This is a genomic window from Sphingobacterium sp. UME9 (assembly GCF_014170215.1).
GTDB lineage: Bacteria > Bacteroidota > Bacteroidia > Sphingobacteriales > Sphingobacteriaceae > Sphingobacterium > Sphingobacterium paramultivorum.
In genome coordinates this window covers 1-115,343 of record NZ_LZZP01000012.1, presented here as the reverse complement: position 1 = coordinate 115,343, position 115,343 = coordinate 1, and the positions used below count along the sequence as shown (strand labels likewise).

Genomic DNA, 115,343 nt, shown 5'->3' with positions numbered 1-115,343 from the left:
TTTATGGTTTTTCCTAAACACTCCTTAAATATACAAAAACGAATCAAATAGAAAATAAATTTCGTTTTTTTTTATCGAAAAAGCTTAAAAAAAACTATTCAACAATCTTAAGTTCGTCAATAATGTTGGTTGCTCCTGCAAATTTATCGATGATAAATAATACATATCGGATATCAACTGAAATTGTACGTTGTAGCTTGTGGTCGAAGATCACATCACCAGCCATAGCTTCAATATTACCATCAAAAGCTAGGCCAATTAATTCACCGTTGCCATTTATTACGGGTGAACCTGAGTTTCCGCCTGTTATGTCGTTGTCACTTAGGAAGTTCACTGGTAGATATCCTTTCTTGTCTGCATAACGACCATAGTCCTTATTATTGTACAGATCCATCAAACGTTGTGGTAAATCAAACTCTTCGTCGCCCTTTTTGTACTTCGCAATAGTACCTTTTAACGTTGTGTAAAAGTTTTTGTCTGCATCGTTACGGGGATCTTGTGGTAGGCCCTTGATCGAACCGTAACTTAAACGTAACGTACTGTTCGCATCTGGATAGAATTTGCCTTTTGGATTCGAAGCCAATACCCCAGCGACATATTTACGATAAGCACCTTCAAATTTGTCATCTTGTGTTTTCCAGCTAGGATCTACTTGACGGTATCTGTTAAGTAAGGCCGAAGAAAGTTTATACAATGGGTCATTGGCTAAAATTTCAGCGTTAGGGGTCTCCAGGTAATTGTTCAAACGTTCAGCAGAAGCGAAGATGCTGTTCTTCACAGATTCTTTGACATAAGCCGTAAAGTCACCGTTATTTTTAGCAGCCAATTCTGCAATATATGGCGCAATATTTCCTGCTTTTTTAGCATAAAGATTCAATTCGTCAATCAATACTTGCTCTTCAAGCGGCATGTACATTTTTTCATAACCTGCATCGATGGCAGATTTTAAACGAGGAAGAATAGCATTTCTTCTTGCTTCATCTCCAGCAGTATATACTTCTAAACCTGATCCAATTGTGTTCGGTAAAGCTGCAATTGCACTAGAACGCAACATACCCATTAAATAGTTGTCATGTCTAGCTTTCTCGTTTGTCGAAGCATAAAATTCGTTGATTGTTTTGATGACATCACCGTATTCTGCTTTGTTTGCAGCTTTATTTGCCCATTTGTCAAATTTAGCTTCGTCTTTTGCTTTAGATTCTGCAGTTTTATGTAATGTCAAAGCATCAATCATTCCTTGACGGTTTTTCCAGTAGTTAGCTACCTGAGAGTATTTTGAAGCGTAGTTCAATTTTACAGCTTGGTCTTGATCCATGAATTTTTTCATGGCATCCATACCTGTTTTAGAAGCTTCTACCCAAGCTGGATAAGCGAATTTAACATTCTGATTGATTCCTCCAGCAGGCATCCAACGATTGGTACGACCTGGATAGCCTAAGATCATCGCGAAATCTCCTTCTTGAACACCTTTTAAGCTGACAGGTAGGAAATGTTTAGGTTTCAAAGGGACATTTTCTTGTGCATACTCTGCTGGATTACCATTTTTATCAGCGTAAACTCGGAAAATTGAGAAATCTCCCGTATGACGTGGCCATTCCCAGTTATCCGTATCACCGCCAAATTTTCCAATGCTATTTGGGGGTGTTCCCACCAAACGGACATCATTGTAATCTTGGTATACAAAATAATAGTACTCATTGCCTTGGTAGAACGATTTTACTTCAACCACATATTTACCATTTTCGCTATTCTCTTTTTGAATTTTGGCAATTTCAGCAGCAATGATTTTTTTTCGTTCATCTTCAGCCATTTTGTTGTTGACCAAACCTAAGATTCGTTTTGAAACATCATCCATGCGCACAAAAAAGCGAACCGACAAAGATTTAGGTTTTAACTCTTCATTTTTGGATTTGGCCCAGAAACCATTTGTTAAATGATCATTTTCTGGTGTAGAAAGTTCAGCAATAGCACCATATCCACAGTGATGGTTGGTGAATACCAAGCCTTGATCAGAAACGATCTCAGCAGTACAGCCACCATTGAATTGTACGATTGCATCTTTTAAGCTAGAGTGGTTAATGCTGTAGATTTCTTCGGCACTTAAGCGAAGCCCTTTTTTCTGCATATCTGACTCATTCAGACGCTTTAGATACATTAAAAACCACATTCCCTCATCGGCAAATGCAGCAAAGCTTGTTGTGATGAACAACAAACACATCCATAATTTTTTCATATCAACCTGATAAAAAGTTTGTTTATACAGTACAAAAATGCTTTAATTCTCTTAAAAACCAAAATATTAGACTTTATAATATGCTTTTTACCAATTTTTATGTCAATTGAAAGTAAATGTGTACCGTATTGGTTGTCAAGGAAAGTCAAATGGACTCTTTTCCTTATCTTTGCAAGATGCAGCAATCATTTGAAAATTTTAAATTCAATAAACAGATCTTAAATGCGATAGCGGAGGCGGGGTATCAACAACCGACAGAGATCCAAGAAAAGGCAATTACTCCAATATTGGCCGGGCAGGATGTGATGGGAATCGCTCAGACGGGAACTGGAAAAACCGCGGCATTCGTGTTGCCCATGTTGATGAAGTTAAAGTATGCTCAGGGAAATGATGCGCGTGCGTTGATTTTGACACCAACGAGAGAATTGGCCATGCAGATCGAAGAAAATATTAAGCTGTTTTCTACTTACCTTGATTTGCGTTCAGTGGTACTTTATGGTGGATTAGGACCAAAAACTCAGATAGAAATACTTGAAAAAGGAGTGGATATTATCGTGGCAACTCCAGGTCGATTTTTAGACTTGTACCTCGAAGGGCACATTGTTGTCAAATCACTCAAATTTTTGGTCTTGGACGAGGCCGATAAGATGATGGATATGGGTTTTATTAGTAAGATCCATCGTGTACTTGAAATCGTACCACGCAAACGTCAGAACTTATTGTTCTCAGCAACAATGAGTGAGCTTGTTCGCAAAATTGCAGGTGATTTCTTAGCATTTCCGACCGTTATTGAGGTGTCGGAACAAGCTACACCAGCAAAAACGGTGAGTCAGGCTTTGTATGTTGTACCCAACCAAAAGACAAAATTGAATTTGCTTCAACATCTCTTGCAAGATGATGAAGCGTTTAGCCGATTGATTGTTTTCTGTAAGACAAAGCAGGTAGCAGACAATGTTTTCCACTTTTTGGAACGTAAATATGGTAAAGATGAGGTTCGTGTTATTCATGCCAACAAGGGGCAGAATACACGTATCAACTCCATCAATGCGTTTAAGGAAGGGAATATTCGTATTTTGGTCGCAACGGATGTGGCGGCGCGAGGACTTGACGTTTCTAATGTAAGCCATGTGATCAACTTTGAAGTACCTATTGTTATAGAAGATTATGTGCATCGTATTGGACGTACCGGGCGAGCTTTCAATGAGGGAGATGCTATCACGTTCTGTAATGATGCCGAGAAATATTATGTTCGCAAAATCGAAAAATTGATCAAGCAAAGTATCCCTGTCTACGCACTACCAGAGGATGTCTTTATAGAGAAAACACCCTATCATGAAAAACAGGATATTGCGCGCGAGATTGATAATCAAAAACGAAAAGATGATCCAGATTTCCAAGGTGCTTTTCACGAGAAAAAGTACGTTATCAAACAGAAAGAAGTGCGGGAGGCACAACGAGCTTCCGGATTTAAACCAAAAGCAAAAAGTAAAAGTAAGTCTGCAGGTGGAAAATCGGGAGGAACAAATCGCAATTTTAAAAAACGTTAATTTATTGTGCGCTTTACACCACTAAATATCGCTAGTGCATGCCTTGTTGCCTGGTTTGTTATAGAAAACCCCAATGATGAAAAGGCTTTATTTACTTGGGGCGCATTTATCCTATTGTTGTTGATATTGACCGTTATTGATATTGTATTTAGGGTCTTTGTAAAGCCAAATAAAAAAATGTGGTTATTACAATTGGCATTTTTGGTAGTCGTTTGTGTCACCAGTTTAATTGTCAAAGTAACCTTTGGGTAAGAGGTAAAATTAAAAATAAAGACGAGTTAGGTTGTGAATCGATGGCAAATATAGTTCCTGTTTCAAAAAACATAGCTCAATATAAATAGCTCAATAATATTAAAATGAAAAAAGCTGAAATAAAATTACAGGTAGAGTTAGATGAAAACAACGTGCCTGAAAATATCATGTGGTCTTCTACAGATGGAAATAATGCGGAGGAATTACCTGCAAAAGCGATGTTTTTAGCCCTATGGGATTCACATTATAAAAATTCAATGCGTATCGACCTTTGGACTAAAGATATGCCCTACGATGAAATGAAACGTTTTTTCTATGAAACGCTGCAAACATTGGGCGACTCTTTTATCCGTTCTTCAGGCGGTGATCCGATGGCGGAAAAAGTTATTGGCGACTTGCGTGATTACTGTGCGCATTTTGCAGATAAAATGGAAGTTTTAATGCCACAACAATAGTTTTTAACGCTTAACAGAAATTTGACCATGCAATACTTCTTAGTAAAATCTGAACCATTTAAATATAGCTGGGAACAATTTAATAAAGATGGCCGTACATTTTGGGATGGCGTTCGTAATTATCAAGCTAGGAATAATATCAAAGCTATGAAAGAAGGAGATCTTGTCCTGTTCTACCATAGCAATGAAGGAAAAGAAGTTGTGGGGGTGGCGAAAGTCGTCAAGGAATTTTATCAAGATCCGACAACAGATGATGAGCGTTGGGTCGTTGTGGATCTGGCACCTGTAGAGACGCTGAAGAAATCCGTTACGTTGGAAACCATTAAGGCTGATGAGCAGTTGCAGGATATCGCTTTGGTCAGACAAGGACGTTTGTCTGTAATGCCTTTGAAGCCAGAAGAATTTGATCGAATTTTAGCGCTTGGTAACGCGTAAGCTACCGCGAATAAATCAACCCAGTATATGGGGATATAACTCAAAAAGGGAAAACGATCGTTTTCCCTTTTTAAGTATTTACACGGTATGTAAGTCATGAACATTAAGCATTAGTTCTTTTGGCTAAAAAGACTGACCAGCGCTTTTAATTTTTTTGCATTTTCAGGCTTTAATTTCCCCGCGAGAATAAGGCGCAGTTCTCTTCGTTGTAATGCATCTTCGTAAGCTTTGTGTTCTATATCTGTTTCCGGAATTAATACAGGCACAGCTTTAGGATTGTTATCCGCATCAACAGCAACAAAGGTGTAATAAGCTTCGTTGGTTTTTACACGGGTGCCTTCCGGTAAATTAGACGCGAAAATTTCCATGCGTACTTCCAAAGAACTATTAAACGCACGCGTTACCTGAGCTTGTATCGTGACGACCTCACCAAGTTTAATGGAGCGCTTAAAAGATACATTGTCGACTGATACTGTTACGACGACATTGCTACAGTGTTTTTGAGCAGCAATAGCTGAACAGATATCCATCCAATACAATAAACGGCCGCCCATCAAATTCCCAAAAGTATTTGTGTCGTTGGGTAATACCAATTCGTTCATCTCAGTGTATGACTCTCGCGCAAATTTCTCTATCATATCATTATTTGTCATTATCGTCCAAACGTTTTGAATTGATTATCTATGATTGCCAAAGAATCCATAAATGACGTCGGCACATAACCCAATTCAGCGTTAGATCTAGTCAGATCAAAGCCTGTCTGCCGTGGCCTGTTCTCCGCCTGTCCAATGCTGGCAGCACTGATCTCCGAAATCAATCCTTTATCTAGTTGCCAGTAGTCTGCAATTTTGTAGACAGCCTCATTGATCGACATTAACTCTGCTCCTGAAATATGAAATATTCCCTGCGCTTTTCGGTCAATAGCGAGTTGGCAAGCATAAGCTAAATCATCTACAAAGGTAGGCATTCTCCATTGGTCATTGACTACTTTTATGGGTTCATTTTGCGACAACTTACTTTTAGCCCATAATACTAGATTCGAACGATTGGGGTCAGCATTGATCCCATAGACTAATATCGTGCGAAGGATAGCATAATTACAGCTGGACTGTACAAGCACTTGTTCGGAAGCATATTTACTCTTCCCATATTCACTTTGTGGATTGGGGAGATCTGTTTCATCATAAGGCGCATTTTTTTTGCCATCAAATACAAAGTCCGTAGATAAGTGGATCAGTTGGGTCTGATGTGCCGTACAATAGGAAGCCAGATAGGCTACGAGATCGACGTTAAGCGATTGACATGCTGCTTGATCTGCTTCACAAGCTTCCACACTTGTCATGGCTGCTGTATGTACAATTGCATCAAAAGTTTGTGCAGATAAAAAATCTGTCAGTTTTTCCCGATCCGATAGGTCTACTTGAAAGAAAGCATAATCCACTTGATTCGGGTTGCGATTTGGACCCTTTGAAATGGCAACAACATCATATTGGTCATTTTTAGCAAGTAAATCAACGACTTTTTGGCCAAGGAATCCATTGGACCCTGTCACTAGAATTTTTTTCATCAACAATAATTAAATGATATCCAAGCACCTGTTTATAAAGACTCGTTTGCAGGGTCTTAAGGGTGCTGTTTAGTTTATTCGTGTATGTCTACAAATTAATTTACTAATCTCTGTTATAGCATTTGAGCATATAAAAAGCTAGATTATCACATTTTGTTAGACACAAATCCGCCTTTTTTGTTTTAGTTGGTCCATATAAAATCCATTTTACTGGATTGTTTCATGATATTTTCAACTACTGTTTTTTCTAGATCTAAAATGGACTTTAAAGCGTTGTAATCAATTTTATCGGCATCATCGGTCGGCATATGATAGTCTGGGTGTCCACCAGTATGGAAAAACAACACCGGTATATTCTTTTTGTAGAATGAAGTTTGGTCAGATCCGCCGTTGCCATCCTTGCTAAGATTAAATTTTATAGGTGCCTGAACATCTTTGAATATAGCTGGCCATTGACTACTTGTTCCGTAGCCGATTACAGCAAGACCGTTGCTGGGATTATAACGGCCGATCATATCCATATTGAGCATGGCTGTGATTTTCTCCAATGGTAGGGTAGGGTGTTCCGTAAAATATTTGGAACCAACTAATCCCAATTCTTCCGCTCCGAAAGCAATAAACAACAAGTTGTAGGGTTCTTTTTCATTGTTGCTGCTAAAGTAACGTGCGAGCTCCAATAAACCAGCAGTACCAGAGGCATTATCGTCGGCTCCATTGTGGATTTTGCCTACTCCTAAGGAATCTTTTGAACTTCCTTGACGACCTGTTCCCAAGTGATCGTAATGTGCACCTATAACAACTGTTAAGTCTGCACCATTGTCAATAAATCCAATGATATTATCTGCATTGCGAATACTGTCTGCAACTTTTACTTTCCAGACTTTGGCTTTGAAGGATTGGCGGTATCCTTTTTCACCTTTAGGCTCAAGTTTGTATTTTTTGAATTCCTTTTCAATATAATCTGCAGCTTTAAATACTTCCTTACTGCCCGTTCCTCGTCCCTGCATTTTGTCGTCGGCGAGGTAATAGATATGTTTCTTTAAGTTAGAAACTTCGATCTGCTGTGCCTGCGCTATTTGGATTCCTAGTAGGCAGCAAAGTGTCAGAAGTAGGCTAATGTTTTTCATGCTAATAGTAGAGTTTAGATAGTTGTATTGGGTTGTATGTACAAAAAATAAAAGCCTTGGGATTAACAAGGCTTTTAGGGATATTTCGTTAATCTTCAACGATTTCACTGTGGATGCTGGATTTCTCTTCTTTTTCTGTTTTGAAATACCGTTTTTGAAATAACAGGATCAAAACCACCCCAACAGAAATTGCCGAGTCGGCAATGTTGAATACAGGTCGGAAGAAGAGGAACTCTTCACCGCCCCAAAAGGGCACCCAAGAAGGGAAGTTGCCTTGAATTAATGGGAAATAAAGCATATCGACTACTTTTCCGTGCAGGAAGGAAGAATAACCACCACCTGCTGGGAATAAACTCGCTTTATCATACCAGGTACTTTCACTAAAGATGACACCGTAAAAAGCAGAATCGATGATATTTCCTAAGGCACCCGCAAGAATTAGGGCAACATTTAAGATGAATCCACGGTTATACTTATTTTTGATCATGTAATGTAGGCCGTATCCAATACCAGCTACGGCTAAAATACGAAATACCGTCAAAAATAATTTTCCATAATCACCGCCAAATTCCATACCATAGGCCATTCCATTGTTTTCAATAAAATGAATCTGGAAAAATTTGCCCAATACATGGTGGCTTTGTCCAATTGTCATTGTGAGCTTAACCCATATTTTTGACAATTGATCTATTAAAAGTATCGCTACGATGAGCGCGATCGGTTTCGTATAACCCTTCATTGTGTTATAAAAATGGTCTTTGCCTAAGCAAAGACCATATATTTAATGCCTAAAATTAATATTGTTTGTTTTTCGCTTCGATGCTCAACGTTGTATGTGGAACAGCTTTCAAACGTTCTTTTTGAATCAGTTTTCCTGTTTCTCTACAGATACCATACGTTTTGTTCTCGATGCGCACCAACGCCGCTTCTAGGTTGTCGATAAATTTCTTTTGACGAGCAGCCAATTGATTTGTTTGCTCTTTTTCTAAAGTAGCTGAACCGTCTTCCAATGTCTTGTACGTTCCAGCAGTATCGTCGGTACCATTAGCATTACTGTTATTAAGCGTTGCGGTCAACGAGGAAAGCTCTTCTTTTGCTATTCTAAGCTTGTCCAAGATAATATCTTTGAATTCTTGTAATTCTGAATCGCTATAGCGTGTTTTCTCGTTGTTGTTTGCCATAATTTAATTTTTTTGGATTAATGCCTTAAGTTCTTTGCCATCGATCTCGATGGTCTCTCCTTCAGTTAGTGAATCTTCAAATACCAATGAATCGGCCAGAATTTCGGTGCAAATATACGATAAATTTTCGTTGGCAGCATTAACCACTTCTGAAGCAGCTGTTAACTTTACGTTAATTCTATCAGTGACTTCTAATCCTTTATCCTTCCTTAGATTTTGTAGGCGGTTGATCAGTTCTCTTGACAAACCTTCTTTTTTCAATTCTTCGGTGATATGTACATCTAATGCTACGGTCAATTTACCTAGATTCGCTACTTGCCATCCTTCAACGTCTTCTGCTATAATTTCTACATCGCTCAGTAAAATCGTATATGGCGTGCCTGCTAGGGCCAATTCGCCTGTTGATTCCAACGTGCTGATTTGATCTATAGTCAACGATTGGATAGACGAAGAAACTAACTTCATATCCTTACCAACTTTCGCGCCAAGAGCTTTGAAATTTGGTTTTATTTTTTTCTTAATAATACCAGTGGTATCTGTAATGAACTCGATATCTTTGATATTGGTCTCAGAAAGTATCAGATCTTTTACTTTCTCTACCTTTTCTTGGAAAGCACTATCCAGTACCGGAACCAAAATTTTATTTAATGGTTGACGTACATTGATGGAAGTTTTCTTCCGTAAAGAAAGTGTCAGCGATGAGATATCCTGCGCTAAAGCCATGCGTTCTTCCAGATCTTTATCGACTAGACTTTCATTATAAACCGGGAAATTCGCCAGGTGAACAGATTCAACTTGTTCCTTGTTCGTGGCTGAATTCAAATCCAGGAATAATCTATCCGAGAAGAAAGGTGATATTGGCGACATCAATTTCGCAATCGTATCAAGACATGTATAAAGTGTTTGATAGGCCGAAATTTTATCTTCTGTATAATCTCCTTTCCAGAAACGACGACGGCAAAGACGGACATACCAGTTGCTGAGATGTTCATCAACAAAGTTTTGAATAGCGCGCGCGGCTTTTGTAGGCTCGTAATCCGCCAAGTATTCGTCTACTTCCTTGGTCAACGAATTTAATAAGGAGATAATCCAACGGTCAATTTCAGGACGTTTTTCCAAAGCAATATCTGGTTCTGAATAGGAGAACTTATCGATATTGGCATACAATGCAAAAAAAGCGTAGGTATTATATAAAGTACCAAAGAATTTACGACGGACTTCATCCAACCCTTCCATATTGAATTTAAGGTTGTCCCATGGTGCGGCATTACTGATCATGTACCAGCGTGTTGCATCGGCACTGTATTGATCGATCGTCGAGAATGGATCAACACCATTGCCTAGGCGTTTGGACATCTTATTTCCATTTTTATCCAATACCAAGCCATTGGAAACCACGTTTTTGAAGGAAACCGATTTGTACATCATTGTAGAAATCGCATGTAAGGTGAAAAACCAACCCCGTGTTTGATCAACCCCTTCAGCGATAAAGTCTGCCGGGTATGCATGATCGAATCCAGCTTTAAAAGGAAACTCTTCGCCTTTGGCTAATTTTTCGTGATCCAATCCCCATTGTGCATAAGGCATTGCGCCCGAATCAAACCAAACATCGATCAGATCAGGTTCGCGGAATAACTTTTGTCCGGCATCAGAAACAAGAACGATATCGTCCACATATGGACGGTGAAGATCCAGTTGCTCGGTGTCGAATTTATCCAAGTAAGCTTTATTCTTCGCTTTTTCATCGTCAGACAAAACGTCTGAGGTCAAAGAAGCTTCCAATAAAGACTTTAATTCAGGTAAGGAGCCGATACAAACTTCTTCATTTTCGTCTTCTGAACGCCAGATAGGAAGTGGAGTTCCCCAGTAACGCGAACGCGAAAGGTTCCAGTCTACCAAGTTTTCTAGCCAGTTTCCAAAGCGGCCGGTACCGGTTGCTTCAGGTTTCCAGTTGATGGTTTTATTTAATGCAACCAAATCTTCCTTCACTGCTGTGGAGCGGATAAACCAGCTATCTAATGGATAGTATAGAACAGGTTTGTCTGTACGCCAACAATGTGGATAGGTATGCTCATATTTTTTGACATCGAAAGCTTTGTTGTCCTCTTTCAGTTTGATAGAGATCAACACGTCTGTAGGTTTGAAGTCTTCTTTTGAACGTTCCTCAGCGCTGTAATATTCCTCTTTGACAAATCTTCCGGCAAAATCTGTGATTTCACTTACAAAACGTCCAGTACGGTCAACAGTAGGTACCTCTTTTCCATTTTCATCTTTCACCAAGATGCCCGGTACACCATGTTCTTTTGCTACACGAAAGTCATCCGCACCATAAGTAGGAGCAGCGTGGACGATACCGGTACCGTCTTCGGTCGTAACAAAGTCGCCTGGAATAACGCGGAAAGCATTTTCTTGTAAGTCCGCGTTGGTGATATAGGGCAACAATTGCTCATAGCGCAAGCCAACAAGTTCTTCGCCTACAAATTCTGCTGCAAGCTCCCAGGGGATTACTTTGTCGCCCAATTTATAGTCTTGGAAGGATGCATTTTCTCCTTCCGCTTTAAAATGTTTGCTGATCAAATCTTTCGCTAACACGACAGATACAGGAGCACCGGTATATTTATTGAAAGTTCGGATCTTAACATAATTTATTTTCTTGCCTACAACCAAGGCTGTGTTGGACGGTAAAGTCCATGGCGTGGTCGTCCAGGCAATGAATGCTACATCCTCCGCATCGTCGTCAACTAATTTTTCTATAGCTGGATGAAGCTGACTTTTGATAAGTCTAAACTCTGCAACGATGGTGGTATCTTTAACATCTTTATAGGTGCCGGGCTGGTTAAGTTCATGCGAACTCAATCCTGTACCTGCTGCCGGAGAGTAAGGTTGTATCGTATAACCCTTGTACAAAAGACCTTTTTTATAAAGTTCTTTCAATAAATACCATAAGGTTTCGATGTATTCATTCTTGTAAGTAATATAAGGATGTTCAAGGTCAACCCAATAGCCCATTTTGGTGGTTAGGTCATTCCATACATCGGTATATTTCATTACCTCCTTGCGACAAGCGTCATTATATTGTTCTACGGTAATCTTTTTGCCGATATCCTCTTTTGTGATTCCAAGAGCTTTTTCGACAGCAAGTTCAATGGGCAGACCATGGGTATCCCAGCCGCCTTTTCGTTTCACTTGGTAACCTTTCAAAGTCTTGTAACGACAGAAAATATCCTTAATAGTACGTGCCATCACGTGGTGAATTCCAGGCATTCCATTTGCAGAAGGCGGACCTTCAAAAAATGTATAGGTCTTGCTTTCAGGACGATTATTGATACTTTTTTCGAATATTTTTTCCTGTTCCCAACGGGTCAAAATCTCTTTACCTATCTCGGGTAAATTTAACTGCTTATATTCTTTGTACATCAGACTGTTGTATGCTTCTTTTCTAAAGGTCGCTAATTTAGTGATTTATGATGGAAAATGAAAGAGGGCTTTGTTGTGCTTATATCATTAAATCGAGGTTGAACTTTTTGAAATCTTCACTCGATCAACTGGCGAAAATGATGGAAGCATCTGCTACGACAAAGGGACCACCTATGGCAGTCCCTTTGTTATTTCATTCGTGCTGAAATTCAGTTATGCTGAAAAACTGCTTCCACATCCACAGGTACTTGTTGCATTGGGATTATTGAATGTGAAGCCCCTTGCATCTAGTCCCGATTTGAAGTCGATTTCCATACCGGCAAGATATAGGCCATGTGCTTTGTTCATAAAGATGCGAATTCCTTGAATTTCGTATTCGTTATCGCCGTCCTTTTTCTGGTCAAAGCCCAAGATATAACTCATACCGGAACAACCGCCGCCTTCAACACCGACACGTAAACCAAAATCATCAGAGATTTCTTGTTGATCCTTTAATTTATTTAGTTCCTTGATTGCCCCTTCTGTTAAAGAAACAGGAGCAACTGCTGTATGTTCTGTACTCATTGTAATAGTGTTTTAGCCAATCCAATACAAAAATACATTTTTTTAATGGCAAATTGCTTGACCGGGATTTTTTGACATTTTCGAAACATTCAATTCTTCGTACGCTTATTCGGTCCGATAGCACCATAAAATGATCTTGACCTAATTAGTTAATTCGCATAAATAAGGCTAATTTTCTAAGAATATTTAATAAAATAGGACTTTTTGTCGATATTCTTTATGGAATATGCTATCTTTGAGGCATTAAAATAAACTACAAAATTTACTTTACAACATTTAAAAACAATGGAAAGAGATCAAGCCATTTTTAATTTAATAGCTGATGAGCTTAAACGCCAAGAAGAAGGTATTGAATTAATTGCTTCAGAAAACTTTGTTTCAAAACAAGTGATGGAAGCTGCTGGTTCAGTGTTGACAAATAAATATGCAGAAGGCCTCCCAGGAAAACGTTACTATGGAGGTTGTGAAGTTGTGGATGAGATTGAAACCATCGCAATTGATCGTGCAAAACAATTATTTGGCGCAGAATGGGTAAATGTTCAGCCTCACTCTGGTGCTCAAGCAAATGCGGCTGTTTTTTTGGCGACAATCAAACCCGGCGACAAAATCTTAGGTCTTGATTTATCTCACGGTGGTCACTTGACACACGGTTCACCAGCGAACTTATCTGGTAAGATCTATCAACCATTATTTTATGGTGTAAAAGAAGATACAGGTCTAATTGACTACGAGCAATTGGAAGAAACAGCGCTTCGTGAAAAACCAAAGATGATCATCTGTGGTGCTTCGGCTTATTCTCGCGATTGGGATTACGCGCGCATTCGTAAAGTTGCAGACGAAATTGGTGCTATCGTAATGGCTGATATTTCTCACCCAGCAGGTTTAATCGCTCGTGGTTTATTGAATGATCCACTTCCACATTGCCATATCGTTACGACAACGACACACAAAACGCTTCGTGGTCCACGTGGTGGTATGATTATGGTCGGTAAAGATTTTGAAAATCCATGGGGTATCAAAACACCTAAAGGTGAAATCCGTACAATCACGCAATTATTGGATTTAGCTGTATTCCCAGGTACACAAGGTGGTCCTTTGGAGCATACAATCGCAGCGAAAGCGATCGCTTACGGTGAGGCTTTATCCGATGAGTATATGGAATATATCGTTCAGGTAAAGAAAAATGCAGCTGCATTGGCACAATTCTTTGTAGAAAGAGATTACAAGATCATCTCTGGTGGTACAGACAATCACTTGATGTTGGTGGATCTTCGCAACAAAGATATTTCTGGTAAAGAAGCTGAAGCTGTATTAGGTAAAGCCGGTATCACAACAAATAAAAATATGGTTCCTTTCGATACACGTTCTCCTTTTGTGACTTCAGGTGTACGTTTTGGTACTGCAGCAATTACAACACGTGGTATTAAAGAGAATGAAATTATACAAATCGGCGAATTGATCGATGAGGCATTGAAAAATGCATCTAACGATGCTCAACTGGATTTGATCCATGGTAAAGTAAGAGCAATGATGGCTGAGTTCCCATTGTATAAATAAGAAATTCCCCTAGGAATAAAAAAAAGCGGAATCACCGATGCGGTGGTTCCGCTTTTTTTATTTTCTTACAGCTATTTTCAGCGTAACATGTATGGTATAAGTCCGTACCAATTTAATTTATCAAAGGAATTATATAATAACCTGAACCGTATTTTATACGGTTCAAATAGGGGCTTATCCGAATGAGGTCCCTATTAGGTCCCTATTAACTCCCTGTAAAGTTCGGATTAAATAATGCCGCATTGGCGTGTTGTCCTTCTCATGTACAACAGCTGGTTCTAGCTTGTTTCGGAGGGATTGAAAGAATTGCCTTAAGAGCTCGGTTTGGAAATGTGAGGCAGATAACTTATTTTTAAATGTTAAAAAACCTTAAAATAAATTGTAATAATTTGATTACTCATTTATTTTGCGGTAATTTGGTTTTAGATTAATTGATTGTTTTACAATAAGAAAGGATAGTTTATACGGCAAACATTTACATTTTAACACAGAACTGATAATTTATTTGCGAACTGCTAAAAAAGTAAGTGACGTATGAGACTTCTAAAAGGTAAAAGCGATCAAGAGTTGATCCAAATGTATGTCGGTGGCCAAGAGTCCGGTCTAGAGGCATTGTTGAATCGATATAAATCGAAAATATATACTTCTATATATATGAAAGTAAAAGATGAATATCTTGCTGAAGATATTTTCCAGGAGACTTTCATTAAAATCATCAACACATTAAAATCCGGTAAATATAATGAAGAGGGTAAATTTTTACCTTGGGCTATTCGTATAGCGCACAATATGATTGTTGACTTCTTTAGAAAAGCAAAACGTGCTCCAAATATTGTGAATGCGGATGGATTTGATATTTTTGAGGTGCTCGAATTTAGTGATGAAAGCGCAGAGTCAAAAATGCTCAAACAGCAGGTTGATGTTGATCTTAAGAAAATGATCCAAAAACTTCCGGACGATCAAAAAGAAGTGCTCATTATGCGACACTTTTGTGATATGAGCTTTAAAGATATTGCGGAAATAACCGAAGTAAGTATCAATACTGCTTTGGGGAGGATGCGCTACGCATTGAGCAATTTACGCAAGATGATTGAAGGTACTGATCTTACCCTACAAATGGGCTATTTATAATAAAGGGGGCATTGCAAAACGCCCCTTCTTATTTACATTCTAATTGGGATCACAGGGAGGTTTCGCTGCTTTTGTATTTTCCCATCCTTTGTTTATAATAAGGCAATGCTACAATCCTTTGCGCATCATGTCTTCAAAGCCATTTCCTTCAATAATCTGCTCCTGATTGAACTTAAAATAACTGCGCGCCTTCAGAAATGACCGATGAGTATACGTATTGAATTCTTGTTAATCAGCGTAAGTGTTTCGCTGCATCGAAGCTGAAAGCGGAGTTATTTGTCCAAATGATGTGGCAATTATGTCATGTGGAGATCAGAAGAATCTGTTCTTTTTGTCAGGTCAAAGACTTTTTTTATCTTAGAAATTTATGCATATACCTTTTTTCAACGATTGGAATAAGGTTTGATAGTCATATTATAACTATAAAACGATTGAATAGCTATGTACTTGATTTTATTTATTGGAATAATGGTGGTAAGCCTAATTGTCCAAACAAGATTCAAAAACAAATTTAAGAAATACTCCGAAATGCCTTTGAGCAACGGGATGTCTGGAGCTGAGATTGCGCAAAAAATGTTAAATGATAACGGTATATATGATGTAAAGGTATTGTCTATCCCAGATCGTTTGGGAGATCACTATAATCCGTCAGATAAAACCGTTAATTTAAGCCCCGAAGTTTACAGTGGTCGCAGTGTTGCAGCTGCAGCGGTAGCGGCGCACGAATGTGGTCATGCTGTGCAGCACGCCAAAGCCTATAAATGGTTAGGATTCCGTTCTGCAATGGTACCGATGGTCAATGCGGCTTCCAAAATGACATCATGGGTATTGATGTTGGGCGTTATGCTGTTTGCTTTTTCTAAAGGTGGTAATCCATGGCTTTTAGCTGTTGGAGTTGGGGCGCTGGCTATTACGACCTTATTTTCTTTTATCACCTTGCCCGTCGAGTTTGATGCGTCGAACCGCGCACTGGAATGGTTAAACCATGCTGGTGTAACCTATAATGGTGAAGAACATGACGGTGCAAAAGATGCTTTGAAATGGGCCGCGATGACGTATGTTGTAGCAGCGTTAAGTGCGTTGGTAACACTTTTATATTATGCATCGATTTTATTCGGTGGCCGTAGAAGTGATTAAATACGGGGATTGTAACTTTATCCTACAAAAATGCGATTATTTTTTATAGTCGCATTTTTTATGGTGTGTTAATGAGGTTACTATAGACAATTTTTTTAACTTTGCTGTTTATATAGAATAAGATTCAGATTTTATGTTTTCAAATCTTCAAGATAAGTTAGATAGGGCCTTTAAAGTATTAAAAGGACAAGGTAGTATTACCGAGATCAACGTTGCAGAAACGATGAAAGAAATTCGCAAAGCGTTGTTGGATGCCGATGTGAATTATAAAACTGCCAAAACTTTTACCGACGATGTTAAACAAAAAGCTTTAGGCGAAAATGTACTGACAAGTATTTCCCCGGGCCAATTGTTGACGAAGATCATGAATGATGAGTTGACAGCTTTGATGGGCGGATCTGTTACAGAGCTTGAGACTGGAAAAAATCCAACAGTCATTTTAATTGCGGGTTTGAATGGTGCTGGTAAAACAACGTTCTCAGGTAAGTTGGCCTTGTACCTTAAAGATAAAAAGAATAAAAAACCATTGTTGGTGGCTGGTGACGTTTACCGTCCTGCAGCGATTGATCAATTGGAAGTACTCGCGGAACAAGTGGGCGTACCAGTGTATGTGAATCGTGAATCTAACGATCCTATTGCAATTGCCAAGGCGGGTGTGGAAGAAGCAAAACGTAATGGAAATAATGTTGTAATCATCGATACAGCTGGTCGATTGGCGATCGATGAGCCTTTAATGGTTGAGATTACTGCAGTTAAAGAAGCGACAAAACCAGACGAAATCCTATTTGTTGTGGATTCAATGACTGGTCAAGATGCTGTGAATACAGCTAAAACGTTCAACGACCGTCTGGACTTTACAGGTGTAGTATTGACTAAGTTGGATGGTGATACACGCGGTGGTGCTGCATTATCGATTAAATCTGTCGTTAATAAACCCATTAAGTTTATTGGTACAGGTGAAAAGATGGATGCATTGGATGTATTCCACCCTGATCGTATGGCATCGCGTATTTTGGGTATGGGTGACGTCGTATCCTTAGTGGAACGTGCGCAGCAACAGTTTGACGAGAAGCAAGCTGCAGAGCTCCAAAAGAAAATCCGTAAGAATAAATTCGATTTCAACGATTTTAAATCCCAGATTCAACAAATCAAGAAAATGGGTAATATGAAAGACCTCATGGGAATGATCCCTGGTGTTGGTAAAGCAATGAAAGATATTGAAGTAGATGACAATGCTTTCAAACCCATTGAAGCGATTATCGATTCCATGACACCTTTTGAACGCGAAAACCCGGATGTCATTGATCAAAAACGTCGTTTACGTATTGCGAAAGGATCAGGTACTGATATTAATGAAGTGAATAAGTTATTGAAACAATTTGGTGATATGCGTAAAGTCATGAAGCAGATGTCTAATCCAGCGATGGCAGCTAAAATGATGCGTAATATGCCCAAAATGCCAGGAAAAATGTAATTTTTAGAGAATAGTTACATCATAAGAAGGGCATCGTTTTATACGATGCCCTATTTTTTTTCTGAAAGTGTCTGATCTTATTGGCCAGAAAGAACCTTCAGTCCGCTTTCATTGCTGTTGGTGTCTGCGAAGTCATGAAGGTTTTGATCATTGTATTGCCTTTTTGATTAATTTTTTCGTTTCTACTATGCGCTGTACAAGATGAATCTAGGTTACTTGCGGACAGGATACTGGTGGTTGATTCCGTAAAATTCGAACTGTTTTTAAAGAAATAATTCGTAATTTCAAGTTCCTCACCCGAGTGAACAAAATATTTGTTAAATTTGTAATTATTATGGATGACCCCGCGCAATTATCGGAATACGGCAAAATCCTTATCATTCTTCTGATAGGGGCGCTGTTAGTCTGTGCGACCATTTTTCTTGCACGTTTAATCTCTCCGAAAAAGAATAATCCCATCAAATCTGGTACCTACGAATGTGGTGAGGATCCCATTGGTTCTTCTTGGGTACAGTTTAATCCACGTTTTTATGTGATCGCCCTCGTATTTTTACTTTTTGATGTGGAGCTTATATTTATTTTTCCATGGGCCACTGTATTTGGACAGTCCGAATATATTGCGGCAGATGGAAGGTGGGGGTGGTTTACCATGATTGAAATGGCTATGTTCATTGGTATTTTAATTCTAGGATTGGTTTTTGTCTGGAAAAAGGGTGATTTGGAATGGGTTAAACCGAATGTGTCCTTACCTAAAGTTCCTGTACCTATTCCGGATAGCGCCTATGCAAGCCTGAATAGCAAGACTTATCAGGTGCGTGATTTTGCACTGGTTGTAGATGAAACTGTCGCGCACAAAACAACGATAGATGAACAGGGGGCGACGCCGAAACCAGCCTTTAAACCTCGATTTAAAAAACCTGAGTAAGCATGAGTTTAGATAGTCAATTGCAGAATAATGGTGTTATTGTTGCCAAATTAGATGATTTGCTGAATTGGGCAAGATTATCTTCAATGTGGCCTATGAGCTTTGGTATTGCTTGCTGTGCCATTGAAATGATGGGGGCAATGGCTTCAACTTACGATTTAGATCGGATGGGCGTATTCCCAAGGCCTTCTCCAAGGCAATCCGACGTGATCATTATTGCTGGAACGGTTACCTTTAAGATGGCCGATCGTATCAAGAAACTATATGAACAGATGCCAGATCCTAAATATGTTATTTCGATGGGCTCTTGCTCCAACTGTGGTGGTCCATATTGGCAGCATGGTTATCATGTGGTCAAGGGGGTAGATCGCGTTATCCCTGTGGATGTTTATGTCCAGGGATGTCCGCCACGTCCCGAGGCACTAATTGGTGCTTTTATCGAGTTGCAAAAAAAGATAGACAAAGAAAGCTTGTTAGGTGAGCAATTGTTCAGCGGAAAAGCTTAAAAGATAAATTTTATAAGATTTTAAATCAATTATGGCAAAAGATTTTTATGGTGAATTGCAATTGGGTATTCTTGGCGGTGGTCAACTGGGAAGAATGCTCATCCAGGAAGCCATTAATTACAATATAAATGTTCATGTATTGGACCCGGATAAGAATGCTCCTTGTCGCAAGTTGTGCAATAAATTTGAATGTGGTTCATTGGGCGATTTTGAAACGGTCTATAATTTCGGTAAGGATTTGGACATGATCACCATCGAGATCGAGAAGGTGAATGTAGATGCTTTGGAGAAACTGGAAGGCGAGGGAGTAATCGTGTACCCACAATCACGTATCATTCGTCTGATTCAAGATAAAGGTCTACAAAAGCAATTTTTTAAACAAAACGATATACCAACTTCGGCGTTTCAATTGATATCCAATAAGGATAATTTAGTAAATGCCTCGTTAAACTTACCGTATATCCAGAAATTGCGTAAGGATGGATATGATGGAAAAGGGGTGAAGAAGATTGTTACCCAACAGGATATACAAGAGGCGTTCGAAGAAGCTAGCTTAATTGAAGAATGGGTAGATTTTGAAAAGGAAATTGCGGTCATTGTTGCCCGGAATGATAAGGGGGAGGTGTCTACATTTCCAATGGTGGAGATGGAATTTAATCCTCAGGCTAACTTGGTGGAATTTTTGATTGCGCCGTCTTTGTATGGTGTAGAGATTCAACAACGCGCAGAGGCGATAGCAAAAAAGATTGCCGATGATTTGCAGGTCGTAGGTATATTGGCTGTAGAGATGTTCCTAACGAAAAATGGTGATATTTTGGTCAACGAATTGGCGCCGCGCCCTCATAATAGTGGTCACCAGACAATAGAAGGTAATTATGTGTCGCAATTTGCGCAGCATTTAAGGGCTATATTCAATCTACCGTTAGGTGATACCAGATGCAGAACGAATGCCGTTATGATTAACCTGTTAGGTGAACCTGGCTATGAAGGATTGGCTAAATATGAGGGAGTAGAAGAGGTGTTGGCAATGGAAGGCGTATATATCCATTTATATGGAAAGAAATATACGAAGCCATTCCGCAAGATGGGCCATGTTTGTATCATCAATGATGATCGGGAGAAAGCGATCTCCAATGCAAGAAAAGTACAAGAAATATTAAAAGTTAAAGCTTAAACAATACTATGTCAGTCAATAATAAGGCCCAGGTAGGCATTATCATGGGAAGCAAATCAGACCTTCCTGTTATGCAGGATGCTATAGATGTGCTCAAAGCCCTTGGGGTGGAATTTGAGGTAACGATCGTCTCAGCACATCGTACACCACAACGTATGTTTGATTACGCGAAAAATGCAGCTTTTCGTGGTTTGAAAGTTATTATTGCTGGAGCGGGTGGTGCGGCGCATTTGCCTGGAATGGTTGCTTCTATTACACATTTACCTGTGATAGGCGTGCCTGTAAAATCATCAAATTCCATTGATGGATGGGATTCGGTACTTTCCATTCTTCAGATGCCCAATGGTATTCCTGTAGCAACTGTCGCTTTAAATGCGGCGAAGAATGCAGGTATATTGGCTGCTCAGATTCTTGGTACACATGATGAAACAATCAGCAAGAATATCATCGAATTTAAAGAAGAGTTGGCGAGAAAAGTAATCGAGACCGCAGTAGAGGTAGAAGATACCGAATTTTAAGCTGACAATCTTACAAAATAAAAAAGGGAGCATTGCTCCCTTTTTTATTTTGTAAGATTTGCCTGTACATAGTCGTAGCTTTTTTTGAGACTTTCCATCTTATTTGGCATATAGATATTGTCTTGCTCAACAAAAGCATATTTAAGTCCGGCTTTATTCCTTTCTTTCACGATTTCAGGGAAGTTGATGCTTCCGGTCCCCACTTCGGTATACTTGATATCATTGAAGATTTGCTCAATCGGCAATTTCCCATCTTTGGGCCATTCAATAGGATTGGATTTTGTTTTATCCATATCCTTGACATGCCAAAGTTTAAAACGATTCGGAAACTTTTCGAAGAGTGCTATCGGATTTTTACCCGCTTTCTCCGCCCAGAAAAGATCTAATTCAAAATCGACCAGGTCGGGCTCAGTAAATGCAAGCATTACCTCTTCTCCAGTTGTATTATTTCCGAGATCCCTGAATTCCCAGAAATGGTTGTGATAAGCAACTTTTAAGCCCAGCTTTTTAGCCTGCTCACCAGCTTTATTTAATTGTTCCGCAGCATAGAGATAATCGTCTTTTTTCAATGCATTCAGATCAAACATCGGTGTTACAGGAGCAATTACATATTCTTGACCAAGCTCTTTTGCTGCATCAAAATAAACTGCAAGGTCTTCTTTGTCGGTGTGGGCTTTACTTAGGTATTTGGACATATCATAATGGCCTGAATGTGTTTTTAGACCGTTATCATCCAATATTTTCTTCAACTCTTTGTAGGGCAATTTCCAGAACTGCTTGGCTGTGGCGTCTATACCATAGAGCTCAACATGTTTATACCCAATTTTGGCAATTTGTTCCAAAGATCCTTTCGGATCTTTATCCATTAAATCGCGGATGGAATAAAGCTGTACGCCTATATTCTGTAATGGATTGTCGCTGATTGCACCGGCTTTATTTTGACAAGATATAAAGTTGGGCACCAGATAAGCTGCCGAAAGACCTATTCCAGCTTGCTTTAAAAATTGACGGCGAGAATTGTTCATCATATAATTGATTACTTGTTAGTGTACAATGTACAATTATTTGTTCAGAAATCAATGGTGCAACAAGGAATATTTTTGAAGAGTATGTTGATTTTATAATTATAAAATCTTCGGAGAGATTAGGTATTGTGGGGCGGTAGGAGTCCGTTTTAGGTGAGAAGTGGGGCGGTCTTCATACCAATAAAAAAGGTCTGAATATTTTTCAGACCTTTTTTCTATTCAAGTAGGAAAACTTAAACAGTCATGATATCTTTTTCTTTCAGTTCAGCTAATTTATCAACTTTTACAATGAATGCATCCGTTAACTTTTGAACCTCACCTTCGGCAGTTTTAATTTCATCTTCTGAAGCACCGTCATTTTTTAATTTTTTGATGGATTCGTTGACATCCTTACGAATATTACGAACACCAATACGGCCTTTTTCAGTTTCCTCTTTTACTTTTTTAACCAGGTCACGTCTTCTTTCTTCTGTCAAAGGAGGAACATTTAGACGAATAACGATACCGTCATTCTGCGGATTGATTCCTAGGTTGGCGTCTGTGATAGATTTTTCAATTGCGTTGATAAGCGATTTTTCCCAAGGCTGAATGACAATAGTCCGTGCATCAGTTGTATTGATGTTGGCCACTTGTGAAAGCGGAGTGGCGCTACCATAATAGTCTACTGAAATTCCATCTAACATAGATGGAGAAGCTTTACCGGCACGAATTTTAGTTAATTCGGATTCGGTGTGAGCAACTGCTTTGGACATCTTGTCTTTACAATCGTCCAATTCAATTGAAATTAGTTCGTTCATATAAGATTACGTTTTTTACAGATTTAAATTATTTAACCACAGTTCCGACATGTTCACCATTGGCAAGTTTTAATAAATTGCCAGGTTTGTTCATATCAAATACAATGATCGGTAATTTGTTTTCTTGACAAAGGGTAAAGGCAGTCATATCCATGACATTTAATCCTTTCTCATAAACCTCTGTGAATGATATTTCTTCAAATTTTGTTGCACTAGGATCTTTTTCAGGATCGGCAGTATAGATACCATCTACACGTGTTCCTTTCAATACAGCATCTGCATTGATTTCGATTGCACGCAAAGATGCAGCAGTATCTGTCGTGAAATATGGGTTTCCAGTACCAGCTCCGAAAATAACAATACGGCCTTTTTCCAAGTGGCGAACGGCTCTTCTACGAATAAATGGTTCGCAGATTTGCTCCATTTTGATCGCAGTAAGCAAACGTGTCTTTTTCCCAACCTTCTCAAGCGCATCTTGAAGAGCCATGCTGTTGATGACTGTGGCAAGCATGCCCATATAGTCTGCTTGAACACGGTCCATGCCTGATTTTTCAGCGCTTAGACCACGGTATATATTACCGCCACCGATAACAATTGCAATTTCTAAACCTTGATCGTGAATTTCTTTGATATCATTAGCGTATTGTGATACACGGTTAATATCGATACCATAGCTTTGGTCACCCATTAAGGATTCACCGCTAAGTTTTAATAAGATACGTTTGTATTTCATAATTGTTTTTTTGGAAATTTTCCAAAGGTCAAAGATAAAATATTTTTTTCATCCCTTAAGCCTTAAAGTGATATTTATTGTGCTTTTATTGTTTGGTTAATGACTTCTTGGTAATACTGCTCATACAAAGGCATAATATTAGACAATTGGAATCTTTTTGCATGATTTAATGCTGCTTCTTTAAATTTCTCTAAGCGTTCCCCATCTTCAAGGATATAAATTGCATTCTTCGCCATATCATCAACATCACCTACAGCACTGAGAAATCCAGTGATACCGTTTTCATTCAGTTCAGGTAAACCACCGGTGTTGGAAGAGATCACCGGAACTTGACAGGCCATGGCTTCTAGGGCCGCTAGACCGAAGCTTTCCGAGCTTGAAGGCATCAGGAAAAGGTCCGATACAGACAATATTTCTTCTACTGCATCCTGTTTCCCCAAGAAACGGACGTCTTTGCATACATCAAGTTCTCTGGATAGTTCCTCTGCATTTCGACGCTCTGGACCATCACCTACCATTAATAATTTGGAAGGGATTACATCATGTACTTTCTTAAAAATACGAATAACATCTTCTGTATTTTTAACTTTCCTAAAATTGGAGGTATGAACCAATATACGTTCATTGCCCGGTGCGATCGCTTTTTTGAAATGTGACCGATCTTTATTGCTGAACCTGTCCAGATCAATAAAGTTTGGAATCACTTTGATGTCTCGGGTAATGTCAAAGTATTGGAGCGTTTGATCTTTCAGATTCTGTGATACCGCAGTTACGCCATCGGATTGATTGATGGAGAATGTAACAACAGGACTAAAACTCTTGTCTTTACCAACCAGTGTAATATCTGTACCATGTAAGGTCGTTACTACAGGAATATTAATGCCATACGTAGTGAGTAAGATCTGTTTTGCCATAAATGCCGCCGATGCATGTGGAATGGCATAGTGGACGTGAATCAAATCCAACTTTTCAAAACGAACAACATCAACCAATTTGCTGGCTAATGCAGATTCATAGGGTAGAAAGTCAAAAAGTGGATACTGCGAAACAGCTACCTCATGGTAGTATAGGTTTTCAGAGAAGAAATCCAGACGTGCGGGTTGTCGGTAGGTGATAAAATGGATCTCATGTCCATTAGCGGCCAAGGCCTTTCCTAGTTCGGTTGCAACAACACCACTTCCACCAAAGGTGGGATAACAAACAATTCCTATTTTCATCTGCGTAATTATGTCTGAGCGTATATTTTTAACGGCATCCCGTTATACGCGCTGTTTAATTTGTGTTTAAAGGCTCCAAGGAACCTAATGTTAGTATTCTGCGTGTTGTCGTCCAAGACATGTGACGTCTATCACATATAAACTATTTTTATTCATGAGGCGCCGACCAAGTTATTTACCTTAACAATTGTCTTTTTAAATTATTTCATGCTAACATGAAAAATTGATAACGCTTATTCATGAATTTTGTGTTGCAAATTTCGACTATTTATGCGTAAAATAACAAAAACCAATTGCCATAGTTTTGTGAATTTTTTGATTGGTTAAAAAGCACTATCTTTAAATAGACATTAAATCGGTATATGGATAACTTTATAAGTGATATTTCAGGACAGCAATTTCCTTCAGAGCAACGTATTTTGGGGGCTTCAATCCGACAACCTATTTTCAAGCTGATAAAAAAGGAATATCCAAGTTTTAGTAAGGACAAGTATATCGCCGCAAGCGAGTTGACACGATTTAAGGAAACTTATATCTCCGAATTTTTGAAGGATGAGTCGGGGCAATTGAGTCAATTGGACCAACAGGTAATCAATAGCTTTAAGGAAAATAAAGTAATCAGCGCAAGTTTAGACGGAGATAATAAGGAGCCAGTCAGCGTAGGAGATCGGGTTGCAGATAAAGTGGCTGAGTTTGGCGGAAGCTGGACCTTTATTATTTCCTTTATCTTATTTTTGATTGTTTGGATTGCAGCCAATTTCTTTTGGTTAAATAATAAAGGCTTTGATCCTTATCCCTTTATTTTACTTAACTTGATTTTGTCCTGTGTAGCGGCCTTGCAAGCTCCAGTTATTATGATGAGTCAAAACAGACAGGAAGATAAGGACCGTGAACGCGCAAGAAATGACTATATGGTCAACTTAAAAGCTGAACTCGAAATCAGGGAATTGCATGAAAAAATAGATCATCTCATTATCCGCAAAGAACAAGAACTTGTCGAAGTACAACGGGATCAAGTGGAAAAATTGAGCTTTCTATTAAAAAAGATGGAAAAAATAGAAGAAGCATTTAAAAATAAATGAATTTAGAAGGAGTAATAGGAGAACTTACGTTTAAGTTTTCCAGGTCGGGTGGAGCAGGTGGACAACATGTAAATAAGGTGTCATCGAAAGTATTGCTGCAATGGGATGTTGCGCTATCGACAGCTGTTTCTGTTGAAGAAAAAGCAGCGGTGTTCACCGCGTTGGCAAATCGTATAAATAAAGAAGGAATACTGCAATTGGAATGCGATATCGATCGGTCGCAGGTCCGCAATAAAGAAATCGCAATCGATCGCTTTAAGCGTATATTGACGGCCGCACTTGTGCCAGCAAAACCTCGTAAGAAAACCAAAACTCCGTATTCGAGTGTTCTTAAAAGGCTGGATCGAAAGAAGCAACAATCTCAATTGAAAGCTTCAAGGAAAAAGAATTTCGATGAATAAATATGACAATATTACGTATTGATAAAAAAATAATAAATTGATTATCAGTTGATTGATTTTTAAACTAATTTATTAGTTGTTAAACTATGTTTTTAGTTATAACTTGTCTATTGATTTATTATTCAGGTATTTATTTTATTCTTGAGGAGTTATGGAGGATTTTAAAGAGTTAACGAAAGCTGAGGAGCAGATTATGCAAGAGCTCTGGGAGATGGGCCGTGGCTTTGTCAAAGAGATTATTGATCGACTTTCGGAACCGAAACCGGCTTACAATACGGTCTCGACCATCGTTCGTATTCTTGAAACGAAGGGCTTTGTAACGCATGAATCCTTTGGTAAAAGTCATCAATATTTACCAAAGATTTCGAAAGAGGAATATAAGAAAGGTATTACAGGTAAGTTATTAACCAATTATTTTGATAATTCGCCCAAAAGTATGCTCTCTTATTTTTTGGAAGAGAACAGGTTGGACATCAAAGAACTTGATGACATCTTGTCCATCATCGAACGTAATAAATAACAACCAATACTCTTTTATAAACTTTTGATTATGATTTACTTATTGATTGTCAATATTTCATTGATTATCAGTTTTGTGCTCTACAAACTGATTTTTAGAAAACTTACTTTTTTTCAATGGAATCGGATCTATCTGATTGGAATGGTTGCATTTTCTTTATTAGCTCCCGTGGGTATTTTTATTGAATTGCCCAAGACAGAGATGATTTCCAATCATATTCCACAGGTCGATTTAGGAACATATATGGATGTCGAAATCGGGAGCCCGATCGAAGAAAAACCTCTTTTTCTATTGGATATTCTTACCAAGATCTATTGGATAGGAGTGGGCGTCGCCTTTTTTTTCCTGGTGGTGCGCATCAGGCAACTTGTTCGGGTATTGCGCTCTTCTCCCGAATACCTGAGTTTTTCTTTTTTTAATAGGATCGTGATTGGAAAATCGATTAAAAACAAGGAGAATATTGCATGGCATGAGCAGGTCCATACTGCGCAGGGGCATTCCTACGATTTGGTGTTGATTGAGCTGCTGAAAATTTTTAATTGGTTCAATCCTGTTGTGTATTTCTTTCAAAAAGAAATCAGGTTTCAACACGAGTATATTGTAGATGAAATTTGCTCGACCGATAAAGTGGCTTATGCAGAAATGCTGGTTGCTCATGCATTACGTACAGATCAATTGGCTTTTTCACATGAGTTTTCCAATCATTCTTTTTTAAAGCAGCGCATCACGATGTTATTTAAAGTTAAATCTGTACAAAGACAACGCTTGTTATATGTGATTGTGTTGCCCATGCTATTGGTGGTAGCGGGGTCTACGTTGATCTTTAATACGAGTAGGGCCAAGGATATGGTAGCGGATGTTGAAGAAAGCGTCAATAGGTTAACTGTGACTGATGAGCAGACATTATCGAACCAACCTGAGGAGTTAAAAAACGAACAGGTAAATGAAGACAGGAAGGTTTACAAAGATCCGGAGGTATTGGCTATTCCAGTTGGAGGAATGAAAAAGTATGTCATGGGATTGGCAAGTAGAATACACGTGAGTGATGAAGCAATCAAGAATAATGTGATCGGGGTAATTGTCATCACAGCCATCGTGGAGAAAAACGGTGAGTTGAGCCATATAAAGGCTAAGAATGATTTGGGCTATGGCTTAGCATCAGCTGTGGAAAATGGTATAAAAGCAAGTGGGAAATGGAAACCTGCAATCGTCAATGGGAAAGTCGTTCGATCGCTGCTTTCGTTACCCGTTACCGTTGGCGGAAAAACAACTTATTATTGGGAGGAAACCGACACATTGGGCAGAAAGGTTCGGATGTCATCTCATTCATTCCCCGGCGCTGAATCTGGTGAAGAGACGGAAAAACAACTCAAGGAAGTAAAATCGATAAGGACAGAAGATGAACGCGACCGCTGGAATCTTTCGTTGGATTTTCAGTCCGATTTAGTAACTTTTGATAAAGTTGAGGTGCAGCCAACACCTATTGGGGGAATGCGATCTTTTATGATCTGGGTAGGCGATAATTTTGTTTTTCCTGAAGCAGCAATTAAACGGGAGGTTAATGGCATTGTTGAAGTGGCTTTTATTGTCGAAAAGGATGGTAGTTTATCCCATGTTGATGTAAAAAAAGATCTTGGTTATGGAACCAAAGAGGCAGCATTGGAGCTCCTAAAAGGTGCGAAAAAATGGAAACCGGGATTAGTTAACGGTAAACCGGTACGCGTGGCTTACACATTGCCGATTCGTTTAAATTTAAAGAAGTAAAGATTAGATCATAAATATGCAGAGCAGATTCATTCAAATTTTCTATTTTATTGTGGTTTTGGCCATGCTTTCTTCCTGTAAGTCCTATAAAGTGGTTCCCAACGGTTTTGCTGTACAAGGAGATGAGTATTTTGTTAATATTAACAAAGAGCTCACCGTATTCCTCGGGGATGATATTATGGAGGATAAAAATTGGCAAGGTAAGACTAATCCGATTAATGCAAAGCAGGTTGACAATCGATTTCGTCGTGTATTACGCCATTTACGCTATTCAGATACCGCGTATCAGGTTTTGTTTTCTGGACATCTGGAAGGAAAATATCAGTATGACATGCTTGCTGTAGTCAACAACTCGCCAAATGTAAAAGGGAAGAAAAATCACCTACTTGATTTAAGTTCTTTTCAACGGGAGCAAAATAAGGAGGGACGATATTTTTATACGACGACAACTTTTAAGGGACAAAAGCTGCTTCATTTTGTAATTCCTTTTAATGGGCGCCTTTGGCAAGAGAAAATGGTTTCACTGATCTTTCTCTTCCCTGAGGATTTTACCGATATCGCGTGGGCGAAGGATGTGGTCATGTCCAATGTTGCTATGTATCGCGACCGTTATAAATTTACCCCGAGCCGCACAGAGATTTTATGCCCCGATGATGGTAGTAGCCGTTCACATTTGGATTATAAAATCCCTGAAGAAAAGGTGAATAAAACAGGCTATATGTTAATGAAAGCTTATGGCGAAGTTGACGGAGAACGAAAGCTGGTTGTTTACCGTGTGATGAAGCCCGGAGATTTTTATGGGTCCTTTGTGACCTGTAAAGGGGATTATGAAATTCTGTATACCACATTGCAAGACAAGATTGTTTGGCAGACTAAGGTGAATACAGAGCGGGATGTGGAATTCTAAAGAATAAATTGAAAGCCTTGGATCAATAATCCAGGGCTTTCAATTTATTCTTTAAATGCAAAATTTCATTTTGGAGCTGCTCAACTTTTTCCAATAGATGGCTAGCAACCTGAATTCCTGCGGGGTTTACTTCAAGGTCATAATAGAGATTTGAAAAACGCTCCAATTTTTGGAGCTCCTCTTCATCAATATATTGTTCTTCTTGTTGAATGACAATATGTATGAGTCCGTATTCCTCCATGCTTTGCAGAAAGGTTGTTTCAACCTTTCTGGACTGGCAGAAGTCAATGACTTTAATGAGTGTCGTTTCCATAAGATTATTGTTTTAAATCCTTCAACTGTTGGAACAATGCCTTTTCTTCGGCAGACAGATTATTGGGCATTTGGATATTCAATGTGACATACAGGTCGCCAAATTCACCTTTCTTGCGGTATAAGGGGAATCCTTTTCCTTTAAGTCGCATTTTTGCGCCATTTTGACTTTCGGCTTTAATCTTCAGTTTAACTTTTCCGCCGAATGTATCTAAGGTCACTTCGCCGCCTAGAATAGCTGTATAAAGGTCTACATCAAGTGTAGTGTATAAGTCATTCCCCTGGCGTTTAAAACGGGCATCTGGTGTGATATTAATTGTGATATAGAGATCTCCCTTTGGCCCCCCGTTGATACCCTCACTGCCATATCCTTTCAGTTTGATTTTTTGACCATCCTCCACTCCAGCATGAATCGTGATGCGGATACTTTTTCCATTGATATTGAAGGTCTGTTGATGTGTGGTGTAAGCTTCTTGTAAGGTTAAGCTGAGTTCAGCATTAAAGTCCTGCCCACGAAATGTACTTTGGCGGCCTCCCCCGCGTCTGCTGCCAAACATCTGTTCGAAGAAATCCGAGAATTGCCCATCATCAAAGTTTCCAGTGTACTCGTGGGAACCGCCGCTACCAAATGGATTTCCCCCAGCTCCGAATGGATTTCCTCCGGTGGATTGGGACTGACGGTATTGTTGCTGCGCTTTTTCATACTCCTCTCCATGTTGCCAATGTTCACCGTATTGGTCATATTTTTTGCGCTTTTCGGGATCGGATAATACTTCATTTGCCTCATTAATCTCCTGAAATCGTTGTTTGGCCTCATTGTCATTGGGGTTGACATCAGGGTGGTATTTACGGGCTAGTTTTCGATATGCTTTTTTGATCTCATCAGCTGAAGCTGTTTTATCAATGCCAAGCACTTTATAGTAATCTACAAAAGCCATAAACTATACTTGTTTTTGTATTAAAGATAACAATAATTGTGAATAAAAGGTTTATGCTAAAGGTCATTTTAATACATAAAAAAAGCAAGTAAACAATCATTTACTTGCTTTTTTATACAGTATAAAGTAATCCTTATTACAGCCGATAATTTGACCTTACTCTTTATTATTGTCAACCACCAGGCGATTTTCCCGATTGGCTATTTGCCATGCGGTGTAAAATGCGAGCTTTTCACGTTTAACCATCAATGGAAAGTCGATCTTGTCATAGGTATCTGCAGGCGTGTGGTAGTCCGGATGCAAGCCCGAAAAGTAAAATACAGATGGTATACCTTTCTTGGCAAAGTTATAATGATCTGAGCGATAGTAGAGGCGCATAGGATCCTTTGGATTGTCATACATATAGTCAATCTCCAGTTTCGTATTTTTTTCATTCTCATTTTTATTGATCTGATATAACTCCGAGCTCAATTTATCTGAACCGATCGCATGGATATAATCGTGATTACCTTTGAGATGTTTGTCGTCAACACGGCCGATCATATCAATATTAATGCAGGCAACGGTGTTTTTCAATGGAAAGATGGGATTTTCTGTATAGAATTTGGAACCTAGTAAACCTTTTTCTTCTGCCGCATAGGTGATGAACAAAATACTGCGCCGTGGGCCATTTCCGGTTGATTTAGCTTTTGAAAAAGCGCGTGCCAACTCAAGGACAGCTGTTGTGCCCGAGGCATTGTCATCGGCGCCAAAGAAGATATTTCCTTTGGAATCCATTCCATCATGGTCGTAGTGTCCTCCAATCACGACGATTTCGTCTTTTTTATCTGTTCCTTCCAGGTAGCCAAGAATATTTGGATCGGCTAAAGGAGCCGCATTGGTGCCAAACTCAGCTTTAAAATTTGTTGAAATAACAAAGGAATTCGATTGTCCCGTACGATTAATCTTTGCAACCACAGTAGCAAGATTGGTTCTCGCTAGGTTTAGAATATAATTTGCTGCATGGTCTGTAATATTGACCACAGGGATCATGGGCGACTTTTCCGGCGCGGGTTGGTCCACGGCCAAATTATAACGGCCCTCAATAGCACGGTCTCCTGCATCCTCCAAAAGTTGAGACAGCTGACTATTGATGGCTAGTACCATTTTGGGACTGTGTTTAAGGATCTCTTTGACTTTTTTATTTCGGGTTGTTGCCCAGTCCGAAGCAGTCTTTTTGCTGGTAATCCATGAATTCCCTTTCTCATCTGTTGGCTCATTTTCATTGATCAACATAACAATCTTATTGTGGAGATCCATGCCTGAGATATCCGAATACTTGGGATCATCTATGCCATAGCCAATAAACACAATTTCATTGCTTTCGAAGAACTTGTTCTCATTGTTGCCAATGACAAAAATGTCCTTACCATGCTGGAATGGTCTATCGTTAATACTAAATTGCTTTACCTTAAAGCTGTTGCGAATTAGCTGCAGGGGTTGGAAATAGGATCCATTGACAGGCGCACTAAGGCCATATTTTTTAAATTCATTGGCAATATATTCTGCTGCCAGGCGCCCCCCTTTTTGGCCGGTCCCTCGGCCTTCAAAATCGACAGAAGCTAATGTGCGCAGATGCTTCTGTGTAGATTCTACTGTGATTTCATCCGCATATTTACTGTTTACGTCCTGTGCTTTTGCACAGCTCATCAGGGAGCATGCGATCCAAAGCAGGTTGTATATTTTTTTCATTGTTTATTTTTTACTAGTGCGACTTTCAACGCTTTATTTTTGTAATTCTAATTAACCGGATTAAGCGAGCATCAGCTGCTTAATTCGTATAACAGGTGTCAGTATCTGCACAATATATAAAAAAAAGCGGATGAAAAGTGTAGTTTACCTTTCATCCGCTTCTTAAAAAATGTTAATTTATTAACAGCTACAAGCTATTTTGTTTACACGGTTAGCGTGACGTCCACCCTCGAATTCCGTGTTCATAAATGTGTTGACGATCTTTTTAGCAAGGTCAAGGTCAATAAAACGTGCAGGTATACATACGACGTTCGCATCATTATGCTGACGGGCTAAGGCCGAAATTTCCTCCAACCAACAGATCGCAGCACGGATATTTTGGTGTTTATTCGCTGTGATAGCAACACCATTTGCACTTCCACAAATTAAGACTCCAGCATCAGCTTCTTTGTTTTCTACCGCTGATGCAACTGGGTGTGCGAAATCTGGATAATCAACTGAATCTGGAGAATTTGTTCCAAAGTCTGTTACTTCATACCCCAGTTCATTTAGAAAACTTACCAAAGCTGTTTTGTACTCAAAACCCGCGTGGTCACTTCCAATCGCAATTTTCTTTACGCTGCTCATTTTTATTGTTATTTTATTTTTCTTGTGCTATTTTTTTTCTTTTGACATCCGCAGAAACCATGATACTGATCTCATATAATAAGAACATTGGTGCTGCAACGGTCAACATGGTGATCACATCTGCAGAAGGTGTAATGATAGCGGCTATCACTAAAATAATTACAGTTGCATAACGACGGCTGGCCCGCATAAATTCAGGGGTCATAATGCCTATTTTCGAGAGGATAAATACCAGTATTGGAAGTAGGAAAACAATCCCACAGCCCAATGTTAACGTTGATATCGTAGAAAGGTAGTTATCAATAGTAATCTGGTTGACGATTTCATCACTTAGGGATACATTTGCTAAAAAGTTGATGGATAAGGGTACAACGATGTAGTATCCGAAGAGTGCACCTAAGATAAACAATAAAGAAGCGTAAAAGACAAAACCACGTGCAGACCGTCTTTCTACATCGGTCAATGCTGGTTTTACAAATAACCAGATTTCAAAAAGAAGGTAAGGGAAGCCCATCATCAAAGCCATCAATAAACAGGAGTTTATCTGAAGCATAAATTGACCTGCTAGTTCGGTATTGATGATATTAAAAGGAATTTTCTTGACACAGAAGTCCGCTAAATTGAAAGCATCTGCGGCTTTACACATCATGCGATAGGTCCAAAAATTTAGATTCTTTGGCCCCATGATGATATCGTTGAATACGAAATCGTAGAATGTAAAGGCAATACCTGCAAAGATACAGATCGCAATTGCTGAACGGACCAAATGCCATCTCAAAACCTCAAGGTGGTCAAAAAAAGACATTTCTGCTTCTATATTCTTCCCTTTATCTTTAATAGCTTGTATTAGATCTTTCGAATTAGGTGTACTCATAAAAATTGTTTGGAAACAAAAATACCATTCTTATTGTAAAGAATGGTATTTTTTATGTATGTAAAGATAATTTTATTTAATCTTCTGCTGGATATTCCGTTAGGTCGAAAGTTTCCATAAACTTTGTTGTGAAATTGCCGGCTCTAAAGTTAGGGTCACGCATCAATCTCAAATGCAAAGGAATGGTTGTTTTGATCCCTTCAATGACGAATTCGCTCAATGCACGCTCCATAGTACAGATGGCCTCTTCACGAGTTTGTGCCACAGTGATCAATTTAGCGATCATTGAGTCATAGTTCGGCGGAATTGAATAACCAGAGTAAACATGTGTATCTACACGTACACCATGTCCACCTGGTGAGTGGAAGTTGGTGATTTTACCTGGTGAAGGACGGAAATTGTTGAAAGGGTCCTCCGCATTGATACGACATTCAATCGCATGCATTCCTGGTTCATAGTTTTTACCAGAGATCGGAATTCCTGCGGCCACTTTTATCTGCTCTTTGATCAAATCAAAGTTGATTACTTCTTCCGTTACAGGGTGTTCGACCTGGATACGGGTATTCATTTCCATGAAATAGAAATTACGGTGTTTGTCAACCAAGAATTCGATTGTACCAGCACCTTCATAGTTTACAGCTTTAGCACCTTTGACTGCAGCTTCACCCATCTCAGCTCTCAACTCAGGAGTCATAAAAGGTGATGGAGATTCTTCGATCAATTTTTGGTGACGACGTTGTATCGAGCAGTCACGTTCAGATAGGTGACATACTGTACCGAACTGATCGCCCACAATTTGGAATTCGATGTGACGCGGTTCTTCTACATATTTTTCAAGGTAGATGCCATCGTTACCGAAAGCAGCAGCAGATTCAACACGCGCAGAATCCCAAGCTGGTTCGAACTCTTCGTCTTTCCAAATGATTCGCATACCACGACCACCACCTCCAGCAGTTGCTTTGATGATGACTGGGTAGCCAATTTCATTCGCTAATGTAATACCTTCTTTTACACCTGAAATCAAACCTTCAGATCCCGGAACTGTAGGAACTCCAGCTTTTTTCATGGTATCCTTAGCACGGGATTTATCACCCATTTTTTCGATCTGTTCTGCAGTAGCACCAATAAATTTGATACCATATTCTGCACAGATTGCTGAAAAGCGTGCGTTTTCCGATAAGAAGCCGTATCCTGGATGAATCGCATCTGCATTTGTCAATTCAGCTGCAGAAATAATATTTGGAATGTTTAAGTAAGAGTCTCTACTCGGTGGAGGACCAATACAAACTGCTTCATCCGCAAATCTTACGTGTAAGCTGTCTCTATCAGCAGTCGAATATACTGCAACACTTTTAATACCCATTTCACGACAGGTACGGATAATGCGCAGGGCAATCTCGCCTCTATTTGCAATTAATATTTTTTTGAACATTGTCTTGAATTATGAAGTTTGCAAAAAATGTAGCCCTTTGGAGGCTACATGTATTCATTTACGTAATTGTAAATTACTTAGGCTCAACTAAGAATAATGGTTGGTCGAACTCAACAGGTTGAGCGTCTTCTACCAAAATCTTAACGATTTTACCTGAAACTTCAGATTCAATTTCGTTGAATAATTTCATTGCTTCAATGATGCATAATACAGAACCGGTATTGATATCATCACCAATATTAGCGAAAGATGGTTTACCAGGTCCAGCCGAACGGTAAAATGTACCGATCATAGGTGATTTGACTGTAATCAAGTTTGCTTCAGCACTTGCAGCAGGTGCTGCAGGGCTAGCTACCGGAGCTGGCGCCGCTGCTTGTGCAACTTGAGGAGCAGCAATTGGAGCAACAGCAGGAACAGTAGCTGTTACGTACGTAGGCTCTTGATTTGTCTTTATTGTAATTTTAAAATCTTGCTCTTCAATTGAGACTTCATTCACACCTGATTTTGAAACGAATTTAATCAAGTCCTGAATTTGTTTGATATCCATACCCATAGTATTCTAGGTTTTGTTTGTTTCTAAAAAATTCTAACTGTCAAAAGTAATAAATTATACCATAAAATGGACAATTAATACGCCCATTTTAAATAGATGGATCCCCAAGTGAAACCACCGCCAAAAGCTGCAAGGATAAGATTATCTCCTTTTTTCAATTGAGATTCCCATTCCCATAGGCATAAAGGAATAGTACCACTGGTGGTATTTCCATATTTTTGAATGTTCACCATCACTTTTTCTTCTGGAAGACCCACACGTTCTGCAGTTGCATCAATAATACGTTTGTTGGCCTGATGAGGTACCAACCAAGCAATATCTTCTGACTTTAAGTTGTTTTTGACCATAACTTCATGAGCTACATCAGCCATATTGGTTACTGCAAATTTAAACACCGTACGACCTTCTTGGTAAGCATAATGTAATCCTGCATCTACAGTTGCATGCGACGCCGGATTTAGTGAACCCCCACCTTTGATATTCAAAAACTGTCCTCCGGAACCATCGGTTTTTAAAATAGCATCTTGTATACCCATTCCTTCTTCATTTGGCTCCAACAATACACAACCACAACCATCACCAAATAGGATACAGGTATTACGGTCCTGATAATTGATTACCGAAGACATTTTATCTGCACCGATAACAAGGACTTTTTTATGTGTACCAGCAGTGATAAATTGTGTTCCTGTATTCAGACCGAACAAGAAACCTGAACAAGCAGCCTGAAGATCAAATCCCCATGCATTTGTAGCTCCGATTTTATCGGCCAGAATATTTGCAGTCGCAGGGAACAGCATATCTGGTGTGCTTGTACAAAAGATAATAAGGTCAATATCTGTAGCAGCTATACCTCTTTTTTTCAATAAACCTTGAACCGCAGGTACAGCAAGATCTGAAGTAGCAAGCCCTTCACCTTTTAAGATGCGACGCTCTTTGATTCCCGTTCTGGAAACAATCCATTCGTCGTTGGTGTCGACCATTGTTTCCAATTCTTTGTTAGTAAGGATATAATCCGGAACGTAACCATTTACAGCCGTGATTGCGGCGTGAATCTTTGACATAAATATTCTAATTGAAAATAGATCTGATGCTGTCAATGAACTTAGACTCGATCATATCTCTTGAAAATAAAACCATATTTTTAATGGCCTCAGGTGTCGAAATACCATGGCCAATAATGACAGGAGCATTAACTCCCAAGATGGGGCTTCCGCCGTACTGCTCGTAGTTGAATCGGTCGAAGAAATCATCTTTAAAACCTTTTTTCAACGTCACTACATAAAATGATTCTGCGAGTTTCAAGACGACGTTGCCTGTAAATCCATCACAGACGTAAACGTCGGCATGGTCACTGAACAGGTCACGGCCTTCTGCATTTCCGATAAAGTTAATCTTGTCGTTGGCTTTAAGTAGGGGGTAGGTAGAGGTTGTTAGGATGTTTCCTTTTTCTTCTTCTTCTCCGATATTCAATAATCCCACTTTAGGGTTGGATACATTAAACACATGTTCGGCAAAGACACTTCCCAAGATTGCAAATTGGTTCAACATCTCTGGTTTACAGTCCGCATTAGCGCCGACGTCCAATAAGATTCCGAAGCCTGATTTTAATTTGGGAACAATGGATGCTATTGCAGGACGTAATACGCCTGGGATAGCTTTAACGCTGAACATTGAGCCCACAAGCATGGCGCCAGTATTACCAGCAGAAGCGAATGAGTCAATTTCTTTGTTTTTTAAATATTCAAATCCCTTCGCAATACTTGAGTTGGGTTTTTGAGTTATTGCTTTGGTTGGATGTTCACCCATTGCAATGACTTCTGGAGCCTCTACATATTCAAAGTCAGATGAATTTCCTCCGGCTTGATTGATTAATTGTTTAGTCTCTTCAGTTTTACCAAAAAGGACTATTTTTTGGTCTCCAGTAAGCTGCTTTTGTGCTTCGATAGCACCTGTTATCGTTGCTTTAGGAGCATAATCTCCTCCTAAAATATCTAAACCAATCTTCATCCGTTATTATTTAGTAAATCAATAATACGCAAAAAACATCCCAAAGTAAAGCAAATTTCTAAAATAGTGCTTGTCTGGGATGTTTTGGTGTTATGAAAGGTTTACCTTAGACAACAGCTGTATTTTCAATGATCAATTTACCGTTGTAGTACAAGTTTCCGTCTACAGTATACGCACGGTGAGGTAAATGAACTGCGCCAGTTTCTTTACATACTGTCAAGCTTGGAGCTTCAGCTTTATAATGTGTTCTTCTTTTGTCTCTTCTTGATTTAGAAGTTTTACGTTTTGGATGTGCCATCTCGTATTTTTGTTTTAGTTATTTTTAATATTTCTCAATGCTTCCCAACGTGGGTCGATAATTTCTTCTTCTTTTTGTTCTTCTGAATCAGGCTCGCTTGTAAATAACGCGAGCATCTCAGGATCACATTGTATGCCTTGTCCCTGCTCTTCACATTTAACGAAATAGGGAACAGCTAAATTAATGTATTCGTATAATAACTCAGCTATATCCAACTCATGGTCGCTTTTGGATAAGATCAACACCTCTTCGGTATTATCTGTCCAATCTTCATCCGTGAATTTGACTAATATTCGTTCTTGAATTGAAATCGGTGACATAAACTCTTTTAAGCAGGTATCACAAGTCAATTGAATTTCGCCTTGGATATCAAAATGCAAAATCAATAGATTTTCTTGTTTTTGCAATTCAACTTCTGCTTTCAGGTTGCCATCTTTTACAATCGAATGTTCGTAGCAGTCAAAGAACTTTTTATTAATGTCAAACTCAAAATTGTGCTTTCCAGCGTTGAGCCCCGAAAAGGGAATTCTGTATTGTTTTAGATGTTTCACAATCTTGCATTTGAGCCTGCAAAGGTATGTATAAAATCATTAGGATAGAAATATTTTTTTAAATATTCCGAAGCAAAGCTTTATATACACCAGTAACAGGGCTTATTCATAATAATTTTTGCCTAACTCTATCTTTTCGCGCCCATGTGCCATACGCCATTTGTTGGTGTCACGTAGCGAATAAGCACAGCCGCAATATTCCTGCATATAGAACTTCTCCTTTTTGGAGACTTCAAGCATACGGGCAGAACCACCTTTCTTGCGCCAGTTGAATGTCCAATACTCCATCCCTTCATGGCGGGAGGCAGCACGTAAACCACAGTCATTGATCTGCTCCATGTTTTTCCAACGGGAGATACCCAGCGAACTTGAAATCACATCAAAGCCATTCGCAGCTGCATACTCAGCCGTTTTTTCAAAACGCATATCAAAACACATGGTGCAGCGAATGCCTCTTTCAGGCTCTTGCTCCATCCCTTTGGCCAAATCAAACCAATGATCAACATCGTAGTCCGCATCAATAAAAGGGATATTATGTTTTTCCGCAAATCGGATGTTCTCGTCTTTGCGTAAATCATATTCTTTGCGGGGATGAATATTGGGATTGTAAAAATAGATTGTAAAATCGATATCCGAAGCAATGAGCGCTTCCATCACTTCTCCTGAACAAGGAGCACAGCAGGAGTGTAAAAGTAATTTTTTGCCCTCTCCCGGTAATGCCAACGTCTCCCTTACAAATTCCTTATTTTCCATAATCTTATGTGCTAACAAAAAACAAGGACAATTTTAATCAAAAAGTAGCGAATTGACAAATATTTCCGTTTTACTTATGCGAGTTTGTCCTTAAAAGAATTATATAAATTCGTTTATATGCTGCATATATTAGTAGATTTGTATGTTTAACGCAATACGCTATTTTTAATAAAAAATATATGAAATTTTCGTTTCAATCCTTTGTTATTCTATTCTTTGCCAGTACACTAGGTTTTACATCATGCAAGAAACTGGACGATGAACCTCAGCGAACAGAGGCTACTTTGATCTCCAGATTGTATGTTTCTTTCTTGGATTACGACCAGAACAATTCTGCGCTTAAAAACATGATGATTATCGATCCGGCTGATACGACCAACTTGGATAATATCTATCAATATCTTTCTCCGGCAAAGGGTGGTGGTCCAATTCTTTTTGATGCTGCTGCCCGGGCTATCTTTCAGGCGAGTGTTACGGCACAGGATACCTTTCTTCAAGTGATTCCATTTGCCAATGAGATCTATGGAATTCCTGGTAATGCAGGTGCTATTGGATACACCGGTTTTACCAATGTAAGGGGGTTGGGCTATTATACTTATGCCCAACAAAATGGTGCTTCTGGATCTGTTACAACACCATTTCTTTTGGCTGTTACAAATCGTGGAGCAGGTAACTCCATGTTATATGCTATAAGTACACCAAGTGGAAAAGTAGGTTCAAAAGGTGGAGCACCGATCATTGACAAACAGATTAACCTTGGGACCATTGTTCCGAGTTCACTGACCTTATTGAACAGCATAACGAGTGATAGTAATGAGAAATTGGTGCTGATTGGTTTTAATAATGAAGGAACAGAAAATAAAAGTGGTTTTGCGGTATATTCACAACTCAAACAAGAACTCATCGACCGTGCTCGCGATACCATTGTAGCTTCCACTAGATTTACGCCAATGATGAAAGTATATATCAATGGTAAAACGGGATTAGGCTCGGTGTCATATGCTCCCAAAAAGAACTTGTTGGCGGTAACTTCTGGTAGTGAAGTACTATTTTTTAAAGATCCAAAAACCTTATTTAGCGGCGCCACGGATAAAACGAACGTGGAGCCGGACTATGTTGTCGGTGGGGCTAATACAGGCTTAGTAAAACCTTGGGGTGTGGCCATTGATGACCGTACAGAACAAGGGAAATTCTTTTATGTTTCTGATCTAACGAATCGTACAATTTCGCGTTTTCCATTAGTTAGCTTAGGCGAAGGCAATGTAAAACCCGATATTGCGGCGAAAACCTATGGCTCCATGACACCTAATTATATCTTTTTAGATGCTCGTGAAGCTAATGTTTTCTAACATGCAGTTTAAGCAAGCAACTGGAAAAGCTCTTTGATTTCTTGTTGCTTGTTTGAACTTTCATGTTCCTCGTAGGCAGACATCAGGTTTCGTAAAGCTCGTTTAATGATTGTCACATTGTCGCAGGGATAGGTAAATTCTCTATCCGGATTGAGGTTCAGTTGCTTCAAAAATGAATTTACATCGCTTTTCTGCATAACCTGCCCACGATTAAAGGCATTGATGTAAAACAGCACATTTTCATTCCCTTCTTCATCCGAATCCATATACGCCAAAACAAAATGCTTTGGTAAATTAATACCGTAGATTGGAATGTCCAATTTTTGCGCAATGATACTATAAATGCAGGATAGGGTTAAGGGATTTCCCTGTTTGGTATCGAGCACTTGACCAATATAGGAATTCTGTGGGTGATGATAATCCTTTGTATTTCCTGCTAAGCCGAAGGAGCCAAAAAGAACATGATTCATCAGGTTCACTTTTTCCAGTGGGCTCATGTCGTAATGCAAACCGCGCCATACCTCAGTTTTGAGATCCTCTATCGCCAAAACAATCTTGTGGTCTTGATAAGAAGGATATTGATAATTATTGAGGATAATTAATCCTTCCAGTAGATTGAATGAGTTACTCAGGTTCCAGATCTGTAACTCGTTTTTGGTCTGATCAAATTGAATTTCATGAATGATATTCTCTAACCGCCCCTGTATTCTGGGATCGAAGCTTGATTCCCAAAATTTTTCCAAATAGGGTACAACCTCAGGACCTTGGCTTTTTAACTGGTGTTCCACTTCCTGAATAATCTGTTGGTCGGTGTCGTCCAACAGGGATATAAGCGATTTCAACTCTCTCTCATTCATCATAACGAAGTTAAAGAATTGATTCGAAATATGAGCTAAAAAAATCCCTACCGTAATTGATGTACTGCGTAGGGATTATCCAGGTTAAATTGGCATACAATTATTTGAGCTGACCATCCAGCATATTGACAACTCTTTTACCGTATTCGGCATTCTTTTCAGAGTGGGTTACTTGTATAATTGTAACACCATCATCGTTGAGCTGTTTGAATAGATCCATGATTTCTTCACCTTGTTTGGAATTTAAGTTACCCGTAGGCTCATCGGCCAGCAATAACTTGGGTGATCCCGCTAATGCACGCGCTATACCTACAATCTGTTGTTGGCCACCGGATAGCTGGGCTGGGAAGAGATCCTTCTTACCAACAATACCAAAGCGATCGAGCATATCGGCAACAATAGCTTTTCTTTCTTTGCTCGAAATGTCCTTATAGATCAAGGGTGTTTCAATATTCTCATATACGGTCAATTCATCCAGGAGATGGTAAGCTTGAAATACATAGCCGATGTGGGATTGGTATAGTTGCGTTCTTTTTTTCGCTTTCATTTCCAATACATTCTCGCCCATAAAGATATATTCACCTTCATCAGGTTCATCGAGCATACCGATAATATTTAATAAAGTCGATTTTCCAGACCCTGAAGGTCCCATGATGGAGATAAAATCACCTTCAGCGATATCGAGACTTACATCTTTAAGGACGAATGAGCGTGTACCACCTACGTTATACCACTTGAATAAATTTTTTAATTGTATCATTTTTTAGTATTGAGATCTTAGATATTCGTATTTATATTTTTACTAGTAACCATATTTATTGTTCGATTGTGGGGTAAGGCCCTCTCTGCTCATATTATCTTTTATTCATCGCGCAGGCTATCTATTGGATTTGTTTTTGCGACTTTGATAGATAGGGAACTGATGGAAACCAATATGAGTATAAATATGCAAAATATTGGGATCAAAAACGACCACCAGGACAGCTGAATGTGATAGGCGAAATTGGAAAGCCACCTATTCATGAGCAGATATGCTATTGGAAGGGCTATGCCGATCCCGATCAGAAAGAGCTTGAAAAATGGTTTGTTCAATTGAATAAAGAGCAATTGTACCGACGCTCCTAGTACTTTACGGATGCTCATTTCCTTTTTTCGTAATGCCGCCTGATATGCTGCCATACTGAACAGCCCTAAGGCCGCGATGATAACAGAAAGGCTGGTGAAACTATTAAAAGCAGTCTGCAATTCTTGCTGTTTTTTGTGCTGTAAAGCATATTGCTCATCCATAAAGGAATAATCAAGGGGCAGATCTTTTGTGGATGGATTTTTCTCCCACTCTGCTTTGACTGTTTGAATTGCCCGATCGACCATTCCTGGTTTTGTTTTGACCATGAGGGTTGTTTGCAAGCGCATGCTTCCGCACTCACTTTTAAATGAATAGATGGTCGGTTGAACTACATTTTCAAAGCCATAAGCTTTACTGTCTTTGATCAGACCGACAATTTCGAAGTTGACATCACAGCCTTTAATTTTAGCCCCCATAGGGTTTTCAAGTCCTAAATTTTTGGCTGCAGATTCGTTGATAATAGCATAGTTGGCCAAGGAATCGCGAAGCAGTTGATCTATTGAAATATGGGTGTTCCCCTGTATGCTGAGGATATTTAACGTCTTGAAGTATTTAGGATCAATGCCGACATGTGCGAATGAAACAGTTTTTTGTGCATAAGAAAAATCCATTTTAGGAGGCTGTTCGCCCTCTCCTGGGATATTTGTTGCCGATGCGGTAGCTGCAATACTCGGGTCATTTTCTAATCGACGTTTTAATTGATTGTAGGTGTCTTTATTGTAATACATACCTACACCTTTGAAATTGACAACTTGTGCAGGCTCAAACCCTTTATCCGCCTGCTGCATATAATTTAGCTGTGCTCTAATGACCAACATGCCCGAGATAAAGAGGATAGCCATACTGATCTGGAAAGTTAGCAAGGCATTTCGGAATGTTCCTTTCTTTAGTATTGAGGATAATCCGCCTTTGAGCAGATTGACGGATTTGAAGCCAGAGAGTACGATCGCTGGGTATATTGCCGATAGAATTGTTGTCAATAGTACGGCAATAGCAAGTTGGGCGATTGTCTCCGAACTCAAAATATACCCCTTAAGATCATCATTGAACCATTTTTGGAGGATATTTCCTGTGAGGGCCAAAGTAACGAAACTTAGGATTGCAGCACTGAAAGTCAGAATAAATACTTCCAGTACCAATTGCCTGACGATAGCCCAACGTGAGCTTCCCAATATTTTTTTTAGGGCAAGCTCTTTAAGTCGTTGATCCGCCTGTGCCATAATCATGTTGGCAAAATTGGCCGAAGCAAGTAAAAGAATCAAGACCGAAAGAATACCAATAATCCACGTAATGATATAAGCCGTGTTATTTCCCGTTTTTGGCCGAAGGTGAAGGTTGGCAAGTGGATCTAGATAGATTTTTCCCTTGGCATAACTGGATGAGCGTATTTTATCTTTTGGTGCAATTTCTTTCTGGTAAAGCGCATTGATGCGATTGGTCAACTTTGTGATATCCGTACCGGGCCGGACCTGAATATAAGTTTGATACAAAAAGGGATTATTATCGGCAAAGAGATCCTGCGGTTCACGGATAAAAAGGAGATCGTAATCAATCATGGACAGACCTTGCTTTTTGATGGTGCCGTAGATTGTTTCCTTCATTCCAATTTGTAGACTTAGAGCTGGAATCGACTGGGGACTGTCAAAATTTAAGTCTTCTTTTTTGAATAGTTGTTCGGCAATATGGCTTTTGACCATGGTCGCATCCTTTTGGTCCTTGTTTTTGTAGAGCGGTCCGGTCGCATTTTCGATTTGAAAGATTCGTGCGGCTGAGGAGTCAATCAGTGCAGCATTTTTAATAAGTACCGTCTTCTCTCCGAAAAGCGGATAACTTCCATAATTGTAAACTATTTTTCTACCTGCATATACAATATCAGGTAAATTCTGTTTTAGCAATGGAGCCAGAGAAGGTGAAGTTTCGTCCGTAAATGCACCTTCTGCTTCAAGGCCAATTTGGTAGATATCCTTAAAATGTGGATTCCATTTATCGTAACTCGTTTCCCGATTGATGTATTGATAGGAAAGGATAAAACCCGTAAAACCCAAGGTCAGACCAACAATATTTAAGAAAGTAAAACCTTTATTTTTTAGGAGTTTACGCCAAGCTAGTTTGAAATCATTTTTTGCCATTTTTTGGAGGATATTATGTTTAAACTAATGCGAACCAATTCACTCAATTAAAATTACAATCCCCTTGCCAGTGTCGTAATAGTTTTATTATAAATCACTTATCGTGTTTTTGTTTTGTTTTTGGATGTTCGATTTCGAACAGTTTACGTCCAGAATCGAACATCCATGCCCCTTGAGCCATTGGTTCATTGCCCACCACGCAACAGGCAAGGCAATTACCAAGGCAACAAACACCAATTTTTAAGATCTCCTGACTTTATTCATCCCTTAAACTATCGACTGGATTGGCACGGACGACTTTCCAGGTTTGATAACTAATGGTTCCAAATGCAACCAGGATTGCACTGAGACCCGCTAGAATAAAGTAGAACCAATTGATTTCTATTCGATAGTTGAAATCTCTCAACCATTGATTCATTGCCCACCACGCAACAGGTGTGGCAATGACCAAGGCTACAAACACCAATTTTATAAAGTCTCCCGAAAGTAGTCGGAGTAATCGGATGGAACTCGCGCCGAGAACCTTGCGGACACCGATTTCCTTGGTTCGTTGCTGGGTCACATAGGTTGCCAGTCCGAAAAGTCCCAGAGCTGCAACAAAGATGGCTACAAAAGCGAAGCAGCTGAAGATATTTTTCGTCCGTTGGACATCTTGATAAAGGGAAGCAAAGCCCTCATCCAAAAAGCTGTAATTGATTTTTTGATCAGGCGCAAATTTATTCCATACCATATTTATGTCATCCAAAGTTTTAGCCATATCGGTTGACTTGGTCTTGATCGAAAGTATGGAAGGACTATTGGCTAAGGTCATACAAACGGGATAGTAGCCCTCATCTTTCATCGATTCAAAGATAAAATCGTCGACGACGCCGATAATGGTCCACGTCATGCCATTAGTAATTTGTGCCCCAATCGGATTTCCCTTGATGGCTAGATCAGCAAGCATTCTTTTGTTAACAATAGCACCAGTACTATCCGAAGCGATATGTGGATCAAAGTTTCGGCCTGCTATAAGTTTTAGTCCAAATGTAGTGAGGTAGCTTTCGTCGATATTCCAGAATTGCCCGCCTTCTCCCAATTCAAGATCTTCTTTTCCTTTGGCCCAAAAAAGATTCCCATTTCTTTTTGCACCATCCAATTGAACCGGTAAGTAGTCGCCGATGGAGACATCACGAACTGTTGGAATGGCTTTCAATTCATTTTTTAATTCTTTTGCCTGAGAGGCAATACCCGTTACACCACGAAGTACAATGACCTGATCTTTATCAAAGCCAATGTCTTTATTAAGCATAAAACTGATTTGCTGATTTGCAATGAGTGCACTGATGATCAGTATAATAGATGTTGCAAACTGGAAAATAACCAGTCCATTACGTAGCAACGAAGATTTAGGATTAGCAACCGATTTACTTTTTAATGCGTTGATAGGTTGAAATCCTGATAAATAGAACGCTGGGTATAAGCCAGCAAGGATACCGATGAACAACATGCTCAAAATCAGCGAAGGAACAAAGTACCACACTGTCCACGGTATAAACAGCGCTTTGTTGGCTAGATTGTTAAATAGCGGTAATAACAGGAAGGCTAATAATAACCCTATAAGGAGTGAAATAAGACTGTAACATATCGCTTCGGTCATAAATTGGATAATCAGTGTCCGTCGATTTGATCCAATGGTTTTTCGAATCCCGATTTCTTTGGCTCGCGTTGCTGCATTCGCCGTTGATAGGTTGATGAAGTTTATACAGGCAATCAATAATATAAAAAATGCAATGCCCGCAAATATCCAGACCATCTTAATGTCGCCTTGATATTGTGTCGCCATTCCATATTCCGAAATATTCTTCGAGTGCAGGTGCATATCAAGCGCGTTTTGAATCAATACGGTTGATTGCATCATTTCGGGTGATATTTTCATTCCATTTTTTTTGTTGAGCAAAATATAATGGTCCTGAATATAGTTTTTTGAAATGCTACGCTGTGCGTTGGCAATATCTGTATTCTCCTTCAGTTTTACATAGGTAATGTAATTTGTCGCGCCCCAATTGTTTTGTTCACCTGGATAAAATGGTTCCCCTGCTAGGGATATAAAATAATCATAACCATAGAGACTGGAATTGTTTGGAACATCATCGATCACAGCCGTTATGTTGTATAAAACATTTTTATTATTGTTCAAATAGATGGTTTGTCCTACGGCATTTCCTTTGAAATATTTCTGAGCCCTACTTTTGGTAATGACTATCGCATTGGGTTTGTCCAGCGCATGTGATAACTGTCCTTGTACGACCGGAAGCGGAAATATTTCCAAAATGGACTGATCAATATAAACAAAACCTTTATCAAGGTAGTTCTCCGCACGGCCATTTACAGTAAACAAATTGCTTCCGGCACCAAATAAGGTATTGGGTAAAATGCGACCGGCTAACTCAACACTTGGGATTTCCTCTTGCAAGGTTTTAGCTGCTGGGGCAGGAAAGGAAAAGGTTTGCCTCACTTTATCTCCATCGGGTGCTGAAACGATAAGACGGAAAACACGGTCCATGTTGGGATACATTTTATCATAACTCGTTTCATGTCGAATGTACAGCATAATAAGAATGCAAATGGCAATGCTAAAAGCGAACCCGCCGATCTTGATGATCGAGTAAAGCTTATTGTTGACCATATTTCGCCAAGCGATCTTTAAATTATTTCCTATCATAATAAAAGTCTTTTACGGTTTTGTATTTATTCATCACGCAGGCTATCCACAGGATTGGCGCGAATGGCTTTCCATGTCTGATAGCTGATTGTGCCTAAAGCAATTAAAATGGCACTCATTCCCGCAAGAATGAAGTATAGCCAATTTATTTCGATTCGATAGTTAAAATCTGTAAGCCATTGGTTCATTGCCCACCAGGCAACTGGTGTGGCAATGACCAAGGCTACAAACACCAGTTTTATAAAATCTCCAGACAATAATCGGAGTAATCTAATCGCATTGGCTCCAAGTACCTTACGTACGCCAATTTCTTTGGTCCGTTGTTGTGTCACATAAGTTGCGAGACCGAAAAGCCCGAGTGCCGCAACAAAAATGGCAACAAGAGCAAAACAAGTGAATATATTCTTGGTCCGTTCCACGTCTTGATAAAGGGCCTCAAAACCTTCGTCCAAAAAGCTGTAGTTAATTTGTTGATTTGGGGCAAATTTGTCCCATACTCCTGTGATATCAGCGAGCGTCTCTTTGAGATGTTGCGGTTTTACCTTAATAGAGAGAAGGGAAGGATTGCCTTGTAATGTCATACAAAGCCCTGCGTACCCCTTATCCTTTAGCGACTCAAAAATAAAATCATCTACTACGCCAATGACCGTCCATGTATTGCCATTGGTGATTTTTGCTCCAATGGGATTCTTTAAGTGAAGTTCGTCGGCCAATTTTTGATTGATAATAGCCGAACTGCTATCGGTGGCTCTGGTAGGATCAAAATTTCGTCCTTTATTTAAATGAAGACCGAATGTGCTCAGGTAATCCTGATCGATTTCCCAAAATTGGCCCTGTGTAGCCATATCAAGATCTTTTCTGCCATCGACCCAGAACGGATTGCCATTTCGTTTGGCACCATCTATGGGGACTGGAAGAAAATCACCCATGGAAACTGAAGCAACATTGGGGAGGCTCTTTAGTTCATTTTTTAAACTTGGAAGCTGTTTCGATAATGTTCCAATGCCGCGAAGCACAACGACTTGTTCCTTGTCAAATCCCAGATCTTTGTCCAATATGTAGTTTATCTGTTTATTGGTCACCAATGCTCCAACGATAAGGATAATTGAGGTTGCGAATTGAAAGACAACCAAACTATTCCTAAACAGCGAAGATTTAGCGCCAATGACATTGTTTTTCAGTGCGGTGATTGGTTTAAATTTGGATAGGTACAGTGCTGGGTAGATTCCGGCAAGACCACCAATCACCAATATGGCCACCAAAAGAGAAGGAAAGAAGTACGCTGCTATCCAAGGAATGGTCAAGGATTTGTTGGCTAGATGGTTGAATACGGGTAGTAGTAACCAGCTTAGAAAGAGCCCAATAATCAGTGACAATACACTATAACAAATTGCTTCAACAAGGAACTGTCCAACAAGCAGCTTCCTGGAGGAGCCAATAGTCTTACGGATACCAATTTCTTTTGCTCTCGTTGCTGCATTTGCTGTCGATAAGTTGATGAAGTTAATACAGGCAATGAACAAAATAAATAAAGCTATTGTTGCGAAGGTCCAAACCATGCGAATATCCCCTCTGTTCAATGTACTAACTTTATCGTCGCTTATATCCGCAGATTTTAAATGCATGTCGAGTGCATTCTGTAAAGTTATTTTTGCCTGCTTGAAAAGCGGATTAAGTTTACGTCCTGATTTTAGATATTCAGGGAGATAATGTATCTCTAAGTAATTCTTTGAAATTTCTTTTTCTGCCAGTGCAACATTTACGTTGGGTTTTAATTTGACATAAACGGTGTAATTGTTATTGAGCCAAGCAGTCTGTTCGCCTTGATAAAAAGGTTCTCCAGCGAGTGACATAAAAAAACTATAACCGGCAAGGGTCGAATTGTTGGGCATATCTTCAATGACCCCGGTGATGGTATACGCCTTAGATTTATTGTTGTTGAGATAGATCGTTTGTCCAATTGGATCATTTTTAAAGTATTTTTCGGCTTTGCTTCTGGTGATAACCAATGTGTTGGGCTTGTCGAGTGCATGGGACAGCTGGCCCGAAACCATTGGCATAGGAAACATGTCGAGAATGGACTGGTCGACATAGACAAATCCATCATCGTAATGGCTATCAGGGCTGTTATTTAATGACAATTGGTTGCTGCCCGCACCGAATAACGGATTGGGTAGAATGCGCCCCGTTTGCTCAATGGACGGTATTTCTGCTTTTAGGGTTGGCGCTACTGGTGCAGAAAGTGAAACCCAGCGCTCGGTTTTATTCTCAATAGGTAACTGAACAACCAAGCGGTAAATTCTATCCATAGCCGGATAAAACTTATTGTAGCTCGTCTCATGTTTTATATATAAAACAATAAGAATACAGATCGCAATACTAAAGGCAAAGCCACCAATCTTGATGAATGAATATAGCTTGTTTTTTGCCATATTCCGCCAAGCTATTTTGAGATTATTTCCTATCATAGCAGAATTTTTTTAGCGCCTGAATGACTGGTAGTTATAATCAAAACAGACGTTTAAGCTGAAATCAATTGCGTTGCCATTTTGTTAATATGTTGATAACTAGTTTGTTGGTTTAAATTTGAAACGCCAGTCTGTACGATATCGAACAGTTTGGCGTTCAGTATCGCACAGACGTTCTAGGCGCTGGCGTTAAATAGAGAATTGCTTAATCTTCAATATCTTTCAGCTGGAGATGATCACATAGTTCGAACATCATTTTAGCTGGATCAGTATCAATAGCCAATGCGATCAGGTACATTTCATCCAAACGCAATTTAGCCGTTTCGGTCATCGTTAACTCATTGATTCTCGCCTTACTTAAACCTGTTTTGCGTGCAATTCGCGATTTATTAACGGATTTCTTCTCTAAAAATTCACCTAGTTTTGTCATAGTTATGATTTAGTATGCTCTTGTTTTGTATAGATAAATATACAAAATGTTATTTTTATTTATACATATGTTTTTATTTTTAGAATATTTTCTATTCTTTTGTATTGAAAATCTATATTATTTAAATGTGTTAATGATGAAAACAGCGAAAATTGAAAAAACAAAAGTATATAGGAGAAGATGCGAAGAGTTAGACATGCAAATATATTATCGTATGCTGCTACAACGTATTTCGCGGCACCTGTCACCCGAAGAAGTTTCTTTTTTAATAGGAAAGTCATTCGATTTTGTAAACAAAGTCGAGACATTCAAAAGGAAAAGAATTTTTGTTCATGATTTGGTTGTCATGCAGCTTGTACTAGAAATAAAGAGTATGAATGAATTGATGCCTTACGGAATTGATTTGTCGTCACAGAAGTATACATATGAATTACATGTGACTAAATTGGGTGACCGCGTTATTTATGAACTGTATAAAGTTGATGTAGAGCAAGATCAAAAAGTAATCGAATTTAAGTTAATCGATATTCGACATGATCTCGACCCGTATGAAATTTCGACAATAGAAGAAGTAAAAAAGATAAGTACTCTCTTGGATGAAAATATTGATATCGGATATTTTAATGTGGAAAAGAGACCTGACGAAATACACAACTTATGCTGTGCTAAACTAGAAAGGTATATACATCCTAAAAACCTGATTAAGGTGCTAGATGATTTCCTTAATCGGTCTGATGAACGCAAAATTATTCGGAAAGCATCTCAATACGGATTCGGTTATATTTTAGCTGCTCCCACGGAATCGACTGAAAAGAAATAAGCAATTTTTAGCTGTTCGCGTGTTGGACAGCTAAAAATTGCTTCAAAGATCCTAAGCCGTAGGGAAACCAATTATAAACTGATCTACACCCAAATTTGGTTAATAATTAATACACTTTTTAGCTTAGATAACCTACGGCTTATTTTTCTTATTCATCTCTTAAACTATTGACAGGGTTAATACGGGCTGTCTGGAATATGCGGGCGGCGATAATCGCTAAAGTTGTCAAACCAATACACAACCCTGTGAAAATAAATAGAACGATCGGTACATCTATATGATAGAAGAAATTTTCTAGCCATTTATGCGTAAACCACCATGCTATAGGGAAAGCTATTAGAATAGCTATCAGGAGGAGTAAGATAAAGGATTTGGAAATCATATATGTGATCGTATTTACGGAAGCCCCTAGTACTTTACGGATACCAATTTCTTTTACTCTTCGTTCTAGCGTATAAATAGCAATAGCTACGATCCCTAGGATGGCAATCAGCATACTGGAACCGGTAAAAAGTGCTAATTGCTGGTATTGTTTTTTTTCTTTGTTATATTGATTCTGTACTTGATCTTCCTGCCAGTTGATCTGCGCTATCCGGTTTGGGAAAAATTTGTTCCATGTCTTGTTTACCAGTGCTAAAGCTTCCTTTTTTTTGCCTTCCTCTACTCGAATGAGCATACAGCCACCTTCCCATTCAGTTTCTGCCTTAATTGCAAAGGGACCGATCGGAAACTTTAAACTTGCTCCATTAAATTCTTTAAATATACCCACTGGTGTATTTTTTAGGAGCTCTAAACTTTTATTGAGTTTAAAAGGGAGCCGTTGGGCTGTTCCTTCGGAAACGAGCATGTTTGTAAATACTGGTTGCCCATTGTGTACCGAATCCGTAAATGATCTGTCCAGTGCATAGTCTGCACTCAAAGGACGTCCGTCAAGGAGTTTTATACCCATTGTTTTGATGTAGTCATAATCTGCATAAACAAATACAATAGGCAGTTCTTTGTTCGGATCGTGAGGGTCTTTTACTATTTTAAAATCTGCGCTCCCGCTAAAGGGAGTCCAGCTTGTGAGGCTAACCGATGCGATGTATGAATTTTTTAATAGCTCCTGTTTGAAGGTCTGATCCTTTCCTTCCCAAGAGGTATAGTTGATGGCTAAAAGATTTTTAGGTTCGTAGCCAAGATCTTTGCTATACAAATAATGCAGTTGTGCCCGCATTGACATCATGCAGATCGCTACGACGATGGAAATAGCAAATTGGAAGACAACCAGTATTTTGGTAAATGCCATATTTAGGGGAAGTCTGAAGAAAGAAAGTTGCTTCCGAAGTTCAAGCGATGGCTGTGTTTTCGATAGAGACAACGCAGTCGGTAAACTGCACAGCCAGCCCAGAATTATCCAGGTGGTTAGTAGTCCAAAAAACATGAATAAAGAATGCTGGTAGCTCATTGTCAAGGGATGCTCTAAATAGTTTTCAAATGCAGGATTGACAAGGATATAACCGAAAAATGCGATCAGAAAAGAGCTGGCGAAGAGTATCGTACTCTCTATGCCCATTTGTAAGATTAGATTTTTTCGGCTTGCTCCCAATACTTTACGGATACCTATCTGTTGTGTGCGTTTTAAGGCATGCGCAAAGCTTAGGTTAATGTAGTTAATACTGACCAATATAAGAATAAGTGTCGCTATTCCCACCAGTAGATAAATATCTTGCATGGGATTCTCCCATCCTGTAATACTTTGTAGGTGTATATCTTTGATAGGTTCAATAAAAAGATTAAAACTTTTCGCCCAGTCATTCAGTTTTTGTCCATTGTACCATTTGTTTATTTTGGTTGAAAAGTGGTTAATATCAGTTGTGCTTTTGAGCAATAGAATTTGTGTTTGCAATGAGCTAGCCTCTGTCGGATTAAATTCAATTACCTTAGGCATCAGTACGAGAGCTTCTGCCTGAAAGGACGAATTATGAGAAATATCCTCAATAATAGCATTGACATAATAAGTCTCTGGTTCCCCTTCTTGCGGCTTATTGTAGAATGTGCTGCCAAGTACATCTTTTCCGCTGAAGTATTTTTGTACAGCAGAGGCTGTCAATGTAATGTTTTTTGCACCTGCAATAACTTGTTTTGGATTACCTGCAATTATTTTTGTATCAAAAAGATTGAAAAAACCGCTGTCAATTTCTAAGGTGCTGATTTCAGCTAGTTGTTCTGACAGCCCGTCGATTGTTAATTTCCGTGAACTACTGTTGATCGTGGTATAACCTAAGATTTCAGGAAAATTAGTTTTCATGACCCTTGAGAGACCTTCAGGAGCTCCTGAAATATTGGTTTTGACACCTCCCTGTGTTTCTTTGGGTACCACCCTCATTCGGTAAAGTTCATTGGAGTTGCCCCATTGTCTGTCGTAGGAAAGCTCATCAATGACAAGTGAACTAATTAACATAAATACCAGTAACGCGATGGTTAAACCGATGAGATTTGATAGCGAATAGATCCGATTGTGCATCAATGTTCGCCAAGCGGTTTTAAGATGATTCTTTATCATACTGTTTATGTGGATTGATTTCTTAGATTATTCATCTCTTAATTTTTCAACTGGATTAAACCGAGTTGATCGAAATACAATAATACCAACCAATAAACTCAGCAAACCAATCAAAGTCCCCAATGGTAACAAGTAGGTAAATGCATTGATTTCTACTCGGATAATGTAATTTTGCAGCCAGTATTGCATCAATAGATAGCTCAGTGGAACTGTCGTAAATGCAGCAAATAGGAAGATTCCGTAGTACTCCTTTGAAAAGAGCAACATCAAATGTGCTAGTGAAGCCCCAAGTACTTTACGAATGCCAACTTCTTTATTGCGCAGATGGATGGAAAGCGATATTAATCCGGTAAGTCCCAACGCCACGATCAGTAGTGAAACAACCGTAGCAATCTGGGAAGCGCGATGCAGCTGCAACTCAGTTTCATATAAACTTTTGATACGTTCATCCATAAACTGATACTCGAACGGTGCATCAGGCAGCAACGTTTTCCACTTTTTTTCTAGTTGTTGTACTGCATTGGAAAGAGAGCCTTTTTGTAAGCGAATACTGAGGTATCGGTATTGAAGGCTCTCATGTACATCTATCCAGATAATAGGCGGGGATGCCTGATGAAGTGTGTTGGCTACAAAATTTTCAGCAACGCCCACAATAGTCATTTTGTAACTAGGATCATTGATTGCTATTTGCTGACCAATCGCCTGCTCGGCATTTTTAAAGCCAAAATCATCCATAGCCTTCCTGTTGATGACAACTGGTCTATTATCCGCATGAGTAGCATAGTTTTTAGGGAGAAAAGTTCCCGCAATTAGCGGTATCTCATAGGTTCCCAAAAAGTGACTATCACTTGTAATCCGTTGTACCTGGATTTCTTTGTTTTCAACCGTACCGAATGCAGATTGCATATTGAATCCCAGTAATCCAGGTGTTTCATAAGATAAGCTCACAGATTTTACTTCTGGTTGCTGGCTGAGTTCATGTTGTAAAGTCTCCATTTTGCGAACACCATTTTCGGACCAATCTCTAGGTACTTGAACGGTTAATAAGTAGTCCTTGTTGTAACCTAGATTGCTATGGAGAAATAGGTCCACTTGTTTGGAAATAATTAGTGTGCATGCCAGCAGGAGCAAGGCTACCCCAAATTGAAAAAACAAAAGAATTTTTCGTACCAGCTGTTTGCCTCCCAACGTCGAAAACTGATTTTTGACTGCAGGAAGTACCGCTATATTGGAAAGCTTAATTGCTGGATATAGACCCGCCAGTAAACCAATTAATAACGTCATTATACCCAATAGACCAAAAAAATAAATCGGCAATTCCATCAACGTAGGCAGCTTGCGCATCAAGATATGTTCGAAGATTGGACTTGTGACGATATAGATTGGCAGACTGATTAATGTTGCTATGGCCACGATCAGGATATATTCGGTCATCAGTTGTCTAATAAGCTGCACTCGAGATGATCCCATCATCTTGCGAACACCGATTTCCTTTAATCGGGTAATGTGCTGAGCGATACTAAAATTGATGAAATTGATGATAGCCATGATCAAGATAAAAATGGCAGTCCAAATCAACGTCTGTATCATTTTACGGACAGCCCCTTGATTGTCATCCAAATAATAAGTTTTCAATGGTTTTAGATTGGGGCTATATTGACTGGAAAATTCCTTATCGGTATTTTTTCTTACTAGCATTTCGATGGCGGCATCTACTCGTTCCAAGCTTACACCTGGTTTCAATTCAATATAACCCGCAATATAAGGGTTATTCCAATTGTCTATAGATCGGCCAAAGAATTGCTCGTTGATGATCGGTAAAAATATGTCTGCATGCATATTTTTTGTGAGATCCATAATGGCATTTTGGACATCGGATTTGATGATTGCTGTAATTTCAAAATCGTGTTTTTCACCCTTGAAATTTTTTATTTGTAGCGATTTTCCAAGTACATCCACATGGCCGAAATATTTTATGGCGGCTTTGTCACTGATGACAACTGAAAAGGGATTATTCAAAGCCGTATTGGCATTGCCCGCTAAAATATGGAATCCAAACATTGTCAATAGACTAGGATCTCCGAGAGACATCCCTTCCTCATGGATTGTCGCACCGTTTGCTACGATACCTGTTAATCCATCAATCCGATAATAATTAGAGACCAGATTGGGATACTCCTCATGTAAGGCTTTGGGGAGCGCCCCTAGTGTGGTTAAGTTAATACCAAATCCTTCTTTTTTATACTTGCTTTGCAACAAAAATTGCCGATCAATATTTTTGATATTGCTATTCACTTGATGTACATCCCATACATAGGCGCCTACAAGTAGTAGAAAAGTAATACCGCAGGTCAATCCAATTAGATTGATCAGATTTTGCACTTTTTTCTTTCCGATATTTCGCCAAGCAATTTTGAAGTTTGTAAAGTTCATTGTCTTATACTAAGAATTTATTCCGGTCGTAGAGCTGCTGATAGCTTGTTTGCTCCATTTAGTAAATTAAAAATACAAATGTTTAGCCAAGTAATTATCCTGTTGATCATTAACGTATTGCCTTCCTGATTCTTTTACTTGCTGTTCGATATCGGACAGTGCTTTGTCCACAGCTGAACAGACAAGTTTATTTTATTCATCACGTAGACTGTCAACAGGCTTTGTTAGGGCCGCTCGTATCGCTTGTGAACTTACAGTAATTAAAGCAATAAAAACGGCTAGCGCTCCTGCTAGTACAAACATCCACCATTGCATCTCAATACGGTACGCAAAATTATCTAACCATTTGTGCATCATCCACCAAGCTAGGGGAGAAGAAATGATAATGGCAATTATAACGAGTTTGACGAACTCAGTGGAAAGCATGCGTGTGATGTCGGGAACTGTAGCTCCAACAACTTTCCGGATCCCTATTTCTTTTCTGCGTTGATTGGCGGTGAAAATAGCCAAGCCGAATAAACCAAGGCAGGCCACAAAAATAGTCAGTCCCGCAAAGATGCTCAGTAATCTACCCGTTTTCACTTCTGCTTGGTAGGTTTGCGCGTATCGGTCATCCAGAAAGGAATAGCTGAATGGAATGTCTGTTGGAAAGGATCGATAGAGAGACGCTAATTTTTGAATGAGCTTCTCCATATCGGCTGTTTGGGTTTTGAGAATCAAACTCCCGGCTTGATCGCTAAGAACCATCACAAGCGGAGAGATCTGCTCATGTAAAGAGCGAAAATGGAAATCCTTAACGACACCAATAACACGATAGCTTTTGTTGTCTTTATTGGTCAATATTTTGCCAAGGCTATGATCGTTCCAACCTAGATCTTTTGCTGCAGTTTCATTGATGATGACAGAAAGGCTGTCATTACCAAATGTTTTTGCGAAATTTCGTCCTTCTTTAAGCTGCATACCCATAACCGGAATATATTCTTCATCTATATCGTAACGAATCGTTTTGACCCATTGATCAGTATTGCCATCTGGATAGATGAAAAAATTGTTGTTGTTACTTTCTCCTGCAGGGAGATAGGACGAATGAGAGACATGCTTGATTCTGCTATCTTGCATCAATAAATTATAATATGTCTTTTCGTTTTTTCCCAAAGGCCAGCTCGGTATAATAAGGACATTATCCTTGTTATATCCAAGTTTAATATGACGCATATAATCCAGCTGCTGAACAACCACCACGGTTCCAAAGATAAGTCCGACGGAAATGATGAATTGAAATACAACAAGCCCACTGCGTAAATTAAGGCCTTTAGTCGAACGACTTATTTTCCCTTTTAATACACGGAGCGGATTAAATGAGGATAGATATAACGCGGGATAGCTGCTGGAAAATAGACCGACGACTAAACCAAAAGTCAGCAGGAAGGGGATAATTTTAAAAGCGTCAAGTTTTTGAATTTCAATCTCTTTGCCTGAAATCTGATTAAATAGAGGAAGGGCAAGTAAAACAATTCCCAAAGCTATTCCCAAGGAAATATAAGTCAGGAGGACGCCCTCCAGCATAAATTGTCGCATCAGGTTTTGTTTGTCGGCACCCAATACTTTTCGTACTCCTACTTCTTTACATCGTCTAAACCCACTGGCTGTAGATAGATTCATGAAATTAATTGTAGCAATCAATAGCATAAAGAGTGCAATAGCACTAAAAATATAAACGTAACGTATATCCCCCGGAGCGCTGAGGTCGTAGTTGAAATTCGAATATAGATGGATATCTGTGAGCGGCTGTAGGTAAAGACCGATCTTATTTCCCGTTTTCTTGTATTCTTGGTAACTCATGCCAAAACCTGCCATAAATTGTGTAGCAACATGTTTGTCGAATAGTGTGGCTAAGTTTTTTTCGAGCTTTTCACGTGAAGCATTCTTCGAAAGCAATGCATAAGTATAATATTCGGAAGTCATCCACGAATCTGATCGTGAATCTTCCAGTGCATCCAAAGAGGTAAATACATCAAAATGAAAATGGGAGTTTTGAGGGATATCTTTGATTACTCCAGTGATTTTGAGGATATTTGGACTGTCTTTGATGATGAGGTCTCGACCGACAACATCGTTTGTGCCGAAGTATTTTAAGGCAGTGGATTCGGAAATCACTGCAGAATTTGGGGAAGAAATAGCTGTAGACAAATTCCCTTTAATAAAAGGGAGTGTGAAAATTTTGAAGAAAGAAGCATCCACGAAAGCCATTTTTTCTTCGTGAAACACTTTATTATTGACGACAAATAGAGGCGATCCACCGATTCTTAGTCGTGCAGTTTCTTCAACTTCGGGCAGCTCTGACTTCATAGTCGAAGCTACAGGTGGCATCACATGTGCCTCATTGATCGTTCCACCCTTGACAGTTCCTCTGAAAACAACACGTACAATACGGTCCGCATGCTCGTTGTAACGATCAAAACTAAATTCATCGGTCACATATAAGCTGATCAGAAGGCAGGTTGCAATTCCCATGGCCAACCCAACGATGTTGATAAACGAAGTGGAGAAATTGCGGGTTAAATTTCTCCATGCTATTTTTAAATTATTCTTGATCATATTGAGGCCCCTTTTATTACTATAAATGAATATTTACTCGTTTCGTAAGCTATCTACTGGATTGTTTAGTGCGGCACGTATTGTTTGGAAATTGACAGTAATGATGCTGATTAAAAAGATAGCGAGCGCGGCAAGGATAAAGAACCACCATTGTATGCCCACATTGTACGCATAATCTTCGAGCCATTTTTTTGAAAAATACCCCGCTATTGGACTGGCAATAAAAATAGCCAAGGTGGATAAGATGAGATAATCTTTTGAAAAGAGACGTGATATGTCGAGCACTGTTGCGCCTAGGACTTTGCGTATGCCAATTTCTTTGGTGCGCTGTTCGAGATTTTGCATAATCAATCCTGTGATTCCTAAGGCAGAGATCAACAATGTCAATGCACTGAATAGGATAAATAATTGCACTTGCTTGCTCTCTTTTTCATATTGTTTTGCAATCAAATCATCTATCCAATGGAAGGAAACGTGTTTATCAGGATAGGTATTTTGTATAATTTGAGATACCGATCGAAAGATTTGTTGTTCTTGTCCTTTCCCTACTTTTATCAGAATATTGCCGCTTCCGTTAAAATCTTTTGCCAAAATCACTGTTGGTACTATTTTGCTACGAAAAGACTCACTATGGAAATCTTTAATGATTCCGACGGGGATAATTTGAAGGTCTTTATACAGGATACCGAGTTTTTCTATCCCAAGCTTTTTTGCCGTACTTTCGGTCACAAGGGCATTATTGATACCTTCGTCTTCTCCCAGATCCATTTCAACATGCGTATAATCTTCAGCAGTCAATAATCGACCTTTAACCAACTGGATTCCCAAAGTCTTGGACAAATCGACATCGCCACCGATGAAACTGACTTGGATATTTTTCCCTGGATCGTCCTTGTCAACGATTGTCTTGGCGAGGTAGCCTGACCCGATTGTCGGCGTCCAGGCAGCGACGCTGACCGATTCAACCCCGGTAAGTTGACCAATTCGATCTTTTATATTTGTATTCTGTGTACCCTTGTTGAAATAATCGATGTTAAGCACATTTTTGACTTCCATTCCCAAGGGAGCTGCTTGCATATAGCTGAGTTGGGACTTGATTGTTATAAGGCCAATGATGACGATAATGGCAATGCTAAACTGTGTTGTGATAAGCATTTTTTTGATAAAGACTTCTGCATTGGGAATTTTTGATAGCTTATTTTTTAAGGCATCGGAACTCTTAATACCGGAGATCAGCCATGCTGGATAAAAACCAATTAGCAGGCCGAGGGCAATTGCAGTCGTGATAAATGCCAATAGCAACGGGAGCTGCATGGATTTAATATAAGCGAGATCATAGCCTATAAAGTGTTCCAGTTGGGACAATCCAAGTCTAAAAAGTACCAAACTACATAATGCAGAAATAAAAAACAGTAGGATTGTTTCTAACAGCATTCGTTTGATCATCTGGGCTCGGCTGGCCCCCAATACCTTATGTATATGAAGTGCTCTTAATTTTTTAACTGTTCTTACGGCGTAAATATTAATAAAATTGATACAGGAAATAATAAATACCAAAATGGCAACTCCTACGAATATGGTTGTTGTTTTTTGGTTGCCGCTGATATCTGCACTGCCTAATGGCTCCATATATATATCCTGAATAGGCTGCAGGCGAAAGGAAGTCAGCTGTTTTGTGTTAGGACTGAGGTATCCTTTATACCAATGATTTAGTTTCTGCTCAAGATCTATTCTTGGTGTTCCGGGTTTTAGCTGTACAAATTGTTCGGTGTAGTAGCCTAAGCCATCTTTGCTTAATTCCATCGATATTTTGGGCACTAAAGCAATGGCGGAAGCTCTGAGCGTTGAATTATAAGGAAGATTATCCATAACACCCGTAATGATATAATCGGATGGCTGATCGGTATAGGGGTCGGCACTTTGGATGACTTTGCCGATGACATTTTCGTTCTTAAAGTACTTTTCTTTGAATTCTTTGCCGATGAGCAAGTTTGTTTTTCCTTGGACCAGCTGTTTGGGATTGCCTTCGAGAACCTTGATGCTCAACATATCCAAGATATTTATTTCCGACTCCAAAACCTGTATGCCTATGGGCTGTGCTGAGCTTGCATGCGGTTTTAAAAAATATTTTCTGGATTCTATCCGAGCCTCATTTTGAATCTCCGGAAATACTTGTTTGAGTTCCGTACTTAAATTAACGAATGTTCTGGACATTTGGCGTTCAAGGCCAGCCGTTGAATCTATAGTGACAATCCGAAAGAGATGATCCGCATTTTTCCAGCTTTTGTCATATGAATTTTCTTCAATGACAAGAGCGAATACGAGAAGACACAAGGAAAAACCAATACTTAACCCCAAGATATTGATCCAGGTATATTGTCGGTTGCTAATGAGGCTGCGAAAAGTAAGTTTGAATGAATTCATGCCTTTCTTTATGGTCTAAAACTATAGGAAACAATGTTGTTAAACTTTGGGCTACTCATCGCGTAAACTGTTAACAGGATTACCTAATGCAGCTTTAATTGCTTGATAGCTTATCGTGGCCATACTAATCAGAATAGCTAATAGTCCAGCAATGACAAAATAATACCACTGTATCTCAATTCGATAACTGTAATCTTGTAACCATTTATCCATGGCCCACCAAGCGATAGGTGTGGCGATAAAAATTGCGACCACAACAAGCTTAATAAAATCGATTGATAGTAAAGAGGTTACTTGGGTGACACTTGCTCCAAGAACTTTGCGGACAGCAATTTCTTTCATGCGCGTTTCGGCCATATAGGCGATTAATGCCAGTAAACCCAGACAGGAAATAAAGATCGTCAATCCTGCAAAGATCATGGCCAGTGTACCTATAGCTTTTGTCTCTTTAAATTTTTCTTCGTAGGTCTTGTCAATGAATTGATATTCAAAAGGATAGTCTGGGTTGAACTTTTTAAAGATTGACTCAATCGTTTTTAAGTTGTCTGCGATATTATTGTTTGGATTTAAACGATAATGGATTGTTGTAAACCAAGCCTGTGGCCCTAATATCACCATGGGCTTTTTGTCTCCAAAAGGCGATCCAATAATGAAATCTTTGACCACTCCAACTACGGTCCATTTTGTTCCATCGCCATCCACAATGCTGTTTATAGGGCTCTTTAGATGGAGACTTTTAACGGCAGACTCATTTAAAATTACGGCTGTACTGTCCGTTGCAAATTTATAGATATCGATGTCGCGGCCTTGGATCAATGTCAAACCAAGGTTCTTTACAGCATCGGCATCGGTACTAAAACGGTTATAGGAAATGCGTTTGTCCTGTTCCGTTGGTGTCCCGGAGGTAAATCCCCAGCCATTGCTATAGAAATCAGTTACCGGCGACATGTTTTTCGAAACAGAAACAACTGCGTTGCTGGCTAACAATTCATTTCTAAGAATTTTGTAATTCTTCTCAAGATCACCTTGGATACTGCTATAAAGTAGCCCATTTTCATTATAACCTCGGTCGCGCTGCTTGGTATATTGGATTTGTTTCGCGACAATGACTGTTGCGATAATCAATATAATAGCGAGACTAAACTGAATGACGACTAAGAGCGAGCGAATACTAAGGCCTCTTGTTTTAGAAACAAATTTCCCTTTCAAGGTCTTGATAGGCTGAAATGAAGAAAGGAAAAAGGCCGGGTAGGTACCCGCTAACACACCCGTAAATAAGGCAAAACCAATTAAAAAAAGCCAGGTTGGTAAGTTTAATAACGATAAGCTAAGCTGTTTTCCGACAAGCTCGTTAAAAAATGGCAGGACAATAAAAACAAGTATAGTCGCTAGTACCATGCCGATCAGGCTAATCAATATGCTTTCAACCAGAAACTGCGCCATTAGGCTCGTCTTATTAGCTCCAATTACTTTGCGGACACCGACTTCTTTTGCGCGGCGTTCGGAACGTGCCGTACTCAAATTCATAAAATTGATGCTTGCCACCAATAAAATAAATACACCAATCCAAGCAAATAGCTTGACGATATCGATACGTCCGGAAGTATAATTTCCTCCTTTTCCGCTATTGTAAAGGAAAGAATCTGGAAAGGGGAAGGCAAAAATCTCACCCGTATTTCTTGCAGAAGTATAACCGGCAGCTTTATTACTCGTATTGATATGATCTCTCAGATAGGTTCTGATTTTGTCGTTAAATGCGTTGACTGAAGCACCTTCTTTTAACAGGATATAGGTAGTTATTGAATTATTGCTCCAGTTATCGTCTACATAACCAATTATTTTTGCATATTCAAATGGGAGGAGGATGTCAAATTTGAAACTTGAATTACTCGGAAGATCTTTAAGTATAGCTTGTACGGTGACTTGATTAACCGAGTCTATCCGAACTGATTTTCCAATTGGATCTTCATTTCCAAACAGCGCTTTTGCGTAACTTTCCGTGAGAACAAGACCTTTGGGATGATCAAATCTCACATTCTGTTCTCCTTTCACAAAAGGCAAAGAAAACATTTTGAAAAAACCAGGATCGATGAAAACAGTATTTGCTATCAGTTTCTTTTCATTGAAAGTTGTTAAAAATTGAGACCCCTCATTATATCTGGTAAAAGCTTCGATATCTGGAAAATCTGCAGCCAATGAGGGCGCTAATATTTTAGGCGTATAGGCCCAGGCTGATTTTTCGCCTTGAAATTCGTCACGATTACTCAATACATGCAGGCGATCACCCTTCTCATGAAAGCGGTCCATGGTTAACATGTTCTGCAACCAAAGTGCTATAAGTAATGCTCCGGCCATACCGATCGCCAATCCGATGATGTTAATCAAGGAGAAGGATTTGTTTTTCATCAGGTTGCGCCACGCGATTTTGATGTAATTTTTAAGCATATTTGTGGTATTTTTATCGATAAATAGAAAAAACTTGAATTTTAAAGGTCCAGCTTGTTATTTATCAGGTGTCTTTATTTTTAATAGCTACTAAAACAATTACTCGTCTCTTAAACTATCAACCGGGTTCAGAATCGCAGCTTTTATGGTTTGAAAACTAATGGTGATAAATGATACCAATAATGCACTTATCGCCGCCACAATAAATACCCACCAGTCTAGCGTGATGTGGTAAGCAAAATTTTCTACCCAGCGGTGCATGGCATACCAGCCTAAGGGTAAACTGATCAATACGGCGCATAGGACTAAGGCCATAAAGTCAACACTCAATATGTTGACAATCTTGATCGTTGAAGCACCTAATACTTTACGAATACCGATCTCTTTGAAGCGTTGTTGCACGGCATAAGCTGATAATGCAAATAGTCCCATACAGGCGATAGCAATTGTAATGATGGAAAATAACTGCATTACCCGTGTTGTTTGCTGATCTTTGAGATATAACTTGTTATAATCATCATTGAGAAAGTGATATTCAAAACTGTTTTTTGAATCAATATCTTTTATAACAGCTTTTATCTGCGCAAGAACATCTTTTACCGGCGATGTCGGATTGAGTCGAATGAAAATATTGCCGAAATAATCATATTCAGGAAAAAGTACAATTGGTTTGACTTCGTTGTGTAATGATGCAAAGTTAAAACTAGCAACAACTTGTTTGATGCTGCCCTTACGTCCGTTCAAGTTGATTTTCTTTCCAATAGCCTGTTCGGGAGTAAAACCCATGGCGGATGCAGCAAGTGTATTCACTACAAAACCATATTCTGGTGAAATAGTGTCTTGCGCGCGCAAAATGTCCGCGTCTGACAGCGGTGCGCCGGCAACGGATGGAATATGAAAAACGGATACGAAATCTTTTTCAATCGGAATTGCAGTGACATCCATATCAAAATCATTGGGTTGGCCTTCTACTTCACTGACGCTGTAGCCACCTTGGATATTGACGGGATTGTCATACGAAGCGGTAACGCCCTGGACACTATTGAGCTGCATTAACTTTTCTTTTAATAGCTGCCTTTCTTTATTTTGCCATCCTCGGCCATCAATGACCAACATATCAGAGCGATCCAATCCTGTGTTTTTAGACTGGATAAAATCCATCTGTCTACTCGCAAATAAGGTGCAGATAATAAAAAATATAGAGATACTGAATTGAAAAGTAACGAGTACTTTGCTCAAAGATATACCACTTTGTCTTTCAGTCAATTTTCGCTTAAAAATTGAAATAGGTTTTGAGCTAGCGATTGAATAGGCAGGCCAGCCACCTGACAGCAGCGTCAACAAGGCTATGAAAACAAGTAAAAGCGTATAAAACCGAGGGTCTGTCCATACGGTTAATCTCATTTCGGTACCCATAAATGAACTGAATACGGGTAACAAGAGTACCGTAGTCAGAAGGCTAAAACCAACAGCTAGAAAAACCATGAGGCTACATTCAAAAAAGAACTGAAAGAATATCGTTTTCTTTGCTGCACCCAAAACTTTCTTGACACCGATTTCTTTCTTGCGTTCAAGCGCATGTGCTAATACCAAATTTGTAAAATTGATGCAGGTTAAAATAATAAGCGCAGCACCTAACGCCATTAAAATATAGATATAAGTAATGTTTCCTGTGCCTGCTGCTTTGGAGTGGAGATGGATATCGGTCAGCTTTTCTAGGACAAATCGAAATTGATAGCCTTGTTTTGTTGCTTCGGCGAATTTTGATTTTGTCATTTGGTCCAATTTCTGTTGGATTGAACCGAACTGATCTTTGTTTTTTAGGAGCGCTATGGTTATATCATTTGCAGATGACCAAGCCATTTCTTTGTAGCGTTCTAATCCTTTGTTGGAAAGGAGTGCAGAGAAGTTCAATTGTGTATTTGTGGGCAAGTCTGCGATGATACCTGTGATTTTCCAGTTGACTTTGTCAATGGATAGTGTCTGACCGATGGCCGACTGATTGGGGAAATATTTCGCTGCGAGTTTTTTTGTTAAGACAATCTGATTTGGTTCCGCCAAGGCTGATCGTGAATCACCTTCGAGAAAGGTAAAACCTAAAGTTTTAAAAACATTTTGGTCAACATAAAGTAGGCCTTTTTCAGTTATTAGTGCCTCTTTGGATTCTATTTTACCGCCTTTGGAATAGCTGTAGAATCTGGTTGCCTGTTCTACATCCGGAAATTCAGCTTGTAAAGCAGGAGCTAAGCCTGTTGGTGTTACTGCAGAATTTACTTCTTCCGTGCTATTGGGTGCTTTATAGGTGAGGCTAATATAAGCTAGACGGTCCGCATTGGGAAGGAAACGCTCATAACTGGATTCATGATATATGTACGCTGCCAACAATAGAAAACATGTTATTCCGATACTGAGGCCAAACATGTTTAAAAGAGAAAATCCTTTGTTTTTTCTGATATTCCGCCAAGCAATTTTAAAATAGTTCTTTAACATGGTTATGAGCATTTAGACTGTTAATTAGGCTATATTCTTGTCACTTAGCTCGCTTTAGTAGAAGGCTCCGTTATTCGAAAAATAGCAAATACAAGTAGTTCAATTCGTTTGCCATAAATATAATGTATTGATTTTTAGGTTTTTGGTGTCTTTTTATGGCGGCTTTAAATGTTCGGAAACGGACAGTATAGTGTCCGTCCCCGAACAAATTGGTATTATTCGCTTCTTAAGGTTTTTACAGGATTTGCTAATGTTGCTTTAATCGCTTGGTAACTAACTGTTAATAAGGTGATGAATAGCGCAGTTAAGCCTGTGATAGCAAAGACCGTCCATGTAATTGATATGCGGTAGACATAGTCTTCCAGCCATGATTCCATGAGGAGATAGGCTAAAGGGGCTGCGAGTAAAAAGCCAATGCCTGTGAGCCAAATGTATTCTGTGGAAAGTAGTCGCCACAAGCCAAGTTCTGATGCACCCAATACTTTACGAATGCCGATTTCTTTTTCTCGTTGCTCCGTAAGAAAGGAAACCAGTGCGTAGAGACCGAGACATGAAATGAGTATGGCCAACCCTGTAAATAAACTGGTTAAGCTCTTGATCATTTCCATCTGTTGAAACTCTTTGGCATATTCCTGATCCGTAAATGTATAATCAAAAATGAGATCAGGGTCTATGCGATTGAACGCTGTGGAAATCGCTTTTAGGTTTTGTTTGAGATCTTGATTTTCATCCAGTTGAAGCGTTATCTTATTCTTTGGTAAAAATTTTAGAAAATAAGCCGTCGGTGTAATGGATTTGAAAGGAGATTCGGAAAGCGTATTTTGAATAATACCCAAGATGTGGTAATTGATACCGGCACGTGAAAGCTGTTTGCTGTTTAGGTCGGTAACTCCCATAAATTTGGCCGCCGCTTCGTTCAGAATAACAGCAGTTGAATCTGTTTTGAAATCTTTTGAAAAATTGCGTCCTTTTATAAAATTCCACTGTACAGTATTAGCAAAGTTTTCATCTACGGTGAAGATCCCCATGATCGCACCGTCTTTGGAATCATTACCTTGCCAATTAAAACCACCACCTGTTAAGGATAGGTGGTTCACAAAGTTGGAAGAAAGGGCGGCATCAGCGACAAGGCGCTGACCGATCAACTCTTTTCGAAGTACATCAAAGTTTTTGACGATAGTTGAATTGGATGAAGTAATGTTTATCAAATTTGAACTTTTATAACCTATTGGACGATCCTTTGTGAAATGCAGTTGCTGAATCACCAGATAAGTAGATATCATTAGGAAAATAGAAATAGCAAATTGCACGATGACCATTGCCTTTCTACTTCTTGATCCGCCTTTTCGGCTGTTAATTTTACCTTTAAGTGCAAGAATAGGATTAAAAGCCGATAGAAATAACGCGGGGTACATACCTGCTAAAAGACCTATAACGCCTATTCCTACTAGGGAGTAGCCATAGAAACGAATATCGGCAAAAGGGATATGCAGTGTCGTATGTGTAATCGTTTTGACCCAAGGCAAAAGCAATGTAGCGAATAGAACAGCTAACAAAAATGCGCAGGCTACAGCGAGGATTGACTCAACAAGAAAGCCTGCAATAAGCTGCCGGCGGTTGACGCCAACAGATTTTAAAACCCCGATTTCTTTTCCTCTTTTTAAGCTTCTAGCCGTACTCAGGTTAATAAAATTGATACTGGCCAATAAAATGATGAATACGCTTATCCAAACAAACATCCATACATATTGAATCTGTCCGCCTACGTTCTTTCCATTCTTGAACGAATCATATAAATGCCATTTGGACATCGGATGTAACAGGATTTCAGGTTTTATATCCGTCAGTTTTTTGTTGATGATATTTGTTAGTTTATTTTCCAAAGCGGGAACAAAGGCATCATTGTCGATCTTGGCGAAAGTGCTGAAATAGCAGCTGGACCAGCTTTCTTCAATACCTTGGTCTTTAGCAAGATAATCGACAAACGGCAATACATAATCTAAGCCATAAAAAGTGTTGTTTTCAGGAATATCTTTATAAACACCTTGAACAGTATACTGTTCTTTACCATTCAATTGAAGTGTTTTCCCGATGATATCTACCTTATCAAACAGTCGTTTTGCTAAGGATTCTGAAATTATGATGGTCGATGGATTGCTCGGTGTGGTACTATTTCCTTGTACAGATTCGAGAGAAAATAATTCGGAAAATTTTCCCATAGCATAAAACCCTGGTGCATTAAGTTTCTTATCACCTACCTTAAGATTATTGCTCTCCATATTCGTGATCAGTGCTGCATCTTGCATTTCATTTTTGAAATCAGATGCGATCGTTTTGACCAAGGGAATAGGGGTGGAGCGATCAGTAGATTTCTCATCATTGAAAGTTCCAGTCATCATGACCTGATAAATATGTTGATAATTGCTGTAATGCTTATCAAAAGAAAATTGTTTCAGTACCCATAATGTACTTATCAGGGCAACAGTAAACCCCAGTGCTAATCCCAAAATATTTATTGTTGTGTTTAAGGGACTGCGCTTCAAATTTCTCAGCGCTGTTTTTAGGAATAATCGAATCATTTTATGCTGTTGTTTTGGTTCTCAAATATAAACTATTCTTCGTGCAAACTTTTTACAGGATTGGCGTATGCCGCTTTGATGGACTGGAAACTCACCGTAAATAATGCAATAGCAATGGTTATCCCCGCCGCATATAGAAATATGGTAAATGGGAGAGTCGTTCTGAAGGCAAAACCATCGAGCCAATTTATGCTGAAATATACAGCGATTGGTACTGCGATGAAATTGGCTAAAATGACTAAGAGTAAAAATTCCCTGTTTAGTAATTGTATAATGTTAAATACAGTTGCGCCAAGAACTTTTCTGATTCCAATTTCTTTGGTTTTAACCTGTGCGGTGTAAGTACATAATCCCAAAAGTCCAAGGCAGGATATCAGGATAGCGACCAGTGCGAAAAAATTGAATAGCGCACCCTGTTTCTGTTCATTCATATATTGGTTCTGGTAACTTTCATCAAGGAAACTAGAGTTCATCGGCATATCATCATAATAGCTTTTCCAGATCTGTTGCAGTGAGTTCAGCGCGGAACCAGCCCCGGAAGTCGTTGTTTTGATATAAAGCTGCCAGCAATCTTTGGGGCTATATTGGAATACCATGGGTTCAATTTTTTGCCTCACGCTTGCATAATTAAAATCTTTTACAACCCCAATAATAGTTCCCGGAACTGTTCGAATACGTAAGCGTGTGCCAATGGGATCTTTTAGCCCCATTTCCCGTACGGCCGTTTCATTGATAATGAAATGGGTTGAATCTGCTGTTGATCCCGTAAAATTACGACCTTGTGTAAGTTTTATCTTGAAAAAATTGAGTGCAGATTGATCGGAATACGTGATGTTAAACCAGAGGTTTGATTTACTGGGTTTTCCGTCCCAGTCGTTATCTCCAGTAGAACCACCGCCATAGACCATATCTCTACCGAGGCGAATAACGGCATCAATATCCTTATTTTTTAGAAGTTCACTCTTTACTGCATCAAAATGTTTGGACATTTTCGGTGCCATGGCAACGGAAATAATGTGATCTTTTTCGTAGCCTAAATTTTGATGTTTTATATAATCTAATTGACGACCGATAACAATTGTTAAAGTGATAAGGATTATAGAAACAGTGAACTGCAGGACAACCAGTATTTTTCGTGCACTGGAATTTTTTAATGCAAACCGACCCTTCAATACCTTAATTGGATCAAACTTCGATAAAAGCAGAGCGGGATATATACTGGTGAGTAACAACGTACCCAGGAGCATGGCCAATACACTTGACCATAGCATAGGGTTGGAGAGTTGCAGAGAAATATGTTTTCCGGAGAAGTTATTAAACAAAGGGAGACAGCTGAAAACGATGGCTAATGCTAGGGTTGAAGCAATGGTAAAGAGCATGGTTGTTTCCAATATAAATTGGAAAAAAAGTTCCTTTTTACCTGCGCCGATAACTTTACGTATACCCACTTCTTTGGCGCGTGACAACGAGCGTGCAGTAGAAAGATTGATATAATTAATACTTGCAATTACAAGAATCATAATCGCCACACCTGTGAAAATTCGAACATTTCCAATACCGCCGTCACTACCATCCATTTGGTATAGATGGACCTTCGCCAGCGCTTGAGCAACGTAGGGTACAGGGGCATCCTCGGGTTTATTTCGCTCGTGTATGGATTGTAGTATTTGTGCGACTGCCGTCGGGTTAGCATCAGGTCTCAATTGTAGGTAGGTCTCAAAAGAAAAACTAGACCAATCCTCATCCATGGACGACAGAAAAGTTTTATTGTCGTAGGTAGTTTTATTTTTGATATAGGCTTGTTCATTAAATCTAGAAAGGGGCATCAGCACCTGATATTGAAAGGTGGAATTTTCAGGGTAATCGGCAATAACGCCGGAGACGACACATAGATCTTCTATTCCTAATACGACGGTTTTTCCAATTGGATTTTCATCGCCAAAATAACGGCGTGCTGTACGCTGGGTGATTACAATTGAATTGTTATCAGGGAAAGGTCGCTTTGGGTCACCTTGCAATATGGAAAAGTCAAAAACACTAAAATAGCTGGGATCCACAAACGCAAAGTTCTTTTCATTAAACCTTTTATCTTTATACTTGATGGCGGCATCACCGATTTTAAATATGCGTACAGCATCCTGAACTTCGGGAATCTCCTTCTTGGCAGAACTTCCAACCGGAGCAATGATGGATCCAAAGATTCGTTTTGATATCCCCGTTCCCCCCTCTATTCCAATTTTGTAAATGGAGCGCTGATGTTTATGGAATCGGTCAAAGGACAGCTCATCTTGTATCCAGAGCAATAGGAATATCCCCACAACCATTCCTGCTGTTAATCCTAAAATATTAATGGCACTGTAGAATTTATTAGAAAAAATACTTCGCCACGCGGTTTTGATGAAGTTCTTTATCATTGTTATGGGTTTTTAAGTTCTTAATACATGTTATGAATACACATAAGCCTATCTCTTTTACTCGCTTATTTACTCATCCCTTAGACTATTAATCGGGTTTGCTTTTGCTGCAAAGACACTTTTGGTTGATAGTACAAGACTTGCAAATGCAATCAACCCCAGTGCAGACAGTCCAAAAATCCAGGGACTTATCGTAGTTCGGTAAACAAAGTCGTTCAGCCAGCTATGCATAAAATAATAAGCAATTGGAAAAGCTACTAGACAGGCTATTGCAACCAGTGATAGTAAATTTCGAAGCAGTAAAAATGTGATCTGGAAAACAGATGCCCCCAGCACTTTACGGATTCCAATTTCTTTTGTGCGTTGATTTGCCGTAAATATGGCTAATCCAAATAAACCCAGTCCGGCGATGAGCATAGAGAGCCCTACTGCCCAGGATAAGAGTTTAGACAGCTGCTTCTCCTGTGTATAGAAGTTTTGGATGACCTCATCCACAAACCGCAGGTCTAATTCATCATCAGGAAAAACCGATTTGTAGCTTGACGTTATTTTATCAATGGCATTTTTCCAGTTTTCGGGATGTGATTGATCCAAAGCGATATGGAGTACGTATCCTTCTTTGCTACCGGTATAAAGAACCGGTTTAACCCCTTGTCGAGCAGAAGCCAAATCAAAATCCTCCATTACACCAACGATGATATTTTGTCCATTTTCGAAGGTTTTGCCAATGGCATCCTGCGGGTTTTTGATATGTAATAGCTCAAGGCCTTTTCTATTAATCAGCATTTCACTGGTTGAATCCAATAGACGGATATTTCTTCCTGCTAAAAGTGGAATCTGATAAACATCTAAATAGTTTTCATCACCAGAGCGGCTATCAAAAGTCAAGGATTCCTTGTCCGGCGATTGATCGTAAGAGATTGCGGTAGTCATCCAGCCGTTCATCGCGGGTGCAATGTTCCCGAAACTGATTGCTTTAATATCTGTTAGCTTTTTGAGCTCATTTTTAAGGACTACACCTTTTGCCGAATTTTGAAAAGCTCCCGGAATATAGACATTAACAATAGCGTCCTTTTGAAATCCCATGTCTCGATGGGAGACGTAATTGATTTGCCGGACAACAACGAGCACACAAATCAAAAAAGCCTGAGCTAATACAAATTGGAAAATAGTCAGTGCTTTGCGTATCCATGCGCTTCGGGAAAGATTCGTGTTCTTTCCAAGCTGATTTTTGAGCGCTAGCACCGGAGCATATCCTGTCAGTACCCAGGCAGGGTAAAATCCGGCTAGTAAGGTTACTAAGATCAATTGTCCAAATAGAAAGAAAACAATAACGGTTTTGTCCAGGCCGTCTACGCTTAGGTTTTTCGGAATAAATCCTTCAAAGACATGTAAGAACAATGGCAATAATAAGACTGCAAGTAGTGTTGCTGTCAAAGTTATCAGAAAAGTTTCGATCAAAAACTGTTTGATCAATGTAGTTTTAGAACTACCCAACGTCTTACGAATGCCCACTTCTTTGGCTCTTTCAATAGACTGAGCCGTGGATAGATTGATAAAATTTACGGCCCCCAGGGCTAAGAGGAAGACTGCAAGTAAAATAAGGTTGCGTAGTGCTTCCGGATGGGTAGCGTCATAATTAAATCTTGTATCAAAATGTACATCTGCCAATGCTTGTAATTCAAGCTTATCGTTTATTTTCTCTCCTTCTTTGTATTTATATTTTTTAAGGAGATTAGCAATATTCCGTTCCAGTAGATGCGGATTGCTTTGTGCTTTAGTTTTGATAAGTACTTGATGGGAGTCCGATATGCTGTTCCAAGCTTCCCACGTATACATATTTTTTAGATTGTTATCCTGAGGGATCGTCTGCTCAGCGATGAAGCTTTCAAAATTGAAATCCGAATTATGCTGCGGATTTTCTATTACACCAGCGACCTGAAGTGGGATACTATCTGCATATATGATGGTTTTGCCAATCACATTTGCAGGCAGTTCTTTTCCATAAAACTTTTCTAATGTTTTCTCTGTAAGGATAATATTTCCGGATGAATTCAAAGCCTTAGCACTACCAGCCAACCATTTTGAAGGGAAAATATCGAAATATTGGCTGTTAGTGAATACCATCTTCTGTTCTTTCGGGAAAGTCTGGAATTTGTCTGTTGCCAGAGAAACTTTTAGCTTTTGGACATGGCTTCGATAAATCGGGGCTACGGCCTCCAAGTTGGGTAACTCTGCTTGCATGATGCGTACCAACGGTACGTAGACGCCGGCATTTTTGAACTCTCCGTTATTGACAACACGATAGACCTGTTGTTGGTTGGGAACATGTTTATCAAAACTGTAGTCGTATTGAATCATCAAGAAAATAACCAGCGTTGCTGTAATACCGATCGCAAGACTCGTGATATTGATAAACGTGATCAACTTATGTTTTTTTAAAAAACGATAGGCTGTTTTAAGTGAATTTACAATCATTGTTATTTCGTTTTTTGTTAACCCTCCAATTTGATATACTCGTGTTGCTATTCGTCCCGTAGGCTATTGACAGGATTTTGGATAGCCGCCTTGATCGATTGAAAACTAATGGTCAGTACTGCCGCAAATAGTGCTAGCCCAGCGCCTAATATAAAAGGTGTTGCCGTAAGGTCGATGCGGTAGTAAAAATCTTCCAGCCACTTGCTACACGTCCACCAGGTCAATGGTGCGGCAATTAGGATACTGATTAAAATGAGCTGTACGAAGTTCTTTGCCAATAAATGAAAGATACTTGGAATACTTGCACCCAAAACTTTGCGTATACCGATCTCTTTGCTGCGTTGGAAAGCCGCAAGGGTAATCAGCCCAAAGAGACCCAAACAACCGATTAAAACAGCAACAATTGTACTTACGTTAATTAATTTGGCTAGATTTTGCTCTTTTTGATAAAGAGAGGCAATCGTTTCATCGTAAAATTTTACTTCAATCGGGTATTCCGGGAAAAACCGCGCATATATTTTATTGATCGCTTCGATACTGCCTTTCCATTCCTTGCTGTTTCCCGATAGTTTCATGTTAAAGGTATAAGCGCCGCCACTAAAACTGCGCAAAGCCAAAGGTGTGATCTCTTTATAGAATTCCTGAGCATGAAAATCTTTAATAACGCCAACGATCGGGAAGGTACTGTCTTCTTGACCAATTGACTTCCCGATAGCATCTTGAGGCGAATTGAAACCGAATGCCTTGACAGCAGATTCATTGATAATATAGGCATTGACAGTATCGGATTGTGGTAGGTTATTTCCCGCGATTAGCTTCATGTCATATACAGCTATATAATTCGGATCCGCATTTTTAAAGAAAATATCGGATGAAATTTTTTCTTTTAGTGTAGGGTCTTGTCGATGAAACCAAGATGATGAATAATTATTTGATAAGGGCTTGCTGCCGATTGAAGCTGCAGAAACACCTTTTATTTTTTGGATCTCATGTAGAAGAGTTTGTTTCTTACTTTGATCCAGTTTTTCTTCATAAAATTTGTTGATGAGTTTGGAAGGTAGGTCGAAGGTAACAACAGCATCTTTGTCGAATCCCATATCTTTGTTGAGGGTATAGGAGAGTTGTTGCCCGATAATGAGGGCCGAAACCGTAAAAAATTGAGCAATAAAGAATTGGAATACAATTAACGTTTTTCTAAAGTTTATTTGTGTTTTTCCAATTTGAAACTGCTTGCCTGCCCGAAATAAATTGACAGGCTGTACCTTTTTAATTAACCAAGATGGATATGCCGAGGAAATTAAGGTCGTTGCGGCTAGTAAAATTGCGATAAACAGCATTGATGTCGTCGAACTGGTAAAATCTTTTACTTTCTCCGGAATCATTTCCTGAAAATAGATAAAGGCAAGTTTCGTCAGAAAGACCGAACAAACAAGTGCAATGGCAATGGTAAAAAGCGATTCAAAAATAATTTGGCTAACCAATTTTCCCTGACTACTTCCCAATGTTTTACGGACACCGATATCTTTACTCCGTGCTGGGATTTGTGCCGTACTAAGATTGATGTAGTTGATACAGGCCAAAAGCATCAGAAAAGCAGCTACGGCAATCAACCCATAAATAACGGTTTTGCTTGTTCTTTCGGCGTACCATTCTTTTATGTGGACTGCAAAATGGGAATCTTTTAGGGGCATGACCACGACCTTACGGTTGTAGTCAAACTTAGGTTTTTTTTCCTGGCTGAATTCCTGCCATTTTTTTTGTCCGATTTTATTGATAGCTGCCTGGATTGGAAGGTCTTTTACCCCATCTTTTAATTGGATATAAAGCCTGTCGGTACCATTGGTATTCGTCCAGACATTCAGTGGGTAGACTTCTTCTTTAAGCAATACGAATTCTGTGCCATTGAACTCCGTGTTGAAGGCAAGGTCATCAACAATGCCAGTTACCGTTTTGGGTATGCTGTCGTTATAAAAGATGGTTTTGCCGATTAAGCCCTGGACAGCCTGGTTTGGGAAATAAATGGCAGCCCTTTTTTTTGTCAGTACAATGTCGTTGGCAGTTGAAAATGCTTTCTCAGGTGAACCTGCTAACCATTTGTAGCCAACGAGCTTGAAGTAGTCGCTGGTGGTCTCCGTCACATTACCTTCCGCCTCATCAAAGTCCTCGACAAGTTTTTGATTTTTTTGTCCCTTGTTGATTGTGACAGATTCCATTTGATAATTTCTGAATGCTGGAGCGACCAGTTCCACGCCTGGAATTTCTTTTCGGATGGCCTGATAAAACGGCTTGGCCAATCCCCCATTGTAATTATCCTTTCCATCATTTTTAAACTGAGAAATGATCCGATAGGTTCGATCAAGCTGAGGAACTCCAGCTTCAAAACTATACTCATAATTGACAATCTTAAATATGACCCAACATGACGTAATGCCGATGGCTAGTCCAATAATATTTAATAGGGAGAATAGTTTATTCTTCCAAAGTTGTCGAATGGCCGATTTTAATAGGAGGTTGTTCATAGCTGGAGTATCGTGATGGGATTAAATTATATTGTTATTCGTCTCTTAAACTATCTACAGGATTTGCCTTGGCAGCCTTGAGTGTTTGAAAACTCACCGTTACTAATGCGATAATGATTGTAGCAAAACCAGCAAAGACAAACATCCACCATTGTGGTTCAATGTGATAAGCAAAGTTGTCAAGCCATTTTTTCATCGCCATCCAAGATAGCGGTGTCGCGATGAGGAGAGCTACAGCCAATAACTTGATGAAGTCGGAAGAGAGCAGGAGGATTAAATTATAGATGGATGCACCGAGAACTTTCCGTACGCCGATTTCTTTGGTACGCTGTTGGGCTGTATACGTAACAAGTCCCAATAAACCTAAACAGGCAATAAAAAGTGCCAGTCCGGAGAAGGCTGTAAAAAGTCTTCTAAAATTAAAATCCGCTTCATATTGTCGATTGAAATTGTCGTCGAGAAAGCTATATAAAAATGGACGGTTTGGTACAAGTTCATTCCACAGCTTGCCGATTCTGGCAACGGTCTCAGGCTGGTTTACATGTTGGATATTCAAGGTTAAATACCGGCTGCTGCTTGGTTCAAGTCGCAAAGCTAAAGGCTCAATCTTACGGTGCAAAGAAAGGTAGTTGAAATCTTTCACCACACCGATAACCGTTCCTTCTCTTCCCCATTGACGAAATTGTTTGCCAATAATATCTTGTGGATTTGAATAGCCCCATTGTTTTGCAGCAGATTCATTGATAACAATTGAATGGGCCGTATCCGCTGGGAAATCTCTGGAATAGGCACGTCCTGCGGCCATTTGCAGACCAATATTAGGAATAAAGTCAACATCGACTTCATATAAGAAAGGAGCAAATTGACTCATTGTTCCATTTGCTGACATGATTTCTGTCCCTGCATTTGGAAAAAATGTTCCCGGTACCGTACGTGATGCGGTGACAGACAATACATCTTTATCTTTTGCAAGTGTAGATTTTATCGCTTCAAGGTTATTGTTTACTTTATCATCAAAATTATAATCAATGACCAGTCGTTGATCTTTTTGAAATCCAAGATCTCGGTGCTGTAATTGATCTAGTTGAGAAAAGACGACGACTGTACCTGCAATGAGCGCAATAGAAAGGCAAAATTGGAAAACGACTAATACGCGACGTAATAATGTACCCCCTTTGCTGTTGCTATAACTTCCTTTAAGTACTGTAATGGGGTTGAAATTAGCTAGAATCAACGCGGGATAACTGGCAGCAAGAAGTCCTGTAAAAATGGTAGTGAATAGGAATATTGCCCAGGTCGTTCCATCTTTCAGGGACGAATAATTGAGGTGTTTGCCCGAGAATGTTTCCAAAAAGGGAAGAAAGGCCATAACGAGCAGTATAGCCAAAATACTACTGACGAATACAAGAACCAATGATTCAGACATAAACTGAAAGATCAGATTGCTTTTGCTTGCTCCTATGGTTTTTCGTACGCCTACTTCCTTTGCTCTTTCCATTGACCTTGATGTAGCCAGATTCATAAAGTTCACACAGGCAATCAGTAATATGAATCCGCCAATAATGCTGAATATGTATAAATTCTGATAGCTTCCATTGGTACCGGGTTGACGATCCGCAGACGAGTGCATGTAAGCCTGCAGAAGTGGCTCGATATGGAAATTGTATTTTGCGTTTGGGTTTTCATTTGTTGGGAGATTCCGTTTGAGAAACTCCGGTATTTTTTGGTCGAACTTTACAGGATCAAAGTCTTTTGAAGCGAGAAAGTAGGTGTAAAAATCGACATAATCCCAGCCCTCTTTATTAAAAACATCGGGTCTTGCGTTTCGGAATGTACTCATCGAGAGCAGTGCATCGAACGTAAAGTGTGAATTGGCAGGTACATCAGCCATTACAGCTGTTACAGTATATAGACCTGCGTCAGCCCGGCCCGCAGCTAAACCTCCCTCAAGCGTCTTGCCAATGGGATTTTGATCTCCGAAATATTTCTTAGCGGTACTTTCTGTTAATACGACAGAATAGGCGTTCTTTAAGGCTGTATGAGGGTCGCCGGCCAAAACCTTCCAACTGAAGACATCAAATGCAGTAGAGTCCATGAAAAATACATTTTCCTCCTGGAATCTTTTATCGCCTTGTTTGAGCAGGATAGACGTTTGTCCTGAAAATTGAACGACCTTCTCGATTTCAGGGAAATCTGCTTTGATGGCTTCACCGATTGGACCATTGCCCCAGATTTGATGCTGCTCTGTGCTGCTTATATCTTTATAGTCATGGACGATGCGGTAAATTCGATCTTTATTCACATGATATTTGTCGTAAGACAATTCATTTTGTACATAAATTGCTATCAATAGGCAACAGGCTAATCCTATTGCCAAGCCAATTATGTTTATGGTTGAATACCCTTTATTTTTAGAGATATTGCGCCAGGCTATTTTTATATAGTTCTTGATCATTGTTTTATTCTTTAGTTTTAGTGTATCAATATGTTTAATCCACTTTTACTGTATTTTTCTTTTTATTCGTCTCGTAAACTATCTACGGGATTGGATAAAGCTGCCCGAACAGCCTGGTAGCTGACGGTGAAAATGGCGATCAGCAAGGCCAGGATACCACCGAAGACAAATGTTAGCACGTCGAGATCTGTTTTATAGGCAAAATTGCTTAACCATTGTTTCATTAGGTAAACTGCAATAGGGCAGGCAATCAGAATGGAAATGGAGACGAGTATCACGAAATTTTTCCCCAATAGCCGGACGACTCCAAAGGTGCTAGCTCCAAGAACTTTACGGATGCCGATTTCCTTTACACGCATTTGCGCTTCGTGAGTTGCCAACGCAAACAGACCTAAAGCAGATATAAAAATGGCGATGCCAGCGAAAATATTGAACAACAAACCTGTGCGCTGCTCGGATTTATATAGATTATCAAATTGCTGATCAATAAAGGTGTAGTTAAAAGGAGCATCTGACGGATATCGGTTATAGATCTTTTCTAAAGCTTTAATGGCCTCAGGGGCTTTTGTCGTACTCGTTTTAACATAAAGTGTGCCTGATCCCCAGCGCGTCCAGAAGACCATTGGCCCTATTTTATCTTTGATGGATTTGAAGTGAAAGTCTTTCACAACACCGATAATTTGCCCAGGGAAATCGTGGAAACTCATATTGGATCCTACGTACGGCGGTTTTAATCCCATTTGTTTCGCCAAGGTCTCGTTGATTATATAGCCGGACGAATCAACCGGCATGCCGCTAAAGTTTTTTCCTTCGAGGAATTGCATGTTCATCAAGGGAATAAAATCCTTATCGATGGTCGCTTGAGCAACAATGAGTTTGTTGTCTTTGGACTTGCCGGGCCAATCGATATCGCCCGTGGCATTTCCGAAATCTGTCATGTTGTAAACACCGGATAGAGAGACCGCCTGTATGGCATTGTTGCTTTTGAGTTCGGCACGTATCGCGTCCATATGTTTGTAGGCTTCCTCTGGAAGGCCTAGGGTTAGCACATGGTCTCTGTCATAGCCGAGGTTGATCTTCTGGATAAAAGCCAATTGGTTTCGGATCACCAATGTACATACAATAAGGGTCACGGAGAGCGTAAACTGGAAAACCACCAATATTTTACGCATGGTATTAGAGGAAATACCTTTTACTGATTTTCCTTTTAACGAATGAATGGGATTGAATGAGGAAAGCTGTATCGCAGGATATATACTGGACAGTCCCAATGTGCCTATAATTGCAGCCCCAATATACAGCCATATCGTCGTATTATGGAAAGATAGGCTGATTGATTTTTGTGCGATCTGATTATATCCGGTATGAAGAATCACTATAAGGATGAAAGCGATCAGTAATGAACAAAGAAATACAACAACAGTTTCTGTGATAAATTGTAGGAATAAATGGAGACGGTTAGCGCCGATTATTTTACGGATACCGACATCTTTCGCCCGATCCAACGCTCTTGCAGTACTCAGATTGACATAATTTACCGCACCGATCACCAGAAGTAATATTGCAATGATCCCAAAAATCTGAACCATGCGAAGCGTCGATTTATTTCCGTCAGGAGCGATTAAATGCATGGTTTTGAGTGGATCTAAAACAAATATAGTCGAGTTTTCACCGTCGCGGGCTTTGGTATAAGTGTCTGTGACCGATTTTCCAATAAGTGCGGCAGAAGCATGAGGTTTGACTTTAATATAAGTTGAAAAACTATAGTTACCCATATCTTCATCTATAGTTTTCCATTTACCGTTACCGCCCCAGTTTGTAAACCGCTGTGCATGATAACCCAGTGGAATAACTACATCGAATTGCATCGAGGAGTTTTGTGGAATATCGTTTAGGATACCCGCTACAGTGAAGAGATCTTTTTGGTAACGGAAAGTTTTTCCAATGGCTTTTTGCGTACTAAAAAGTTTCTCGGCTGTTGAAGCAGTGATCAGTGCCTGCTTATAATTTTCCTGAAAACCTGAGAGAGAGCCCTCTTGCAATGGAAAATGAAACATCTTGAAAAAATTACCATCTACATAATAGATGTTCATATCAGTTACCGGACGTTTCAGTTTGTCATTGACCAATGTGGTACTGTAATCCTGTGAAACTCGCGTTGCGTAATCTACCTCCGGTACATTTTGTGCATAGTTTCCTATCGGCCCGGGAGATGTCCCCCATATCGAACCGTTGTGCTCGGGATCCAAATGAGAATTGACTTTGTAGATCTGTTCAAAATCTGGATGGAATTTATCAAAGCTCTTTTCGTCCTGTACCCAGAAAATAATTAATATCGCTGCCGTAAGACTGACCGACAGACCTAATATATTGATAGCAGTATAGAATTTCCGTTTCCTTAATTCTCTAATGGCAGTTATTAAATAATTCTTTATCATGGTGATAGGCTTTTTTTGATTAATTCTATTGTTTAGTCATTCTTTGCAGCGCATTATTCAAAACAAGGATTATGCTGGGATCATCGCTGATTCCCATCATTCTCCTTGATCACTATTGAGCTTCTTGACTATTTTATTCATCTCTTAAGCTATTTACGGGATTTGCACGTGCCGCTTTTATGGATTGGTAGCTCATTGTAAAAAATGCAATAAGTAGGGTTGCGGCAGCTGGAATGATAAACATCCACCAGGATAGTTCTATCTTATAAGCAAAATCATCTAGCCATTTGTGCATCGCCCACCAGGCAATTGGGGTAGCGATCAAAATAGAAATGAGTATAAGTTTGATATAATCTTTTGATAATAATCCAATAATCCCCAGTACCGTGCTTCCCAACACTTTTCGAATACCAATTTCTTTTGTGCGTTGTACTGTAGTGATGGTAACCAGGCCGATCAAGCCCAAGCAGCTGATGAGAATCGTCGTTGATGTAAATAGATTGATGATCTTCGAGAATTTTAGATCACTGCTATAGAGTTCTTTGATTTGCTGATCATAGAAATCATATTTGAATGGGGCTTTTGGATAATATTTTTTCCATTCTTTCTCAATCTGTTTTAAAGTTTCCGGCCAGGTAGTTGAATTATTGTTGAGTTTGACACTTAGTCTGTTTAATTCCCATTTTTTAATGGAACTCAGCATGACAACAGGTTGAATGGCTGCATGGAGATTTTTTGTGTGAAAATTGTCAGTTACGCCCACAATCTGCCGCTGTTTGTCTGTATACGTAACAAAGCTCCCTACAGCATTTTCAGCAGATTTAAAACCTAATTTTTGAACGCTGGCTAAGTTTAACACGATGCCTGTGCTCGTATCGGCCAATTGCAGCGGGCGGCCAGCAAGCATTTTAAAATTATAGAGCTTAAAGTTATCTTGGTCGACAAATTTCATTTGTACATCGGCTTGTACCTGTCCCGTATCACTTTTCGCAAACAAGGCATTTCCCCAATGGTCGTTACTCATGGGCAGATGCCCCAAGGAAGCCTGCTCTACACCTGTGATGTGCTTAATCGCTTGTTTGAAAACAAAAGGATCAACATTACTGTCCTGATAACTTTTACTCGGGAAACGTAGGGTAATGATCGCATCCTTATCGAAGCCGGAGTTATTCTGTAGTGCGTGTTTCAACTGCAGACCAATGATGCAAGTTGAAATAACAAATAGCTGGGCAATCAAAAATTGAAAAACAATGAGCATTTTTCGAAAAGAAAGATTGCCAAATTTAAGACTTTGCGCATTCGAGATTTTAATGACTTCAACAATCTTGACTTTGTTTGTCAATAAGATCGGATAACCAGCGGAAATTAAGGTAATCGTAATTGTAAGTGTTGCTAAAAATAGCGATACGCCCCAGGGATCTGGATACAACTTGAGCTGATCGGGAATATATGCTGCTAAAACTGTTTGAATGAGAATAAGTAAAGGCCAAGATAAAAGCACCGAAAAAGCCGTAATGCAAAATGTTTCTAGCAGAAAGGACTTTGTAATTCTTTTCTGGCTTTCTCCCAATGTCTTTCTGATACCAATTTCCTTGGCGCGTTGTGGGATTTGGGCTGTAGCGAGATTGATGTAATTGACACAGGCGAGTAAGAGCAAAAATATACCTATGCCGATAAGACCGTACATTATTTTCTGATCAACATTATTTTGCGCGTAAGAAGTAAAATGTAAGTTTTTTAAAGGAACTGTATTTACATGCATTTTAAATCCAAACTTGTCAAATTCAGCATGTGTCATCTCATACGCCTTTTTGTCGGCTGTCTTTATGAGGTTAGGAAGGGAAGCCGATGATTTTACCTTAATAAAGAGCTGCCAATTGGAATTTGAATTGTTCCAGTTTGTGCTATTCCATTCCTGTTCTGGAATCCGGATAAATTCTTTACCCAAAAAGCTGCTTGGATGAGCTAGATCTTTTACAATACCGGCGACATTGTACAATGTACTATCATAGGATAAGGTCTGTCCTATGATTTGGTCTATTGACGTGTTTGGGAAATACAATTTAGCCCGCGATTCTGTCAGGATGACTTCATGGCTATTTTTTAGTATATTCCTTTGGTCGCCAGCTAACCAAACATAAGGTGTCATTTTGAAATAGTCTCCCGTGGTACCGATGATTTCGGGCTGATCTTCAAACTCTATTTTCTGCGCGCCGCCATTATTACTGACACGCTCGAAGTATTGTTTAAAGATGGGTACTGTCAGTTCAACATTGACAAAGTTATCCTTGATATATGCCGGTAATGGTGCGGGAACACCATCGAAATGATCTAATTTATCCTTTTCCTCATAGGAGGTATGGACCTTGTAAATCTGCTCACTTTCTGGATGATGCTGGTCAAAACTAAATTCATAATTGACGATACGGAAAATTAGCCAACAGGCACTTATTCCGATGGCAAGCCCAAATACATTTAAAAATGTGAAAAGACGGTTGCGCCATAGTTGTCTGAAAATTAATTTAATCGTGCTCATCATCTATAGGTTATTAGGAGTAATATCTTGGTTATATATGAGTTGTCTTATACCGAAGTTGTTTCCATAATCACTTGTCCGTCTAGCATGCGGATTACACGGTCAGAGAATTTTGCATCGTGCTCACTGTGTGTTACCATGACGATGGTTGTGCCGGCTTCGTTCAATTCAGTCAGGAGTTGCATAACTTCGTTACCGTTATTGGAATCGAGGTTACCCGTAGGCTCATCGGCAAGGATCAGTTTGGGATTATTGACAACCGCACGAGCGACAGCCACACGTTGCTGTTGACCTCCGGACAGCTGTTGTGGAAAGTGATTGCGACGGTGCATGATCTGCACTTTTTCCAAAACCTCTTCTACACGTTTTTTGCGTTCTGCTGCTGGAACATTGGTATAAACCAGTGGAAGTTCCACGTTTTCAAATACGGTCAGTTCATCGATCAAATTGAAGCTCTGAAATACAAAACCAATGTTATGTTTGCGAAGATCTGAGCGACCGCGTTCTTTGAATTTGGCAACTTCAATCTCGTTGAACAGATAGCTTCCTTCATCCAAATCATCCAATAGACCAATGATATTGAGTAAAGTCGATTTCCCACAGCCCGAAGGCCCCATTACAGCAACAAACTCTCCCTCTTTGACATGGATATTGAGGTTGTTTAATGCGACGGTTTCAACTTCTTCTGTGCGGTAATACTTTTGAAGATTTGTGATTTTGATCATATTTTTTGTGCTCATGGTTTTTATGTTTTGTATCCTTGGCGAAATTGCTTTGGACAGTTACTGTTTCTGTTATTAAATTCTTTTTTATTGTTTATTGATCTCTTAAAGTCTTTGTCGGATTGGCTATCGCTGCTTTAAATGCCTGTGAACTGATTGTCAATAGGGCAATGATAATAGCTGTCAGACCACTGATGATAAAAATGGTCCAGGAAATATCGATATGATGTGCATAATTAGTTAGCCATTTGCTCATGATCATCCACGCAATAGGAAAAGCAATGATACATGAGATCGCTACAAGAATGACAAATTCACGGTTGAGCATTTGGATAAGTCCCGAAACAGAGGCGCCCAAGACTTTACGGATGCTGATCTCTTTTGCGCGTTGCTCAGTTGCAAAGGCGGCTAAACCAAATAGACCTAAGCAGGAGATAATGATGGACATCAGTGCAAATACACTGGATAGTTGCTGTACGAAAAGCTCGGCTTTAAATTTATTGTTGAAGCTATCATCCAAAAATTTGTAATCAAAAGGGAAGCCAGGGTTATTTTTGACGATGACCTTCTCGATTTGTTGAATGGCATCTGGTAAATCTACTCCAGCCTTTGTCTTGATGGTCATGATCCCATTATCTCTATTCATTGGTAGAAACAGCATCGGCTCAGGATCGGCATACACATTGTTATAAACGAAGTTCTTGACGACACCGGCGATGGTGAATTTTTCCTCACCGTAACTGATGATGTTACCGGCAACAAGGCCATCTTTTTTGATCAGTTTTGCAAATGCTTCGTTGATGACAACCGAGGTGCTATCACCCGCAAAATTTTGATGGAAGTTTCTACCGTCAAAAAGTTTTAAATCCAAAGCTGGAATAAGACCCTCATCAGAACGTAACATACCAATCAAAATACTGGCATTTGGATCTTTTCCATCCCAGCTAAAACCGGACGTATTGGAGTTGATATTGAGGATACTCATGTCACTGACACCGACTTCTTGAACAACTCCTGTTGCCAATAATTGATTTTTAATGAGCGGCAGATGTTTGGCCATATCGCCTTGTAGCGCTGTAGTCAACACCTGGCTCTTATCAAATCCGAGATCCCTGTTCTTGTTGTGCTGAATCTGTTGGTAGATAATAATGGTACAAATAATTAATACAACTGAGGCTGTATATTGCAGGATGACCAACCCTTTACGGACGAGACTTCCACTACCGGCCTTCTGTTTCGCCCCTTTGATCGTTGAAAGCGGCTTGAATGCAGAAAGGAAAAATGCGGGATAGCTACCTGCAAATAATCCACATGCTAATGTTATTGTCGTTAAAAATAGCAGGTGTGAGGGGGCCAAAAGATTAACCTGAAGATCCTGGCCTATCATGGTGTTGAACGGCCTGATGAAGATATAGATTAGTAATATGGCAACAAGAGAGGAGATAATTGCCAACACAAGGGATTCTCCCAAGAATTGCATAATGAGCGATTTGCGACTTGCACCAACCACTTTGCGCATCCCAACTTCTTTTGCTCTTTTTTCAGATCTTGCAGTTGCAAGATTCATGAAATTGATACAGGCGATCAGTAAGACAACCCATGCAATGAAGGTAAATAGACGAATATTTTTAATGCCACCTTCTTTTTCAATACCACTGTTATCAAACTGATTGTAGGTAATCCAACGTTCCATTGGATAGAGAAAATTCTGTGAGAAAGTGACTTCACCATTGGTCTTGTGTTTGACGAAATCCATCATCTGCTTGTTAATCTGATCGACGTTGGCATTATCTTCGACCTGAACTAGCGTTTGAACACTATTGTTCCCCCAATTTTTTAGAAAATCCTGACCAGCTTCAAATTTTTTGAAAGGGATGAGCCATTGAAAATCATAGCTGCTATTTTTGGGTAGGTCCTTGATTACCCCTGCAACAATAAATGGTTCACTATTGTTTGTTTTGACAGTTTTTCCCAATGCAGGACGGTTGCCAAATAATTTCTTCGCTGCAGTTTCTGATAATACAATGTTATTGACTTGATCAAATGCAGTCTTTCGATCTCCTTCAAGAAATGCTAGGGATAGCACATCGGCGATGCTTCCATCGGCATATACACCATTTTGAAATATATTATTGTCTCCGACGGAAAACAGCATTGGCGAATTCCAGCTAATGCGAACGGCATGCTTGATGCCGGGAATTTCTTTTTCTACGCTCTGGGCAAATGGTCCAGGTGTTGATTCGAAAACATAGGTGGCACCATCGTATGTCTGTTTTGATTTGACAATGTAGATATCCTTTTTGTTGGCGAAATTATCGTTGAAGCTCAACTGATTTTCAACCCATAAAAAAATCAACGATGCCGCAGCAATCCCGACCGCCAGTCCAAAAATATTGAGAAAGCTGTACCCTTTGGTTTTCCAAAGGTTACGAAGTGCGGTTTTAATAAAGTTTTTAATCATCGTATATCTTGTATTATTTATTTTATTACTCTATTCGTCTCTTAAAATTTTTGTAGGGTTGACCATTGCCGCTTTGAGCGAAACTGAACCGGCTGTAAGAACAACCAATAAAATAGTTGTTATCGCCGCTAATAAGAAAACCCAAGGATCTATTGATGTGCGGTAAACATAATTGTCAAGCCACTTGGAAATAATCAGCCAGGAAATTGGAAAAGCAATAAGGAAGGATACGATCACTGGGATCATATAATCTCTACCGATCATCATAACAATATCCCGTTTCGATGCACCTAGGGTTTTACGGATTCCAATTTCTTTCAGTTTAGATTCTGTGCTGAACAATACGAGCCCGGATAATCCGATACATGAAAGTAAAATGGTTATAGCGGCAAATAACTGAACAAGCTTTCCATGGATTATATCCTTTTTATACATTTTATCAAAAGATTCATCCATAAAGGAATAATTGAAGGTTGATTGGGGGTTGTATTTGTTCCATAGCTTTTGGACGGCAGCAAGTGCCTGTTCTTCATGTCCTGGACTGGTCTTGATATACATTCCACCAAGTGCATAGCCCATACCGGAAAAAAAGATGCAAGGTTTTATAGCTGTTTTTAGGTCATTAAAATTAAAATCCCTCATGACACCCACAATGGTCAGTGTTTTTCCCTGAAAAGTAATGGTTTTACCAATGGGATTTTTTAAGCCCATTTGTTTAATTGCAGTTTCATTCAGTAGCGCATGACTGCTATCGGAAGGATTTTTTGTAAAACCGGCTCCTTCGGCTAATTTGATGTCTAAAACAGAAGTGAAGTTTGGATCAATAGCAACGCGTCTAATGAAAAAATTAGACTGCAGTTGGTCTTTTCCATCCCAATTAATGTCGGCGGTTTCAGATCCGATGTTACTGATGTCGTTGCTGGCGGCGGTAACTCCTAAAATACCCTGTTGATGCTGTAGTTCGTTTCGGATTGCTTCATAATGTGGCAAAAAGTTTTTCTGTTCAAATAGAAAGACATTTTCTTTATTGTATCCTAAATCCTTGTGACGCATATAACGCAGTTGTTTCTCAAAAATAAAAGTGGTGATAATGAGTATAACTGTGCAGCAGAATTGTAGGACAACAAGTCCTTTTCGTAGATTATTTTTGTTGCCAAATAGTGTGCTGTTATTTTTTAGCTGGCTCAACACCTTGTTGCTTGAGAAAAGTACAGCAGGGTAGATTCCTGCAATTAGTACAGTTGTTATAAAGGTGAGTAGAAAGATAAACCACAGTTCGGACGAAAGAAGGCTGAATTGAATGTTTTTTTCAGCGATCACATTAAAAAATGGGATCGCTAGATAAGCGAGTAGGGTAGCAATACCTAATGAAATCAAAAACAGCACCGCAGACTCGGTCAGATATTGAAGAAAAAGATGACTTCTCTTAGCGCCAATAATTTTACGAATACTGATTTCCTTTATTCTTTTTGTAACTCGGGCCGTAACCAAATTGACATAATTGATACAGGCAACTAGTAAGATAACAAAGGCAATGACTGCAAATATATAAACGGACTGCATACCGCTGTCACCACCTTTAGGAGTATATAGATTTGTTTGTGTTATTTTCTGTAGGAAGAATGCAAATTTAGTATACAGCGGATTTCCTTGAAAATTGTCTTTTTGGATGGCGGTAAGCTGCTGTGCCACCTGATCCGGATTGGCCCCTGGCTTTAGCAAAAAATAAATGTAATATTGAAAATTGCCCCATTTTTCATCCAGAGGCTCTTTGGATAGACTGGCCAGTAGTTCAAATGGTAATAGATAATCAGCCTTAATGGAACTATTGCTAGGGAAGTCTTTGATGACTGCTGTAATTAGAAAAGGCTGTTTACCAGTTTTCAGAATAGGGTCGACTTCTAAATAGAGCGTTTGTCCTAATGGATTTTCATTTTTAAAATATTTATTGGCAATCTTTTCTGTAATAACGATTGACTGTTTTCCTTGGAATAACTTTTCGGGAGTCAATGATTCTGTACTAGCATCGAATACCTTGTTAAAGGTACTGTCAACATACACCCCATGTTCGCTGGCCATCAGTTCATCTTTATTGAACTGTATGTCCTGCCCAGCACTTATGCGACACGCCTCTTGTATTGCGGGAATTTTTAATTTTCCATATAGCGCAATTGGCGGTGGTGCAGCATGAACGAATTGGTCATTTTCCTTATCGAAGTTTGTCGACAGTTCATAGACTCGATTCGCATTATTGAAGACCTTATTAAAGGACAATTCATCCGTGATCCAAAGTGCAATGACAATAACCACTGTTAGACTAATACTTAGTCCGGCAATATTCAGAAGTGTAAACTTCTTGTTTGTAAGCAAGGAACGAATTCCAGTTTTGATCGCGTTCTTTATCATTGTTCTTTGAATAGGATCATAGCGGTTATCAAAAAGATTTGATGCACTTAATCAAGTCTCTTCGATAACCGCTATATGATGTTACTTTTTAATATTCAACTCTTGAACCTTATCGTAGGTCTCATAGCTCGATACGATAACTTTATCCCCCGGTTGTAGACCTTTGATAACCTCATAATATTCCGGATTCTGTCGCCCTAATTGGATATCGACACGATATGCTGTGCTTCCATTTTTATCCAATTTGAAGATCCAGTTACCACCGGTCTGTTGATAGAATCCTCCTTTTGCCAGTAATAATGCTTTTGTCTCGTCACTTAACGCTAAACGTATCTGTAAAGTTTGTCCACGACGGATCCCTTTTGGAACATCATTGATAAATTCCATGTCAACCTGGAATCGACCATTGGTGACCTGTGTATAGACTTTCTTGATACGGAGTTTGTAGGTTTTTTCACCGATAGAAAATTCACCTTGCAGATCTGGGAAAATACGGTTGATATAATGTTCGTCAATATCAGCACGCACTTTGAATCCTGTCAAGACGTCGATTTGTCCCAACCGTTCCCCGGCGTTTTTGTTTTGTCCGATTTCTGCATCGAAGGCTGTCAATTGTCCGTCAACAGGTGCTCTAACGATCAGATCACCAATTTTTCTTTTCATCAGTTCCAATGCGCTCTGTGTACGTTGATAAGTTTGCTTATCCTGATTAGTTTTTTGCGCATTAGAGATTTCGTCCTGTTTTAGGATCTGTTTGGTCAAGTTGACCCGTTCTTTTTGATAGTTATAATCGTTCTTTGATTTTTCGAACTCTTGTGTACCAATGGCTTTTTCAGCGAGTAATTTTCTATTTAAGGTATAGATACGTTCAGCTTCTCGGTAGGCTTGTTCTACATCAGCCATTTGGTTGCGGTTGTTAATCGATGCTTGTTGTGCATTGGTCTGCGCTATTTGGGACTGTGTCAATAGATTCAGCACTTGCGTTTCTTGTTGTACCAAGGTAAGCTCCTGATCGGTATTGGAAAGACGCATGATTGCATCCCCTTTTTTTAAGATAGTGCCATCTTCTACAAACTTTTCTTCTACGCGTCCACCAACAGAAGCATCGAGGTATATGCTGCTAATAGGAAGCACAGTGCCATTTATAGGGATAAATTCCTGAAAGTTTCCATTTTTTATTTCGACGATAGAGATGCGGTCAGCTTCAACATTCAGTTTGCTTTTGCCGGAGGTAAAATAGAAACTGGCGCTGATCAATCCAACTAAGCCAGCAACCCCCACAATAGTCATGATACGTTTGCTATTCCACTTCTTCTTTTCTAAAGGTCTGTCCATAATTTAATATCAATTTTGTATATAACTATGAAAGCTGTGCCAAGAATGTAATTTATTGATTGATAGATTCTTATTTTGTTTAGTTTGAAGCTTGGTGTTCGATAGCGGACACTTCTTGTACGAAGGCGTACAACTGGAAGTTTTTTGCTGTTTAGGGCGTCAACTGAAGCGCTTTTAACAAATATAATCTGGCTGCCGTGAAGCACATTAGTTCCGGTGGGGCAAAGGCTACTCTGTTGGGGCAAATTAGGTAAGTAGCTATATTGACCGATCGGTCCAAAAGGTTGGTAAAAGTGGTCTGTTAAAATTTTGTCCATTCCTGAAAAAGGTTTACAAAAACCGAATATTAAAATCTTAAATTTAATATTATGAAAAAGCGTATGACAAAACGTAAATCAGGGGGACAGCAAGTTTACAGCGATAGCTTCAAAATCCTCGTTTCCAGAGAATACCTTGCGGGCAAGCTGAGTTATTCGCAACTTGCCCAGAAGTACAATCTTCCGGGGGAAGCCACTCCGCGGTATTTTATGAAATGGTACCAGCAGTGGGAAAGCAATCTGGAGCTGGAAGTTCCCCAGGCTGTGGAGTCAGAAGATACCGGGTTGAAAAATGAGCAGGATCTCAGGGATGAACTCTTCCAGGCGAACCTCAAAATTACTGCCCTGGAGATGCTGATCAAAAAAGCGGAGGAGCTCCATGGGGCTGATTTTGTAAAAAAGTCTGGGGCCAAATCGTCCAAGAAATGAAGTCGTGTTACCAGAATGTTTCGGTCTCCAAACTTTGTGGACTATTTGGCAGAACAAGGCAATCCTACTATAAATATATGGGCAGAGAGCAGGAATATTCCGTTCGCAGTGGTCTTGTGTTGGCGCGGGTACGTGAAATTCGGAAGGACTCCCATCGTATGGGTACCCTTAAACTCCGCAGCATATTGGCCAAAGAAATGGGCAGCGCGATGACCGGACTGGGAAGGGACGCTTTTTTCAGGCTGTTACGTGAGAATGACCTTTTGGTCAAATGCAAACGCAGGTATGCCATCACCACCCAATCCGACCACCGTTTCAAAAAGTGGCCCGACCTTGTGCAGCGCAGGCAGGCCCTGCGTCCCGAGCAGATATGGGTAAGTGACATCACCTACATCCGCATCCGGGACAAATGGATCTACCTGTGCCTGGTCACAGACGCCTATTCCCGAAAGATCGTGGGCTACAAACTTACCCACAGACCAACAGCCCAGGCCTGTATATCAGCGCTCAGGATGGCCATATCACATCGAATCTACCCGCAGAGCAGTCTGACCCACCACTCGGATCGGGGCATCCAATATTGCAGCACAAATTATGTCACTATATTGCAGGAAAATGGGATCGCAATAAGCATGACGCAATCCGGGAGCCCATATGACAATGCCGTGGCAGAAAGGTTAAATGGCATCCTAAAAAACGAATATCGAATGGCCGAAACTTTCCCGGACTATAAAACGGCACTTGCACAGCTGGTCAAAGCAGTCAATATATACAATCATTTTAGACCACATATGTCCTGCAATATGATGTCTCCCCAACAGGCACATCTGGAATGGCAGAACCAAAAAACTCCCAAAGTGTTTCAAAGACGTAACGCTGAGTCAAAAAAGTTCCGCAGTAAAACCAGGGAAACTGTGGTCAGGGAACGGACAACTGATAATAGTAAGAAAACAGACAATGACAACTATATCCAGTAGAAAAAAATAGAATGTAAAATCTATATAGTAATCTGTTCGGTATATGTAAACCTATTTCAGTATAAGACATTTAGGATTTAACTATATTACTTTCGTTGTTTACTCGGTGCTTGTTCGGTACTTAGTCGGAACTTCTTCGGAGCTTCTTCGGTTGTAACCGAAAAAAATCCGAACAAGCTCCGACTTATATCCATTGAATAGAAGAATAAATGTCGAATTTGATTTGAATTATTCTTCTATTTATACAGTTTGTCTTTGCTATTGTCCAACTACGCACACCGACTGTTCATTAATGAACATTTTTGAAAATATGTTTTTTGTATCTATTTGATAGTTAGTGTTTTTGTTGTTTGGCATGGCGATGGTCAGCAACAAAATAAAAAATGGATATGAAGAGAGTCTATATATATAGTACATTATGCTTTTTATTGAGTTATGCCAAGGCAGGGGCGCAACAGACGGAGCAGCGACTAACAGAAAGAGTAACGGGGACAGCAACAATTGCAGCGGTAGACGATAAACAAATTGCCAAGCGGAGCTTAGCTGAGTGTATTCAGTTGGCAATAAAGGCCAATCCAACCTTATTGCAGAATGAACTCGATGTGAGGCGTGCGGAAGTGAATTTAGCACAGGCTAAAGCGAATAGACTTCCCGATGTTGACGCAAGCTTACAGCATAGCCTAACATCAGGAAGATCTCAGGATAATTCGACCCTTCAATATATTTCATCAAACAACTCAACAGGGAATTTTTCTTTGGGCGCAAGCCTTCCAATATTTAGAGGGTTCCGTTTATTTCACGATATCCGGATGCGTGCTGATGCAAAGACTGCCGGTAAATTGACTTTTGATACACAGATTAATGCTTTAAAACTGGACGTTATTACCGCTTATATCCAAAGTTTGACTGCTCAGGACATATTGCGGCAATCAGAAATGCAGACTGAGGTTACCCGAGAACAGGTCAGACGTGCGGAGAGCATGCATAAGGAAGGCGCAATTAATCCTGGGGATTACTTTGATTTGAAAGGACAACTGGCAAATGATGTTAACACGATTGAAAATAATCGTCAGTTACTATACAGTAGCCGGGTGAAACTTGCTGCCTTATTAAATATGGATGAAAATCAATTGGGCGAATTGGATAACCTTGGAATAAAAGAGAGCGGGCAGCGACTGGATGCGAAACAGCTCTATGAAATGGCTGTTGATCAATTGCCGGATATACAGGCGCTGGATTATCGGATCAAAGTGGCGGAGCGGGATATTAAGATTGCGAAATCATACTATTATCCGTCCTTGAGCCTGAGCGCTGGTTTAGGATCAAATTATTCTAAATTGGGGATTCAAGGAACGTATTGGTCACAAATGCGTAATAACGTAGGAAAGTATATTTCTCTCAATCTTTCTGTTCCGATTTTTAATCATTTGCAGGTTTATAACAACGTCCGCTTGGCAAAACTAGATTTGCAGACGGCTAGATTTCAAAAAGAGATCCAACAAAATGTTTTACGGTCGGCGACGTCCAATGCGGTTTTTAACTTGCAGAACGCAAGCAATATGATTACACAATTGCGTAGTCAGAATGAAAATTATGCGGAATCTTTTCGTATTGCCAAAGTAGTATTCGAATTGGGAAATAGTAATTCAGTGATATTTTTGACCGCAAAAACGAAATTCGACAATAGCCAGATTCAATTGGTCGTCAAACAGTATGAATGGCTGCTGCAAAAATATATCAATGATTATTACGCAGGCTCGTTGAATTTATAGTTATCTTAGTATCTTCAATGAAGTCAGGAAGTATGAAAAAAGCATCTATTTTAGTCGTTGATGATGACCAGGATTTATTAACTGCGGCAAGAATCTTGCTTAAACCTAAAGTTAGTCATATTCAAGTTGAACCCAATCCGGAGAACCTAATAGCACATCTGGAGAAGACACCTTACGATCTGGTGCTTTTAGATATGAATTTTAAAAGTACGATTAATACCGGTAATGAAGGATTATATTGGTTGTCTCGGATCAAAGAAAAGTTTCCACAGGTACACGTCATTATGATTACGGCTTATGGAGCTGTTGATCTCGCTGTAAAATCGCTGAAACAGGGAGCATCAGATTTTGTCGTGAAACCTTGGGAAAATGAGCAATTATTGGCAACGATCGAAAGCGCTCTTGCTGAATCAAAAAATAAAGAAAAGAAAAGCAAAAGTTCCTTGCTCAGTAGTGCGAATAGTCCTGATTTGATTGGTAATTCCATTGTTATGGACGAACTGCAATATAAATTGGAGAAAATTGCACCTACAGATGCCAATATATTAATATTAGGTGAAAATGGGACCGGGAAAGACCTGATTGCTCAAGCCATTCAGCGAAGATCCTTACGTTCAGACCGGACCTATGTTAAGGTTGATGTCGGGGCGTTGACAGAAACATTATTTGAAAGCGAGCTTTTCGGTTATAAGAAGGGCGCATTTACAGATGCCCGTGAAGACCGCCAAGGTCGATTCGAAGCTGCAAACGGGGGGACATTGTTCCTCGATGAAATTGGCAATATCTCTTTGCAGCAACAGGCTAAATTGTTAACCGTACTGCAGAATAGACAAGTGACACCGTTGGGTTCCTATCAACCAATCTCGGTGGATATACGCTTAATCTCAGCAACTAATGTTCCGTTGAAACAGCTCGCAGATGAAAGTCGTTTTCGAAAAGACTTAATTTATCGGATCAATACCGTGGAAATTCAGGTGCCGCCTTTGCGTGAGCGAGGAGAGGATATCAAGCTATTGGCTGATCATTTTCTCGATATCTATTCGAAGAAATACAATAAGCGGATTGAAGGCTTTGAACCGGATGCGGTTAAAAAAATGTGTGCATATCATTTCCCGGGCAACGTCCGAGAACTCCAATACAGCATCGAACGTGCCGTAATTATGGCTGATCAGCTCAGTATTGCCGGAAATGATCTCTTTTTCTCGCCAATAGAACAGCAAATGGATAACAGCGTTGTCGAATCCAGTCCCAGCAGTCAAAATCTGGAAGAATTGGAACGTAAAGCAATCAAATCGGCGATTGAGCGGTATAACGGAAATATCAGTAAAGCAGCAAAAGAATTAGGGCTTACCAGGGCGGCGCTTTATAGACGTTTGGAGAAATATGATATTTAGTCGATGAGGCACGGAAAAATCTTAAATGCAATCAAGGTTATATTACTGCTGGTAGCGGCACTTGCGAGCGCTTATTTGCTGCTTAAAAGGGAATATGTACAGGCGGCTTTGATCTTTTGTATGATGCTATACCTGGGTTTTAACCTATATGCACAGTATAATTTTTTGGCCAGGCAACTGATTGAATTTTCCGAAGCGGTCAAATACCGCGACTTTACCAGACGTTTCTTGGTGAAAAATACAAAGTCAGTAGAGGGGCAGCTTTTTCTGGCCTTTAATCAGATCAACGAAACATATAAGGAGATCAGCATTAAGCAGGAGATTCAGCACCAATACCTGGATCGTGTGATCAATATGCTGAATTCGGCGATTATCTTTTATGAGATGGATAGTGGTAAGGTCATGTGGGTGAATGAGGCTTTCAAACAGCTGTTTCATTTGCCACACCTTGGAAACATCACGGGACTGAAGAAAAAAAACAATGATCTTTATGAAAAAACCATGTTACTTGAAAACGGACAGCAACAGATGGAGTCCATTCAATCAAGTAAAGGAAAAATAAAATTATTGATTCAGAGCTCAAGCTTTGAGACACAGGACGCCTTGTTTCGCATTGTGGTGTACCAAAATATCAACGAAGCAATTGATGAGACTGAGACGAAGGCATGGCACAAGTTATTACGTGTACTAACGCATGAAATCATGAATTCCATTGCCCCGATCAGCTCACTTGCTGAAACCTTAAACGGTCGTTTGGACCATTTTAAAGGAGCTGAAGATATTGATGATCTAAAAACAGGTATTTCCACCATCAAACGCCGTAGCGAAGGACTTTTACATTTTGCGAAGAGTTATCGTATGATCAATAAAGTCGATCAGCCTCAGTTAGCGCCGATCCAAATTTCGCAGTTATTTGAACATATCTATCAGCTGCTTGAACCAACCTTGATCCAGAAAAATATTGATGTCGATATTATTCTGAAAAATACACGGCTAATCTTATCTGCCGATGTCAATTTGATCGAGCAGGTTATTATTAACTTAATGTTGAATGCAATAGATGCGGTTAAAAATAGGGAAGAAGCCTATATTAGTTTATCTGCTCTTGAAGTAGACGGAAAGGTGCAGATTCGGATTGAAGATAACGGGGCAGGAATTCCTGCCGATCTTCAGGAACAGATCTTTACGCCATTTTTTACAACAAAGAAAACGGGTACAGGGGTCGGCTTGACCCTAAGCAAACAGATCATGCTTTTGCACAAGGGAACTATTTTCCTCAATAGTACGGAAGGAGAAGGGAGTGTTTTTGTTCTCCAGTTTTAAGGGGGCATTCCTGCAAACTAAAACCCGATGTTCCATGTGGAAAATCATAAAATTTAGCGATGTTTGCAGCGAAATGAACTACATGCTTAAGTATTGGCGGCATTATTTTGTATCCCATAGTCGCCATGGGACCCATTCTCCTTTTGTTTATAAATTGGTAGACGAAGTGATCTATCAAAAGACATCCAAAGCGAGCATTTCAGAATTACCGCAAACTATTCAAAATGAGAGCAAGGTAGAACAGAAAAAGTACGCATTAATCGATCGATTATTAAGGACATTTGCTTACGACAATTTTAGCTATTGGGCCGATCGTCCGCTTGAAAGTTATAAGAAACTTTTACAGGACCAATGCGGAAGCTATGCGTATCGACATATTTATTATATTGATCTGGATGATCTCGACCTGAATTTTTTGGAAAATGTTGGCGATCGAGATTTATTAATTATAAACGAGCCCCATTTATCAGCGAAAAGGGAAGCCTATTGGAATAAGCTGAAGGAGGATGATCATAGTGTAGTTACGATAGATCTATACCGAATTGGGTTGGTTTACTTTAGAAAAGAACAGCGAAAAGAGAATTTTCTGATTCGATTTTAGGCTTCTGTTCCGATTTAGGCTGCTGTTCCGACCTCTTTTTGACTGTCGATGGTCAGTCATCTACCGCGTTCCGTTGGGCATCAAGTATTTTATCTGAAGTTGAGGGAATTGGAGAGGAGGGGAAAAAGGAAAAGGTGGATGCCATTAGACAAGAATAAACAAGAGCATCCATAAATATATGGATGCTCTTGTTTATTAAAAAGCTTCACTTAAGGATAGATAGAAACCCGACTGTCTTTTTTCTCCGGGTCTTTGTTCACCAAAAGAATAATCAAAGCGTATGCTGCTATTGTGTTCGAGACTAAAGAAGTAGCGTAAACCACCACCATAACTTGCGACATATCGGCTGCTATTTTCCTTGGAAAAGGTCGACCCGAGCCCTGAGAAACCAACAATACCAAAGCGTGGATGAAAGCGATAACGTAGTTCAGCCTGCGAGGCAAGGTAATTCTTGTCACGATATCGCCCGAGGTAATAACCGCGCATCATCATGTCTCCACCGAGTTCACGGTAGTTGTAAAATGGGACTGTTTTTCCAAATGTGGAACGAAAGATTCCTTGCAGGGCCAGCGTGACTTGGTTGTGCAGAGGAATAAAGCCACGGAGATCCACATCGAGGTTTGCCCCCGTAAAATCAGTACTTGTCCATAACTTTGGAGCATAGGCCAGCCGCAATTTAGCATAATACCCCTTTGTTGTATAAGAAACGTTGTCCCTATTGTCAAACAATTGCGAAAGACCTACGAGTAGCTGTTGTCCGCCATGCTTTCCAATAAGATCGGAATGATTAAAAATGCGATCTGCACTATCGCTACGAATCGTGAAGTTATCGTATTGAATGTTGATACCCGAATACAGGTTGTTGCTGATTTTTTTCTCGGCTTCGAGTTTGACGCGAAATAATTTTTGATCAATGCGTTCTTCATCGGCTTTCCAAGTGTCCATACCGACACCATAATAGTTAAAGGGCCAATTACGGTAGCGTATTTCACTAATCAGATGGTAGTCGTTGTTTTTAGTCCAAAGATCGGTCTGCAGTTTGAAGTTGGACTGACTATTGGATGTAAAGGTTCCCATGACCATGACAGTGGAGGTGCGGATTTTGGGATCAGATTTGTCCAGATAAAAATTATAAGCGCTTGCCAGGCCATATTCGACGCCTGTTTCCTGCGCATAACCAACGGCCGGTAAAACCATAAAACTACCGGAACGTGTAGAATCTCTTTCAGAGGAAAGAAATTTTTTACTCAATTTTTGAATAATATTTTGAGCTTTCAATTCGGCCGATCCCATTAAAAGTACCGTAAATAGTACGGAGTATCGGGTAAGTTTTGAAAGTGATTGCGGTAAAATTTGCATGCCCAAAGATAGTATATTAGCCAAATAACCAAAACAGGTAAATATGCAATGAAAAATTATTGTGCTGCATATCAGTATAATTGCCAAAAACTGTCTTTTTTTTTTGACAAATATTTTTGTAAAGTGAGTTTTGTGTCTATCTTTGCATCAGCAAACAAGGGAACAACGGTTCAAAACAACGAAAGTTTGCTTAGTTCTTTAAATGAAAAAAAATAAAAAATAAACTTGCAGAAATCAAAAGTAAATTCGATATTTGCACTCGCTGAAAAGGTAGAAATACTTAGTCAGACGTTGATAGAATGTAAGTTTAAATAAAGATATTAGAAGCCTCTTTAGCTCAGCTGGTAGAGCAACTGACTTGTAATCAGTAGGTCATTGGTTCGATTCCGATAAGAGGCTCTAAATGTAACGAAAGTTACAGGTCTGGAGGGGTTCCAGAGCGGTCAAATGGGACGGACTGTAAATCCGTTGCTTCGGCTTCGAAGGTTCGAATCCTTCTCCCTCCACACTTTATTTTAATTAGAGTATTAGGTTTATTCTGGTTTCTAATTATTAAGCGGAAGTAGCTCAGTTGGTAGAGCGATAGCCTTCCAAGCTATAGGTCGCGAGTTCGAACCTCGTCTTCCGCTCAAATTTTTCAAGTATTAAATTTAGTCTCTATCTTCTTTGATAATAATGTATCTAAAGGTGGGGGCATTAATACGTAAATAAGGTTTTTTAGTAAGCCGAAGTAGCTCAGGGGTAGAGCACTTCCTTGGTAAGGAAGAGGTCGTGGGTTCAAATCCCATCTTTGGCTCGTACTTGTGTAAAAGTTAAGCAAGAGTATATAACAAATAGAAATAATTTATAATTACTAATTCGCATAAACATGGCAAAAGAGAAATTTGACCGTAGTAAACCACACTTAAACATTGGTACTATCGGTCACGTTGACCACGGTAAAACTACAACTACAGCTGCTATCACTAAAGTATTGGCTGATAAAGGTTTGTCAGAAGCTCGTTCATTTGATTCAATTGACTCTGCTCCTGAAGAAAAAGAGCGTGGTATCACAATCAATACTGCACACGTAGAATATTCTACAGCTAACCGTCACTATGCACACGTTGACTGTCCAGGTCACGCTGACTACGTTAAGAACATGGTAACTGGTGCTGCTCAAATGGACGGTGCTATCATCGTAGTTGCTGCGACTGATGGTCCTATGCCTCAAACTCGTGAGCACATCTTGTTGGCTCGCCAAGTAGGTGTTCCTGCGTTAGTAGTATTCATGAACAAAACTGACTTAGTTGACGACGCTGAGTTGTTAGACTTAGTTGAAATGGAAGTTCGTGAGTTATTATCATTCTACGAATTCCCAGGTGATGATATCCCTGTAATCAAAGGTTCTGCTTTAGGTGCATTGAACGGTGAGCCTGAGTGGGTTGAGAAAATCATGGAATTAATGGATGCTGTAGATAACTACATTCCAATTCCTCCACGTTTGACTGAATTACCTTTCTTGATGCCAGTAGAAGATGTATTCTCGATCACAGGTCGTGGTACAGTTGCTACAGGTCGTATCGAAAGAGGTGTAATCAACTCTGGTGATCCAGTTGAGATCTTAGGTATGGGTGCTGAGAACTTGAAATCTACAGTAACAGGTGTTGAGATGTTCCGTAAAATCTTAGATTACGGTGAGGCTGGTGATAACGTAGGTTTATTGTTACGTGGTATTGAGAAAACTGATATCAAACGTGGTATGGTTATCTGTAAACCAGGTTCAGTAACTCCTCACGATCATTTCAAAGCTGAGGTTTACGTATTGTCAAAAGCTGAAGGTGGTCGTCACACTCCATTCTTCAACAAATACCGTCCTCAATTCTATTTCCGTACAACTGACGTAACTGGAGAAATCTCTTTACCAGAAGGTACTGAAATGGTTATGCCAGGTGATAACGTTACAATCAGCGTGAAATTAATTTCTGCTATTGCAATGGAAAAAGGTTTACGTTTCGCTATCCGTGAGGGTGGTCGTACAGTAGGTGCTGGTCAGGTAACTGAAATTATCTAGTCTTTAATAAAGATTTAGAATCACATAGAATAAGCTAATCGACTGAGGTTGATTAGCTTATTTTTTCGATAAGCGATTTATCGGATTAAAATAAAAAAAAGTGAAAAAATATTTGCAGAAAGTGGTTTAAAACACTATATTTGCATCACAAAATAAGAAATACACGGGCATAGTTTAAAGGTAGAACGAAGGTCTCCAAAACCTTTGGTCTGGGTTCGAGTCCTGGTGCCCGTGCTTATAAAAACAGATAAACTAAAATGGCAAAAGTACTTGATTTTTTTAAAGACTCTTATGTAGAGATCACTGAGAAAGTGACTTGGCCTACATGGTCTCAGTTACAAAGTTCAGCTGTTATTGTGCTTGTTGCGTCTCTTCTTATTGCATTGGTTGTCTTTGTAATGGATAAAGCTTCAAGCGTAGGGTTAGAATTCTTGTACGGTATTGCTTCTTAATTTTTCAATCGTATTTATTTATGGCAGATCAAGGTTTAAAGTGGTACGTAGTTCGTGCTGTAAGTGGTAAAGAAAAGAAAGTAAAGCAATATATTGATGCCGAAGTTAGCCGTTTAGGTATTGAGCACTTGATTCCTCAGGTGTTGATTCCAATGGAAAAATACTACTTGATGCGTGATGGAAAGAAAGTTGCTAAAGAACGTAACTACTATCCTGGTTATGTTTTGTTAGAAGCAGCTCTTGACGGTGAGTTAGAGCATATCATCAAAAATATCAATAGTGTAATTGGTTTCTTGGGAGATAAAGCTGGTAACGCTGTTCCTTTACGCCAAGCAGAAGTAAATCGTATCCTAGGTAAAGTGGATGAAATGGCCGAACAAGGTGAAACCATTAACGTTCCTTACTATGTGGGTGAAACAGTGAAAGTAAACGATGGTCCTTTCAACGGATTTACCGGAGAGATCGAAGAAGTCCACGAAGATAAAAAGAAATTAATCGTGATGGTGAAAGTCTTCGGTCGTAAGACTCCACTTGAACTAAACTACATGCAAGTAGAAAAAGAGTAAGATTAGTAATTAACGATAGAGAAAAGCTTTTCATGAAAATTGGAAGGCTTTTTTTTTGTATCTTACTACAAATGAAAAGGCCAACTATTTATCTATTTGTATTGGTGTATTTGCTGACATTGCTGAGCTGTGCAAATGTTGAGAAGTACAATCGATTTATTGAAACTCCCCTGGCAGTGGAAGCTATGCAGCAAGATATCAACTATGTTGAGCATAACTTATGGAAAATGCATCCAGACTTGTTTCTGTATGTGGGGGAGGATCAGTTAAAGGTTAAGTTCGACAGCCTTCGTATAGCGATCCACCAGCCATTACTGCCCAATCAGTTTCAGCTGGCATTAGCTTCTGTACTGGCCCAAGTTCGGCAGGGACATATGACCCTGAATCCTCTTATTTCCAAATTTGATCCGAAAGGTAAAGATAAGGTCCGCTATCAAAAAAGCAAGGGGCCCTTTTCGCAATTGGGCTTTCATTGGCAAGAAAATACACTCTATCTCTCAAAAAATGGGACGTTAGATTCAAGTTTGGTAGCAGGCTCTAAAATTCTTGCCATTGAGGGGATACAACCGCAAAATCTGTACACAAAATATCGTCCAACCTTTACGTCGGACGGCTATAATACAACATTTATAGATCAGGCTTTCGAGCGTTTATTACCACGGTATTACCAATTGGAACTGGGGTATAAAGATTCTATCTCGGTTTTGTTTTCTCGTGCCGATAGTACATATGAGCGGACTGTTGTTAGAAGGTTTGAAGCCGCTGAACAGAAGGGAAAGGTGGGAACCAGCCATGCTGCGACAGAAAAAACGAATAAGAAGCCTTCCGAAAAGAAGTCCGACACGAAAAAGCAGCGCAAAATATTCGGTTATAATGCCAATCTAAAAAGAATGAGTAAACAGCTCTCTTTCCCTGTCAAAGGCGATAGTAGTGTTGCTTTATTGAAAGTGGTTGACTTTTCGTATGGGCGTCCAAAAGAAGCCTATAGAAGAATTTTTGATCGGCTTGAGCTTAATTCAGTACAATACCTGATCTTGGATCTTCGTGGCAATTTGGGCGGACGTTTGTCCGATGTCCGTGAACTATACAGTTACTTAGTGGAAGAGGATAAATTCCAATTTGTTCAGCCGGCAGTGATCACCTCAAAATTCAGCTTGCCTTTTTATCAGGTAAAAGGATTGCCGGGCTGGTCTTATCCCATTTTATCACCATTTATTATACCAAGTGCTGTAGTATCCTGGACAAAAAGCTTTTCCAAAGATGGGATAAATTATACCCACCTTATAGGGAGTAAAGTCGAAAAATCCAAAGGTAGTCGCTATCGTGGTAATTTATTTGTACTGATTGATGGCGGGACTTTTTCTGCAGCGAGTTTAATTGCTACAAATCTAAAAGTTGGGAAGCGGGCTGTTTTTGTGGGGGAGGAAACTGGTGGAGCTGCCAATGGAACAGTTGCAGGATCTCTTCCTGTGCTGAAACTTCCGAACTCCCATCTACGTTGGCGTTTTGGCCTAATGGATGTCAAACCTTATTATCAAGTATCAGAAGAGGGGCGGGGTGTCATGCCGGATATTCCTGTCGTGCGGAGTGTTGATGATGTTATCAAGGGGAAAGATCCGGTATTGGATAAGGTGTTGAAGTCTATTAAAGGACAGTAGAGCTGATGTGAATTTGCTAAAACCGATAATTCTAGCGTTAATATTTAGAAAAGTGTCAAGATTTTTTTTGTAGAAGGATGGGTAATCTGGGCAAGGATGTAAAAAAACATAAATTCCTGAAAAATTAAAAGTTAGATACTTGCAGGATTCAAATCTTCTTATTAACTTTGCACCTCGGTTGGGGTGTTACGTCCTGGCCGATGAATGTTACGTTATTTGCTTCCAACTTACTAACAGACATTTAACAAAATTAAATTCAAAACAAAATGGCAAAAGAAGTCAGTGCGTTAGTAAAATTACAAGTTAAGGGCGGAGCTGCGAATCCTTCACCTCCAGTAGGACCTGCATTAGGTGCTAAAGGTGTGAATATCATGGATTTCTGTAAGCAGTTTAACGCTCGTACGCAAGACAAACCAGGTCAAGTATTACCTGTTGTCATTACAGTTTACGCTGATAAATCATTTGATTTTATCATCAAGACTCCACCGGTAGCAGTTCAGTTGAAAGACGCTGCTAAATTAAAAAGTGGATCTGGCGAGCCTAACCGTAAAAAAGTTGCGGCTATCACTTGGGAACAAGTTGAGACAATCGCTAAAGATAAAATGCCTGATTTAAATGCATTTACTGTAGAGGCTGCTATGAGAATGGTAGCTGGTACAGCACGTAGTATGGGTATTACTGTATCAGGTAATGCTCCTTGGAACAATTAATTAAGAAATCAATTTAAGAAAAGTGGCTAGATTAACAAAAAATCAAAAAGCGGCACTATCCAAAATTGAAGCTGGTAAAGCATACTCTTTAAAAGAAGCTTCGGCTTTAGTTAAAGAAATCTCATTGACCAAATTTGATGCTTCTGTGGATATCGACGTTCGTTTGGGCGTAGATCCTCGTAAAGCAAATCAAATGGTTCGTGGTATTGCAACATTACCTCACGGTACTGGTAAAACTGTTCGTGTTTTAGTTTTATGTACTCCTGATAAGGAAGAAGAAGCTAAAGCGGCAGGTGCAGACTACGTAGGTTTAGATGATTACATCAGCAAAATTGAAGGTGGTTGGACTGACGTTGATATCATTATTACTATGCCTAGTGTTATGGCTAAAGTTGGTAAATTGGGTCGTATTTTAGGTCCGAGAAACTTGATGCCTAACCCTAAAACTGGTACAGTTACAACAGAAGTTGGTAAAGCTGTAACAGATGTAAAAGGTGGTAAGATCGATTTCAAAGTTGACAAAACCGGTATCATCCATACTTCTATTGGTAAAGCGTCGTTCGATGCAGATAAGATATATGATAACGCACTAGAGGTATTACAAACTCTAGCTCGTTTGAAACCATCTGCAGCTAAAGGAACTTACTTTAAAAGTATTCACATTTCCTCAACTATGAGTCCTGGTATTCATATTGAGACTAAATCAGTAGCAGGTATTTAATCATGAGAAAAGAAGAAAAACAAGAAATTGTTCTAGCTTTGGCCGAACAGATTAAATCTTACGGTAACTTCTATATTACCGATACTGCTGAGTTGTCCGTTGAAAAAGTGAATAACATTCGTCGTAAATGTTTTGAACAAGGCATCGAGATTAAAGCTGTAAAAAACACTTTAATCAAGAAAGCATTAATCGAAGCTGGTGTTGATGAAGAAGAAATCTTTGGAACGCTTAAAGGAGCGTCTACAATGATGTTTTCAGAAGTCGCTAACGCACCTGCGAAATTAATCAAAGAATTGCGTAAATCAGGTGAAAAACCGTTGTTAAAAGCGGCTTTCATTGAAGCAACTGCATTCGTTGGAGATAATCAATTAACTGCATTAGTTAATCTTAAATCTAAAAACGAACTTATTGCGGACGTTATCGCAGCCTTGGAATCTCCTGCGAAAAATGTTATTTCAGCTCTTCAATCAGGAGGAAATACTGTTGCAGGTTTAGTAAAAGCTTTAGAAGAAAGAGGTTAACGAATCCTCTAGAACAGAAACATTCGTTACAATTTAATTAACAATTTTTATAAAGTACATTCAAAAATTCAAAATAAAATGGCAGATTTAAAACAACTTGCTGAACAGTTAGTTAACTTAACAGTAAAAGAAGTTAAAGAATTAGCTGATATCTTAAAAGACGAGTATGGCATCGAGCCTGCTGCTGCTGCTGTTGCTGTAGCTGCTGCTCCAGCTGAAGGTGGTGCTGCTGCTGCTGAAGAGAAAACTTCATTTGACGTTATCTTGAAAGAAGCTGGTGGTCAAAAATTAGCTGTAGTTAAATTGGTTAAAGATTTAGCTGGATTAGGCTTGAAAGAAGCTAAAGATTTAGTTGACGGAGCACCTAAAGAATTAAAAACTGGTGTATCTAAAGACGAAGCAGAAGCTTTGAAAAAACAATTAGAAGAAGCTGGTGCTGTTGTTGAGATTAAATAATCTCAACTAATTAGCCCGAAAAGGTTTAGACTCTGACGATTTTTCGTCAGAGTCTATTCCTATTTATATCAATACGCCACTATGCTGTGTATATGCTGGGCACAGTGGAAAGGTGGTTTACAGCATAAGTGTAAGCGCAGTTTTTTTAAAACTAAAATTCATATTCCCTTGGCAAACAATAATATTCAACAAGAAAGAATAAACTTTGCGACAAGTAAGAAAGTATTGGAATATCCAGATTTCTTAGATGTGCAATTGGAATCTTTCAAGGAGTTTTTTCAATTAGAAACTACTTCTGACAACCGCCATCAGGAAGGGCTGTTCAAGGTATTCTCGGAAAACTTCCCTATTTCTGATTCAAGAAACATTTTTGTGCTAGAGTTTTTGGATTATTTCATTGATCCACCACGTTATGATATCCAAGAGTGTATCGAGCGCGGCTTGACTTATAGCGTTCCTTTAAAGGCTAAGTTAAAGTTATCTTGTAATGATGAAGAACACGAAGATTTCGAAACTATTGTTCAGGATGTATATTTAGGGACTATCCCTTATATGACTCCTAAAGGTACTTTCGTGGTAAATGGTGCAGAGCGTGTCATCGTATCGCAATTACACCGTTCACCAGGCGTTTTCTTTGGTCAAAGTAGACACACAAATGGTACTAAACTTTATTCTGCAAGGGTAATTCCTTTCAAAGGATCTTGGATCGAATTTGCAACTGACGTAAACAACGTCATGTATGCTTATATCGACCGTAAAAAGAAATTTCCAGTTACGACCTTATTGCGTGCTATTGGTTACGATTCGGATAAAGATATCTTAGAATTGTTCGATTTAGCGGATGAAGTAAAAGTTAGTAAATCTGGTCTTAAAAAATATGTTGGTCGTCGTCTTGCGGCTAGGGTATTGAAAAAATGGGTAGAAGATTTCGTGGATGAAGATACAGGTGAAGTAGTATCTATCGACCGTAACGAAATTATCCTTGAGCGTGAAACTGTTCTAGAAGAAGATCACATTGATTTGATTATCGAAGCTGGCGTTAAGTCTATTATCTTAGCAAAAGATGATGAGTCAAACAATGCGGACTATTCTATTATATATAACACTTTACAAAAAGATACGTCCAACTCAGAAAAAGAAGCGGTGGAGCATATCTATCGTCAATTGCGTAACGCTGAACCACCAGATGAGGAAACTGCTCGTGGTATCATCGATCGTTTATTCTTCTCTGACAAACGTTACGATTTAGGTGATGTAGGTCGTTACCGTATCAATCGTAAGTTGAAGTTGGGAACTCCGGATGAGACGAAAGTATTAACCCGTGAGGATATCATTGCGATTGTGAAGTATTTGATCAATTTGATCAACTCTAAAGCTGAAGTAGATGATATTGACCACTTGTCAAACCGTCGTGTACGTACTGTAGGTGAACAATTATATGCTCAATTTGGTGTAGGTCTATCTCGTATGGCTCGTACAATCCGTGAGCGTATGAACATTCGTGATAATGAGGTGTTTACACCTACCGATTTGATTAACGCACGTACACTTTCGTCGGTAATCAATTCGTTCTTCGGTACAAACCAGTTGTCTCAGTTCATGGACCAGACTAACCCTCTTGCTGAAATTACGCACAAGCGTCGTTTGTCAGCTTTAGGTCCAGGTGGTCTTTCCCGTGAGCGTGCAGGTTTCGAGGTTCGTGACGTTCACTATACACACTACGGTCGTCTTTGTACAATTGAAACTCCTGAGGGTCCAAACATCGGTTTGATCTCCTCATTGGCTGTACATGCGAAAATTAACCACTTAGGATTTATCGAGACTCCTTACCGTAAGGTAAAAGATGGGATTGTTGTGGTTGACGAGCCAGTAGTATATTTATCTGCTGAGGATGAAGATGGTAAAACAATCGCACAAGCGAATGCTTTGTATGATGACAAAGGTAATTTCGAAGATGCGAAAGTGAAAGCCAGATATGAGGGTGACTTCCCAATTATCGAGCCTAATATGCTTGATTATATGGACGTTGCTCCAAACCAAATTACATCTATTGCGGCTTCATTAATTCCTTTCTTGGAACACGATGATGCCAACCGTGCATTGATGGGATCGAACATGCAACGTCAGGCCGTGCCTGTATTGCGTCCACAAGCTCCTATTGTAGGTACTGGTCTTGAAGGTCGTGTTGCGAAAGATTCACGTACATTGATCAATGCGGAAGGTCATGGTGTAGTAGAATATGTAGATGCTGATGAAATCAAGATCCGTTATGACAGAAACGACGATGATCGTCTTGTATCATTCGATGATGATGTCAAAACATATAAATTGATCAAATTCAAGAAAACCAACCAAAATACATGTATGAACTTGAAACCTATCGTTAAGAAAGGTCAGCGAGTTGAACCAGGACAGGTATTATGTGAAGGTTATGCGACTGAAAATGGTGAATTGGCATTAGGTCGTAACTTGAAAGTAGCGTTCATGCCTTGGCAAGGATATAACTTTGAGGATGCGATCGTAATTTCCGAACGTGTAGCGAAAGAAGACTGGTTTACTTCTCTTCACATTGAAGAATTCGAACTTGAAGTTCGTGATACAAAACGTGGTGAAGAAGAGTTAACAGCTGATATTCCTAACGTATCTGAAGAAGCGACAAAAGACTTAGACGAAAACGGTATTATCCGTATCGGTGCTGAAGTTGGTGGTGGTGATATCTTAATTGGTAAAATCACACCTAAAGGTGAGTCTGATCCTTCTCCAGAAGAGAAATTATTACGTGCAATCTTTGGTGACAAAGCTGGCGACGTGAAAGATGCTTCATTGAAAACTCCACCATCATTAAAAGGTGTTGTTATCGATACGAAGTTATTCTCGCGTGCGAAGAAAATGTCTAAAGAGGTTGAGCGTAAAACTTTAGAGAAACTAGAGGTTGCTCACGATAGAGCTGTTAAATCATTGAAAGATCGTTTGGTTGAAAAATTATTCACTGTAGTGAATGGTAAAACAAGCCAAGGTGTTTACAATGTATATAAAGAGTTGTTGGTTGCTAAGGGTGCTAAGTTTACACAAAAAATCTTAGCTGAATTAGATTACAACAACATCAACCCAATGGGATGGACAACTGACGAAGATAAAAACGAGTTGATCAAAATGGCCCTTCATAATTACAACATCAAAATTAATGAAGAGCTAGGTTCATTCAAACGTGATAAATTCGCAGTATCTGTCGGTGATGAACTTCCATCAGGAATTGTGCAGATGGCTAAAGTTTACGTTGCTAAAAAACGTAAGTTGAAAGTAGGGGATAAGATGGCGGGTCGTCACGGTAACAAAGGTATCGTTGCACGTATCGTACGTGATGAGGATATGCCGTTCTTAGAAGATGGAACACCAGTTGATATCGTGTTGAACCCACTAGGGGTACCTTCACGGATGAACTTGGGACAGATCTACGAAACCGTATTGGGTTGGGCAGGTCAAAAATTGGGTGTGAAATTTGCTACACCTATCTTTGATGGTGCTGAAATGGATCAGGTACAAGATTGGGTTGCGAAAGCTGGCCTACCAAAATCTGGACGTACATATTTGTACAACGGATTGACAGGTGACCGTTTCGATCAACCGACGACAGTGGGTGTAATCTACATGTTGAAATTAGGTCACATGGTTGATGATAAAATGCACGCACGTTCAATCGGTCCGTACTCATTGATCACGCAACAACCTCTGGGTGGTAAAGCGCAATTCGGTGGTCAACGTTTCGGTGAGATGGAGGTTTGGGCATTGGAAGCATTCGGTGCGTCTAACATCCTTCAAGAAATCTTGACTGTGAAATCGGATGACGTGGTTGGTCGTGCCAAAACTTACGAGGCAATCGTAAAAGGTAACAATCTTCCGACACCATCGGTACCAGAATCGTTCAACGTATTGGTACACGAGTTACGTGGATTGGGTCTAGATATCACATTGGATTAATTAAGCAAATAGGGCTTTGAAGGGCTCAGTCCTTCAAAGCTTCTTTATAAAGCTTTAACTTTTGAATAAGTATGTCTTACAAAAAAGATAATAAAATTAAAAGCAACTTCACTTCGATTACGATCAGCTTGGCTTCTCCAGAAACTATTTTGGAACGCTCAAGTGGTGAAGTTACAAAACCGGAAACGATTAACTATCGTACCTACAAACCAGAACGTGACGGTTTATTCTGTGAGCGCATTTTTGGTCCTGTAAAGGATTACGAATGTCACTGTGGTAAATACAAACGTATCCGTTATAAAGGTATTGTATGTGACCGTTGTGGTGTTGAAGTAACAGAGAAAAAGGTACGTCGTGAGCGTATGGGACATATCAACTTGGTGGTTCCTGTTGCGCACATTTGGTATTTCCGTTCTCTTCCTAATAAAATTGGTTATTTATTGGGACTTCCTACCAAGAAATTGGATATGATCATTTACTACGAACGTTATGTAGTTATCCAAGCTGGTATTAAGGAAGAAGATGGTATCAACTTCATGGACTTTTTGACTGAAGAAGAATATTTAGATATTTTAGATACCTTACCAAAAGAAAATCAATATTTAGACGATAACGATCCTCAAAAATTCGTTGCTAAGATGGGTGCTGAGGCGTTAGAAGATTTGTTGAAACGTATTGATTTGGATCAATTGTCGTACGACTTACGTCACCAAGCTGCTAATGAGACTTCTCAACAACGTAAAAATGAAGCATTAAAACGTCTTCATGTCGTTGAGGCTTTCCGTAGTTCACGTGAAAATATCGAGAATCGTCCAGAATGGATGATTGTGAAAATCGTTCCAATCATTCCACCTGAATTGCGTCCTTTAGTGCCTTTGGATGGTGGTCGTTTTGCGACTTCGGATTTGAATGACTTATACCGTCGTGTGATTATCCGTAACAACCGTCTAAAACGTTTGATCGAAATCAAGGCTCCTGAAGTAATCTTACGTAACGAAAAACGTATGCTTCAAGAAGCTGTAGACTCTTTGTTTGACAACTCACGTAAAGTGAACGCTGTTAAGACAGAAGGTAACCGTGCATTGAAGTCTTTATCTGATATTTTGAAAGGTAAACAAGGTCGTTTCCGTCAAAACTTGTTAGGTAAGCGTGTGGATTATTCAGCTCGTTCGGTAATTGTTGTAGGTCCTCACTTGAAATTACACGAGTGTGGTCTTCCTAAAGATATGGCTGCTGAACTTTACAAACCGTTTATCATCCGTAAGATGATCGAACGTGGTATTGTAAAAACAGTAAAATCGGCTAAGAAAATCGTTGATCGTAAAGATCCTGTGGTATGGGATATCCTTGAGAATGTATTGAAAGGTCACCCTGTATTGCTAAACCGTGCACCTACGCTTCACCGTTTGGGTATTCAGGCTTTCCAACCTACATTAGTAGAGGGTAAAGCTATTCAATTACACCCATTAGTGTGTACAGCGTTCAACGCCGATTTTGACGGTGACCAGATGGCAGTCCACTTACCTCTTGGTAATGCTGCAGTTTTGGAAGCCCAAATCTTAATGTTAGGTGCGCACAATATCTTAAACCCTGCGAATGGTTCTCCAATCACAGTACCATCTCAAGACATGGTATTGGGTCTTTACTATATTACTAAAGGCCGTAAAACTGCTGGTGATCAAATCGTAAGAGGTCAAGATATGATTTTCTATTCGGCTGAAGAGGTTATCATCGCTTTAAATGAGAAGCAAATTGATCTTCACGCTTGGATTAAAGTAAAAACAAAAGTTAGACAAAAAGATGGTAGCATTGTTGATACCTTGTTAGAAACAACTGTAGGTCGTGTGATCTTCAATCAAGTTGTTCCTGAGGAAATGGGTTTTGTCAATGAATTGCTTACGAAAAAATCTTTGCGTAATATCATCGGTGAAATTGTGAAGACTACGGGTATGGCTCGTGCAGCACAATTCTTGGATGATATGAAAGAATTGGGATATCAAACAGCCTTCAAAGGTGGTCTTTCGTTCAACTTGGAAGATTTGAACATTCCTGCTGCGAAAGCTGAATTGATTCAACAAGCAACTAACGAGGTTGAAGAAGTAATGAATAACTATAACATGGGTTTCATTACAAACAACGAACGTTATAACCAAATCATCGATATCTGGACGCGTATCAACAACAGATTGACTGCACACGTTATGGATATTCTTTCGAATGATAACCAAGGTTTCAACTCAGTTTACATGATGTTGGATTCTGGAGCGCGTGGTTCGAAAGAGCAGATCCGTCAGTTATGTGGTATGCGTGGTTTGATGGCGAAACCTCAAAAATCAGGTACTTCTGGTGGTGAGATTATCGAAAACCCGATCTTGTCAAACTTTAAAGAAGGTTTGTCCGTATTGGAGTACTTTATCTCTACCCACGGTGCGCGTAAAGGTCTTGCCGATACGGCATTGAAAACAGCGGATGCGGGTTACTTGACTCGTCGTTTACATGACGTAGCGCAAGATATGATCGTTGTGGAACAAGATTGTGGTGGTTTACGTGGTATTTATACAACAGCATTGAAAGATAATGATGATGTTGTTGAGCCATTGTTCGATCGTATTTTGGGTCGTACACCATTGCATGACGTTCTTCATCCGGATACTGACGAGTTGATCGTTTCTGCAAATGAAGATATCACTGAGGAAATTGCTGAAACTATCGAAAAAGCAGGTATCGAAGGAATTGAGATTCGTACGGTGTTAACTTGTGAGTCTAAGCGTGGTGTTTGTGCTTGTTGTTACGGACGTAACTTGGCGTCAGGTAAGCGTGTTCAGTTAGGTGAAGCTGTGGGTGTTATTGCCGCTCAATCAATTGGTGAGCCAGGTACACAGTTGACACTTCGTACATTCCACGTGGGTGGTACGGCATCGAACATTGCTGCTGATTCAAGTATCATTTCTAAATACGATGGTAAAATCGAATTTGAAAACGTACGTACTGTTTCGCAAACAAACGATAATGGCACACATCAGGTAGTCTTAGGACGTTCTGGTGAGGTTAAGATCATTGATGCACATAATAAAATAGTATTCCAACAAAATATTCCTTATGGTTCACAGTTGTTCGTTGAGGATGGCGGTACAGTAGCTAAAGGTGATAAATTGGTCGAATGGGATCCATATAATGCAGTAATTATTTCGGAATTTGCCGGTAAAGTTGAATTTGATGCAATCATCGAAGGTGTTACCTTCCGTGAAGAGTCAGATGAGCAAACTGGCCACAAAGAGAAAGTAATTATTGAAACACGCGATAAAACGAAAAACCCATCCATCAAGATTCTTGATAAATCGGGAGAAGTTATTCGTACCTACAATATCCCAGTAGGCGCCCACGTTGCAGTTGCTAATGGTGTAACAGTGAAAGAAGGTGGTATCCTTGTTAAAATCCCTCGTTCTACAGGTAAAACGCGAGATATCACAGGTGGTCTACCACGTGTAACGGAGTTATTCGAAGCACGTAACCCTTCTAACCCTGCTGTTGTAACAGAAATCGACGGTGTGGTAACATTGGGTGGTGTGAAACGCGGTAACCGTGAGATGTCTATCGAATCTCGTGATGGTCAAATCAAGAAATACTTGGTACCTCTTTCTAAACATATCCTTGTTCAGGATAATGACTTCGTGAAAGCTGGTATGCCATTATCAGATGGTTCGATCTCTCCTGCGGATATCTTGTCGATCAAAGGTCCATCAGCTGTGCAACATTACATTGTGAATGGTATTCAAGAGGTATACCGTCTGCAAGGTGTGAAGATCAACGATAAACACTTCGAGACGATCGTTCACCAAATGATGCAAAAAGTTAACATCGAAGATCCAGGAGATACTCGTTTCTTAGAAAAAGAAGCAGTTAACAAATGGGATTTCATGGAAGAAAATGATTCCTTGTTTGACAAGAAAGTTGTTGTTGATGCAGGAGACTCCAATAATTTACGTCCGGGACAAATTGTTTCTTTACGCAAGTTGAGAGAAGAAAACTCTAGTCTGAAACGTCGTGACTTAAAACTTGTTGAAGTTCGTGAAGCAATTCCGGCGACTTCAAGTCCATTGTTGCAAGGTATTACCAGAGCTTCATTGGGTACGAAATCGTTCATCTCTGCAGCCTCTTTCCAAGAGACTACAAAAGTGTTGAACGAGGCTGCTATCGCAGGTAAACGTGATAACTTATTAGGTTTGAAAGAAAACGTAATCGTTGGTCACTTGATCCCTTCAGGTACAGGTATCCGTCAATACAGCAACTTAATTGTCGGTTCTCGCGAAGAGTACGATCAATTGTTGGCTTCGAAAGAAGAAGATTAATCTATCATAGATTATTTTATATAGAAAGGTCCAGACATTCGTCTGGACCTTTTTTGTTTCTATAGCGACCTTATATGATATAGAAGAACGTAGTAAAATGTATTTAAACTTGCCCTTGTAGTTGTGAAATTGCTTGTTAAGGGAGCTGTGCGAACTGAAATTTATAGCAAGCAGCTTGGCCGTTTAATTGGTTAATTTTACCTGATTGGACGGCTTAATGCATATCTATCTTAAATGAATCGTTCAATGTTACAGTTAGTTAACCTTAATATTAAAAAATAATAAACAAAAGGCTTGGAAGTGATTGTTAAAACTCCCTATCTTTGCACCACTCCGCAAGGGAGGAACGGTTGCCTCGAAAGAAGGAACCATGAAAAAAAGAAGGGTTTAAGAGAAGCCTGACAGGATTTAAAATCCCGCTCAGTTTATTTTAAACGCGGAAATCGAAAAACGGGAAAAGAAAAAAAACTTGAAAAAGTTTTTGGAAGTTCAAAAAAGATTTCTACCTTTGCAGTCCCAACGGAAACGAAGGGAAAAACAAAACGATAAAGAGGGGCGCAATGCCCATCGGAATATAGCGGATACGGAAGTTGAAGCGAGAAAAGTTCTTTAAGAAAACACAATCATGTAAGCGTGACGAGTAGACAAACGAAAGTCATGAACAAATTCAAGAATTAGTTCAATTCGATCCAAGATCAGAGATATAAAAAAAGAATTCTGATTATGTAAATAGTTGGAATCAAAAACTTCATTTTACAATGGAGAGTTTGATCCTGGCTCAGGATGAACGCTAGCGGCAGGCCTAATACATGCAAGTCGGA

Annotated in this window: 84 protein-coding genes, 5 tRNA genes and 1 rRNA gene; 42 read left to right on the top strand and 48 right to left on the bottom strand. The window is 39.5% G+C overall.

Going from position 1 to position 115,343, the window contains the following annotated elements:
* Window positions 1–94 precede the first annotated feature (94 nt).
* On the bottom strand, window positions 95–2,233 hold the full coding sequence (locus A9970_RS17970) for a S46 family peptidase (protein WP_159730488.1): 2,139 nt from the start codon (window positions 2,231–2,233) through the stop codon (window positions 95–97).
* Window positions 2,234–2,409: 176 nt separating this feature from the next.
* Between A9970_RS17970 and A9970_RS17965 the strand changes: the two genes are divergently transcribed.
* The 4 genes from A9970_RS17965 (at window position 2,410) to A9970_RS17950 (ending at window position 4,922) form a co-directional block, all read left to right on the top strand.
* Complete coding sequence (locus tag A9970_RS17965; protein WP_153847222.1) at window positions 2,410–3,780, top strand: DEAD/DEAH box helicase; 1,371 nt, start codon at window positions 2,410–2,412, stop codon at window positions 3,778–3,780.
* A gap of 6 nt (window positions 3,781–3,786) precedes the next feature.
* The gene (locus tag A9970_RS17960) at window positions 3,787–4,032 is read left to right on the top strand and encodes a hypothetical protein (protein ID WP_182983269.1); all 246 of its coding nucleotides are present in this window, start codon (window positions 3,787–3,789) and stop codon (window positions 4,030–4,032) included.
* A 104-nt stretch (window positions 4,033–4,136) separates the two neighbouring features.
* Complete coding sequence (gene gldC / locus A9970_RS17955; protein WP_088160288.1) at window positions 4,137–4,487, top strand: gliding motility protein GldC; 351 nt, start codon at window positions 4,137–4,139, stop codon at window positions 4,485–4,487.
* Window positions 4,488–4,514: 27 nt separating this feature from the next.
* Window positions 4,515–4,922 carry an EVE domain-containing protein gene (locus tag A9970_RS17950; RefSeq protein WP_075991117.1) on the top strand — a complete coding sequence of 136 codons (408 nt, stop codon included), beginning with the start codon at window positions 4,515–4,517 and terminating at the stop codon, window positions 4,920–4,922.
* A gap of 110 nt (window positions 4,923–5,032) precedes the next feature.
* Here the strand turns inward: A9970_RS17950 and A9970_RS17945 are convergent, their stop codons facing one another.
* The 7 genes from A9970_RS17945 to A9970_RS17915 all read right to left on the bottom strand — a co-directional run bounded on the left by A9970_RS17945 (window position 5,033) and on the right by A9970_RS17915 (window position 12,778).
* On the bottom strand, window positions 5,033–5,560 hold the full coding sequence (locus A9970_RS17945) for an acyl-CoA thioesterase (RefSeq protein WP_046674180.1): 528 nt from the start codon (window positions 5,558–5,560) through the stop codon (window positions 5,033–5,035).
* Between the two features lie 14 nt (window positions 5,561–5,574).
* A complete protein-coding gene (locus A9970_RS17940) occupies window positions 5,575–6,489 on the bottom strand; it encodes an SDR family oxidoreductase (protein WP_182983268.1) in 915 nt (304 codons plus the stop codon).
* A 182-nt stretch (window positions 6,490–6,671) separates the two neighbouring features.
* Window positions 6,672–7,616, bottom strand: coding sequence for a M20/M25/M40 family metallo-hydrolase (locus A9970_RS17935; RefSeq protein ID WP_182983267.1), 945 nt, complete (start codon window positions 7,614–7,616; stop codon window positions 6,672–6,674).
* Between the two features lie 88 nt (window positions 7,617–7,704).
* Window positions 7,705–8,355 (bottom strand): lipoprotein signal peptidase, encoded by a 651-nt coding sequence (locus tag A9970_RS17930; RefSeq protein WP_075991120.1) that lies wholly within the window; start codon window positions 8,353–8,355, stop codon window positions 7,705–7,707.
* A gap of 55 nt (window positions 8,356–8,410) precedes the next feature.
* A complete protein-coding gene (locus A9970_RS17925; RefSeq protein ID WP_046674049.1) occupies window positions 8,411–8,797 on the bottom strand; it encodes a TraR/DksA C4-type zinc finger protein in 387 nt (128 codons plus the stop codon).
* 3 nt (window positions 8,798–8,800) lie between these two features.
* On the bottom strand, window positions 8,801–12,214 hold the full coding sequence (gene ileS / locus A9970_RS17920; RefSeq protein ID WP_182983266.1) for an isoleucine--tRNA ligase: 3,414 nt from the start codon (window positions 12,212–12,214) through the stop codon (window positions 8,801–8,803).
* A 213-nt stretch (window positions 12,215–12,427) separates the two neighbouring features.
* Window positions 12,428–12,778 (bottom strand): iron-sulfur cluster assembly accessory protein, encoded by a 351-nt coding sequence (locus A9970_RS17915; RefSeq protein ID WP_046674047.1) that lies wholly within the window; start codon window positions 12,776–12,778, stop codon window positions 12,428–12,430.
* Between the two features lie 285 nt (window positions 12,779–13,063).
* On the opposite strand from A9970_RS17915, the gene glyA reads away from it, so the two are divergent.
* From glyA to purE, 8 genes are all read left to right on the top strand, one after another.
* Window positions 13,064–14,335, top strand: a complete 1,272-nt coding sequence (gene glyA, locus A9970_RS17910) for a serine hydroxymethyltransferase (protein WP_075991122.1) — start codon at window positions 13,064–13,066, stop codon at window positions 14,333–14,335.
* A 534-nt stretch (window positions 14,336–14,869) separates the two neighbouring features.
* Window positions 14,870–15,466, top strand: coding sequence for an RNA polymerase sigma factor (locus A9970_RS17905; protein ID WP_075991123.1), 597 nt, complete (start codon window positions 14,870–14,872; stop codon window positions 15,464–15,466).
* A gap of 441 nt (window positions 15,467–15,907) precedes the next feature.
* Window positions 15,908–16,603 carry a zinc metallopeptidase gene (locus A9970_RS17900; protein WP_088160292.1) on the top strand — a complete coding sequence of 232 codons (696 nt, stop codon included), beginning with the start codon at window positions 15,908–15,910 and terminating at the stop codon, window positions 16,601–16,603.
* Between the two features lie 133 nt (window positions 16,604–16,736).
* Entirely contained in the window at window positions 16,737–18,077 is a 1,341-nt protein-coding gene (gene ffh / locus A9970_RS17895) for a signal recognition particle protein (RefSeq protein ID WP_075991125.1), read from the top strand.
* Window positions 18,078–18,411: 334 nt separating this feature from the next.
* The gene (locus A9970_RS17890; protein ID WP_182983265.1) at window positions 18,412–19,002 is read left to right on the top strand and encodes an NADH-quinone oxidoreductase subunit A; all 591 of its coding nucleotides are present in this window, start codon (window positions 18,412–18,414) and stop codon (window positions 19,000–19,002) included.
* 2 nt (window positions 19,003–19,004) lie between these two features.
* A complete protein-coding gene (locus A9970_RS17885; protein ID WP_046674041.1) occupies window positions 19,005–19,508 on the top strand; it encodes an NADH-quinone oxidoreductase subunit B in 504 nt (167 codons plus the stop codon).
* Window positions 19,509–19,539: 31 nt separating this feature from the next.
* Window positions 19,540–20,682: a 5-(carboxyamino)imidazole ribonucleotide synthase gene (locus tag A9970_RS17880; protein ID WP_182983264.1), complete on the top strand. Its 1,143-nt coding sequence runs from the start codon at window positions 19,540–19,542 to the stop codon at window positions 20,680–20,682.
* Between the two features lie 8 nt (window positions 20,683–20,690).
* Window positions 20,691–21,200: a 5-(carboxyamino)imidazole ribonucleotide mutase gene (gene purE, locus A9970_RS17875; protein ID WP_088160297.1), complete on the top strand. Its 510-nt coding sequence runs from the start codon at window positions 20,691–20,693 to the stop codon at window positions 21,198–21,200.
* Between the two features lie 44 nt (window positions 21,201–21,244).
* On the opposite strand, the gene A9970_RS17870 is transcribed toward purE, so the two are convergent.
* The 4 genes from A9970_RS17870 to bshA all read right to left on the bottom strand — a co-directional run bounded on the left by A9970_RS17870 (window position 21,245) and on the right by bshA (window position 24,972).
* Window positions 21,245–22,228, bottom strand: coding sequence for a sugar phosphate isomerase/epimerase (locus A9970_RS17870; protein ID WP_227550265.1), 984 nt, complete (start codon window positions 22,226–22,228; stop codon window positions 21,245–21,247).
* Between the two features lie 230 nt (window positions 22,229–22,458).
* Window positions 22,459–23,022: a ribosome recycling factor gene (gene frr, locus A9970_RS17865; protein WP_075991131.1), complete on the bottom strand. Its 564-nt coding sequence runs from the start codon at window positions 23,020–23,022 to the stop codon at window positions 22,459–22,461.
* Window positions 23,023–23,050: 28 nt separating this feature from the next.
* Window positions 23,051–23,755, bottom strand: a complete 705-nt coding sequence (pyrH, locus tag A9970_RS17860; protein ID WP_075991132.1) for a UMP kinase — start codon at window positions 23,753–23,755, stop codon at window positions 23,051–23,053.
* A 74-nt stretch (window positions 23,756–23,829) separates the two neighbouring features.
* Window positions 23,830–24,972 (bottom strand): N-acetyl-alpha-D-glucosaminyl L-malate synthase BshA, encoded by a 1,143-nt coding sequence (gene bshA, locus A9970_RS17855; protein WP_075991133.1) that lies wholly within the window; start codon window positions 24,970–24,972, stop codon window positions 23,830–23,832.
* 362 nt (window positions 24,973–25,334) lie between these two features.
* Between bshA and A9970_RS17850 the strand changes: the two genes are divergently transcribed.
* The 5 genes from A9970_RS17850 to A9970_RS17830 all read left to right on the top strand — a co-directional run bounded on the left by A9970_RS17850 (window position 25,335) and on the right by A9970_RS17830 (window position 29,646).
* Window positions 25,335–26,054, top strand: coding sequence for a DUF1003 domain-containing protein (locus A9970_RS17850; RefSeq protein ID WP_153847216.1), 720 nt, complete (start codon window positions 25,335–25,337; stop codon window positions 26,052–26,054).
* The gene (arfB, locus tag A9970_RS17845) at window positions 26,051–26,455 is read left to right on the top strand and encodes an alternative ribosome rescue aminoacyl-tRNA hydrolase ArfB (RefSeq protein ID WP_120333462.1); all 405 of its coding nucleotides are present in this window, start codon (window positions 26,051–26,053) and stop codon (window positions 26,453–26,455) included. The genes A9970_RS17850 and arfB overlap by 4 nt, the downstream gene beginning before the upstream one ends.
* Before the next feature lie 151 nt (window positions 26,456–26,606).
* Window positions 26,607–26,975 (top strand): BlaI/MecI/CopY family transcriptional regulator, encoded by a 369-nt coding sequence (locus A9970_RS17840; protein WP_075991136.1) that lies wholly within the window; start codon window positions 26,607–26,609, stop codon window positions 26,973–26,975.
* Window positions 26,976–27,005: 30 nt separating this feature from the next.
* Entirely contained in the window at window positions 27,006–28,739 is a 1,734-nt protein-coding gene (locus tag A9970_RS28550; protein ID WP_220801648.1) for a M56 family metallopeptidase, read from the top strand.
* A 16-nt stretch (window positions 28,740–28,755) separates the two neighbouring features.
* A complete protein-coding gene (locus A9970_RS17830) occupies window positions 28,756–29,646 on the top strand; it encodes a hypothetical protein (RefSeq protein ID WP_088160303.1) in 891 nt (296 codons plus the stop codon).
* Window positions 29,647–29,668: 22 nt separating this feature from the next.
* Here the strand turns inward: A9970_RS17830 and A9970_RS17825 are convergent, their stop codons facing one another.
* From A9970_RS17825 to A9970_RS17770, 12 genes are all read right to left on the bottom strand, one after another.
* Window positions 29,669–29,959 (bottom strand): chaperone modulator CbpM, encoded by a 291-nt coding sequence (locus A9970_RS17825; RefSeq protein ID WP_088160304.1) that lies wholly within the window; start codon window positions 29,957–29,959, stop codon window positions 29,669–29,671.
* Window positions 29,960–29,963: 4 nt separating this feature from the next.
* Window positions 29,964–30,896, bottom strand: coding sequence for a DnaJ C-terminal domain-containing protein (locus tag A9970_RS17820; protein WP_182983263.1), 933 nt, complete (start codon window positions 30,894–30,896; stop codon window positions 29,964–29,966).
* A 156-nt stretch (window positions 30,897–31,052) separates the two neighbouring features.
* A complete protein-coding gene (locus A9970_RS17815; protein ID WP_182983262.1) occupies window positions 31,053–32,627 on the bottom strand; it encodes a M28 family peptidase in 1,575 nt (524 codons plus the stop codon).
* 180 nt (window positions 32,628–32,807) lie between these two features.
* Window positions 32,808–33,254 carry a ribose 5-phosphate isomerase B gene (gene rpiB, locus A9970_RS17810; RefSeq protein ID WP_088160307.1) on the bottom strand — a complete coding sequence of 149 codons (447 nt, stop codon included), beginning with the start codon at window positions 33,252–33,254 and terminating at the stop codon, window positions 32,808–32,810.
* Between the two features lie 13 nt (window positions 33,255–33,267).
* A complete protein-coding gene (gene tatC / locus A9970_RS17805; RefSeq protein ID WP_153847210.1) occupies window positions 33,268–34,128 on the bottom strand; it encodes a twin-arginine translocase subunit TatC in 861 nt (286 codons plus the stop codon).
* A gap of 76 nt (window positions 34,129–34,204) precedes the next feature.
* Window positions 34,205–35,560 (bottom strand): acetyl-CoA carboxylase biotin carboxylase subunit, encoded by a 1,356-nt coding sequence (gene accC / locus A9970_RS17800; RefSeq protein ID WP_153847209.1) that lies wholly within the window; start codon window positions 35,558–35,560, stop codon window positions 34,205–34,207.
* Window positions 35,561–35,633: 73 nt separating this feature from the next.
* Window positions 35,634–36,113, bottom strand: coding sequence for an acetyl-CoA carboxylase biotin carboxyl carrier protein (gene accB / locus A9970_RS17795; RefSeq protein ID WP_182983261.1), 480 nt, complete (start codon window positions 36,111–36,113; stop codon window positions 35,634–35,636).
* Window positions 36,114–36,187: 74 nt separating this feature from the next.
* Window positions 36,188–37,177: a beta-ketoacyl-ACP synthase III gene (locus A9970_RS17790; protein WP_046672271.1), complete on the bottom strand. Its 990-nt coding sequence runs from the start codon at window positions 37,175–37,177 to the stop codon at window positions 36,188–36,190.
* Between the two features lie 7 nt (window positions 37,178–37,184).
* Window positions 37,185–38,123, bottom strand: a complete 939-nt coding sequence (plsX, locus tag A9970_RS17785) for a phosphate acyltransferase PlsX (protein WP_046672270.1) — start codon at window positions 38,121–38,123, stop codon at window positions 37,185–37,187.
* A 106-nt stretch (window positions 38,124–38,229) separates the two neighbouring features.
* Window positions 38,230–38,421 carry a 50S ribosomal protein L32 gene (rpmF, locus tag A9970_RS17780; RefSeq protein WP_046672269.1) on the bottom strand — a complete coding sequence of 64 codons (192 nt, stop codon included), beginning with the start codon at window positions 38,419–38,421 and terminating at the stop codon, window positions 38,230–38,232.
* A gap of 14 nt (window positions 38,422–38,435) precedes the next feature.
* Window positions 38,436–38,972, bottom strand: a complete 537-nt coding sequence (locus A9970_RS17775) for a DUF177 domain-containing protein (RefSeq protein WP_153847205.1) — start codon at window positions 38,970–38,972, stop codon at window positions 38,436–38,438.
* A 102-nt stretch (window positions 38,973–39,074) separates the two neighbouring features.
* Window positions 39,075–39,725 (bottom strand): epoxyqueuosine reductase QueH, encoded by a 651-nt coding sequence (locus A9970_RS17770; protein WP_153847204.1) that lies wholly within the window; start codon window positions 39,723–39,725, stop codon window positions 39,075–39,077.
* A 179-nt stretch (window positions 39,726–39,904) separates the two neighbouring features.
* On the opposite strand from A9970_RS17770, the gene A9970_RS17765 reads away from it, so the two are divergent.
* Entirely contained in the window at window positions 39,905–41,074 is a 1,170-nt protein-coding gene (locus A9970_RS17765) for a hypothetical protein (protein ID WP_182983260.1), read from the top strand.
* Window positions 41,075–41,082: 8 nt separating this feature from the next.
* On the opposite strand, the gene A9970_RS17760 is transcribed toward A9970_RS17765, so the two are convergent.
* From A9970_RS17760 to A9970_RS17735, 6 genes are all read right to left on the bottom strand, one after another.
* Window positions 41,083–41,934, bottom strand: a complete 852-nt coding sequence (locus A9970_RS17760; RefSeq protein WP_310889292.1) for a transglutaminase-like domain-containing protein — start codon at window positions 41,932–41,934, stop codon at window positions 41,083–41,085.
* 97 nt (window positions 41,935–42,031) lie between these two features.
* Entirely contained in the window at window positions 42,032–42,691 is a 660-nt protein-coding gene (locus tag A9970_RS17755; RefSeq protein ID WP_046672265.1) for an ABC transporter ATP-binding protein, read from the bottom strand.
* Between the two features lie 101 nt (window positions 42,692–42,792).
* Window positions 42,793–45,186, bottom strand: coding sequence for an ABC transporter permease (locus tag A9970_RS17750; protein ID WP_182983259.1), 2,394 nt, complete (start codon window positions 45,184–45,186; stop codon window positions 42,793–42,795).
* 256 nt (window positions 45,187–45,442) lie between these two features.
* On the bottom strand, window positions 45,443–47,890 hold the full coding sequence (locus A9970_RS17745; RefSeq protein ID WP_182983258.1) for an FtsX-like permease family protein: 2,448 nt from the start codon (window positions 47,888–47,890) through the stop codon (window positions 45,443–45,445).
* A gap of 26 nt (window positions 47,891–47,916) precedes the next feature.
* Window positions 47,917–50,358 carry an ABC transporter permease gene (locus A9970_RS17740; RefSeq protein ID WP_182983257.1) on the bottom strand — a complete coding sequence of 814 codons (2,442 nt, stop codon included), beginning with the start codon at window positions 50,356–50,358 and terminating at the stop codon, window positions 47,917–47,919.
* Between the two features lie 205 nt (window positions 50,359–50,563).
* Window positions 50,564–50,788: a helix-turn-helix domain-containing protein gene (locus tag A9970_RS17735; RefSeq protein ID WP_153847199.1), complete on the bottom strand. Its 225-nt coding sequence runs from the start codon at window positions 50,786–50,788 to the stop codon at window positions 50,564–50,566.
* A gap of 133 nt (window positions 50,789–50,921) precedes the next feature.
* Here A9970_RS17735 and A9970_RS17730 point away from each other — a divergent pair, with 133 nt between their 5' ends.
* On the top strand, window positions 50,922–51,608 hold the full coding sequence (locus A9970_RS17730) for a hypothetical protein (protein ID WP_182983256.1): 687 nt from the start codon (window positions 50,922–50,924) through the stop codon (window positions 51,606–51,608).
* 148 nt (window positions 51,609–51,756) lie between these two features.
* Here the strand turns inward: A9970_RS17730 and A9970_RS17725 are convergent, their stop codons facing one another.
* The 17 genes from A9970_RS17725 to A9970_RS17645 all read right to left on the bottom strand — a co-directional run bounded on the left by A9970_RS17725 (window position 51,757) and on the right by A9970_RS17645 (window position 90,886).
* Complete coding sequence (locus tag A9970_RS17725) at window positions 51,757–54,153, bottom strand: ABC transporter permease (protein ID WP_182983255.1); 2,397 nt, start codon at window positions 54,151–54,153, stop codon at window positions 51,757–51,759.
* A 27-nt stretch (window positions 54,154–54,180) separates the two neighbouring features.
* Entirely contained in the window at window positions 54,181–56,586 is a 2,406-nt protein-coding gene (locus A9970_RS17720; protein WP_182983254.1) for an ABC transporter permease, read from the bottom strand.
* Between the two features lie 192 nt (window positions 56,587–56,778).
* Window positions 56,779–59,184, bottom strand: coding sequence for an ABC transporter permease (locus A9970_RS17715; RefSeq protein WP_182983253.1), 2,406 nt, complete (start codon window positions 59,182–59,184; stop codon window positions 56,779–56,781).
* 33 nt (window positions 59,185–59,217) lie between these two features.
* Complete coding sequence (locus tag A9970_RS17710) at window positions 59,218–61,608, bottom strand: ABC transporter permease (protein ID WP_182983252.1); 2,391 nt, start codon at window positions 61,606–61,608, stop codon at window positions 59,218–59,220.
* A 51-nt stretch (window positions 61,609–61,659) separates the two neighbouring features.
* Window positions 61,660–64,053, bottom strand: a complete 2,394-nt coding sequence (locus A9970_RS17705; RefSeq protein WP_182983251.1) for an ABC transporter permease — start codon at window positions 64,051–64,053, stop codon at window positions 61,660–61,662.
* 99 nt (window positions 64,054–64,152) lie between these two features.
* Complete coding sequence (locus A9970_RS17700; protein ID WP_182983250.1) at window positions 64,153–66,543, bottom strand: ABC transporter permease; 2,391 nt, start codon at window positions 66,541–66,543, stop codon at window positions 64,153–64,155.
* Window positions 66,544–66,758: 215 nt separating this feature from the next.
* Complete coding sequence (locus A9970_RS17695) at window positions 66,759–69,122, bottom strand: FtsX-like permease family protein (protein WP_182983249.1); 2,364 nt, start codon at window positions 69,120–69,122, stop codon at window positions 66,759–66,761.
* A gap of 32 nt (window positions 69,123–69,154) precedes the next feature.
* Window positions 69,155–71,536, bottom strand: a complete 2,382-nt coding sequence (locus tag A9970_RS17690; protein WP_182983248.1) for an ABC transporter permease — start codon at window positions 71,534–71,536, stop codon at window positions 69,155–69,157.
* Between the two features lie 69 nt (window positions 71,537–71,605).
* The gene (locus tag A9970_RS17685) at window positions 71,606–74,014 is read right to left on the bottom strand and encodes an ABC transporter permease (RefSeq protein ID WP_182983247.1); all 2,409 of its coding nucleotides are present in this window, start codon (window positions 74,012–74,014) and stop codon (window positions 71,606–71,608) included.
* Window positions 74,015–74,061: 47 nt separating this feature from the next.
* Window positions 74,062–76,533: an ABC transporter permease gene (locus A9970_RS17680; protein WP_182983246.1), complete on the bottom strand. Its 2,472-nt coding sequence runs from the start codon at window positions 76,531–76,533 to the stop codon at window positions 74,062–74,064.
* Window positions 76,534–76,567: 34 nt separating this feature from the next.
* A complete protein-coding gene (locus A9970_RS17675; RefSeq protein ID WP_182983245.1) occupies window positions 76,568–78,988 on the bottom strand; it encodes an ABC transporter permease in 2,421 nt (806 codons plus the stop codon).
* Window positions 78,989–79,050: 62 nt separating this feature from the next.
* On the bottom strand, window positions 79,051–81,426 hold the full coding sequence (locus A9970_RS17670; RefSeq protein ID WP_182983244.1) for an ABC transporter permease: 2,376 nt from the start codon (window positions 81,424–81,426) through the stop codon (window positions 79,051–79,053).
* Window positions 81,427–81,559: 133 nt separating this feature from the next.
* Window positions 81,560–83,965, bottom strand: a complete 2,406-nt coding sequence (locus A9970_RS17665) for an ABC transporter permease (RefSeq protein ID WP_182983243.1) — start codon at window positions 83,963–83,965, stop codon at window positions 81,560–81,562.
* Window positions 83,966–84,009: 44 nt separating this feature from the next.
* Window positions 84,010–84,687, bottom strand: coding sequence for an ABC transporter ATP-binding protein (locus A9970_RS17660; RefSeq protein ID WP_046672289.1), 678 nt, complete (start codon window positions 84,685–84,687; stop codon window positions 84,010–84,012).
* 91 nt (window positions 84,688–84,778) lie between these two features.
* The gene (locus A9970_RS17655) at window positions 84,779–87,145 is read right to left on the bottom strand and encodes an ABC transporter permease (protein WP_182983242.1); all 2,367 of its coding nucleotides are present in this window, start codon (window positions 87,143–87,145) and stop codon (window positions 84,779–84,781) included.
* A 30-nt stretch (window positions 87,146–87,175) separates the two neighbouring features.
* Entirely contained in the window at window positions 87,176–89,551 is a 2,376-nt protein-coding gene (locus tag A9970_RS17650; RefSeq protein WP_182983241.1) for an ABC transporter permease, read from the bottom strand.
* An 81-nt stretch (window positions 89,552–89,632) separates the two neighbouring features.
* The gene (locus A9970_RS17645; RefSeq protein ID WP_153847183.1) at window positions 89,633–90,886 is read right to left on the bottom strand and encodes an efflux RND transporter periplasmic adaptor subunit; all 1,254 of its coding nucleotides are present in this window, start codon (window positions 90,884–90,886) and stop codon (window positions 89,633–89,635) included.
* A gap of 368 nt (window positions 90,887–91,254) precedes the next feature.
* Here A9970_RS17645 and A9970_RS17640 point away from each other — a divergent pair, with 368 nt between their 5' ends.
* The 6 genes from A9970_RS17640 (at window position 91,255) to A9970_RS17615 (ending at window position 97,699) form a co-directional block, all read left to right on the top strand.
* Window positions 91,255–91,632: a transposase gene (locus tag A9970_RS17640; RefSeq protein WP_182983240.1), complete on the top strand. Its 378-nt coding sequence runs from the start codon at window positions 91,255–91,257 to the stop codon at window positions 91,630–91,632.
* Window positions 91,629–92,609: an IS3 family transposase gene (locus A9970_RS17635; RefSeq protein ID WP_182983239.1), complete on the top strand. Its 981-nt coding sequence runs from the start codon at window positions 91,629–91,631 to the stop codon at window positions 92,607–92,609. The genes A9970_RS17640 and A9970_RS17635 overlap by 4 nt, the downstream gene beginning before the upstream one ends.
* A gap of 389 nt (window positions 92,610–92,998) precedes the next feature.
* Window positions 92,999–94,381, top strand: coding sequence for a TolC family protein (locus A9970_RS17630; RefSeq protein WP_182983238.1), 1,383 nt, complete (start codon window positions 92,999–93,001; stop codon window positions 94,379–94,381).
* A gap of 32 nt (window positions 94,382–94,413) precedes the next feature.
* Window positions 94,414–95,775, top strand: a complete 1,362-nt coding sequence (locus A9970_RS17625) for a sigma-54 dependent transcriptional regulator (protein WP_153847181.1) — start codon at window positions 94,414–94,416, stop codon at window positions 95,773–95,775.
* Between the two features lie 3 nt (window positions 95,776–95,778).
* Window positions 95,779–97,098 carry a PAS domain-containing sensor histidine kinase gene (locus A9970_RS17620; protein WP_159730437.1) on the top strand — a complete coding sequence of 440 codons (1,320 nt, stop codon included), beginning with the start codon at window positions 95,779–95,781 and terminating at the stop codon, window positions 97,096–97,098.
* Between the two features lie 34 nt (window positions 97,099–97,132).
* Window positions 97,133–97,699: a hypothetical protein gene (locus A9970_RS17615; protein WP_182983237.1), complete on the top strand. Its 567-nt coding sequence runs from the start codon at window positions 97,133–97,135 to the stop codon at window positions 97,697–97,699.
* A 195-nt stretch (window positions 97,700–97,894) separates the two neighbouring features.
* Here the strand turns inward: A9970_RS17615 and A9970_RS17610 are convergent, their stop codons facing one another.
* Window positions 97,895–99,058, bottom strand: a complete 1,164-nt coding sequence (locus tag A9970_RS17610) for a BamA/TamA family outer membrane protein (RefSeq protein WP_182983236.1) — start codon at window positions 99,056–99,058, stop codon at window positions 97,895–97,897.
* Window positions 99,059–99,384: 326 nt separating this feature from the next.
* Here A9970_RS17610 and A9970_RS17605 point away from each other — a divergent pair.
* The 17 genes from A9970_RS17605 to A9970_RS28540 form a co-directional block, all read left to right on the top strand.
* A tRNA-Thr gene (locus A9970_RS17605) sits at window positions 99,385–99,457 on the top strand.
* A gap of 26 nt (window positions 99,458–99,483) precedes the next feature.
* A tRNA-Tyr gene (locus tag A9970_RS17600) sits at window positions 99,484–99,564 on the top strand.
* 50 nt (window positions 99,565–99,614) lie between these two features.
* Window positions 99,615–99,687: transfer RNA gene (locus tag A9970_RS17595), tRNA-Gly, on the top strand.
* Window positions 99,688–99,782: 95 nt separating this feature from the next.
* A tRNA-Thr gene (locus A9970_RS17590) sits at window positions 99,783–99,854 on the top strand.
* Between the two features lie 72 nt (window positions 99,855–99,926).
* Window positions 99,927–101,111 carry an elongation factor Tu gene (tuf, locus tag A9970_RS17585; RefSeq protein ID WP_153847177.1) on the top strand — a complete coding sequence of 395 codons (1,185 nt, stop codon included), beginning with the start codon at window positions 99,927–99,929 and terminating at the stop codon, window positions 101,109–101,111.
* A gap of 163 nt (window positions 101,112–101,274) precedes the next feature.
* Window positions 101,275–101,345: transfer RNA gene (locus A9970_RS17580), tRNA-Trp, on the top strand.
* A 23-nt stretch (window positions 101,346–101,368) separates the two neighbouring features.
* Window positions 101,369–101,563, top strand: a complete 195-nt coding sequence (gene secE, locus A9970_RS17575) for a preprotein translocase subunit SecE (RefSeq protein ID WP_028072657.1) — start codon at window positions 101,369–101,371, stop codon at window positions 101,561–101,563.
* A gap of 20 nt (window positions 101,564–101,583) precedes the next feature.
* Window positions 101,584–102,129 carry a transcription termination/antitermination protein NusG gene (gene nusG / locus A9970_RS17570; protein WP_046672242.1) on the top strand — a complete coding sequence of 182 codons (546 nt, stop codon included), beginning with the start codon at window positions 101,584–101,586 and terminating at the stop codon, window positions 102,127–102,129.
* A gap of 71 nt (window positions 102,130–102,200) precedes the next feature.
* On the top strand, window positions 102,201–103,787 hold the full coding sequence (locus A9970_RS17565; protein WP_182983235.1) for a S41 family peptidase: 1,587 nt from the start codon (window positions 102,201–102,203) through the stop codon (window positions 103,785–103,787).
* Between the two features lie 266 nt (window positions 103,788–104,053).
* On the top strand, window positions 104,054–104,497 hold the full coding sequence (gene rplK, locus A9970_RS17560) for a 50S ribosomal protein L11 (RefSeq protein WP_028072660.1): 444 nt from the start codon (window positions 104,054–104,056) through the stop codon (window positions 104,495–104,497).
* 22 nt (window positions 104,498–104,519) lie between these two features.
* Window positions 104,520–105,218: a 50S ribosomal protein L1 gene (gene rplA / locus A9970_RS17555; protein WP_046672240.1), complete on the top strand. Its 699-nt coding sequence runs from the start codon at window positions 104,520–104,522 to the stop codon at window positions 105,216–105,218.
* 2 nt (window positions 105,219–105,220) lie between these two features.
* The gene (gene rplJ / locus A9970_RS17550; RefSeq protein WP_046672239.1) at window positions 105,221–105,739 is read left to right on the top strand and encodes a 50S ribosomal protein L10; all 519 of its coding nucleotides are present in this window, start codon (window positions 105,221–105,223) and stop codon (window positions 105,737–105,739) included.
* Window positions 105,740–105,817: 78 nt separating this feature from the next.
* On the top strand, window positions 105,818–106,195 hold the full coding sequence (gene rplL / locus A9970_RS17545) for a 50S ribosomal protein L7/L12 (RefSeq protein ID WP_003011668.1): 378 nt from the start codon (window positions 105,818–105,820) through the stop codon (window positions 106,193–106,195).
* 168 nt (window positions 106,196–106,363) lie between these two features.
* Complete coding sequence (rpoB, locus tag A9970_RS17540; protein WP_153847175.1) at window positions 106,364–110,173, top strand: DNA-directed RNA polymerase subunit beta; 3,810 nt, start codon at window positions 106,364–106,366, stop codon at window positions 110,171–110,173.
* 71 nt (window positions 110,174–110,244) lie between these two features.
* Window positions 110,245–114,522: a DNA-directed RNA polymerase subunit beta' gene (gene rpoC / locus A9970_RS17535; RefSeq protein WP_153847174.1), complete on the top strand. Its 4,278-nt coding sequence runs from the start codon at window positions 110,245–110,247 to the stop codon at window positions 114,520–114,522.
* Window positions 114,523–114,991: 469 nt separating this feature from the next.
* The gene (locus A9970_RS28545; RefSeq protein ID WP_220801647.1) at window positions 114,992–115,135 is read left to right on the top strand and encodes a hypothetical protein; all 144 of its coding nucleotides are present in this window, start codon (window positions 114,992–114,994) and stop codon (window positions 115,133–115,135) included.
* A gap of 142 nt (window positions 115,136–115,277) precedes the next feature.
* Window positions 115,278–115,343: ribosomal RNA gene (locus tag A9970_RS28540) — 16S ribosomal RNA — on the top strand; the annotation flags it as partial.

Excerpts from the sequence above, each read along its gene's own strand:
- A9970_RS17720 (WP_182983254.1), bottom strand. The coding sequence starts at position 56,586 with ATGAACTTTACAAACTTCAAAATTGCTTGGCGAAATATCGGAAAGAAA.
- A9970_RS17915 (WP_046674047.1), bottom strand. The coding sequence starts at position 12,778 with ATGAGTACAGAACATACAGCAGTTGCTCCTGTTTCTTTAACAGAAGGG.
- accB (WP_182983261.1), bottom strand. The coding sequence starts at position 36,113 with ATGGGTATGGATATCAAACAAATTCAGGACTTGATTAAATTCGTTTCA.
- A9970_RS17840 (WP_075991136.1), top strand. The coding sequence starts at position 26,607 with ATGGAGGATTTTAAAGAGTTAACGAAAGCTGAGGAGCAGATTATGCAA.
- A9970_RS17880 (WP_182983264.1), top strand. The coding sequence starts at position 19,540 with ATGGCAAAAGATTTTTATGGTGAATTGCAATTGGGTATTCTTGGCGGT.
- A9970_RS17870 (WP_227550265.1), bottom strand. The coding sequence starts at position 22,228 with ATGATGAACAATTCTCGCCGTCAATTTTTAAAGCAAGCTGGAATAGGT.
- A9970_RS17965 (WP_153847222.1), top strand. The coding sequence starts at position 2,410 with ATGCAGCAATCATTTGAAAATTTTAAATTCAATAAACAGATCTTAAAT.
- A9970_RS17850 (WP_153847216.1), top strand. The coding sequence starts at position 25,335 with ATGGATAACTTTATAAGTGATATTTCAGGACAGCAATTTCCTTCAGAG.
- A9970_RS17750 (WP_182983259.1), bottom strand. The coding sequence starts at position 45,186 with ATGGCAAAAAATGATTTCAAACTAGCTTGGCGTAAACTCCTAAAAAAT.
- A9970_RS17940 (WP_182983268.1), bottom strand. The coding sequence starts at position 6,489 with ATGAAAAAAATTCTAGTGACAGGGTCCAATGGATTCCTTGGCCAAAAA.
- A9970_RS17670 (WP_182983244.1), bottom strand. The coding sequence starts at position 81,426 with ATGATAAAGAATTATTTAATAACTGCCATTAGAGAATTAAGGAAACGG.
- A9970_RS17950 (WP_075991117.1), top strand. The coding sequence starts at position 4,515 with ATGCAATACTTCTTAGTAAAATCTGAACCATTTAAATATAGCTGGGAA.
- A9970_RS17900 (WP_088160292.1), top strand. The coding sequence starts at position 15,908 with ATGTACTTGATTTTATTTATTGGAATAATGGTGGTAAGCCTAATTGTC.
- rpmF (WP_046672269.1), bottom strand. The coding sequence starts at position 38,421 with ATGGCACATCCAAAACGTAAAACTTCTAAATCAAGAAGAGACAAAAGA.
- rpiB (WP_088160307.1), bottom strand. The coding sequence starts at position 33,254 with ATGAGCAGCGTAAAGAAAATTGCGATTGGAAGTGACCACGCGGGTTTT.
- rplL (WP_003011668.1), top strand. The coding sequence starts at position 105,818 with ATGGCAGATTTAAAACAACTTGCTGAACAGTTAGTTAACTTAACAGTA.
- ileS (WP_182983266.1), bottom strand. The coding sequence starts at position 12,214 with ATGTACAAAGAATATAAGCAGTTAAATTTACCCGAGATAGGTAAAGAG.
- A9970_RS17640 (WP_182983240.1), top strand. The coding sequence starts at position 91,255 with ATGAAAAAGCGTATGACAAAACGTAAATCAGGGGGACAGCAAGTTTAC.
- A9970_RS17665 (WP_182983243.1), bottom strand. The coding sequence starts at position 83,965 with ATGATGAGCACGATTAAATTAATTTTCAGACAACTATGGCGCAACCGT.
- pyrH (WP_075991132.1), bottom strand. The coding sequence starts at position 23,755 with ATGAAATACAAACGTATCTTATTAAAACTTAGCGGTGAATCCTTAATG.
- A9970_RS17745 (WP_182983258.1), bottom strand. The coding sequence starts at position 47,890 with ATGATAGGAAATAATTTAAAGATCGCTTGGCGAAATATGGTCAACAAT.
- plsX (WP_046672270.1), bottom strand. The coding sequence starts at position 38,123 with ATGAAGATTGGTTTAGATATTTTAGGAGGAGATTATGCTCCTAAAGCA.
- bshA (WP_075991133.1), bottom strand. The coding sequence starts at position 24,972 with ATGAAAATAGGAATTGTTTGTTATCCCACCTTTGGTGGAAGTGGTGTT.
- A9970_RS17815 (WP_182983262.1), bottom strand. The coding sequence starts at position 32,627 with ATGAAAAAAATATACAACCTGCTTTGGATCGCATGCTCCCTGATGAGC.
- A9970_RS17710 (WP_182983252.1), bottom strand. The coding sequence starts at position 61,608 with ATGAATTCATTCAAACTTACTTTTCGCAGCCTCATTAGCAACCGACAA.
- nusG (WP_046672242.1), top strand. The coding sequence starts at position 101,584 with ATGGCAGATCAAGGTTTAAAGTGGTACGTAGTTCGTGCTGTAAGTGGT.
- rplJ (WP_046672239.1), top strand. The coding sequence starts at position 105,221 with ATGAGAAAAGAAGAAAAACAAGAAATTGTTCTAGCTTTGGCCGAACAG.
- A9970_RS17690 (WP_182983248.1), bottom strand. The coding sequence starts at position 71,536 with ATGATAAAGAACTTCATCAAAACCGCGTGGCGAAGTATTTTTTCTAAT.
- tatC (WP_153847210.1), bottom strand. The coding sequence starts at position 34,128 with ATGAGTACACCTAATTCGAAAGATCTAATACAAGCTATTAAAGATAAA.
- gldC (WP_088160288.1), top strand. The coding sequence starts at position 4,137 with ATGAAAAAAGCTGAAATAAAATTACAGGTAGAGTTAGATGAAAACAAC.
- frr (WP_075991131.1), bottom strand. The coding sequence starts at position 23,022 with ATGAACGAACTAATTTCAATTGAATTGGACGATTGTAAAGACAAGATG.
- A9970_RS17830 (WP_088160303.1), top strand. The coding sequence starts at position 28,756 with ATGCAGAGCAGATTCATTCAAATTTTCTATTTTATTGTGGTTTTGGCC.
- A9970_RS17680 (WP_182983246.1), bottom strand. The coding sequence starts at position 76,533 with ATGAACAACCTCCTATTAAAATCGGCCATTCGACAACTTTGGAAGAAT.
- A9970_RS17695 (WP_182983249.1), bottom strand. The coding sequence starts at position 69,122 with ATGATTCGATTATTCCTAAAAACAGCGCTGAGAAATTTGAAGCGCAGT.
- ffh (WP_075991125.1), top strand. The coding sequence starts at position 16,737 with ATGTTTTCAAATCTTCAAGATAAGTTAGATAGGGCCTTTAAAGTATTA.
- tuf (WP_153847177.1), top strand. The coding sequence starts at position 99,927 with ATGGCAAAAGAGAAATTTGACCGTAGTAAACCACACTTAAACATTGGT.
- A9970_RS17885 (WP_046674041.1), top strand. The coding sequence starts at position 19,005 with ATGAGTTTAGATAGTCAATTGCAGAATAATGGTGTTATTGTTGCCAAA.
- rpoC (WP_153847174.1), top strand. The coding sequence starts at position 110,245 with ATGTCTTACAAAAAAGATAATAAAATTAAAAGCAACTTCACTTCGATT.
- A9970_RS17725 (WP_182983255.1), bottom strand. The coding sequence starts at position 54,153 with ATGATAAAGAATCATCTTAAAACCGCTTGGCGAACATTGATGCACAAT.
- A9970_RS17645 (WP_153847183.1), bottom strand. The coding sequence starts at position 90,886 with ATGGACAGACCTTTAGAAAAGAAGAAGTGGAATAGCAAACGTATCATG.
- glyA (WP_075991122.1), top strand. The coding sequence starts at position 13,064 with ATGGAAAGAGATCAAGCCATTTTTAATTTAATAGCTGATGAGCTTAAA.
- A9970_RS17820 (WP_182983263.1), bottom strand. The coding sequence starts at position 30,896 with ATGGCTTTTGTAGATTACTATAAAGTGCTTGGCATTGATAAAACAGCT.
- A9970_RS17735 (WP_153847199.1), bottom strand. The coding sequence starts at position 50,788 with ATGACAAAACTAGGTGAATTTTTAGAGAAGAAATCCGTTAATAAATCG.
- purE (WP_088160297.1), top strand. The coding sequence starts at position 20,691 with ATGTCAGTCAATAATAAGGCCCAGGTAGGCATTATCATGGGAAGCAAA.
- A9970_RS17705 (WP_182983251.1), bottom strand. The coding sequence starts at position 64,053 with ATGCTTAAAAATTACATCAAAATCGCGTGGCGCAACCTGATGAAAAAC.
- A9970_RS17890 (WP_182983265.1), top strand. The coding sequence starts at position 18,412 with ATGGATGACCCCGCGCAATTATCGGAATACGGCAAAATCCTTATCATT.
- A9970_RS17675 (WP_182983245.1), bottom strand. The coding sequence starts at position 78,988 with ATGATCAAGAACTATATAAAAATAGCCTGGCGCAATATCTCTAAAAAT.
- A9970_RS17825 (WP_088160304.1), bottom strand. The coding sequence starts at position 29,959 with ATGGAAACGACACTCATTAAAGTCATTGACTTCTGCCAGTCCAGAAAG.
- A9970_RS17625 (WP_153847181.1), top strand. The coding sequence starts at position 94,414 with ATGAAAAAAGCATCTATTTTAGTCGTTGATGATGACCAGGATTTATTA.
- A9970_RS17630 (WP_182983238.1), top strand. The coding sequence starts at position 92,999 with ATGAAGAGAGTCTATATATATAGTACATTATGCTTTTTATTGAGTTAT.
- arfB (WP_120333462.1), top strand. The coding sequence starts at position 26,051 with ATGAATTTAGAAGGAGTAATAGGAGAACTTACGTTTAAGTTTTCCAGG.
- A9970_RS17765 (WP_182983260.1), top strand. The coding sequence starts at position 39,905 with ATGAAATTTTCGTTTCAATCCTTTGTTATTCTATTCTTTGCCAGTACA.
- A9970_RS28550 (WP_220801648.1), top strand. The coding sequence starts at position 27,006 with ATGATTTACTTATTGATTGTCAATATTTCATTGATTATCAGTTTTGTG.
- A9970_RS17790 (WP_046672271.1), bottom strand. The coding sequence starts at position 37,177 with ATGTCAAAGATTCACGCCGCAATCACGGCTGTAAATGGTTACGTTCCG.
- A9970_RS17935 (WP_182983267.1), bottom strand. The coding sequence starts at position 7,616 with ATGAAAAACATTAGCCTACTTCTGACACTTTGCTGCCTACTAGGAATC.
- secE (WP_028072657.1), top strand. The coding sequence starts at position 101,369 with ATGGCAAAAGTACTTGATTTTTTTAAAGACTCTTATGTAGAGATCACT.
- A9970_RS17650 (WP_182983241.1), bottom strand. The coding sequence starts at position 89,551 with ATGATAAAGAACGCGATCAAAACTGGAATTCGTTCCTTGCTTACAAAC.
- A9970_RS17740 (WP_182983257.1), bottom strand. The coding sequence starts at position 50,358 with ATGATAGGAAATAATCTCAAAATAGCTTGGCGGAATATGGCAAAAAAC.
- A9970_RS17615 (WP_182983237.1), top strand. The coding sequence starts at position 97,133 with ATGTGGAAAATCATAAAATTTAGCGATGTTTGCAGCGAAATGAACTAC.
- A9970_RS17970 (WP_159730488.1), bottom strand. The coding sequence starts at position 2,233 with ATGAAAAAATTATGGATGTGTTTGTTGTTCATCACAACAAGCTTTGCT.
- rplK (WP_028072660.1), top strand. The coding sequence starts at position 104,054 with ATGGCAAAAGAAGTCAGTGCGTTAGTAAAATTACAAGTTAAGGGCGGA.
- A9970_RS17730 (WP_182983256.1), top strand. The coding sequence starts at position 50,922 with ATGATGAAAACAGCGAAAATTGAAAAAACAAAAGTATATAGGAGAAGA.
- A9970_RS17925 (WP_046674049.1), bottom strand. The coding sequence starts at position 8,797 with ATGGCAAACAACAACGAGAAAACACGCTATAGCGATTCAGAATTACAA.
- A9970_RS17715 (WP_182983253.1), bottom strand. The coding sequence starts at position 59,184 with ATGATCAAGAATAATTTAAAAATAGCATGGAGAAATTTAACCCGCAAT.
- A9970_RS17660 (WP_046672289.1), bottom strand. The coding sequence starts at position 84,687 with ATGATCAAAATCACAAATCTTCAAAAGTATTACCGCACAGAAGAAGTT.
- A9970_RS17930 (WP_075991120.1), bottom strand. The coding sequence starts at position 8,355 with ATGAAGGGTTATACGAAACCGATCGCGCTCATCGTAGCGATACTTTTA.
- A9970_RS17905 (WP_075991123.1), top strand. The coding sequence starts at position 14,870 with ATGAGACTTCTAAAAGGTAAAAGCGATCAAGAGTTGATCCAAATGTAT.
- accC (WP_153847209.1), bottom strand. The coding sequence starts at position 35,560 with ATGTTCAAAAAAATATTAATTGCAAATAGAGGCGAGATTGCCCTGCGC.
- A9970_RS17635 (WP_182983239.1), top strand. The coding sequence starts at position 91,629 with ATGAAGTCGTGTTACCAGAATGTTTCGGTCTCCAAACTTTGTGGACTA.
- A9970_RS17700 (WP_182983250.1), bottom strand. The coding sequence starts at position 66,543 with ATGTTAAAGAACTATTTTAAAATTGCTTGGCGGAATATCAGAAAAAAC.
- A9970_RS17565 (WP_182983235.1), top strand. The coding sequence starts at position 102,201 with ATGAAAAGGCCAACTATTTATCTATTTGTATTGGTGTATTTGCTGACA.
- A9970_RS17755 (WP_046672265.1), bottom strand. The coding sequence starts at position 42,691 with ATGATACAATTAAAAAATTTATTCAAGTGGTATAACGTAGGTGGTACA.
- A9970_RS17620 (WP_159730437.1), top strand. The coding sequence starts at position 95,779 with ATGAGGCACGGAAAAATCTTAAATGCAATCAAGGTTATATTACTGCTG.
- A9970_RS17655 (WP_182983242.1), bottom strand. The coding sequence starts at position 87,145 with ATGATTAAAAACTTTATTAAAACCGCACTTCGTAACCTTTGGAAAACC.
- A9970_RS17770 (WP_153847204.1), bottom strand. The coding sequence starts at position 39,725 with ATGGAAAATAAGGAATTTGTAAGGGAGACGTTGGCATTACCGGGAGAG.
- A9970_RS17685 (WP_182983247.1), bottom strand. The coding sequence starts at position 74,014 with ATGATTGTAAATTCACTTAAAACAGCCTATCGTTTTTTAAAAAAACAT.
- A9970_RS17610 (WP_182983236.1), bottom strand. The coding sequence starts at position 99,058 with ATGCAAATTTTACCGCAATCACTTTCAAAACTTACCCGATACTCCGTA.
- A9970_RS17945 (WP_046674180.1), bottom strand. The coding sequence starts at position 5,560 with ATGATAGAGAAATTTGCGCGAGAGTCATACACTGAGATGAACGAATTG.
- A9970_RS17760 (WP_310889292.1), bottom strand. The coding sequence starts at position 41,934 with ATGATGAATGAGAGAGAGTTGAAATCGCTTATATCCCTGTTGGACGAC.